Source organism: Legionella qingyii, assembly GCF_003184185.1.
Genome location: NZ_QHJG01000010.1, coordinates 1 through 115,343 on the forward strand (window position 1 = coordinate 1; position 115,343 = coordinate 115,343).

The window sequence follows — 115,343 nt, forward strand, 5'->3', positions numbered from 1 at the left end:
TCAAATCAATGGGTTAGTCTAGACTAACTTGATTAAAATGCCCCCTTTTTTGGGGTAGAGCCCTTTTGCTCCGGATGTGTCATTCAAGCCAAATTTGCGTATTCTACTTAATAATTTCTTAAGTTTTCTACAATAAATTACCCGCCTCTTGAAGTCGCATACATAAATAAGATTTGTTTCTTATTTGATAGAATAACATTTAATCGGGAACCAGGTATGAAATCCAAATTTGAACGTTCAGAAATACTTAATGATCTAATCAGTTTTATCAATGCACCAAATTATATTACTCATTACAAATTATTCACTTCTCTAAGAAGTGATAGCGCTAATATTGAAGTCAATAAAAAAAACATTGCTTATTATCTTGGGACACATGAAGTCTCGCCTGAAATACAGCTTACCATTCAATTAATGTACTGCAAAATAAGCCTTTGTCAGCGAAATAACTTAATTCATAATATTGAAAAAATTATGAGTTTAGTTAATGAAATAAACCCTGATAGTGCAAAACATCTAGACCTGCTATTTGAAGATTTAAGCTTCGCCATCATGTCTGCTCCTAATGATTATCAAGTTCAACTTCCGGCTCAATGGCAATCTCTCATTCCTAATTATGAGAGAAAGTCAAATTTACAAAGAGCAATATACTGTATTGGTCATGCTTTACGTGCACAGCAGAACAACACCACTGCCTGGCTAGTTTTAGGGCAGTTATTTATCCAAAAAAATGCTAATTGTTTCGATTTGCCATATTTCATAAATATCTTCGAAAAGAGTAATATAAGTTTCAAACCATACGCTTATGCGAATTTCTGTTTTCAGCAAGTATTAGAAGGTAAATCGGCTGAGTCTCATAAACAGCTTGCACAATCTTTTATGCAATTAATTAAAATTACTTCAGATAATGCCGCAGCTAATCAACATCAATTTTTTACAGTGAATCCTGCTCCTCAAGGGATTCCAACTGAACTATCAGCAACGCCAGTTGAGCAAATTGAAGAGCAACATAAGATAATAAAGAAATTTGAAGATCGCTTGGCACTGGCATATTTACAGCGTTCTAGCTTTAAAAAAAATCAAAATCAGCTAATTAATTTTCTCTTTGCTAAAGACTCTAATCTAACAATTAAAGAGTTAAAGTCGGCAATTACTAATGCTGATTGCCTGATTGAACTTATTAATAAACTCTTACCCAAAATATTGCGTCTACCATTCATTTACGCGTTGTTTAATCATCCTGAAATTCAGATGAGCCGAAATTCCTCTACTAGGCCTAGTGATGAAGTATTTTTAAAGAAAATCATTAAAAGCGTAGATGATTTCGAAGCTATTATTAAAACCTTACCAGAGGATAAAAGTTCTTATAAAACACAGGAACGACTGAGGAAATATATAAAGATATCAAAGCATATAAAAAATCTTTATGATCTTGCGCGTGAAACTCCTGACAATCCAGTTTCCCTGAAAAACCAACGTTCTTTATTAACAACCAGAGGTTCATCTCCCCCCCAAGTTAATCGATATCCAGGTACTTTGTTTCATAGAAGATCATCCATATGTGAGGCTATAGTTATTGAAACAGATACAAATCAGGAGAGTTTAAAAAGATCATTTGCACCTAGTGATGAGCCGGAGGTAAATGAACCTGCTAACAAAAGACAAAAATTTTAGGGAGCCTGTTTCTGAACAATAAGCTCAGTAATGCAAATAGAGAATTTCATTACTGGCTTAATGGAGCAAAACGAATTACAACTCTTTAACTAGCCCATAGTCCAACGGAACGAATATTTTCGTACAGGACTTGATGAGATCAAAATGAATAAATCGCGTTATACCGAAACACAAATTGTCAAAAATCTAAAAGAAGTTGAAACGAGTCGATTGGCTAATCAAATATATGGTGAATGAATAATAACAGACGTGCTCAACTGATTATCTGTGCAAATCGCTTTAACTTGTATTATATTTAGAATAAGTCTATTTAGGTCGAATTGTTGGTGGAATCATGAAAGTAATCGCCCCTGCTTTAGCTCTATCCTTATCTTGTATTGTATGCACAGTCAATTCTGAACCGAACAATACTCAAACGAATAACGCCCAACCTAAAATTGAAGATTATAAATTAATGGTGAATGGACAGCCTTTTATAATCAAAGGGATGGCCTATGCACCTGAACCCAAGGGCTTTCCTGGTAATAAAATTTCTGGAAAATCCGAGTATGGTTGGGAATATAAAAATGGAGCCTGGCTATGTATGCCAGCGAATCAATATGACCCCAATGATTGGAAATCACCTTGTGATGATGATGATTTTTTTGGAACACTGAAGATTGAGAGTGCTGCGAATGCAACCTATAACAGAGAATTACAGAGTAAGTGGGCCCGTGAACTAGATCAGATGCAAAACATAGGAGTCAATACTCTAAGATTGTATAATATCAATTCGGTAGGAAAAGATCATATTACATTTTTAGACGAAGTTTCAAAAAGGAACATGTATGTCATTTATCCCATTTTAACCGATCACCTTTCAAAGCAAGCAAATTATGACAAAACCAAAATTGTCAATTCGATTAAAGAAGTTTGTGGTAATAAAGCAATTCTAGCATTTACTGCAGGAAATGAATTGCCTGTATTTGAAGATAAAGCAACTCTGGCTCGGGTTAATGAAGTAGTGGATTTAATACACCAAAATTGTCCGGGAAGTTTAGTGACCTATGCAATGGCCGATGATCCTTCAAAATGGGCTGTGTCTAAGGAAGGTGGAACCAGTGAATTAGTAGAAAAAATTCCGAATGTAGATTTTATTACAGTAAATGCTGGTTACCGAGGCGACCCTTCAACAAATGCGTCTCATGGATACAATGAGCTATTTTTTAATCAAATAAAATTAACCACCGAAAAGTACAATAAGCCATTTTTGATAGGAGAAGTAGGTAAGCATTTGAATGATAAATATGGCCCCACATGGTTTAATGCAGTTTTGAAAATCATTTTGAACCGCTCTGCCGAAGCACATAATTTAGGTGCCGTCTTTTTTGAATACAATGATGAACCCATTAAAAAGTCTGCAGCAGGAACTTCAAATGATATTACTATGGGCATAACTAAAGCAGGAGTATTACAGCCTGGTACTGAGTCAACTGTACAAGATCCTACCAATGAGCTGAAAACTGACTTTCAAATGTTTACTGGATCGGATTGCAACTTCCTTAAATGCAATAGTCAATAACTCATCGCTAAAGTGAGGGGAGCTAAAAAAATTATGCTTTTATATGATTTTCATTTGTCCATCTCATTTCAAAAGGCAGCCATGCTAAAAACAAGAATTTCAAAAAAATAATGTACAATTGGCTGCCTTGAACCAGAAATTTTACAAAACAGACAATTTATCTAAAAGTTCGCTCATTCATTCACTTTAAGAATTAATAAAACACCTTTTTACATTATTTTATTCAATCATTTTATTGATCAAATAATAACCACAAGTTCTATACTTTAAGAATATACTGAAATCAAGAATGGAGTTCTGTCATGTATTCCAAATATGATAAACTCATTTACATCAATTTGACCCAAGATCAAATAACGGCAAATATTGACACACTCATAATTCATGAAACACCCGCTATTCTTGTGAAAATTCCAAATGGAAGTGATCTTAAAATTTTGCAAGGTCCTGAGTTCTTTCCCGGACCGATTACAAACCAAACTAAAATATATTTTTCGGCTCATGGAAGAGAAGAGTTACAAGATCTTGTTCTTGATAGACAAAAAGGCGATCCGAATCTTTACAATCTAGATGATGTTGCTACTTATTTTGGAAAACTCCTAACAAATCCAAATTTTAAAAATCCTGATATAACACCTCGATTGACACTGGTGATGTGTGTATGTGAAGGATTGGGTTTTGCCAAAAACTTACAAAAAAAATTACTTGCCGACTATGATTTATATATTGATGTGATTGCTAATAAAAATGTATTACACGAGCAATTTATAAAGCCTTCCCATGAACGCATGGTGTATCTTAACCATAGAGAAACATCCGTCAAAGGTGTGGGTAGAGAATATAAACGACCACATAGTAAGGTGTTATTGACCATTGATAGAGGAGGTTCACAACAGGAAATTGATGCTTATGAATTGAAATGGATAGAAAATGTCCTCAATGGGATTCATCAACAAGTAGCAACATTTAATAAATGGGCTAATTTTGAAAATCCAGAAAATTTTAGCATTTTAGAAGGGCTTATTACCTTTTGCAAGGATGTTGATGCCCTTGTTTCGTTATCCATAGGTAAAGATATTCATTTGACTGCTAATAACCTCTTGGCATTGTTACAAAGTTGTCAGAAAACTTCTGCCGATCCGCTGTATGTACAAGCAATGAAATTTGAAATGTTTCAGTTCGTGACAAAAAATCTTATTAATGAAGGAGTAAGATATATTAATCCAAATATGGAGATGCAAGAATATTTAAATGCTCTTGCGGAACTTGAATCACAGCAGAATAAAATGATTCGAGATGAAGCAGCTCCTAATCTATTTCAAGCACAAAAAGCTATTTATTCTGGATTACTAGCAGAAGCTTCGGAATATGGTATAGAGTCGGTATTAGATAAACTTGAACAAGCAATGCAAAGTGAAACGCTCGGAATGCGCCCTTCCTAACATCGAGAAAGTAAGCCATTCTTGGTGAAGTATAATGCAATGAATGTGATTTATTTTAAATTAGAAGATAACTCAATGGTTAAAATTCATAAGTTCGTTCTAATGAAAAACTACTTTCAATTTTGATATCCAGTGTATGAATTTGCTATGGAACGTAAAATCAACATGACCATGAATATAGAATAAATTTGAAAATTAATTAGGGTCGTGGCAAACAATGAAATAAGATACTCTCAGGCTATATTGATAAAAAATATTCAAAATGATTTACACGATACAGAACGAACGAAATATAGATTTTACTTATAATTACAAACAACCTGACGAATATCATTTCAGTCTTGATTCAATTCATCTTGCAAAATTTGTAGCAACACAATTGCAATACCATACCGATCTTGGTTCATTAAGAGTATTAGACCTCTGCGCAGGATGCGGGGTCATTGGGTTTGAATTATCATGGCATCTTCAAGAAATCCGGCAGATTGATTTTATTGAGATTCAAGATATTTACACTGAATATTTTTATCATAACTTGGCTCACATCAATCGGCCTGAATTGAAATTTCGTTGGTATCTTTTAAATTATGATGAACTACATCACAAAAAATGGGAAGGGAAATTTGATTTGATTATTAGTAATCCACCCTATTTCCAACCAGGCCATGGAATGCTTTCCCCTTCCACATTTAAAAATCGTTGTAGATTTTATTTAGATAGCTCTTTTCAGAGTTATATTCGAGCGCTAGAAAATTCGCTTGCTAACAAAGGTAACGCTTATTTTTTATTGCGCTCATTAAAACATCATGGGCTTGATTTATTTTCTGATACAGAAAAAATCCTACAGGAAACCTCAGTAACAGCAAAAAAAATATCGCATTTCCGTGGTTCAGATATTATTTTATTAGAAAAACTAAAATAAAGTTTAGTCAGTCTAAGTTGGGCCGTGCCCACTAGGCTGGTTTCTAAGTTAACTGGCTAAATCGATTAATGTTTCGGTTTATTCTCTTCTACAGCAGGGTTTGTCGCCTCATATGCTTCTCTATTCGTTTGCGATAGATGCAATCCATCGGTAAAATCCAAATAACCCGCAATGTGCAGGGCCAAATCTTTGGGTAGCGCATATTGCTTAAACAATCCCATAAGAGCATTTGGCGTTAAATTATTTACTTTTTCTTCTTCCTTAGTTAGAAAATCTTTTATTTCCTGACTTAGCGCTATATCAATCGGTTTCGCGGTATAGCCTTGACTAAAATCTCGATAAACAGAATTTAGGTGAATGTAAAAGGGAAGTTTTAATAGTGCCCTTTTTTGTATCTTAAACAAGGATCCAAAAAGTTGCTTAATTTGATCTAAATTACCTGCTTCAATCGACTCAACATAGCCTTCAACGGTAGTTTTATTAAGTTTAAAGAGTTCAGTAAATATTGGTAAGCTTATAAGTTCACCTTTGGAATAACTATAAGTAACTTCATCCACAAAATATTTACCTGCATTTAACGTAATAATTTCGGCAAGAGATTTTGGAATTTCAATTACTGGCCTGCTGCCCAATAAATATGGAAGTGGTTTTTCGCAAAAACCACTTTTTTTAATATAAATACCAAAATCAAGATTAGTTGACTTAGTGATTTTGACAGTCATAATCCAAGGATATTGGCCATTTTCTTTACCAAGTGAAAAAATGAACGTTCCAACGTCTTTATCTTTTAAAGCAGTTTTGATTTGCTCTTCATTAAGGTCTAACTGTTTCCATGTCAGCGATAATAAAGAATATCCTGGTAGTTTAGCTTTTTCTTTTACGGCCTCAATTTGATTAAATGGAATCCAATAGCACAACGTAAGACGATTAACCATCGTGTGCAAATCTTTAAAGGTACCCTGGTGATTTTGCAATATAAGACTACTGCCATCGGCAGGATTTTTAGTTACTAAAAGATGGGAGACCTTTATTTGATTATCTTTCCCTCTAACAACGAAGCTCAATGCAGCAATTGCATCTTTTTGACTAGAGGGACGCAATATAAAAGTTCTAAAAGGCATATTTCTGAGTCGCTTTTCAGCTTCAGTTCGATCAATGTCATAATAACATGAGGGATAGACCAAGTCAGATTTCTCGCGCATAAAAAATATCAGATGTATTTGTTTTATGTAGTATATTATTCGATTTATTGCAAATCAAATTGAGTCATTGGTGATCAAATTACAGGGTGATTTAAAGTTTCCAAGAAATACAATATGAAAAAATAACACGTGATGGATTTTATCGATAATTTGCAAGGTGTTCCGATTCAAGAGGAATAAGGCATTTGGGATCAATTAAATCAGTGTCTTTCAATGAAGGTTACTTCGAAAATAACTGATTTATTTGAAGTTTTAAAAGCCCCATCAGAACGAACTGACAGAGCTTTTTAAAAGTTACTAGAGTCTGTTGACATTGCATTTAATTCCGCCTACCTATTTTTATTGCGCCTTTAGTGGATTCCGCGCATAAAGCACGGAACGTAGGCTAATGAAAAAATTGTCAACAAACCCTAACGGTCTTACGCCATCGCTGCGGCTTTCTTTTCTTTCTCTTTGGCAATAACTGCTTCAGCTACATTGTTTGGACAAGGAGCATAGTGAGAGAATTCCATTGAGAATTGACCACGACCAGAGGTAAGAGTACGCAATGTACTGATGTAACCAAACATTTCTGAAAGAGGAACATCGGCCTTAATGCGGACACCAGCAGCACTGGGCTCTTGGCCTGAGATCATACCACGACGACGGTTCAAGTCACCAATCACATTACCAACATCCTCTTCTGTGCTATAAACGTCAACCTTCATGATGGGTTCAAGCAATTGTGGACCAGCTTTTGGTATCGATTGACGAAAAGCACCTTTCGCTGCGATTTCGAATGCGATGGCTGAAGAGTCAACGGCATGGTAAGCACCATCGGTGAGGTTAACTACAACATCCAATACAGGGAAACCAGCTAAAGTACCTGAATCCATCATTGAACGGAACCCTTTCTCGATTGCAGGGAAGAATTCTTTGGGAACGTTTCCACCCACAACGGATGTGATGAAAGTGAATCCAGTATTTGGCTCGCCTGGTGAGATAGTATAATCAATTTTACCATATTGACCAGCACCACCTGACTGCTTCTTGTGAGTATAGCTGTCTTGAATCGATTTGGTTATCGTTTCACGGTAAGCAACCTGTGGTTGGCCTACTATCAACTCAACATCGTAGGTACGCTTCAGAATATCCACTTTAATATCAAGGTGTAATTCCCCCATACCACGGAGAATGGTTTCACCTGAGTCTTGATCAGTTTCCACTCTAAACGTTGGATCTTCTGCAACCATCTTACCAATAGCAATAGCCATTTTTTCGGTAGCGCCTTTATCTTTTGGTGTGACCGCAATAGAGATAACTGGCTCAGGGAAAACCATCGCTTCGAGTGTGCACTCATGATTCGGATCGCAAAGAGTATGGCCAGTTCGAACGTTTTTCATGCCTACAATCGCGATAATGTCACCTGCTTCAGCACTTTGTAATTCATGACGCTCATTCGCCTGCATCTCAACCATACGACCAACCCGTTCAGTTTTACCGGTAAAGGAGTTGAGAATCGTATCCCCTTTATTTAGTCTTCCTGAATAGATACGTACGAACGTTAGAGCACCAAAACGGTCATCCATAATTTTAAATGCCAAGGCGCGGAATGGCTCATCAGGAGAAACGATAGCGTATTGGCCATTTGGCTCACCTTCAGCATTGGTCAAAGGTTGTGGATTAACTTCATGTGGAGCAGGCAAATAGTCAACAACTGCATCCAATAATAGCTGCATCCCTTTGTTTTTAAAGGCCGAACCGCAATAAGTTGGGAAGAAGGCTAATTCAAGCGTACCTTTACGGATACAACGCTTAATTTCTTCTATTGAAGGTTCCTCACCTTCTAAATAAGCCATCAACAACTCATCATCCATTTCAAGTGCCGATTCAATTAATTGCGCACGATACGTTTCAACATCGTCCTTCATATCGGCTGGTACGTCTGTAACTTTGTAATTTTCTGGCTGGCCAGACTCATCCCAAACATAGGCTTGACGAGTTAATAAATCGACCACACCTACGAAGCTGTCTTCAAAGCCAATTGGCAAAGTCATGATTAAAGGATGTGCACCTAATACTTTTTTAATTTGCTCAGTTACTCTCAAGAAGTTCGCGCCGATACGGTCAAGTTTGTTTACGAAAATCAAACGAGATACTTTTGAGTTGTTCGCATAGCGCCAGTTAGTTTCTGACTGAGGTTCAACGCCGCCAGAACCACAGAATACGCCGATACCGCCATCGAGTACTTTCAGTGAACGATATACTTCTACAGTGAAGTCAACGTGTCCTGGGGTATCGATTACGTTGAAGCGATGACCTTTCCAGAAGCAGCTGACTGCTGCTGACTGGATGGTAATACCGCGCTCGGCTTCTTGTTCCATGAAATCGGTTGTTGATTCACCATCGTGAACCTCACCTATTTTGTGTATTCTACCAGTGAGCTTAAGAATACGCTCGGTAGTGGTGGTTTTTCCGGCATCTACGTGGGCGAAGATACCAATATTTCTATAAAGGTTTAAATCAGTCATAGCGCTCTTATAAAGTTAATGGATAAAAATTTGTCACATATTGTACAGTATTTTAACCGGATTTGCAGCAAAAACTTGTTCCATTAATCATTTTTTTATGATTATTTCGCGCTAATTCTGTTGATGTATCTCTGTATTTAGATGATTTGAGTGTATTTTATGCGCTATAGTATAAACAATACATAATTGAAGAGAGTACCATGGTAGACGTCATTAATCTTAATAAAAAGAGAAAGGCTAAAATTCGTTTGGAAAAAGAAAAAAGAGCTTCTCAAAATCGCATTAAATTTGGAGGGACAAAAAAGGAAAAGCAGATAGAGAAACAGGAAAATGAACGTAATGAACGACTTCTGGATGGTCACAAGTTGGAAAAAGAGGAGAAACAATAAAATTGTTTGCCTATCTAAGATTGTTCACACCGAAACCAGGAACTCTCTGCTTTACTCCATTCTAAATAGTGCCCTTTTACTTCCTGAAATTGAATTAAAGCCCCTTTAAAAATGGCTGCCTCCTCAGCACTCAGGCGTGATAGGAGTTCTTCTGTATCAACATTGGGTGTTACCATTTCATCACTTGAAATATAGTGTGGAAATTCCAAGATTTTCTCCATTTCTTTTTCTGCTCGTAAATACTCATCTATTAGCTCTTTTACGGAGTAACCTGGAATTATGTTTGAATTAAGAATTAAAACAGGTAAAAAATTTTCACGCATTAATAAAAATTGGGATAAAAGCATGGAATATGTACGGCCTACCCCGTCTTGAAAAGGATGGTGTAATACCGTATGTTTTAAATATGTAAATATTGCGGTCAACTTATCTTGTTTTGTTTTCGCATGTTCTAATGCGTCTTCTAATTGTTGAATATGCTCGGAACAAACTGCATGTAAAAATTTACTGGAATCACTCTCATTTTTTTCTTCAGAAATATAGGAAATAACAGCGCCTTCTTTTAAATTGTCCCATATTTTATTCGCAACTAAATGAGTATCCTCAGTCAGAAAATTTGAAATGTATTCTTTACTCTCCTTATTTTGTATCAAAAAAACCAAACCAGACTCCCCCATTTTTTCCTCTACTGATTTTAGGTATTCAATCGTTTCGATTAATCCCTCGAGTGAATCAGTGTTAATATTCATTTGCCATGAGGCACCAATACTGCGAAATTCACCTGGAGTTTGAGCTAACATGTTCTTTACCCCCGAAGTGCAGGTTTTATGTAGCTCTTTAATAAAATCCAGTGTAAAGAGTCGATCTGATAATATATTTTCTACAACGAGGCTAAATCCTTTGGCAACATTTAATAAATAGCCAGGTTCATTATCTTCAAATCCTAACCAGCCTTGATGCTTATTAAAAAGTGAAGTAACACGCTCACTTTTTCTATCTTGGGCATGAAATATATTGTTTAGTACAGTTAAAGCTTCGTGGTCACCCAATTGTTCTGCAAGCTGGTATACTTGTCCTATAGTGACATCTTTTACAAGTTTTTCAATTTCAGAAACCGGGATATTTTGGGCTTGCTCCTCGGATGCCCCATTCATTTTTGCATATAATACTCGATATAACCCCTGTCTAAAATCATATCGCGCTCGTTCCACAAAAAACCGCCAAAATTCATTTTCTGGAAAATGTTTAAAAAAATGTTCTAGAGCGCTTTCTTTAAAAGTCTTGGAGTCTTTTTTCCTAAAAAACTTATGGAGCATGATGGCCAATCATTTAAATGAAATTAAGGTAATTATAGAGCATTTTGGTGTCATTTAGCGTAATGTATGACCTTCCTATAATAAAGATGACTCTAACACTGAAATTCAATCTGCTCAATAACAGATCACTTACTATTAGTAAACTATAATTATTGAAAAGATATTTATCACTCCAGCCATGATATAAATTGGTATAGGAAATATTATGAGTTTTAGCAATGATACCGAGTTAGGCTCACAATCTGAGCAGTTAATAGCTCAGATTGGCTTTTATACACCCATATCCTCAAGCAATTCTGATACAAATCAAAAAGAGATAGATAGTCATTTTGTAGTCGATCGTCTTTCAGGAGAAAGTGTAGCAAAACTTTATGAAGGAATTATCGAATATAAGTTAAAATATGCACAAGAAGTTGAGAAATATAAGAGAGACCATGGAATCACCAGTGATGAGGATAAAGAAGAAACCAATGATCGTACGTTCTTTAGAAAACAATTTATAAAATTGGTTGCAGAACAAAATGCTTCAAAAGATGGTAAATATCGCGGAGATCCTACAGTTCGGGAAACAAATCCTGAAAAGGCAACTATTTCAATGCATAGTTTTCTCGGTAAAGAAGGTACTGAGTTGTATAAACTGGCCTTGGAAGAGGAAATGAATAGCAATGAATACATGAATGCAGTTTTTCGATCCTCTACCACCCATTTTGAAGGAGAGAAATGGAAGCAACGCCCAGTTGTTATTGTTGCAGGACCTTCAGGTAGTGGTAAATCATTTGCTGCTAAAGCAGCTGTGGAGAAATCAACAGAACTTCTTCCTAAACAAGAGGGTGATAAATCTGGAAATGATGTGGTATCTGTTGACGGTGGTGTCATTCGCGAAGTCTCTCAAATGAGAAAATTAGTAATTCAGGCTGCAAATAATAAAGGGTATACGGGTATTTCAGATTTACACTCAAAAAGCAGTATCTTGGAGGATGTAAAAGATAGAATGCGAGAGGCTGTTTTCGTAACAGTATCACCTGATAGTGGTCTACCATTACTTGGTGTAGTCATTCCTGAAACGTTCTCATCTAATCTTAATCCAGCAAGAGGTCCAAAATTACTTAGCGACATTGAAAAATTACCCAATTCAAAACCAATATTTTGTCGAGTAGACGGTGAAGATTCTACTTTATTTCCAAAAGTTGTTACTTATATGGGAACAAGAAGAGCCTTGAAAACATCTGATTTTCCCCAAACTGATGATCCAAAGCAGCCACCATCTCTTGATTTGAATAATACGAAAATTCCTGAATCGAAAGCCTATGGTAAAAAAGGATTTGGTTTCGGACAATTTGGATCAAAATCAGCGGAAAAATGGTTTAAAAAACATAGCCGAGACAATTTAACGATGATTATTACTAATGATCTAGTTCTTAAAAAAGAAAATCCTGAAGGTTCTCATAATTGGATTGATGCAAATCCCAATGATAAAGGGACCGTTTTAGTTTCAAAGCGGGTGTTCGATTCATGGAAAAAAGGACACGAAATCTTTAATCCTGGGGATCCAAAAGCCGTGCCATTACATGATTTTATTGAACATTTTAAGTTTGGCTCCCTAATAAAAACTTCTGCAGAGATCGATTTAGCCATAGCAAAAAAAGAAATTGAAATACGAAGATCGATAGTTGCTTATGATCTGGAAAAAGCCGTAGTTAAATATGGAGCTCAGCATTATGCAGTAGCAAAATTAAAAGAAAAACTAGACCATCTAGATATTATTTTGAAGAATATTGAGATTGTTGGTACAAAGGATAAAGAAAGTGTAGATCAGTTGCAACAACAAATAATTAGTGCAATTGATGAAATGAAAGAAAATCAGGAGTTTGCATATTTTAGCAAAACGAAAAAGGCATTAAAACATGCAGTTAAAGCATTAGGTAAATTATCTGATGAATTAAATGATGCTGAGAAAACTAGCCAACTTCAACAAGGTTACAGAGATAAATTGCAGGAGCTTAGATCGACATCTCCTAATGCGGAAAAGGAGCTTACCATTACCGAGCCAAGTATTCGTAAAAATGCAAATCCTTAATCAGTACATCTCATAGAAGAGTATTCATTTAACTGGCCACCAGGCAATTCTCGTTTAAAGAAATTTAAAAATATCGCCGATACAGCTTTAAATAAGTCCCATCATTTTCTAATTCAATAAGATATTTGTTAACTGTACCAATGAGATCCTCATGATTTGTATTGGCCATAATCCCATATCCTGTTCCCATTGGAGCACCAACTGCTCTAAGTTGATCACTGCTATTAGCAACCCAATATTCAACTATGTCACTATCGAACAAGGCTACATCGACGTCACCGTTATTGAGTGCCTGTAACACGTCATCTACAGTATTATATTCCTGTACCTGAGCTGTATCACCAAATTGCGATGCGACCCAAGCCTTGAAAATAGTTCCCTTTTCTATTCCAACAGTTTTACCCTGAATATCATTAATTGCTTTAACTGAACTCGATACCTTGGTTACATATTGCCCACCACCGATAAGGTAAGGCATACTAAAAAGAACGCTTTTCTCTCTATCCGGGGTAATCGCTATTGCGCCTATGGCTAAGTCAATTTGGCCATTTTCTACTTCATTAAATAAGTCCTTGAAAGTAATATTAGTGAAGTGACAGTCCAATTGCGCACGTTGACATATTTCCTTCATGAGATCGATTTCAAAACCATAAAATTGGGTTTTATCTTTTAATGGGATTTTAAAAGGTGGGCCAGAATCTGATGTACCAATGAGAACTGGCTGCGCAAACAAATGCAAAGAGCATAAGAAGCAAGCTAGAAATAATTTTAGGCGCATAAGACTTCCTTATCCATTTACTTTTTATTTTAGACCAATTTTAACTCATCTAAATTTTGAACAAGAACGGTATTTTCTTCTGAGTCCATATAACTCATCGTTTTATTTAAATTTTGATCTCCAACGCTATTAAGGGTTCATATAATTTGAGTACAATTGTCATAGAGTACTCCAGTTATTTGAAGTAAAAACTAATTTTCATGGGCTATAATTTGATCAAATAGTAGAGATATTGCCATGACTCAGTTTTCTAAAATGAAAATGCATACAGGTTGGTTAGCTAATGCATATCATCCTTTTTTCGATGAATCTCCAATTTATAGTTGGGGTTACATGTATTATGATTTAAATGGAAACTATTTCCAAATCATGTCTGAGCAACATTTATTAACAGATTTTTTTCATAATGAGCTCTACGCAACACAAATACTAAGAGATATTGAAATATTAGATTATGAATATTATGTCTCAAACGTTTCCGGCGATAATTTCCTAGATGATGAACTGAAAGGAGTTGTGACCGCGCGAGGATATACTTTTTTTTATGATTTTATAAAAAGAAATAATACTCCTACTCAATTTTCTACAGAAATCATTACTCTTGCCTCTACTTCAGATCCAATTAAATCAAACAATTTCATATTAAATAATTTAGGTATTTTAGATAAAGTTTGTGAAGATATCGCGAATAAATGTCGTAAGCTATTAAGTAAAGAAAATTTATTAATCTTGCCAAAAGACTTCACGATGAAAGTGAATGAAACATTTGCAAATAAAAAGGACCCTCCTCTAAATTTACACAATAAAATCTTAAATTATGCAAATAAATCACAAACGATATCTGAATTTTTTGATAAGACCTTTGATTTCACGCAGTTGCCATTTAGTTTTTTAGCATGTAAGAACCTTACTCATAAAGAGAAAGAAATTATTTATTTATATTATTATGGTTTCAGCTTACCTCGTATAGCAAGCATACTGGAAATTTCAAAACGTACGGTTGACAAGAATTTGGAACATATCAGAAATAAACTCCAATGTGAGAATAGCAGTCAAATTATTCCTGCCTTATTAAGATTTGATAAATCGATTATGTCTGCCACAAAGAAGTCATAGGATTAATTTTTCGCAGAATAGTTTTTAAAATTTCTAAACCCATATGTTTTAGATAGGTCCAGAGATGTGGAACAAAATTTAAGGAAAATAAGAGCTATTCCTAGACGTTCAGTTTAATCATCCCACTCACAGAATGGCTTATCCACAAGTCCATGGGCCAGTAGAGTTTTCATTGTTTCGGATAGATCTGCGGACCATGTGGGTAAGGTATGTTACAGAGATCTCATGCTTTTTTACTATATCCAAATTATTTATAAGCTGCTGTGAAGTATCAGAAGGACTGTTGTGGTCTTCGGAAATAAATTGAGCGCTCTGATCGATGTTTAAGATTTCGCATTGCTCATTTTAATCCTAAATAAGATTAACCATATTACAGCAAATAAATTAGAAAAAGGCCCCTATTTCTATTCGTCAAACTATAATTTTATTATTGGAGAAGAATTCCGCATCTAATGGAGATAAGATGAAAATTTCCCGGAATATGATGAATAAGGCCATTGAGGCTAAAATTATCACAGAAAAACAAGCCAATGATTTAATTGAGTTCATAAAAAAACTACCCGAACAAAGCCCAGGATTTAATTTAACGAATGTTCTTTATTATTTTGGTGGACTGATAGCTATAGGTGCCATGACATTATTCATGAATTTGGGATGGGAAATGTATGGTGGCTGGGGGATCTTATTTCTCTCAGTGTCCTATTCCATTCTAGGCATCGCACTTACTCATAAGTTACATGATACTGGATATAAAATTCCGGCTGGAATATGTGCCACCTTTGTAATCTGCCTTACTCCCCTGGCTATATATGGACTTCAACAAGGAATGGGTTGGTGGCCACCAGATAATACGGTGTATCATGACTATCATGTCTATGTTAAATGGAACTGGATCTTCATGGAGCTAGGGACACTTATCATAGGAATAATAATGGCCTGGATCTATCGTTATCCATTTATGATTATGCCCATTGCAGTTACTCTTTGGTACATGTCTATGGATCTTACCTCTATGATTGCTCCTGATACTTATACCTATGAGCTAAGTGCTATGGTTTCTATGTATTTTGGAATAATTACCGTATTAATTGCTTTTTGGGTAGATGTCCGCTCAAGTCATTCAGCAGATTATGGCTTCTGGCTTTATATATTTGGAGTTATGGCTTTTTGGGGAGGATTGAGCGCACAACATTCAGACAGTGAGCTATCTAAATTTATATACTTATGCATCAATCTATTAATGATCTTGATTGGAGTCATTTTAAATAGAAAAGTATTTGTACTATTTGGTGCTTTAGGTTCTTGTTGTTACTTAGGATATTTAGCATTTCGGGTATTTAATCTCAGTTACCTATTCCCTGTCGTTTTGACGGCTATTGGCTTTGCTATTATTTATTTAGGTATCATTTGGCAAAAAAATGAAGCGCAGATAACGCATAAAATCCGCTCGATACTACCCAAACCGTTACAGGATTTATTACAGTCTAGAGATCAAATGGAATAAGCGGACTATTTCTTTAATGATAGATAATCCTTCTGTTTCAATTTATTTGTTAAAACCAAATAATGTCTATAATTAATACATGGTGTCATAAAAAATACGCACTCTATTTTAATCAATTTCGATTTTTGAAGTATTTTTTATTTATCCGGAGTGTTGGTATGAGTATTGGGAAACAGTTCCTCGGCTTTTTTAAAAGCAAACCACAAGTTCTTAGTAAATTAGCATCAACAATAGATCATAATGTACCCTATTATAGAATTCATGGTACTTTTCCTGATAATGGTTTACCAATGAGAGGTAATTTTGACAGAGTAACTATTGAGGCACTTGCCAATTACATCTCAGGAAACAAACCACTTATTACGTATGGAGGAACTGTTGATCTCGATGTTTTATTCACAGGCTTTCTAAAAGACAAAAAAATTGAAAATGGAATGAATGGGCTCATCGTAGGAGTAGCAGAAAGAGTGATAGAGTTGTCTTCTTTATATGAGCCACTGGTTGATCACTTTACAGATTTAAATCCAGAAGCCACACCTAAGAAAGTTGCTAATTTTGTAAAAAAACATGAAGCAATTATCGAGTCTTTACCCGAAGAACGTATTATTGCTTATATAACTGATTTAAAGGATTTTCTAGAAGGAGAGATTGTAAAAAACCATTTTGCCAATGTGAATTCCCAATTACCGCCTACGGTTACAATACATGAGTTACAAGATTCAGACTTTATTCGTGATTTATGGGAGGATGTTATGGCCTGTAAAGATACATTAAAAAATGAATATTAAATAACAGCTCAACTTGTCTAGAATTTATTACGCATTTCTTATTCATATAATCTAAACACCATAAAGTAATTTTTTTTACCAATAGGTCTATTTTATAGACATTTAATTTATTTAATATAAAATCATTGTGTCTATATATTAATCGACACAAACACGAAAAGGGTTTTATATGAAATTTGAAAATTCTACATTTGAAGAGCGCTTCAATGATTATTGGAATAGTAATGTTGTCACGCTAGATATTGCTATTCGCAGCTGCTCATTAGGCCTTAATTTATTTGAAATACGCTCCAGTGCTCTCCAATTAATTGAAACCTACCAACGGCATATTTTGAATATTTTATCAAATTTAACGCGTCAGATTTATTTATTCGATGATAAAGAATATGTCCAGAAATACATAAAAAATACCGTTGATCAAGCGATTGAAGACCTTTCTTTTTATAAAAACATATTCCCTGAATATAAAGAAATTCCCGCTGAATTTTTAACAGCCCTTATCAATGCTTCATCCTCAGAATCAGAAAATATCGCATCGAACAGTTTTTTCTAAAATGTATTTGAAATCTCGTGATAAGCGTTATTCATTCACATTAATTTGCCTGTATCTATACTAGTAAATACAGGCTATACCCTATTTTTATAATTCTGCAGAATATGTTCTTTGAGGTAGTTCTTGATCATATGTTTTTATATGGTGATGAAGTCTACTCGTCTTATCCGTATCAAAGAAATAGGGAGAGTAAGTCAATTCTTCTCGTGGAGATTTTTTAACAAAACAAAAAAATGTTGCCTTTGCTACATCGGTTACTGAGCGAATTTCTTCTTTAATTAAAGTAAGTCCCAGTTGTTTTGCGATCACATCAAGAATATTTTTTGAGAGATAATGAGATTGATATTCTAATTTAAATTTTATAAGAGCCTTCATTGCTGCTTCAGGACTGGAAATTTGTTTTTTATCAATGCTATATCTTAGATTTAATAAAATATGAGAGAGGTCCAAGATATCATCATCAAAGCAGTTCGCATGCTCTGATAAAAAGAGAACTCCACCGGGTTCCAAAATTTGACTTGCTTGTTTTAAACTCTCAAATTGTGCTTGAAAACCAGGAAAATGATGTAATGAATGATTATACATAACAATTGCAAATTTTTTCTCTTTAAGAGCGCCTAATAAATCGTTCCCATCATAAATATAATGGTTGCTAATTTGTGCCATGTAATCATTTTTACTTTTTTTATCACTGCTATTTTCCCCGCCCCAATCGATTTCAGATTGGATATCAATTGCATTTCCTTCCATCCCTAGATGTTTGCTTACCAAATAAGTCATTGCGCAATCACCTGCACCTATATCAAGAAGAGCTTTTCCTTTTAACTTCGCTCTGTTTTGTGGAGATAAACCAGTAGTGATAATTCGGGCAATATTTGCAGATTTAGACTCCTGATATTCTTTATCAGTCATTGGAAAACCCATTTTATTCTGCATACCAACCGTGAGGTACCATTGATATATTACTTGCGCGATTTCCGTATCGGGAATATCTATAGGATATGCGTAAAGTGTTTTCATTAAATCGAATACTGCTTTTTGATCTATATCTGCAAACGCATATAAGAAAACATTTTTTGCTTCGTTCCTACGAGCTGAGGATTTTAATAATTTAATTATTTGGTTAGGCTTTAATACTTGTGGATCATTTTGATCTGAAGATTGTATTTTTGTGTCTGACGTAAGGACGCTTGTTTCTTGATTTAAAGATTGGGAAAGTAGGGAAATTATAGGCATCATATTATGTAATTAAATACGGAGTTTGTGCGAATTATATGTTAACTATTCATCCTTTTAAATCATTTTGTTTTATGATTTTACATTTTACATGATGATAGAACTCAATAAATAATAATATTGATGGTAAATACTTTTTTACTGTATCCTGCTTTTTGGGCATTAGCTGGGATGCAATTATGAAGGAACCTTTCCATATTTCCAATTCGCTAGAATTATTGTTTAGTTGTTTGTTTTTATTAATCATTCTTCTAGCAACATGGAATATATTCCAAAAAGAACATACGATACTTAGAAATTTCCCTATCATCGGCTATATACGTTATATCGCTGAATCATTAGGAGTCTATTTAAGGCAATATTTTTATGCCCGAGACCGTGAAGAATTACCTTTTAATCGCACCGAGCGAACCTGGGTGTATGAAGCAAGCAAAAATACCGACACAACTATAGGATTTGGTACGACTCGGGACCGAAGGCCCTTGAATACAATTTATTTTGTTGACTCACCTTTCCCTGTTCTTAAACGAGATGTAGTTAAAGCACACGCAGTTACAATTGGACAACATTGTAAATTTCCCTATACAACGAATTCGTTAATCAATATTTCGGCAATGAGTCATGGGTCGATTTCACAAAATGCTATTCTTGCTTTATCTCATGGAGCAAAGAATGCGGGCTGCTGGCTCAATACTGGAGAAGGTGGATTATCACCCTATCATTTAGCAGGAGGATGTGATTTGGTTGCTCAGATAGGTACAGCAAAATATGGATACCAAGATGAGCATGGCAATTTGTCTGATGAGAAATTAATAAGAGCAGCAGCACATCCTCAAGTTAAAATGTTTGAAATTAAACTAAGCCAAGGAGCTAAACCAGGAAAGGGCGGATTATTACCTGCAATCAAGGTAACCAAAGAAATTGCTAAAATTAGAGGCATTCCATCCCATGAAGATTCCATTAGCCCGAATCGTTTTCCTGAAATTTCAAACTCGTTTGAATTGCTCAATCTAATTCATTATGTTCGAGAGGTAACCGGTAAGCCCACTGGATTTAAAGTAGTTCTAGGAAATTACCAGTGGTTAGACGAATTATGTCAGGAAATCATCGAACGTGGTGTAGAGTATGCGCCAGATTTTATTACCCTTGATGGTGCTGAAGGTGGAACAGGGGCCGCTCCGTTAACTCTGGCAGACTATATGGGTCTAACCTTAACAGAAAGCCTCCCTGTTCTTGTTGATAAATTAGTAGAATATAATTTACGGGATCGAATCAAAATCATAGCCTCTGGCAAACTAATTACTCCAGGAATGGTAGCTTGGGCTCTCTGTGTTGGAGCGGACTTCGTTAATTCTGCGCGTGGATTTATGTTTGCGCTTGGTTGTGTACAAGCTATGAGATGCCATAAAAACACCTGCCCAACGGGGATTACAACCCATAACAGATGGTTGGTAAGAGGCTTAAATCCCAAAAGTAAGGCTGTCCGTGTTTATCATTATGTAAAAAATTTAACTTATGAAGTGGGCGTTATCTGCCATTCCTGTGGAGTAGAAGATCCCAGGGAATTAAGACGACATCATGCCCGCATTGTTTCAGAACATGGTACATCTGTCTCTTTAGCAGATGTCTATCCTCCAAAGAAAAAAGGAACGAACATTGATAACAAGAAGAAGGATAAAAAAGAATAGCCTGGGTAAAGCAAAGCCCAGGTTCCTATCTTCATAGATTAGGCCGAAATATCCTTTTGCGCTCTTTCTACCGATAAATAAACGCTGATTATAGTAATCACAGCCAAAATAATGAGATAGACAGAAACAGGCCAAGTATTTCCATGCGCCCATTCTACTAAACCAGTAGCAATCAAGGGAGCTAATCCTCCAGAAAATGCAGCGGATAAATGATAAGCGATAGCTGTTCCACTATAACGAATACGTGTTTTAAAAAGTTCTGAATAATATGCTCCCTGAGCGCCATGCATCATCGCATGAGGAATACACATTCCAAAAATTACAGCAAAAAATATCAATGCTGGATTTTTTGTTTGCAATAACCAAAAAAATGGAAATGCAAATAAAGCCATCGATAAAGCACCTGTAATGTAAACTGGACGCCGACCAATTCGGTCCGAAAGTGAACCAAAATACGGAATCAAAAATGTTTCAAAAATAGCCCCAATCATTACTGCGTAGAGAAGAATTGTTTTGGATAAATGTAATTCAAGCGTTCCATAACTTAATATAAAAACAGTTAAAACATAAAATGAAGCACTTTCAATTAAGCGTGCCCCGATTGCCAAAAGAAAATTTCTAAATTGAGAACGTAGCATTTCTAATGCAGGGATCTTAGGCGGATGTTTATGATTTGTTGCCGCCACAAAAATTTTGCTCTCCATAATCTGCAAACGAATATAAAGACCAACAAGAACAACAATAAAACTAAGTAGAAAAGGAACGCGCCAACCCCAAGATAAAAATTGCTCCTTAGGAAGTGCAGAAAATACAAGAAATATTGCTATGGAAATCACTAATCCAAAGGGAGCTCCAGAGTTTGGCCAGCTTGAATAAAACCCTCTTTCCTTTTCTCGGCTCACCTCAGCAGACATCACAACAGCTCCAGCCCACTCACCACCAACTGCAATTCCTTGGATACATCGTAAAATGACCAATAAAAATGGCGCAAATATCCCGATCATTTCATAGGTTGGAAGTAATCCAATTAAGAATGTAGAGCCCCCCATCAAACATAAAGTAAAAACAAGCATTTTCTTTCTGCTTACCCTGTCACCAAAATGACCAAATATTAGCCCTCCAAGTGGCCTGGCAAAAAAACCGACCGCATAAGTCGCATAGGCAGCCATAATACCAGCTACTGGGCTAATTTTAGGGAAAAAAAGAATGTTAAAAAATAAAGCGGATGCAGTCCCAAAAAGATAGAAATCATACCATTCGATTGTTGTTCCAATAAAACTGGCAAGAGAAACTCTTCTGGAAGCTTTGGACTTGGGATCTTGTCGTATTATTGTCATAATTCCTTATATTAACAATAGATTAGTTCACTCACATCCTATATGAATTATAGAAAGAAAGCGAATAAATTACTGTTAACAACATAAAGTATCGTTGTATCTATCACTACAAATTGTGCAATTTCAAAAATCATTCAAATCGCACTTATTACATTCTTTCGGGATATTTTGCTACACTAAAATCACAGATTGGATTTAGGAATTTTTAAAACAGTAAATCTAAGTAAGGTAAAATAAGGAAATTCCATATGAACTATTTAGAGCTTATTCTAAAAACTCTAAATAAATTTGCGCAAAATTTTATTGCGCTAATTCCCAATATCATTATTGCAATTATTTTTGCAATAATGACTTATTTTGCTGCCAAATTAATTAGTCGTCTTGTAAGTTCGTTTTTACCTAGAATAGCAATTCGCGCTAACTTAGTAACAATTTTCCATAAATTAACCATTATCATTGTATGGTTTATAGGAATATTAATTATATCAGCGATCTTAATTCCATCAGTTACTACAGCAAATATTTTAGCCACTTTAGGATTAACCTCTGTTGCAATTGGCTTGGCATTCAAAAATGTTTTTGAAAATTTTTTTACAGGCATTTTGATCTTGCTCAGAGAACCTTTTAGCATTGGCGATTTTATTGAGGTCGGATCGCAGCATGGCGAGGCTCAAGGTTACGTTCATCGTATTTCTGTTCAAAATACTCATTTGCGTAAAACAGACGGTTCACGAGTATTCATCCCCAACTCTACAATGTATACCAGTATAGTACGGGTGTTTACTGATGAATCACTCAGACGTGAAAAAATTGTTTGCAGCATTGATTTTAATACTGATATAGAAAAAGCTCGCTCAGTCATTAAAGAAGCGATGAAACAGTGCAAAACTGTTTCTAAAGATAAGTATATTCAAGTCTATGTGGTTTCTTTTTCTTCTAATGGCATTGACTTTGCAATATATTGGTGGACAAATCCCGAACCCAGCCAGCAACGTCGTTCACTTGATGAAGTACTCACAACAATTAAAAAAGCACTTGATAACGAAAAAATTCCGATGACCTATTCCACTCAAGTAAGTTTTGTTGAACCTTTGATGATTCATAATAAAGAAAAAATTGATAACCAAGACCATAAAAATGATAAGTAAGTCCTCACATAATTCCTCCTTCAGATCGGGATCATATAGGTAAAGTATAATAATTGTTCTAAATAATAGAGCAACGCTTGAGTCATTAACCGCTCAGAATAAAATCAATACTGTACTGATTCAATTAAAAAGAATAGAATCGTTTTGTCATATTATTTTACTGATCTGTACATTCGGATATTTCAAAATGAGCCAGCTTTTAGATCTTTCACTTCTAAAAAAAAATCGTGATTTCAGGCTTCTTTATTTGGGGCAATTCATTTCATTTATCGGTACCATGATCAGCAATGTTGCGCTGCCTTATCAAATTTATCAAATTACCCAATCGACCTTCGCCGTCGGATTATTAAGTTTAGCCCAGTTATTACCCCTATTAATCACCGCATTAATTGGTGGTGTATTTGCTGATCGATACAATCGACGAGGATTATTGATTATCAGTGAGTTACTTCTTGCCGTAGGATGCTGCCTGCTTGCACTTAACTCATATCAAACGACTCCTTCTCTGAGTCTCATTTTTATCGTTTCAGCTTCTATGTCAGCCATTACCGGATTACATCGGCCTGCATTTGATAGCATTATACAACAAATTGTTAGCCGTAATGATTACAAAAAGGTAGGAGCACTAGCTACATTCAAATTCAGTTTTTGTATGATTATTGCCCCCGCTCTTTCTGGGCTTATTATTGCTCACTATGGCATTGTTATCACGTTCTTAATTGATCTAATGACCTTTTTTATGTCATTAATCGCTTTAATCAGAATCCATTCAATACCCAGGCCTGTTATGCAGGAGCATCCTTCTATTCTATCTTCTCTAAAACAAGGAATTTCCTTTGCCTTTAATCGGCAGGAATTAATGGGGAGCTATATTATTGATTTTATCGCCATGGTTTTTGCATGGCCTAATTCTTTACTTCCTGCCATAGCCCAATCTTTGGGGGGAGCTAAAACTTTAGGTTTACTCTATTCTGCACCCGCTGTTGGGGCATTGATTGTTTCATTTATCAGTGGCTGGACTGCAAAAATAAATTATGATGGAAGAGCCATTGCCGTTGCCGCAGCATTATGGGGTGCTGCCATCATTGGGTTTGGCTTATCAAACTCACTTTGGCTTGTGCTGTTTTTCTTAGCACTTTCTGGAGCTTTTGATGCTATAAGTGGGATATTTCGAACTACATTGTGGAATAATACCATTCCAACAGAATATCGTGGTAGATTAGCTGGTATTGAAATGATCAGTTATTTAAGCGGACCTAAATTAGGTGATACACGTGCTGGATTTATCGCCTCCAGTGCTAGCATCCCCACTGCATTGATATCAGGTGGCTTGTTATGCATTATAGGAGTAACCGTCTGTTGTTTGGCCTTTCCAAGATTTTGGCATTATCGTTCACATCAAACAAATGCCATGGATGGTTCTGGTGGGCCTGAGAACGGCGCTGGTCATTAAATAGATCCGCAAACCAATCAGAATAATATTTATGAATTATAAATTGAACTTCATAAATCTCGCTTTACAAACTCAGTAAAAAGTTAATTGATACAATATTAGTAAGAAAGTTTGGAACCCCGAAACGTCGAATGTATTGATTCATATAGCCGATTTCAGTGGTGGCTATGGGATTTATTTTGTAGCCCAAACCGATAAAAAATCGGTTTTGATCAAATCCCCTACTGTTTGTACCCACAAAATTATTCTTATGAAAAAACAGTTCATCACTAGTGACAAAATTAAAATGGGTATATCGTTTGATCGGGACCGAAATTTTAATAAGTTCTCTGATTCGATAAGCTATTTTAGGATTATTTTCTAAAAATCGCTGTTCTGTGCGTGTTCGACTGGTAAAAGTCAAATATCGATTGGTTTTAGTCCATAAAAGTTGCTGCCAAATTCGATTTTCCTCAAATGGATTAGTGGTAAAAGGGATGCCTGTATATACCCATGCGTACCCAAGCCATATGCTTAGATTATCTGTTAACGCATAACCTAATCCAGGGCGTAATAATGTCTGGGTGAAACGGCTACTATCATCACCAAAACGCTGTTGCCCTTCTAACCAATACCGTACCCTCCCTATTATTTTATCGTTGCTATGAGTTTTTCCAATGGCTGTAAGATTAAACCAAGATTGCAAATCACGCTCGAGCGAACATTCAGCATTTTTAGGCCAAATAAATATCCCTAGTAAAAAAAAGAATAATAAAGTTACCCTTTGCATGAGTATTTTTCTTAATTATAAAAAGAGCTATATTAGTAGGTGTTTCTCAGATTGAAAAGCGTCTTAGTAAATTAAGTTGGGCCTGCACTACATGAAGAGAACAAAAAAAATTTTTGAATATCAATTGATTGCGTTTAAATAAATACAATAATTGAGACATGTAAAGTTCCAGGAGCGGTCTTTATGAGTCTCAATTACAATTTAAGCTGGATATTTCAACCAAATAGGCATAACCTTATTCAGATATACCATAAACTTCCATAAACCTACCTGAGACTCCACGTTTCCATAGGCATCAGCTTTAGTTTCTGGATATGCAATACCTAAGCCAAATAGCCCTGGACCAATAATTCCAACGTAGGGATTGTGGTGTGAATATTCATAATCGCCAATAACAATACTTTTACGCTGCTCAAAACCTACTGCATAAATTACTTGATCACATTCAGGTAAAAAGCGTGCAATATTAGGTTCACTGACATTGTAACGAACCAAATTAGGAGGTAAAACACCATCGATGTGTTCCCGAGCCCAGGCAGCACTCTGTCCTTTAAGACCAGTATTATCAAAAAGAATCCAGTCATCCATTTCAATCGCATAACAGCAAGGTGAACGATAAAAATTAATGATCTTTTTGACCTCAAGCTCTACAAGATGCTTTAAAATGATAATTGCAGAATGAGATGATCCAAATACACCATACGTCTCATCACGGCGAATAACTGAGGAGAGTTTTTCCTTATCAATTGCTATATCAAAGGGAATTACACTAACCCCTGGATAATTTAACGCTGAAGGCAATGCGCCTGTAGCCAAAATTACATTTTTAGCCTGGTATGTTTGTGAATCGGAGCACAAAGACCATAACCTATTTGATAAAAACATATTATGGATTGTTGTTTTTACTGCTTGGACTTTTCGTAAAAAATGCTCTGTAATCCACTGCAAGGGCTCAGCCATGTAACTCAAGGTACATGTTTCCTCTACAGGTAGATGATTTAATTGAAAATCAGGAGCCTCTTGATAACGAAAAGATTGGACTGCCGATAAAAAATCTTTAAAGTATTTGACCTTAGTATTACTCGAAACATTACGCCAGTACAGACCAAAATCTCCGGCTTTAAAATGAGGATCACACCATAAAATATGTTCTGGCGAAACGCCACTATCCAATAATTTTCCCACTGCGGCAATCCCAGAAGGCCCCGCACCAATTACCGCCCATTGAAATGTTTTTTTATTCATATAATTTATTCTTGATCACATGTATTTATCGACACACAAGTACCTGTACTACAATCATCTATAGTTTGACATAAAGGATCATAATAACCTTCATCAGGCCCCCCAATAACTTCATCAGTGTTATCATTCAAATCATTATCGTAACAAATGCCATCATCCCAGGTGTTCACATTTACACTCCCCCCATACCATCCATTATTATAATAGTTATTGTAATTTTCATTATAGTGATATCCAGGATTCGGGGGAGACACACTATGGTAGCTCCCTCATTCATGGCCTTCAAAAGCAAAAACCGAAGTACTTATCAGGAAACTTAAGGCAGACATAAAAGTACATGCACGGAGTTTCATTTTTGTCCTTAAGAGTTAAGCACCGGATTTTAATAAAGTATAGTACTCGAAATAGAAGTAAGCGCAATAAAATTTCATGACAATAAAAATATGTTTTTTGAATGCTTATGATACACTTAAGCAATTATTTGATCTTATATGGAGGTATTATGATTTATGTAACAATTCCCTCTGGAATGGTTTTTAAAAAGATTGCGGTTCAACAAAATAACTCTAATGAAACAGAACAAATCAGTGATTGTTTTGTAACCCCTGAAGAAGGAACTATAATAGATCTGCAAAATTTAGTTAAAGAAGCCTTACGAACCAATTCGCGCCGTAAAAATTGTATCAATTTAAAAGACATTACTATCTATCTAAATAAACCACCAGCTACCAGTGAGCTTTTTTTAGCATATACTCCCAATCATAACGGAAAGCACCCAACTGAAATTGAACCTAAAGTGATCACTGGAAGAGAAGCACATCAATATGATCCCAAACAATACACGAGATATGGCTCGTTTTGGTATCAACAAATTCATTTATCCGCTGATAGACAATCAGAAATCGAAGAGAAAATGTCAGAACAAAAAGCCAATCGTAGACACATCGGCTATAGCCCTTTGTCAACCTGACCTCTTATATTCCGAAAATGAGATATAGAGAAAATCAAAACGATTTGCCCGGGTTACTCTACCCCGAGCAAATCAATTTCGTCTAGTTGGAAAAAGACAAATCTTCCTCTTCGCTCAAATCCAGTGAACTAATAAAATCTTGATCCAATTTCAACCTCGGATTAGACAAGAGTTTTAATAATGCGCTTTTTTCATCCTGTTCAAACTCATTTATTAAATTTATTAACATACCCTTACCAATTTTCTCTTCATATTTGCTGCCATAATTAAAATATTCGCTTCTGAAAAAATCAGAGCATAATCTGAGTAAAACAGATGCTTTATTAAAATCTTTATTCACAAGACAATATATGAAAATATCCTGATTATTTTTATCGATATAACTTAATATCTCTTCAGGATTGAACTGTTTTTTTTCTGCTATATGGCCCATTAGCAGTTTAAAGTCACTTAAAGCAAGAACATCAATTGCTTTATGTAGAAACGTTCTATCTTCTCTATCGTGAACCAGGATATTTGCTTGTGAATCAATCAGAATACACAAAACATCCAAATATGCGCGTTTTTGGTTTTTCGTCTCTGAGGCAGCATAACCAGCGAGTGCAAAAAATAAAGCACAATTTCCCGAATGGTTTTGTTGTTGATCTATGTTCGCATGATTTGTAACCAACCATTTCACATTTTCTACTTGCCCCAGATAACTGGCCAACATTAATGCGGTAAATGAATCGGCATGATTAAAGTCCAGTACCTTCCCCCGCAAATTTGTTTTTAGAAAAGGAAGATTAATATCATCTTGAATAATCTTTTTTTGATCCAGGGATAATTGTTTTCCAGAAAGAATTACTTCACCAATTTTTGTGACATACAAACTATCGTTTTCTTTTAGGTTTAATAGCGTAAGAGCTTTTTGCATTACAAAGAGTCGATATACTCTTGAATTGGAGTCAAGCACTTCCTGGGCAGATTGCCAGTTATCCTCTGGACTAAGAAAAAAATACTCCTTAGAAGCTCGTTCATCGTAGCAATTATAATCCACCAGCAATTGTTTTCCTTTGGGGATATCTTTTGTCGCAATTACTTTGACACATTTTATGCCATTTACTACATCTTCTCGAAATTCAACATTGGCTTGAGTATCAGAAAAATTGATGTATCGCGTAAAATTCCCTTTATCTTTACCATCAATTACTCTATGCCCCAATGTCATTGCATAACTCCAATCTGCACCTGAAGTTTGATTTACATATGTTTTAAATAAAGTTGTTGTCGGATACAGTTCCCCAGTATATTCGCCCAAACATGTGCCGGCTGGAATATCGACATAAGCATATAATCCTTGGCCCCCAAACTCTTTTAATAAATTAACTGGCATTACTTTAACAAGTTCGGGTTGGTCTACAGAAGAAGAAAGATAATTCTCAGCTTCCATGTTTTTAATACCAAGGCTTTTTATTAATTTCTTTAATTTTCTCAAGTTACTCTCATCTAGTTTTGAATTTTTTGCAAAGAATGAATTCACGTGTACTTGAGTCAATTTGAATTTAACCTGAAATGCGGCCGCTGCTCTCTGTTTTTGTTTTCTTAAAATTGTAGTTTTCAATTTTTTAGGCATGGTCAAATCCTGATTAAAAAATCAAATAGTTTACAGCGTGATCATATTAAATTCTAGTTACTCGAAATTAATACTTATTTAAAGAACAAAATTACCAGGATTCACACCCAAGAAATTTACTGTTCAAGAAATCTGACACAAATCAGGATTCGGTGACATATATAATCGGTTGTGCTAATATGACGTTCGTTCCAAATCGCACGATACATGCAGCACTTGTTTAGCCTACACTATAGATATTGGAACAAAATATATTGAACAATCAAATAACACTTTTGGATTCACACTCTATGGCAGTTACTATAAAAACCCCGGACGAAATCGAAAAAATGCGCATTGCAGGCAAGCTTGCTGCAGAAGTTCTTGAGATGATAGGTCCTCATGTTCAAGAAGGTATCACTACCGAAGAACTTAATACCATTTGTCATGATTATATTGTGAATACACAAAAAGCTATTCCTGCCCCTTTGAATTACAATGGCTTTCCTAAATCCATTTGCACTTCTGTTAACCATGTAGTATGTCACGGAATCCCTGGAAAAAAAGTTTTAAAAGATGGGGATATCATTAATATTGACGTTACTGTTATTAAAAACGACTATCATGGTGATACCAGTAAAATGTTCATTATTGGCACCCCATCAGTCAAGGCAAAGCATGTAGTCCAGGTGGCTCATGAGTGTTTGTTTATTGGAATTGAAATGGTGAAACCTGGAGTTCATTTAGGTGATATTGGTCACGCCATTCAACAACATGCAGAAAAAAATCGTTGCTCTGTTGTCCGCGATTATTGCGGTCATGGGATAGGACGTATCTTCCATGAAGATCCTCAAGTATTACACTATGGATTACCTGGAACAGGAATGAAATTGGAACCAGGTATGACCTTCACCATAGAACCTATGATCAATGTTGGGAAGTATCACACTCGATTATTGCCTGATCAATGGACTGTAGTCACCAAAGATCATAGTCTTTCAGCCCAATGGGAACATACCTTATTGGTAACCGATAATGGTGTAGAAATTTTGACTTTGCGCGATGAAGAACGAAAGTAACCACACAAGAACTCATCCCTTTTGCCAGGCACAAGATGCAGAGAAAAAAGGGATGCCCCAAGAGTTACAACATCTTAAAAATGCACTAAAACAATTTAAAGAAAAACTACGCGAAGAATTCGATTATAAAACCAATATCACCACAATCATTCGTAAGCTAGTTAGCTTCATCGATGAGCTGGTCATTAGTTTATTTACTAAAAATCAACTGGATCATGACGTTTTTTGCCTACTTGCACTTGGAAGTTATGGACGAAGAGAACTACTACTCTATTCAGATGTAGATATATTATTGCTGCATTCTGATAAGGTTTCTAAATCACAATTAAATCGTGCACAAAATTTTATCCAGGATTGCTGGGATGTTGGCTTAAATCTCAGCCATCAAATTACAAGTGTTTCTTCGTGTGCCGAACTTGCTAGCCAAGACGTCACTGTTATTTCTAGCCTCATGGATATGTTTTTATTATGCGGTCGTGGCCCATTAATGGAGGAATTAATTTATCAAATACATCCTCTACACATGTGGATCAGCCAAGATTTCTTTTTAGCTAAACTTCAAGAACAAAAAAAACGTGATGCCAAATATGGTGAGACAGCTTATAACTTGGAGCCTAATGTTAAATATGGCCCTGGTGGTCTTCGTGATTTGCAGATCCTGCTCAGCATTGGTAAACGACATTTTAATATAAAAAAATTAGCTGATGGCATCAATTATGGATTCATTACTGACAAAGAATATGAAAAGCTTACATATTGCCAACATTTCCTCTGGCGTGTGCGTTTTGCTTTACATGTACTAGCTGAAAAAGCGGAAGAACGCTTATCCTTCGATTATCAAATCAAATTGGCTCAGTTTTTTGGCTATAAAGATAAACCTCATTCATTAGCCATAGAACAATTCATGAAAGACTACTTTAAAGTAATTAAACGCAACAGAGAACTCAATGAGATGTTACTACAATGGTTTGATGAAACCATAGCTCACTCTCCCAAGCAAAAATTGTTTCCTCTAGATCATGAATTTCAACTATCCAATAATTATATTGAAGTAAGAAACACGCGTGTGTTCATCCATCATCCACAAGCGCTACTAAAATTATTTCTATGGATAGCAAAACGGCCTGATATTGAAGGAGTCAGAGCGAATACTATTCGGTTAATCAGAGAATCACTCTATCTGATGAATAAACGTTTTAAAGCATCCTCAGAAACAACAGAATTGTTTATGAGTATTCTTAAAGTAGAGGATGGACCTTATAAAGCATTGCATCGAATGAGCCGATACGGTGTGCTCACTCATTATCTAGAATGTTTTGCTCTAGTCACCGGACAAATGCAGTATGATTTATTTCATGTTTATACTGTGGATCAGCACACATTATTTGTCATTCGCAACCTGTCTCGTTTCAAAGAAAAAAGCTATGCAGAGCAATTCCCTCTCTGCGTACAAATTATGTCTCATTTAAACAAACCCGAACTACTTTACCTGAGCGCATTATTTCATGATATTGCCAAAGGAAGAGGCGGCGATCATTCAGAACTAGGTTCAATTGAAGCAGCATCTTTTGCACAAAACCACAAGCTAGAAAAGGAAGATAGTGATTTACTGGTTTGGCTTGTACGCAATCATCTTGTTATGTCACAAACAGCACAAAGACAAGATATTTATGATCCCAATACCATAAAGAACTTTTGCCAAATTCTGCCGCACCCCCGCTATCTGGATTACCTATATTTGCTTACGGTTGCTGACATTTGTGGGACTAACCCTACTCTCTGGAACTCATGGAAAGACTCTTTACTTAAAGAGTTGTATCGTGCTGCAAAACATATGCTACATCGAGAACAAGAGTTGACCGATGAAACTGCTCTCATCAAAGCACGGAAAAAGCATGCTTTATCCATATTAAATACCGAAGGATTCGCATCAAAAGCGATTGAAGATTTATGGGAACAATTCAAAGACAGATATTTTTTACATGAATCTCCCGAGGTCATCGCGCGTCATACAAAAGCGATTCTTGCTTGCACAAAATTCCCTTTAGTCATGATTATGCCACACCACAGTCAAGGTGGAACCGAGGTTTTTATTTATATGCCTCACCGAGATGATCGATTTGCTATTGCAACTACTGTTTTAAGTAATCACAACGTCACTATTCAGGAAGCGATGATTCTTACCTGTGATAATCAATATGATTTAGACACCTATATTATTTTAGATGAGCAAAATCAGGCATTTTTTGATAAGCAACGATCTCATGATATTCAACAGGCTTTATGCACCCATTTAGCACAAACGAATCAATTACCTGTTGTTGTTCGAAAAAGACTCTCGCGCGCCTTGGCGCACTTTACCGTCAAAACTCAAATTCATTACTATGATGAGCCATCATATAATCAAACTCGCCTATTTCTAGTCACCGGAGATAGACCTGGTTTACTTGCAACAATAGGCAGAGTATTTTCAACATTAAATATTCACTTGCATAACGCAAAAATTGTAACTGCAGGGGAACGCGCAGAAGATACTTTTTATATTACTAATCAACAAAATCAGTCGTTAAATAATGATGAAAAGGAAGTTTTAAAACAAAAACTCATTCAAGAACTCCTAATTACTTCAAAGTGAAAGTACTATCTGTAACCCTTCCGCCAATTATCTAGGCAACTCTCGAACAGAGGCATCAGGCATTCACTTTACTGAATATCATATAAAGAACCTTATAGTTCTGAGCATTCAATACATTGAATTAATGTTGTATGAACTTCCATAAAAAAATATCACATCAATGTTTAATTTTAATTACCTGTAAAAATAATGAATTTAATGCAATTTAAATCCGCATATTTAATCTTTATTTAATCTTTTTATACTAAAATTATACATATTCAATATGAATTCAATCTCTATTTTATAAATTGGTGTGAACTATGCAGGAAAAAAATGACCGATTAAATCCTGAAAGAGTAAATCTTCTTATTTCATATATAGAAAAAAATGTAGGAAAAAATAATACAACTGTTAATGAACATTTGTTTTATATCAAATCATTATTAAAACAAAGTCTACCTTTAGAAGGTGAAGAAATTAATATTGCTAAAATTCATGAGGCAATTCATTACATTGAAACCATGAAAATTAAAGTGCCACATTCAATATTTTCTGAAAAACTGGTTACAATGGCAGATCTGATGCGAAATAGAGGTGAGGTAATTCTTCCTGCATATGAAAGAAAGCAAAAACCCATTAACTTAAGGCATCCAATTGACGCTGTTTCAGCAAGTGCTGAAAATCAATTTGGATCGCTCCATAATGCTTTAGTTGCATTAATTATGCCTCATTATCAATTTTTAAATGAAGAAAAGCTACGTAAAACAACTAAAAAACCTTCGATTGCATGGAATTATGACTATCCCCTGGATGATAGTAATGAAATAATGAATCAAGCAATAGGAGAATGGCAAGCAAATTACATTAAAAGAAATTCTGATGCAACGAAAGCTTATAGAGACTTCACAAGATCTACCAGTATTCGAGGCCTCACTGCAACAACAAATAAAGAGGTAGAGGATTTATTGGATTATTTGATTGCGGGAAGTGATTACCCTCAAGATTGCGGAAATAATATACGACAATGGTTACAAGCGAATGGCGGACAAGATATAAATCGTTTTTTAGATACATTAATGCTCAGTGGTGAGTTTACACCAGAAGAAACCACCTCTTTACTTAATACTAAAGGTATTGAGCAAGTCTGGTGCATTGAAAATGGAAAAGTTGTTTTCTTATATTCACCAATTGTTTATTCTCTCTGCATGGAAAGAGGGATAATGATCAATGATGGCACAGGCAAATTAACTGCCACCCAAAATCCTGAGCATATAAAAGACAATAAAACTGGCAACTATAGGGTATTACCTATCATGGATGTTAAAGCTAAAATTGAATTGAACGCCGTTGGAGATGAAGTAATTCCATCAATTACCAAATTAAGTGTAACCAGTTATAGTTCTGATTTAGTAAAACCTGAGCCAAAAGTATTGGATAATACAAACTCAATAATGTAAAATTTATTTCTAATCTTTTAAAATATGGACATTTCATGAATGATTTGCCCCGCGAAATAATTGTGCATATATTGAATTTTCTAGATGTCAATTCATTGCTTCAGATAAGTTATGTATCACATTTTTACCATACTCTGTCTGATGATTGCTTAAAATGGATTAAACTTTGTCTTACTGATCCAATATGTCAACCTCTTTTACAATCTGCGATGTTAAAAGAAGAATTATTGAATCTCAAAATCGATGCAAAATCTTTATATCAAAGTATCCAAGTCAATGATGTGAACAAAATTCGAGAACTGTTATTTACCAAAGACATCAGGGAATTTGTCTTATATGCTCCTTTTTACGAAAGGAATGTCCCCCAATTTTTTCCTCGTGCAGGAGATAATAAAAGAAACCTGTACCTCACTGAAGATGCAGCAAAAAAAAACACACCCAATGCAGCAAAGGTTAAACATTGGCTAAAAGTAGGAATCGCAGTTGAAAAAGATAAATTTGAAGCACTTTACAGTAATCATAAATTACAATCTCAACAGGCAGCCTTACCTATGCCAATTATTGCCAAATAGTTAATACAAACTAAACTATTATCCAGGCTCACTCTTATCTTTCCAAACTCTTGATTACTTTGTCGATATGCTGCCCGTGTTTATCGACACATTTGGAAAAAATCAGTGAGTAGAAGAGCACATTCCGCTTGCATTATTCCCTCATCAATTTGAACTTTATGATTTAAAGGGTAACCCTGTAATAAGTTATAAACCGATCCTGCGGCTCCTGCTTTAAAATCTCGGGTTGCAAAAACCAGCCGTTTAATCCGTGCGTGTACAATTAGTCCCGCACACATGGCACAAGGCTCAAGGGTAACATAGAGTGTCGTATCTAATAAACGATGATTTTTTAACTGTTGTGATGCATGTCTGATTGCACAAACCTCTGCATGGTCTGATGGGTCGTGACTGTTTTGGATGGAATTTCGCCCTAAACTTAACAACTGATTGTCTTTGCTCACTAATACAGCACCAACAGGAACTTCCCCCTCAGCTTGGGCGAGAATTGCTTGCTCGTAAGCTTTTTGCATCCAATAGTGATCGTTCATTATTAAATTAAAGAAAATAAATTTTAAAATATATAACCAAGATCTAGCATATTAAGAAAATTAAGAAAAAAGCTGTCGTTCCCTCGAAGGAGGGAACGACCCTAAAAACGGAAAAGGTGATTTTTTTCACCTGAAAAAATTATTCCCACTCAATAGTAGCTGGTGGTTTTCCTGAAATATCATATGTTACACGAGATACACCATCTACCTCATTGATAATTCGATTGGATACATGACCCAGGAATTCCCAAGGTAATTGAGACCAATGTGCTGTCATAAAATCAACCGTCTCTACAGCACGAAGACAAATCACATAATCATATTTACGCCCATCTCCCATCACGCCAACACTTTTGACTGGTAAAAATACCGCAAAAGCTTGACTGACTTTATGATAAAGATCAGCTTTTCTGAGTTCCTCAATAAAGATAGCATCAGCTTGACGTAAAATATCTGCATATTCCTTTTTAACTTCTGCTAAAATCCGCACCCCTAGCCCGGGTCCAGGAAATGGGTGACGATAGACCATATCATGGGGCAAGCCTAACTCAAGCCCTACCTTACGAACCTCGTCTTTAAATAATTCACGAATAGGTTCTAATAAACTCAAGTTCAATGTTTCTGGCAACCCCCCCACATTATGATGAGATTTAATTACTACCGAAGCACCGTTTGTGCTCGTCGCGGCCGATTCAATAACATCAGGATAAATCGTTCCTTGCGCCAGCCAGGCCACACCAGGAATTTTTAGTGCTTCTTCATCAAATACTTCAATAAAGGTGCGCCCAATAATTTTTCTTTTTTCTTCAGGACAAGTTACCCCTTTGAGTGCATTAAAAAATTTATCTTCGGCATGGACTGAAATAACTTCAACCCCCATGTGCTTGCCAAACATTTCCATGACTTCATTTGCTTCATTAAAACGTAACAAGCCAGTATCTACAAAAACACAAACCAATTGTTTGCCAATTGCTTTATGTAATAAAGCCGCAACAACGGAAGAATCTACGCCGCCGGACAAACCAAGTAAAACCTTCTCAGACCCCACCCGGGCACGTATTTCATTGATTGTTTCATCAATAATAAGCGTAGAGGTCCAATTAGTCGAAGCCTTGCAAATATCCACAACAAAACGATGTAGAATACGCATTCCTTGCAGTGTATGTGTGACCTCAGGATGAAATTGCACTCCATACATTTGTCGATTTTCATCAGCCATCCCAGCAATTGGAGCGTTTCGCGTTTCACAAATCACCTTAAAACCGAGTGGTAATTTTGTTACCTTATCGCCGTGACTCATCCAGACATCTAATAATGCATTCCCGTCAGTATTGAGTCTGTCTTCAATTTGTGAAAACAATTTACTGTGACCATGCAACTTTAACTCAGCATAGCCAAACTCTCTAATCGAAGATGACTGTACTTCACCGCCTAACTGCACCGCCATAGTTTGCATTCCGTAGCAAATACCTAAAATAGGCAACCCCGCAGTAAACAACCATTGAGGTGCACGTGGGTTCTCATCATGAGTTACAGTTGATGGGCCACCGGACAAAATGACGCCGCAAGGATTAAGTGCAGTAAATTGTTCTTGTGTAATATTGAAGGGATGAATTTCACAATAAACACCTAATTCGCGTACTCGTCGCGCAATTAATTGTGTGTATTGGGAACCAAAATCAAGGATTAGCAAAGGATGTTGTTTTAAATCACTCATTATTAATTATCCACCTGGTAGTTTGGTGCCTGTTTTGTAATACTGACATCATGAACATGTGACTCCCTCATTCCGGCATTAGTCACTTGTACGAATTCTGCCTTAGTTTGTAATTGCTCGATATTTTCACATCCTGTATACCCCATACAAGAACGCAAACCACCTAACAATTGATGAATAATTGTTTGCGCCGATCCTTTATAAGGAACGCGTCCTTCAATTCCCTCGGGAACCAATTTTTCAGAACCTAATGATGCATCTTGGAAATAACGGTCGCTAGAACCTTGTGACGAAGCCATAGCTCCAATTGACCCCATGCCTCGATAGCTCTTATAAGTTCTTCCTTGATATAATTCAATTTCACCCGGCGACTCTTCTGTTCCGGCAAACATACTTCCAAGCATTACAGTATCTGCGCCAGCAGCAAGTGCTTTACCAACATCACCAGAGAAACGTATGCCACCATCAGCGATTACTGGAATTTTTCCTTTAAGTTCTTGCGCCACATTTGCAATAGCTGTAATTTGCGGGACACCAACACCAGTCACAATTCGAGTAGTACAAATAGATCCAGGACCTATACCCACTTTTACCGCGTCTGCACCTGCAGCATATAAATCACGAGCCGCCGCAGCTGTAGCTATATTTCCTCCAATCACTTGTACTTCTGGATAGTGCTTTTTAATCCATTTCACGCGATCAAGTACACCTTGTGAGTGTCCGTGCGCTGTATCAACAACAAGCACATCAACACCGGCTTCAATTAATGATTCAATGCGTTCATCAGTACCTTCTCCCACGCCAACGGCTGCACCAACACGTAGCTGTTCTGCAGCATCTTTGCAAGCAAAAGGATTTTCCTTAGCTTTTTGTATGTCTTTAACTGTAATCAATCCACGTAATTGAAATGCGTCATTAACAACAAGCAGTTTTTCAATGCGGTGCTTATGCAGTAAGCTACGCACCTCTTCACGACTTGCGCCTTCTTTGACGGTTACCAATTTTGTCTTGGGAGTCATTACTTGTTCTACACTCAAAGATAAATTAGTTTCAAAACGAATATCTCGACTGGTTACAATGCCAACTAAATTCTCACCGTCAACTACAGGAACACCAGAGAAATTATATTTGGCCATTACATCAAGTAATTCTTTAACTGTGATATTAGGAGTCACAGTAATGGGATCCCGAACCATACCACTTTCAAATTTCTTCACTTTTCGGACTTCTTCTGCCTGTGCCGTAATTGTCATATTTTTATGAATAATACCAATACCACCCTCTTGTGCCAGGGCAATGGCCAAACGAGCTTCGGTTACAGTATCCATTGCTGAGGATACAAGAGGAATATTCAGGTTAATAGCACGAGTCAACTTTGTTCTTAAGGACACATCTTTAGGAAGAATTAAAGAGTGTGCAGGAACAAGAAGGACATCATCGAAGGTTAATGATTGCTGCACAATAGAAAGAGCCATTTTATTCTCACTAGAGGAGTTAAATTAACCGAATAGTTTACTATAAATTCTGGACAAATTAAACAGATAATTTACAATAACACAACATTTCATATTAGAATTATAGAACTCGTTGAGGTTTTCTCCTAAAACTCCCTCTATATTTTCATTTACATTAATTCACTTGATATTGTTTTAATGTATTTTAAAACATCATAATATCAATAATATGCTAAAAACGATTACAAATTTCTTCGGCTCGCCCCATTGTTTTTGGAATATGTTTTTACACTGATTACTGTTGCACTACTTGAATTATTTATCAATAAACGTGTACACTGTTGGTTAATTATTGTGTTGAATCAAAAAAAACAGGAAGGGTTCAGCGTTGGCTAAAATAATCGTGATTACATCAGGTAAAGGCGGAGTAGGAAAAACTACTTCTTCTGCAGCTATTTCTTCGGGCCTTGCACTCTTAGGACATAAAACTGTCGTTATTGACTTTGATATTGGTTTAAGAAACCTTGATATTATCATGGGTTGTGAACGTCGGGTAGTTTATGATTTTATAAATGTTATAAATGGCGAAGCAAACCTGAATCAGGCTTTAATTAAAGACAAGCGAATTGCAAACCTTTATATACTTCCTGCATCGCAAACCCGAGATAAAGATGCGTTAACCATTGAAGGGGTTGAAAGAATACTTAATGATCTTTCAAAAGAATTTGACTTTATTATTTGTGACTCCCCTGCTGGAATAGAAACTGGTGCATTAATGGCCATGTATTTTGCTGATCATGCAATAGTTGTAACAAATCCAGAAGTTTCTTCTGTACGTGACTCTGATCGAATTTTAGGAATACTTGCTAGTAAGACTAAAAGAGCAATTGAGAATAAAACACCAGTTCAAGAACATTTATTATTAACACGCTATGACCCAGAGCGCGTCGAGCGTGGTGATATGCTTTCTGTTACAGACGTGAAAGAAATATTGGCCATTCCATTAATTGGCGTTATTCCAGAATCAAAATCAGTACTTAAAGCTTCAAATACAGGTACACCAGTAGTTCTTGACGAAACAAGTGACGCAGGTATTGCTTATCAAGATGCAATTGCTCGCTTTCTCGGTGAAGAAAGACCAATGCGCTTCATAAGTAATGATCGTAAGGGATTATTGCGTCGCTTATTCAGCAAAAACAAGGAGGAAGTGACGGTATGAGTATTTTCAATTACTTACGTAGAAGAAGTGCTACAGCATCTGTTGCTAAAGAACGTTTGCAGATAATAATTTCTCATGAACGCTCTCAACGTAATACACCTGACTATCTACCCAAGCTCCAGGAAGAAATCCTCGCTGTTATTGCTAAATACGTGCATGTCACGCGTGATAAGGTGAGTGTGAACCTAGAGCGGATGGGAGATAACTCGGTGCTTGAACTAAACATCACTATGCCAGATGATGTTAAGGAAACCGTTTAGGCTTTCTTTGCAAACTTATATTGAACTATGAGATTTTGTTCGGAAGTCCTTCGTCGAAAAATATTCTATTGAAAATCAATTTAATTTTTTTCTTTTAAAATTATTTAAATTTTTGGATAGTTATCACATCTAAAGGCTGTATTAAAAATAGGTACATTTTAGTGTGTCTCCGTAAGGAATATTTTGATAAAGACGGTGATAACCAGTGACGAACGGGTGTTGGCAGCGCCCAGCAATTATTGCCGATTCATGTTGCATATGAATACTGTAGTGACACACCCTTTTTCCCGTGCCTGATTTTGAAAACAACCCAAGTCGGCAAAAGAATTTCATACTCAGTTTAAGAATAACGAGAAAGAGGCTTTGTTTCGCTAGGGTTCTAAGTTGGGTATTGATTTTGCAATGTATGAGGTATCGATGCACCACGCAGTGACCGGGCAGATGGGCAGTAGATTCGACAAGGGAGTGGGCTACGTTTGATTTAAATGCCATAAAGGTGTTGTGTGAAGTCAGAACAAAAGATTACTATGCGCTAGAAAATGCTCTCAAGCCATGTAACTTATCTGAAAACCAGTACAAGAAGTAATATTCATTGAGTTGCATCAACCTCATAAAGTTAGTTTGCATTGAGGCGTCTGCTCCTTAAAACACGGGTTCCTTGTGTAATTTGCAAATGTGCTACTTTATTATGGTCTAATTTTTACCAATTAAAATAACGAGTTTGACGCATGCGACAAGTGATTGTTGTAAAAAATTGGGGCCACTGATGGCCCCAGATTACAATTGTCATGAATTCAGCAAAATAATTTATATTTTCTTCGCCGCAATCAAGAGTTAAATCATCTCTGACTCAATATCGTCCTTATTAACTAAAGTTTTTTTTCCCTTGACAGATTTTATTGCTTGAGGACGGCGTAGTTCATCATCACTAAAATCATCTACCTTAATTACATCTTGTCTCGCCAACTCTGCTTCTTTTAATTGTTTGGCCTCTATCTCAGTTAATAATCCACAAGCTAAAGCTTCGTTGATTTGTTCAAGCAAGGTAAGTGATTTTAAAACATTATCTTTGACTGCTCGCATTACTTTTCTTTCTAACTCCTCAACAGCACAAATCTTATGGAACGCTTCCTCCATACGACCTAAAGGACAATTCTCTCCAGACTTACTATAAACCAACCGAGTTACACGCGTACGAGTCTCTCCTGGTTCAATGAGAATTCTAGCCAATTTATGCCCCAGTTGGTCATTTGGTTTGTTTCTTCGATTACCTAGTGGTTTGATAATCAAGCGTAAAGCGATTCGCGCCCAACGAGCTGGAAAATTCACAATAACACCGTGCATTGCTGTCTCACATTCGTACAATAATTGCTGACAACTCCACTCAACCAAAGGTAAATCTGCTTTGGGCTCACCGTCTTCATGAAAGCGTTTCAAGACTGCTGAAGTCAAATATAATAAACTCAGCATATCTCCCAGACGTGAAGATAATTTCTCTTTACGCTTTAAGTCACCACCTAGAACAGTCATTGAAAAATCAGCAAGGAATGCTAAATTAGCGCTGTATTTATGAACGAGTTGGTAGTAACGCTTCACACTACTCACTGGTGCTTTCGACAGATGTGCGTCAGTCCATGCAAAAATGACTGATTTGGTAAAGTTGGCAAGAATAAATCCGGCGTGGGCAAAAAATGCGTTATCAAATTCAACCAGATCATTATGTCTAATACTTTCAAGCTCTTTGAATACATAAGGATGGCAGCGAATTGCTCCTTGACCAAAAATAATTAAACTTCGAGTTAATATGTTTGCCCCTTCAACAGTAATTGCAATAGGAGATCCTTGATAACCTCTACCTAAATAATTGTTAGGGCCAAGGCAAATACCCTTTCCGCCATGAATATCCATGGAATCACATGAGACTTGTCTTGCACGTTCAGTTGTGTGGTATTTTAATATGGCACCCACTACAGAAGGCTTGGCTCCATTATCAATGGCAGCAGCAGCCATTGTTAAAGCAGCATCAATAATATAAGTATTCGCTGCAATTCTGGCCAAAGGTTCCTCAATCCCTTCAAATTTACCAATTGGCTGATTAAATTGTTTGCGAATGCGTGCATAAGCTCCAGACGCTAAAGCAGCGGCTTGTGATCCCCCATTCGCGCTCGAAGGTAAAGAAATTGCTCTCCCAGCACTCAAACATTCCATTAGCATGCGCCAACCACAGCCGGCCATAGCCACACCGCCGATGAGATAATCCATAGGAATAAATACATCTTTACCTTGAGTTGGGCCATTTAAAAATCCGGTATTTAAAGGAAAATGGCGACGACCTTTTTTAACACCCGGGGTATTTGCAGGTATCAACGCACAACTAATTCCTACATCTTCACCTTTACCTAATAAATTATCCGGGTCAAATAGTCTGAATGCTAAGCCTATTACTGTAGCTGCGGGACATAAAGTAATATAACGTTTATCCCAATTTAACAGGATACCTAATACTTTTTCACCATTCACTTCTTGATGACATACTATACCTTTATCTGGTATTGATGCTGCATCAGAGCCAGCGTTAGGGCCAGTTAAAGCAAAACAAGGAATTTCACGTCCATCAGCCAATCGTGGCAAATAATAATTTTTTTGCTCTTCTGTTCCATATTTAAGTAATAGCTCACCTGGGCCCAGTGAATTAGGTACAGAAATCGTTGTAGCCGCTGTTATTGAACGACCGTAGATTTTCACTAAAATCGACATCTGTGCTGTAGCGGAGAATTCAAGACCACCATAACGCTTCGGAATAATCATGCCTAAGAATCGATTTTCTTTGATAAATTGCCAGATTTCTTGAGGCAAATCGGTAAGATTGTGAGTGACATCCCAATCATCGATCATGGAGCATAAAGTATTTACGGGGCCGTCAAGGAAAGCTTGTTCCTCATCCGTCAAACGAACAATGGGGGCATTCCTCAGCAGGGAAAAATCGGGAGCGCCGCTGAATAAATCACCTTCCCAACTTACGGTACCTGCTTCCAGAGCTTCTCGCTCAGTTGCAGACATAGCGGGCATAGCCTTACTTACAGCTTTAAAAAAATATTTGGATAATAACATTCGTCTTAAAGGCTTTATTGCACCAGCAATTAAAATCACCTCAATCAAAACAAGTATTATTTGAGTCAGCAATCCCGGAGAACCATAAGCAAAGACGAGAGCACTAAATAGAGCAAAGCTAATAGCCCATACAGAAATTGCGGCCTGCCTGGTTAGCAATATCCCTGCAGCTCCAATGATCATGAGCGTTAAAATAGCATGTAGCACATTATTCTCCTTAATTATTTCGGGTCTTCTGACCCCTAGTACTATCTCAGTTTAAACCAGACACAATTTTTATAATCTGTTTTGCCACAACATCCGGGTGTTCCATGGGAAATAAATGAGTCCCATTGGTCTTAATGCTCGTTACATTGAAATATTTTTTCATGTAGCGCACATCCATTTTACCAACCACAGTACTTTTGTCACCATAAATTAATGCCGCTGGAATTAATAACTTACCTTCATAGTTTGGAATGACATGTGGAATGGTTCGATAAATTTGATATTCAATATGCCTGTCAAAGCGCAAATAATAACCATCATCTTTATACTCTAAACCGTAGGTTATGTAATCATTTAAACACTCATCCGTAAAGGTCTTAAATAAATCTCGAGTCTTTAAATAGTTCATTAATTGATCATGATCTTTCCAATACATCCGACGGCCTCGCGTTCTAAATGCCGGTGTAATTCGATCAATAATACCAAGAGCTTTTGCCAAACGAACCATACTTGATTTAAAAGGACCAATTAAAGGTGAATCCAGCATAATTACTGTTTTAAATAATTCAGGTTGTTCTATCGCCGCCAATAAGCTTAAAACACCGCCTAAAGAGTGTCCAACTGCAATAACAGGGCGATCGGCTTGCTTTTTAATACTGTTTATTACTTCTGATATCAGATTACGCCAGTTTTCACCAACTGGGAATAAAGGGTCATGACCAATTTTGTCAATGTAACAATAATCAAATTCTTTCTCGAGATGATTTAGCATTTGCTTATAACATAAAGCGGGAAAGCCATTTCCATGCGCAAAATGAATCAACTCTTTCATAATCTCACCAATTGTCTATACCCATATAAAAGTTCTAATTGTTATATTCGAAACCAATTTTGCTTCAATGCAAAATTGGTTTAACAACTATTTTCATCTTATAAACGAGCAACTCTTCTACTTTCTGCGCGCAGAGAATGCAGTGAAAAACTGTAATATATGACAAGTAATGCAGATAAAATGAAGCCTGAACCTGGGAAAAGAAAATTAAAAATTAACAAAATGAACAACAGTAATAACATAGGAGTTGCAGCAACAGCCAAAAGTCGGCATGATTGAGCAAATGTTACATTAAAAGAAAAAAATACGTTCGCAAAAACTTGCCCTAGAAATCCTAAGACAAGAAAAATAACTAAAAACATGGAAAAAAACATTGCTACAACCATAGGGTAAATCAGTAGTTCCGAGAAATATTTCAAATTCTGTATTGAACTGCTTTCCGCATACTTTTTACCATCAAACACTACATTGGTTCCTTTATCAAAGGATTGCACTATAGGTGCGCCTTTGCTTGGCTGTGATTGAGGCATATTAAACACTGTCAGGCTAGGTACTTTCAAAGAAATTTTATTTTTGTTAATCAAAATCGCAAGATAAGGGTAATCCGCAGTAAAATCATTGATTTTGTCTGTAGTATCAATAATCACAACTACTTGTCCTTTATCGTTCTTGACGAAATATGGCATAGGCTTGTTAAGAAAGACTTCACCATTTTGTATATAAAAAACAGGAATTTTTGATAAAGGATCAGTAATTTGTTCTTTAAAAGATTGGTCTAAACTGAAGCTTATTCTTAAGGCAAATGGGATGGAAAATACGGCAATAGCCAATAAGAAATAAAAAATACCAAGTCCCTTCCAACGTTTTCCAACATCTATATAAAGAAGTCGTGAATAGAAAGACATATATAATGCAGACCAATAGCGATAAATCGGGGTATCAATTGGCTTTAGTTTGTTTTTTTCTTTACTCACTCCATTCTCCAATACGTTTTCCAGATTTACTATCAAAAAGATGTAATTTAATTGTAGGTAGCTCCACCCAGAATTGTCCACTTGCTATGGGTTGATCCGCTGTAATGCGCAAATTAAGAGATCGACCATTTTTGATGCATTTTGCGCGAATGAGCTTGTCTGCCCCCATATCATCTACAAACTCAACATCAATTGGGATCGCTTTTGGATTATTTTCGGAGCAAAGCAAAACATGCTCAGCTCGAATCGCCAAAACCAATTCATCTTTATCTTCAAGATTTTGTACTAGCTCTGAAACAGGATAATGAATTCCATAATCTGTATGCACACTGTGGCTTGATTTATCGTAGATACCAGATATTAAGTTCATAGGATATTGTCCTGTAAATCCTGCAACGAATAAAGTTGCTGGCTTTTGATACAGCTCCTGAGGAGTACCTATCTGCTCAACAATGCCCTGATTAAGTACCAAAACACGTTCCGCCATGGTCATGGCTTCCGTTTGATCATGTGTTACGTATAAACTGGTAGTTTTTAGTTGTTGGTGTAATCGACGAATTTCATGGCGCATTTCTGTACGTAATTTTGCATCAAGATTCGATAAGGGTTCATCAAATAAAAAAACAGCTGGAGAACGCACCATCGCCCTACCCATGGAAACTCTTTGCCTTTGTCCTCCAGAAAGTGCCTGAGGTTTGCGTTCTAAATATGGAGTTAACTGCAATAATTGCGCCGCCTCATGTACTCGTTGCTTAATGTCTGCTTTTTTAAAACGCCTCATTTTTAATCCATACGCCATATTTTCAAATACGGTCATATGAGGATAAAGAGCATAGTTTTGAAAAACCATAGCCATATCCCTTTTTGCTGCAGGTATCTCATTAACACATTGATTATTAATTAATATGGAACCAGAACTTATATCATCCAGACCTGCAATTAAACGTAGTAATGTAGTTTTTCCACATCCAGAAGGACCAACAATCACCATAAATTCGCCTTTTTTAATGCTAACGTTTATGTTATCCAGAATCGTTGTTGGTCCAACATTCTTCGAAACTTCAATGAGACTGACTGTTGCCATGCTTACTTTAACCCTTTTTCAAACCAGCGCTGCATTAACATCACCACCATACAAGGTGGAATCAAAGCAATCAATGCAACAGCCATAATGTAATGCCATTGTGGAACTTGATCGGCCACTCCCGCTAAATATCGAATACCCATAACCACAGTAGCCATTTTTGTTTCAGTAGTAATCACTAATGGCCAGAGATATTGATTCCAACCGTACACAAACAAAATAACGAATAATGATGCAATTTGAGTTTTGGATAATGGCAATACAATATCAAAAAAGAACCGTACAGCCCCTGCTCCATCCAATTTTGCCGCATCAACAAGTTCAGGAGGTATGGTTTTGAAAAATTGACGAAACAAAAAAGTTCCTGTTGCAGACACAAATAAAGGTAATGTTAATCCAGTAAATGAGTTTAATAATCCAAAAGAGGCAACCACCTGAAATGTAGGAACAATCCTTACTTCTATGGGCAACATCATGGTAGTAAAGATCATGGCAAAACATAATTTTTTAAAAGGAAAATCAAAATAAACCAAAGCAAATGCAGAGCCTAAGGCAAAAATAATCTTTCCCAAGGCGATGGCCATGGCCATAAAAAAACTGTTCAACAACATTGAGGTAATAGGTTCCCCACCTGTAACAGCCAAACCTTCAGTCATCACTGCCTTCAAGTTTTTAAAAAATAAAGAACCTGGAACTATAGGGATATGAGATTGCATCATAACGCTGCCTTCGTTACTGGCAGCAACAAATGCCAAATAAACAGGCAACAACATCAAAATAACAAAAAAACATAAAAATCCATGCGATAAAATACGAGCTACATATGATTTCATGCGTAATGAACCTTTTTTTCGAGGTATTTAAATTGAACTAAAGAAACAATGATGACAATAAGCATTAGTAATACCGATTGAGCTGATGAACTTCCCAAATCCATTCCTTCAAACCCATCCTGATATACTTTATAAATTAAATTAGTCGTACTATTACCAGGACCACCATGTGTCATCACTTGAATAATGCCAAAAGTATCAAAAAAACCATACATCAAATTCATAATGAGCAGGAAAAAAGTTGTTGGTGATAAAAGTGGAAAAATAATTTGCCAAAAGCGTTGCCATCCAGAAGCACCATCGATTATTGCTGCATCAATTAAAGACGAAGGAACCGCTTTAAGTGCAGCAAGATAAAATAAAAAATTATAACTGAATTGCTGCCAACTGGCAGTAAGAATAACCACAGCAAATGCCTGATTTACGTTATTAACATAATCAAAATTAATCCCTAATGACTGCAAAATATGGGTCATCCATCCTAAAGTAGGATGGCATAAAAAACGCCATAAAATAGCTGCTACTGCAGGGGCTACAGCATAAGGCCATATTAATAAAGATTTATAAACCCCTTGCGTCCTACCTCTATTATTCACTAATATGGCCATAAAGAGCCCTAAGCTCATCGTGAAAAAGGTCACACTAAAAGCGATAATAAAAGTTACCCATATTGCCTTGCTGTAACTCGGATCTAAAAAAAGATCCACAAAATTGGAAAATCCTGCAAATTTTTTATGAAGGCCAAAAGCATCCGTATAAAAAAAAGATTGCAACAATGCATTACATGCAGGCCAAATAAAAAACATCAGGGTAACAACAAGTTGTGGAACTATAAAAAGCCAAGCAGAAAGACGTTGGTGATTGAATTTAGCCATTGCCCAATATATCAGAGGGACTGTATAAGCATTATATAGGTATGGATGTTTAAGTAAAGTAGTAAAATAGCCTGGTGAAATCCAGGCATGCTCGTTACTGAAACTCCTGGGTTCCGCTATGAGGCATCCAGGTTGCAATTAATCGTTAATCAAGGAACATATTTTGCGCTACGTACATATAGAAAATCCAGGCCCCCACAATCGATTGATCATTGAAAACGGCCCTAAGCCTGAATGCAGTAAGTCGCAAATTTTAGTGCATGTTAAAGCAACCGCCCTCAATCGAGCGGATATAATGCAACGTTATGGTAAATACCCCCCTCCCCCAGGAGAAACTGAAGTACTTGGATTGGAAGTCGCTGGCGAAGTAGTTGCGGTCGGTACGAATGTAACTCAATTTAAACTTGGGGATAAGGTTTATGGGTTAGTTGGTAGTGGTGCATATGCTGAGTATTGTCCTGTTGAAGCCTCATTAGCTCAGCACATTCCTGATACCTGGAATTATACGCTTGCCGCAGCACTTCCTGAATCCTTGACAACCGTTTATGCCACTTTGTTTGATCTAGGGAAACTTAAATCAGGACAAACCTTACTAATTCATGGTGCAGGAAGTGGTATCTCCTCACTGGCAATTCAAATGGCAAAATTAAGCCATGCACACGTAATCACTACGGTAGGAAGTGATGATAAAGTGGCAAAAGCAAGCAAACTCGGTGCAGATCAAGTCATCAATTACCGTAAGCAAGATTTTGAAGACCTAATTGAAGATCATAGTGTTGATTTAATCGTTGATTTTGTAGGTGGTGATTATTTTGATAAGCATCTGCACTTATTAAAGCCTAAAAGCAAACTCATCCAGATCGCGTGCCTCAAAGGAAGTAGGGTGGAATGCAATCTTGCTCTGATTATGCGTAAAAGATTACAAATTATTGGCTTTGTACTCCGCTCCCAATCTCTTGAAGAAAAAATCAAATTGTGGGACGAGGTGCATAAAACGTGGATAGAGGACCTCAGGGCAAAAAAATTAACCCCCATAATTGATTCGGAGTTTAAACTGGAACAAATTGAAGGAGCGCACCAACATATGCAATCTGGTGCCCATTTCGGCAAAATTGTTGTGCATGTCGATTGATTTTTTGAGCCAATAACTTGCAATACTGCAGGTGTAACCTGCGTGAAGCGAAGTGGAACTCGAGTTTTCTGATAAAAGGTTATCCCGAGTTCCACTTCATTCACCCAGGCTGCAATCTGAATCCCTTGCGCTGTTATTTACTTAGATTCTTAGCGTCCAAACGAAGGGCACGATTTAGTAATTGCTCATAGATCGGTTCATTCGGAGTAAGCTGCAGCACAATCGTTGCAGTAATGCATGCCATCATCACTGGAAAAATTAAATAATAATTATGCGTCATTTCCACTACCAATACTGCTCCGGTTATTGGAGAGCGTGTAGATGAAGCAAAAAGTGCTGCCATTCCGGCAATTGCAAACATGCCAGGCTGGGTTAAAAAATCAATATGTAACATTTCTAAAATATGGAATATCGCCAAACCAAGAAGTGTTCCTATAGCAAGAATAGGAGCAAAAATTCCTCCTGGAACAGAGGTTCCATAGCACGCCATCGTTCCTATAAATCGTACTACTAAAAGAAAACATAACAGGCCAAATCCAGGTGACATGGTTAAAGCCTGGTGAATAATATGCATTCCTCCACCTACTGCAGCTGGATGGTATACAGCTATATAACCAATCAAAAACCCTACGATTAGGACGTAATATGATTTTTGTCTTGAAGTGAGTTTATCCAGTAGTGTTAGAGTTTTTATTAAAGAAAGATTAAATAAAAGTCCCACAAACCCTACCACAATGCCAAATAGGGCAAACAACCATAAAGAATCAAGATGAGGAAACTCAAATACATTCATTGGAATCGTTGGTTGAGGACCAATGATCAAATCAAGAATAACTGTCGCTGTAATGCAACAAATAACGACCATACTGAAACTTGTAAAAGAATAATTAAACTGATTGCGCATTTCTTCCATGACAAAAATGACTCCTGCTAAAGGCGCATTAAATGCAACAGCTAAACCCGCAGCAGCACCTGAAGCAATCAAACTATCCCTTCTACGTCGGGTCAGGTTAAATAAACCTCCGAGCATTTCCCCCAAACTACCACCAATGTGAATTGTAGGCCCTTCTCGCCCCAAAATCATTTGCGCAGAAAGTGCTAAAATTCCAAAAACGAATTTTATGGGTAATAACCGGTGCCAAACTATTGTTTTTAAATGAAGTAAGGTACCCTCAATTTCGGGGACGCCACTGCCAGATGCTTGAGGAGCATAGTGCTTTACCGCAAAATAGGCTGCATAAACCATAACCATAGAGACCAACCCTGAAATCAATCCGGCTGGCCATCCATGGAGACTAAGAAACTGAAAAAAATTATGCAACAGATTACCAAGCACATCAATTGATAAGCGAAATGTTGACCCGACAAGACCAACCACAATACCCAAAACAAAAGATACAGCATAAAGCATTAATATCTTATTGCGCATTGTTTTAAACCATCCCCATCAAGTTATTAATAATTTTTAAACCTGCTTGGTTAACTAAAGACAATATGGTTTCAGGATGAAATTGAACTGCATGAATTGGTAATTGCTGATGGGAAATAGCCATCACCACACCGTCATCACTCATTGCAGTAACCTTTAGTTCTTTTGGCATTGCATTAAAGCGCGCATAAAGGGAGTGATATCTCCCTGCTTTAAAACTGGCTCCCAAGCCAGAAAATAATTCTGGGTTATCGATCACATTGATGATTGAGGGTTTACCATGCATAGGATACTTTAGAATATCCAGAACGCCACCAAAATGCTCAACAATTCCTTGCAAGCCCAAACAAACTCCAAACAAAGGAGTATCAAGAGAAAGAACGGTTGCAATTGTCTGGGATAAATTGAAATCGCTTGGTTTGCCAGGACCTGGAGATAAAACAACAAGATCATATTTTTGATTTTGTAAATACTGCAAGGCTTTATCAAAACGAACTGTACTTACTTCCGCCCCAGTTTGACGGAGATAATTTGCCAAAGTATGCACAAAAGAATCTTGGTGATCTATAAGTAATACATGCTTTCCTTTTCCGGTTAATGGTAAATGTACTGTCTTGTGCTGGGCAATCATTTCACGCTTTTGCAGCATATCTAAAAAAGCAGATGCTTTTAAACGTGTTTCTTGTTCTTCAGATTCAGGAACTGAATCATAAAGCAAAGTGGCTCCTACTCGAATTTCGGCAACTCCTGTTTCAATACGCACAGTTCTTAAAACCAGGCCTGTATTTAAATTTCCATCAAAACCAAACCAGCCTACGGCACCGGCATACCATTTACGAGGGGATTTTTCATGTTCTTCAATAAAATTAAGGGCCCAAATTTTAGGAGCACCAGTTACAGTAACGACCCACATATGAGTTAAAAAAGCATCCACAGCATCGAAGTTTTCTCTTAAGATGCCTTCAACATGATCTACGGTATGAATCACTCGCGAATACATTTCAATTTGTCTGCGACCTATTACATTTACGGAGCCTGCTTCACAAATACGCGATTTATCATTTCTATCCACATCAGTACACATGGTTAATTCAGATTCTTCTTTTTTTGAATCCAATAAGATCTGAATGTTCTCCGCATCTTCAATCGCATCGACACCACGTTTAATCGTCCCGGAAATTGGGCAAGTTTCTACTCTTTTTCCTTGGACCCGTACATACATTTCGGGAGAGGCACCAACCAAATATTCGCCATCGCCTAAATTAATGAAAAAACCATAAGGTGAGGGATTTAATTGACGCATTTGTTTGAATAAAGCCGAGGGCTGGTCCTCATAATGAGTGTAAAAAGTCTGACTCGGAACAACTTCGAACAAATCACCACAAGCAAAACGTTCCTTAGCTTTATTTACAACCTGTGCATATTCTCCGGGTAAATGATCACATACTTTTTCAGGTTTATTGGAGGATTGGTATGCCGCATATACCCCTTCTCTCTTAAATGATTTTGTTGTTTGACCTTGAAATTGAAAATCATAACGCCTAAGAAATGCTTCTTCTTTGCGATGGTTCACAACATAAATTTCATCAGGTAAATAAAGAACCATATCTCGTTGAGATAGTTCTCTTTTTTTATGTTTTGATAAATCTTCAAATTGAAAAATTAAATCAAAACCAAAAGCACCATATAATCCTAAATAAGACTCATCTTCCAGTTTAAAAAAGGCCAGTATCAGACGGATTACAGTAAATACAGAGGGCTGATGGCTACGGTCTTCTTCGCTAAAGACTTCACTAGACGCTTTAATTTTGATTTGCAGCAATGCATCATTTTGCGACACGATCTCTAAAAACTTTTCACGTTCCAATAATGGAATAATGAACGTTAAGAGAATTTTACCGCGTTGGTTTAAAGCATCAATTTGAATTAAATTTTGCCTGCAAATAAAAGCCAAAGGCGGGTTATAAAAACCGATATCCCAACATGTATAACGTCCAGGATATTCAAAGCTTGAGGCAAATAAAGCTCCTCTTTGTGAATCTAAATGCTCAAGAAGATTCTCTATACCTTGTTGATAGTCCAGGGTAATTTGAGAACACTCAACTTCAACGCCCCCTTGGGTTTTGTAATGCAACATGAATGACTAACTCAATAGAATAATATGGTGTACATGTCATTCTACTTTAAAAATAGTGTTCTGCAAGAATCTCATAGCCTTAGCACACAGCGTATCCTTATGAAAATCTCCTCTTCCACTTGTGAAAGAGAGGTTGGGGTGAGTGTACTCCTTCATCCGCCCTGAAGGGCACCTTCTCCCCCAGGGGAGAAGGGAACAATAATGGATACACTATACCCATGATACAAAGCACCGGATTACGCCCTACAATCCTTTATTATTAATAATCTCTTCAAGCGAACAATTTTTATCAATTGCAGCCTGAACCCACAAACCCACCTGATGATGCGCATCCCTAAAAGGCACTCCTTGCAATACCAAAGATTCCAATATTGCAGTGGCATTCAAATAACCGCTATTGGCTTTTTGTTCCATCAACTTAGTATTGAATTGAACGCTCCTCAGGAAGGGAGTAATAATTTCTAAACAAACAGCCAATGTATTTACTGTATCAAACAAGCATTCTTTGTCTTCTTGCATGTCTTTGTTGTACGCAAGGGGTAACCCTTTCATGACTGTTAAAATTCCCATTAAATGCCCAAAAACCCGACCACTTTTACCTCTGATTAACTCCAAGACATCGGGATTTTTCTTATTAGGCATCAAAGATGAGCCAGTCGCAAAAGAATCATCAAGTGTAATAAAACCAAACTCTTGTGTGGCCCAAAGAATTAAATCCTCAGCTAAACGGGACAAATGCATCATAATAATTGAAGCAGCAGCACAAAATTCAATGATAAAATCTCGATCACTGACTGCATCCAAAGTATTCTCAATCACCCCATTAAAACCCAGAGTTTCTGCAACCCACATACGGTCCAGGGGCAAAGAACTTCCTGCCAAAGCTCCAGCACCTAAAGGGGAGCGATTCATTCGTGTCTGCCAATCATGCAAACGCTCTAAATCACGTTGAAACATTGCTAAATAAGCAGTAAAAAATTTCCCTAAATAAATAGGCTGAGCTTGTTGCAAATGCGTATACCCTGGAAGTTTATCATCTGCATGGAGTCTGGCGAGCTCTTCCAACGCCTGATTTAAATTTTGTAAAAGGGTATTAATCTGCATACCAGCATCACGAGAATATAATCTTAAATCCAGAGCAACTTGATCGTTACGGCTACGGCCGGTATGCAGTTTTTTACCGACTTCGCCAATTTTAGCAATCAGTAATTGTTCCACAAACATATGAATATCTTCACAAGATGCATCAAACTCATGAACTCCTTTTTCGATTTCATGGCTTATTTCTTCCAATCCCTTACAAATCAAATCAGCTTCGCTGTCGGAAATAATCCCTTGGCGGGCAAGCATTTTTGCATGCGCTTGACTCCCCACTATATCATGGGCATAGAGTACCTTATCAAAAGCAAGAGAAGCATTAAAATGCACCACTCTAGGATCGAGTTCTTTCTTAAACCGCCCTCCCCAGGTTTTATGCGCCATTATTTATCTCCTTTATGTACCTTGCCATAAACTTGTGCTGATAAAGAAAATAAATTTATAAATCCTTCAGCATCCTTTTGGTTATAAACTCCATCCTCTTCAAAGGTAGCCAAAGCCGGATCATGCAAACTATATGGAGACTGCATTCCATGAGGTATTATATTCCCTTTAAATAACTGGACACTCACAGTTCCAGTCATATGCTCTTGAGTCACATCAATCAACGCGTCCAAAGCATTCTTGGCTTGAGAAAACCATCGTCCCTCATAAACAAGGTTGGCATAAGTTTGTTGTAACGATTGTTTTAAATGCAAAGTCGCTCGATCAAGACATAAACTTTCGAGCATCTGATGTGCTTTATAAAGAACTGCGGCTGCAGGTGCCTCATATATGCCCCTGATTTTCATTCCAACTAATCGGTTTTCAACAATATCAGCAACTCCAATTCCATGAGTGCCTGCAATTTTATTCAGTTCTTTAAGTAACTCTACTGAATTCATTTTTTTTGCATTTAGAGCAACAGGTACGCCGTGGTCAAATTCAATGCTCACTAATTCTGAATGGTTTGGTGATTGCTCCAAAGATGTAGTCATCAGCAATAAATCATCAGGTTGAGGCTGTGCTGGATCTTCTAAAACGCCTCCTTCATGTGAAATATACCAAAGATTATGATCACGAGAATAAGGTGATTTAGGTGTCACTGGTACCTCAATTCCATGCAATTTAGCATATTCAATCGCCTCTTGTCGGGACTTAATCTTCCACGATCTCCATGGTGCGATAATTTTAAGTTCAGGAGCTAAAGCTTTTACTGTGTATTCAAAACGAACCTGATCATTACCTTTTCCAGTAGCCCCATGAGCAATAGCATCTGCTTTTTCCAGCATTGCAATTTCAACCAATTTTTTTGCGATTAAAGGTCTTGAAATCGTGCCTAAAACATATTGATTTTCATAAAGAGCCCCAGCTTTGACTAATCGCCATAAATAGTCACTCACAAATTCATCTTGAACATTCATAACATAGGCTTTTGAGGCACCACTTTTTATAGCTTTCTCTTTAATTGCCTCTAAATCTTCATTTTGTCCTAAATCACAAACCATGGCGATGATTTCAGCTTGCTGGTAATGCTCTTTAAGCCATGGAATCATTACTGATGTATCCAGGCCACCCGAATAGGCGAGGACAATTTTTTTAATCGATTCAGTCATGGGTTACTCCTGATAGTATTGTTTTAAATGTAAAATAGGTTCAGCCAATTCCTTAGGTATTACATCTGCAACGAGCTGCCCCCCTTTTAGAACAACCATGCGATCTGATATTTTACTGAGGAAATCAAGATCATGAGACGCAATAACCATTGTAACTCCTAGAGACTTTACTGAGTTTAATAAGCAGCTCACTTCATCAATTGTTGCCAGATCAAGGCCCGATGTTGGTTCATCACAAAGTAATAAATTAGGCTTCATCATTAAACTTCGCGCTAAAGCAACGCGTTGTTTTTGTCCACCAGATAACTGATGAGGATAAGCAGATGCTTTATTACTTATCCCTAAGCTCATCAGTAACGCATGCGCCTGTTCTTCATGATTTACTGTTTTGTTTTGTAAACGAGGTGCGTACACCAAATTTTGCATCACAGTCATGTGTGGAAAAAGCTGAAAATCCTGAAACATAAAACCACTGTTGCCGACAACCTCAATCGAACCTGAATCCAAAGTTTCTAGTTGTTGTATACAACGCAACAGTGTGGATTTTCCGCTTCCTGACGGTCCTGCTAAACCCAGCACCGTATTTGCTTGTACTTTTATACTAATATCATTTAATACAGGTAGAGAACCAAAATATTTACTGGCTTGGTTAATTGCTAGCATAAAGCCCCCTTTGTTCCACTTTCTTGCCCAGGAACTCAATCAAGAGAACCATACCGTAGTAAAAACATCCTGCAATACACAAAGGAACAAAATAGGTAAACTGCTCTGCGGCAACCGATTGTGCCCTGCGCATCAAATCCATTCCCCCTATAGTCGCAATCAATGCAGTTTCTTTCAGCAAGGCAATCATTTCATTAATGAATGCAGGAAAAATATTTTTAACTACTTGAGGTAAAACAATATCTTTCCACAAATAAAAGCCGGGGATTTGTAAGGTTTTTGCTGCTTCAAATTGGCCTTTAGGTAAATGTTCAATTCCTGATCTCAGAATTTCTGCAATATATGCCGAACTGTTCAAGCCAAAAGTTAAAAGTCCAGCCACTAAAATATTTGCTTTGATGCCGATTAATGCAGGTACAGCAAAATAGATAAAACTAAGTTGCAAAATTACTGGAGTCCCTCTCATTACTGAAATAAATCCATTTATTATAGGCTTCATAATCCCTTGATATCGCAATAAAGCCAATAAGGTACCTAATAAAGTCCCTATCAATAAACCACCAAGTAACAGTATTAATGTAACTAGGGTTCCCTCACCAATATAGAGGACATTTTGTTTTAACTCTTCCATTTTGTGTCCTCCAGCCATTTCTTCTTGAGTGAGTCCAGCTCACCACTTTGTTCCAACTCGTGTAACGCATGGTTTATTTTTTGAGTTAATTTAGAATTCTTTTTTAGTGCCAGACCATAGCCATCTGCTGATTTAGCTATAACAGCAAAGGATAACCCAGGATTTTTCTTGCTAAATACAGCTCCCTGAACGCCATCAACCAGAACCAAATCAACATGGCCGGCTTTGAGAGCAGCAATTGTTTGATTATTATTATCCATTACTAAAAGATTGGTGTTTGGCATATTCTTTTTTAACCAAATTTCCATCGTACTGCCTAATTGCACTGCAATTTTCTTATTAGCTAGTTGCGTCACATCATTAATCGGCTTTGTGTCAGGAAAAACAGCAGCCATGCTTTCGAAATAATAAGGTTCAGTAAAATCAAAATTCTTTTTTCTCTGATCTGTGATGGTAATCGTAGAAATTGCTGCATCAACTTGCCCCGAGCTTAAAGCCGGTAAAATACTGCTGAATTGCATGGTGTCAAAGAATGCTTTCTTTCCAAGTTTTTTTGCAATCAAGCGCGCAAGATCAATATCAAAGCCTTTGATTTCACCATGATCATTGTATTCAAATGGTGGATATTCCGCTGCTACGGCAAAATGAATATATTGAATATTATCATCTGATACCTTGGCATAGCAAAGAGAAATAAACAAAGCAAGACCCGCTAAAAAAATAAAAAATATATGTTTCATGTGAATATAAATCCAGTTTTTATGCGTTATTCAAATTTACCAACCGCAACTTGCCCTGTCAAGATATTTTGAATATAATTTCACTTTAGATGGTTTTGTATTCACTTAATCATAAATAAGCGGAGATATGAATGAGTCAAGATGCTGCTCTAGATGGGCATATATTAAATATTGTGCAAACAGAGAAAATTGCAGAACAAATCGATTTGCAAAATAGCTTAAAGGAACGCGGCTACACTATCCCCCAGGCAACTCTATCGCGAAGGTTGAAAAAACTTAAAATTGCAAAAATAGGCGGTACTTACCAAGTAGTAGATTTCAGTATGCCTAACCTACCTTTGGTATTGAACATGCAAGTATCAGATTATGGACTTATCGTGCTTCATACACACCCGGGGAATGCGAACAGCTTAGCATTTTTTATTGACAGAAAATTTGTTTCTTATTCACCTCAAGGTACCCAAAACTCAGGTATATTAGGTACCATTGCAGGTGATGATACTGTGCTTCTTATTGTAAAAAGTAAGGAACAATTACACCATGTAATTAATTTATTGCAAAATGAATTCCCTTATCTAAAAAAATAACAAACATTATCATTGTAGTCTGAGTGCAGCGTAGGCTACACATATAATTGTATTTATAAGTTATAACATCCTCGGTATAATGAGATGTTAACTCTTTGAGGTACCATTTTTATGACCATCTCGGTAAAAGAATTAGAGAAAATTTCTCAGCTGGCCTATCTGGATTCAGATATAGCGCACTCACCAAAACTCATTGAAGATATTAACGCGATAATGAATTTTGTCGATCAACTATGCTCGGTTAATACCCAAGATGTAGAACCACTTTTTCATCCCCTTGCTTTAAATCAACGTTTAAGAACCGATGTGGTTACTGAAGGAAAATGTCTGTCTGAACTAGAAGCCCTCGCACCACAATTTGAACAGGATCTTTATTTAGTACCTCAAGTTATAGACCAGAGTAAGTAATCATGGAAAATTTATCCTTAAAACAATTATCGCAAGCGTTGCATCAGGGCAAACTATCTAGCACTGAATTAACTCAGCACTACCTAATGCAAATCAAAAAGCATAATGATTTAAATGCTTTTATCAGTTTAGATGAAGAACATGCTCTACTTGAAGCTCAAAAAGCGGATCAAAAATTAAAAAAAGGCCATGGGAAAATTCTTACTGGAATACCTATGGCATTGAAAGATTTATTTTGTACCAAACGTATGCCGACTACCTGTGCATCAAAAATGCTGGAGCATTTCCAATCCCCATATGAAGCAACCTTGGCCAGTAAATTACTCGAACAAGGCTCCATTCTAATTGGTAAAACCAATATGGATGAATTTGCCATGGGATCTTCCAATGAGCACAGTTACTTTGGTGCTGTAAAAAATCCATGGGATAGAGAACGTGTTCCAGGGGGTTCCTCTGGAGGCTCAGCAGCCGCTGTAGCTGCTGGCTTAGTTCCTTTCGCCATAGGCTCCGACACTGGGGGCTCAATACGGCAACCTGCTGCCTTATGTGGAATTAGTGGAATTAAACCCACTTATGGACTCGTTTCACGCTACGGCATGATTGCCTATGCATCCAGTCTGGATCAAGCAGGACCGCTCGCTCGAAGTGCTGAAGATCTTGCATTAGTACTTCAAGCTATGGCAGGTTTTGATCCCCAAGATTCCACTTCAGTTGAGACAACAATTCCCGATTATTATACGGAACTCAATAACCCCCTGTCCAAACTAAAAATTGGTCTGCCTTCGTGCTTTTTTCAACCCCAGGTAGAACAAGAAATACAACAAGCGATTCACGAGGCAGTCAAGGTTTTTCAACAAATGGGCGCCGAAATTATCCATTTGAATTTGAATCTCCAACCTTTATGGGTACCCTGCTACTATGTAGTTGCTTGTGCTGAAGCCTCCTCTAACTTATCGCGTTATGACGGATTACGCTTTGGCTATCACAGTGACAATGCATCTACATTAACCGAACTGATTCGCAATACACGTAGTGAAGGTTTTGGTATTGAAGTAAAGCGTCGAATTCTGACAGGAACCCACGTACTTTCATCGGGTTATTTTGATGCGTATTATTTGCAAGCACAAAAAATCCGTCGTCTTATTCAGGAAGAGTTAGTTACAACACTGAAATCCGTTGATGTGATTCTCGGACCAACAACCCCAACATGTGCGTTTAAACTAGGTGAACAAGTTGCTGATCCAATTCAAAATTACCTGGCTGACGTTTTTACTGTCGCTGCTAATCTTGCTGGACTTCCCGCGATTTCGATACCCGCAGGCTTTGCTAATGGGTTACCTATAGGTATGCAACTGATGGGCAAACATTTTGGTGAAAACCGTTTGCTCCAGATTGCCCATCATTATCAACAACAAACCAGCTGGCATTTGACCAGTCCAAAGCAATAAAGGTGAATTATGGAATGGGATACAGTCATTGGCCTTGAAGTACATGCTCAGCTAAAAACAAAATCAAAACTTTTTTCTGGCGCATCTACTGCGTTCGGTTCCGCTCCTAACTCTCAAACCTGCTTTATTGACGCAGGATTTCCTGGAGTTTTACCGGTATTGAATCAGGAAGCAGTCATTATGGCAATTAAGTTTGGCTTGGCCATCCAAGCTGACATTAATGATCAATCCGTTTTTGAACGCAAAAATTATTTTTATCCGGATTTACCCAAAGGATATCAAATAAGTCAATTTCAAAAGCCTATAGTGAGCAATGGTAAATTGGCACTTACTTTGAATGATGGCAGTAAAAAAGATGTTTTGATTGTACGCGCACATTTAGAAGAGGATGCAGGTAAATCATTGCATGGAGTACATTCTGGGTACAGTGGTATTGACTTAAACCGTGCAGGAACACCCCTATTGGAAATAGTCACCGCTCCTTGTTTGTTTTCGAGCCATGAGGCAGTAAGCTACCTTAAAAAATTGCATCAGTTAGTCCAATTCTTGGGAATCTGTGATGGAAATATGCAAGAAGGCAGTTTCCGTTGTGATGTCAATTTATCATTAAAACCTAAAGGCTCTTCTGTTCTAGGAACACGAACTGAATTGAAGAATTTAAATTCATTTCGTTTTATTGAGAAAGCCATAGCTTATGAACAAGCGCGACATCAGGATCTCCTAGAACGTGGACAGCAAATAATTCAGGAAACACGCCTTTATAATCCTGATACGAATACAACCCATTCCATGCGCAGTAAAGAAAATGAAAACGATTACCGATACTTCCCTGATCCTGATTTACTGCCCATCCAAATCACTCGCTTCCTCATTGCGGAAGTAAAAAATAATTTACCTGATTTACCCGATAAAATTCATGCCGAATTAATAAACATACCGTCCCTGAATGAAGCAGACATTAATTTTATTCTTTCTTCACCTGCAGTTTATCAGTTTTTTAAATCGGTTAAAGCTCAATGTCGCGCTCCGGAAAAAGTAATTATTAACTGGTTAAAAGGTCAATATGCTGCTGCTTTAAACGAAGAGAACTTAACGTTTGATACCCCTCGTATATCCGCAGAGCTCATGGCGCATCTTCTTAATAAATTACATGACGCAGTCATTTCTTTAAACAATGCACGCGCCATTTTTGCTTTACTGTGGGCTGGTCAGAAGGATATTGAGGCAATTATCGAGCGTGAAGGATATCAACAAGTTGATGATACAGCGGCATGGGAAGAAATGATTATTAAATTGATTCAACAGTATCCTGAGCAAACAGCGGATTACAGAGCAGGAAAAGAGAAACTACTCGCATTCTTTGTAGGACAGATCATGAAGCAAACCAAAGGACAGGCGAATCCGGAACAAATCAATGCTCTACTAAAGAAACATTTAGCAGGAGATGGATAAGTTTGCATGAGAACAGTAATTTGCTCCTATCCAGCCCCACTACAATGATGTCAACTAAGAAAATCAGTGTAGCGTGGGTGAAGGCGCAAGCCGTAACCCGGGAAACTCTTTGCCAAGAAAACCCAGGTTTCGCTTCGTTACAACCAAGCTACAACCTTAAATCGATTTTACTTCAACTCGTTTAGTCGTTTATTGGTAGTGACTTCGGTAGGGAACGTTCTATTTTTTAGATCCTGAAATTCTACATCATTATCATCTATTGCCAGATAGAATTCCTTTATGGCCTTTTGTGCTTTCTCACCAACGACACCGGAGGTTTTGAGCCCATGAAAATCATCTCCAAAGAACTTGGAGCGTCCATTCTTCCAGGCTTCATCGATATCCAATAGTCGCTGTAAACTGAGCATGCGACTTGTACCAAAGTAACTACCCCCTTTAGTAATTTCCATTTTAGCGACATTGTTCTTGGTTGCGATTACGCTATTATGCGCCTTATTAATAATATCGTGTATGCTGCAGAGATCATCAATCGTTTTAATTTGATCAATCGTTGTAATTTCAAATTTGAGTTTACTTTCTAATGAAATGCAATAGTCAGACTTCGCATGATTTCGTGATTTATAGAAAAATAGAAAAGAACATGTTTTTTCCTCGGCTTCTAGTGTCTTTTTATATGTTTGTATTAATGAGATTGCTTCTTCCAGTCTATTTTTCAATCTCTTTTTCTTTTCTTCTGTGAGTGCTGCTTCTTCATTTCTTTTCTCTTTTTCTTTATGAGAACCTTGGCCTAGAAGATTTGCTCCATCATTTTTCTGCGCTTCACCGCCGAGATTACTCGATGCATCCTGTGACTCTTCGTCACTGGAATCTTTGCCTGAGGAGCTTTCTATTTTAGGTTGAGCTTCACTGCTTTTCGTTTTAATTTGCTGTAAACCAATTTCGACTTTTTCCTTTTTTTGCTGAAAGGCCTCTTCGAGCCTATCAATAGCCTGAACTGTTTGTTTATGCATATCTGAAGTGCCATGAATCTCTTTTTTGTACTTATGTAGTTTGCTTTTCTGTTCTTCAACAAATCGGATGAACTCTCGAAGCCCATGATCATCTGAAGGTATTGCTTTCTGTGTGACCTCGTTTTCAAGAGTTTTTATTTCTTCAAGCATTGTCCTTAAGCTCCTTAAATCTTTTGCTTGCTCCATAATTGACTTAAAGTTTACTTTAAGCTCGTTAAGTTTGGATTGTTCGCCCCTAATCTTTTTTTCAACAGAGGTTTCTTTGCCCCCCTCCAGGACTCCATCCATAATGAGATTTTTATCATTAAACCTCTCTTCTTCGAACGAAAGTACATTACTAAACAAAGGATTAAAATTCCGATCAAATTCCTCAAATGATTTTGGCGATTGATTTGAATTTAAAAGCGTACGATAATGGTTTTGCATTAACTCCAAGTTTTTCTGATTTGCAACCAAATCATCGGTTGCTGATTTTACTAAAGACTTAGCTTGGAGAACCAGTTCTTGATTTCGAGCGTCCTCTAACTCTCTCTGCAAAGATTCAGCTTGTTTCTTTTTTTCCTGAATGGATTGTTCAATTTCCCCAATAGCCTGACGAGTCTTTGTATGTATTTCTGAGGTACCATCAATCTTTTGTTTTATAAGCTTTATTTCTTCTTCTTTAGCTGCAATAAATTTGATAAGCTCTTGAAGTTTAGGAGCATCTGAAGATACTAATAACTCCTCAGCTTTTTTTGCGACCTCGGCTTCAATAGTTTTTATTTGTTTAAACTGAGTCGTTAAACTCATTAAATCTTCCGCTTGTTTCTTAATCGATTCAAAGTTCTCTCTTTGTTTAACGAGCTCAGATTGCTCCTTCCGAATCTCCTCTGCTGTAACAGAGCTTGCTTCACATTGCTTCATGATCTCACCCATGATACGTTTTTTTTCAGCAAAACTCTGTTCAAATTTTGAAATATATTGGCCACCAAACCAATTATTGAAGTTCCGATCAAACTCTTCAAATAATGCTTGTGAATAATCTGATTTTTTAAGCAACTCAAGGTACCGGTTTTGTATTGATTCCAAATTTTGCTGATTTTCAACCAATTCATCCGTTGCTGATTTTACTAAAGACTTAGCTTGGAGGAGCAGTTGTTGATTTCGAATAGACTCTAACTTTTCTCTAAATGCACCCAGTCGTTTGATAACGTTCAAACGGAGAGTCGAGTCAGCGGGAATTTCTTCAATTAACTTATAATCATTCTTAGTGGCTGGTTGTTTTGACTTAAAATTATGATCCGCACGTTTTCCTCGAATAGGCACTGTATCAATATCTTTTTCTTCTAATGACAAGACCCGAATCATAGAATTTAGGAAAGCCAAATAACTCTTGCTGTATTCAGAGGTATCAAATGTCATGTATAACTGAATTTTAGCTTTATTTGATTCAATTCGTTTCTTGAGTTTTTCATTAAACCCTATTTCAGAAAACTCGACAATTTGCTCTAGGAGCTCCTGTTTAGAAGATATTTCAGTGGGGTTGGTATAAATGAAAGGAATCTGCGGAATTTTCATATAAGCTTGGCAATTTAAAATCATTGTGATCATATTATAACCGATTTGGATTGTTTTTTGTATACCGATTGGTTTAATTGAAAGTTAAATATACATTAAAAGCAAAATTGAGGATTTTATTTGAGAAATTCGATATAAGGCCGGTGATCTACATAAATTTCGATCTATCAGCCTGGTTAAAAGGGATAATCATACTTTTTTGCTGTCTGAAAACATTTTTTAAGAACAAAACTTTGTGGGACATGGGTCAACACCCAAGTCTGACTTTAAAAATTATTGAAATTTAACGGATATGGGGATCAATCATCGAGCGCGTAATAAAGTAAAAAGAGTCGGTCGATAAGCCGGGTTCTGTCATGGACAATCATTCATCTGGGGCATGCGTCACCGCATGCCTCAAGCGACCTACCCGAGTCCCGTGCGGGTCACACGTCATGGCTTTTCAGCCAAATGGACTCCTATTTGGTCTTGCTCCGAGTGGGGTTTTCCCTGCCACGTCTGTTACCAGACGCGCGGTGCGCTCTTACCGCACCATTTCACCCTTACCTCAAAGAGGCGGTATATTTTCTGTGGCACTTTCCGTAGGTTCACACCTCCCAGGCGTTACCTGGCACTCTACCCTTTGGAGCCCGGACTTTCCTCCCTTTGTAAAACAAAGAGCGATTGTCTGACCAACTCTGTTATCAATGGTAGCAGAGTGCCTAGTCAAAGACTACTATATTGGAAAATTTAATATGAAAAAAACAGTGAAGATAGATTGCTTTAATCAATTAGAAGTCACGAGTCCCAATAAATTCATCATCGAAATAACGCTTTAATTTAGTACGCAAAGTACCACGGCTTACACCAAGAACACGCGCAGCTTTTGATTGGTTGTAACGAGTTAATTCCATAACAGTACGAAATAACGGCGCTTCAACCTCTTCAACGATTAATTGATATAAATTTAAGTTAGAATCTTTATTGCTAACACTGTTTAAATAACCCTTAACTGCATGAATTACTTGATGAGTAAGTGCTTCGCTGCTTTGCACCATTGTTTCTGTGCTCATTTAAGTCTCCTAGTACAAATTAATTAAATAAAATTATGCCCAGTACATACACTCACCGAACACTATGGACTATATAGTACCAAACATCTCAAAGAGTGTAAATATTGTTTTAATGATATTCATTTCTTAAGGAAATATTAAGAAAAAAAATTTTACCACTTTACAAGTTAAATGGACAAGGTGATTTTATTAATTAATTAGTGTATCTCAGCTATTTCTTGCCTGTTAGCGTAAAATAATCAGAAAATTCGCATATCTTCTTTTTTAAAAATTATAATTTTCTTTTTGTTTTTGAATTATTCCAATAAACTGAGGTATTTGATTTTCAAGGACAAGTATGACAAAAAAACATACAAGTGACTTGCATTGTCACCTCAATGGAAGTTTTAGTTTGGCGTATTTAGCGCAATTTTAACTGCATTAGAACAGTGGAACTCTCTACAACCTTGTGAAGACAAGAATCTATTGCATGGCAAAGTACGCTTAGGTCATTGTATTTTTCTTACCCAGGAACAAAAAGAACGTATTAACAAACTTGGAGTACCTATAGAAGTATGTCCCAGCTGTCACAGTAAATTGAATTGGCATCTCGAAAAGGAACCTCATCCAGCGACATTAATTTATCAGGATCTCAGCGAGCCTGTGGTTTTGGGTACCGATGATGAGCTAATTTTTGATGAGCCAATCAAAAATGAATTTAATCGATTGTTAAGTTTTTTTTCAAATAAAAAAGAATTGAGCAGGAAACAACTTAAAGAACATCAACCCAGTTTTCGTTTTTCCAATAATTAACTGAATAATTTCAGTCATCCCGGATGCACTTTGTTGCACCCAGGCTTTTTATTCTAGGCTCTGTTGACAATTGCCTCATTAGGCTAGGTTTCGCGCTTTATGCACGCAATCCAGTAAAGGCAGCATTAAAAATGCGGAATTAAATGAAATCTCAACAGACTCTAATCTACTGTAAAACTTTCTCCACATCCACATTGCCCTGTTTGATTGGGATTATTGAAAACAAACTTATAATTTAATCCCTGCTTTACATAATCAACACTCATATTTTTTAGAAAAGGATAACTGGATTTATCAATGCATACGCTGTAGTGTTCAGTCAAAGCAAGCACCAAATCACCTTCCTGAGGAGCGAGCACATAATCAACTACATAAGATAACCCCGAACATCCAGTTTTCTTAACTGATAAACGAATCCCAGTATATTCAGAATTTTTCTGCAAATATGACACCAAGTGCTTTATCGCTGCTTCAGTAAAACTGATTTCAGGCACTGTACTTTCTACATGATGTACTACTACACTCATTTGTTACCTCTCGATTCGATTTATCTTCTTCATTAAAAGCAATACTTCTTTATAAACGTCAACAATCCTTAATGCTATAGGATACTGAGCGACAGGGATATTTAATTCGTTCACAATGGACTGATAATCAATTTGTGGTGCAGTCATTATGGTCTTCCCTTCCAGCTGTCTACATAACCATTCCAGACTAGCAATTACATAAGGATTACCATTGGTTTTAAAACAAGCTCGTACAATTGTATCATCTGGATTGCACTGCATGTAGAGTTCAATAACTCCCTGACCTTTTTGGTTGTTTTTAACAACAACAGCAAAATGATCATTTAAATCGACAACACCGACATGTTTCGGTGAAAAAAAACAATCTCGTACAATTTTATTATACATCATGATGGTGACATTTCATGCAGCCGGGTTACTTGCGTACAAATAACGTTTATCGCATGCTCCACTTCTGCTTCCTTAGTAAAGCGCCCAAGAGACAATCGAATCGTGCTTTGTGCTAACTCATCACTTAATCCTAAAGACCTCAATACATACGAAGGTTGGATACTGGCGGAACTACAGGCTGACGTAGTAGAGACAGCTAAATCACTTAATGCCAGCAGTAAAGAATCCCCATCCAAACCGGAAAAACTTATATTCAGATTACCAGCGATTCGCTTTTGTTCATCCCCATTAATCTGAATGCCTGGCAAATGTTTAATGCCGTTCCATATTCGCTGGCGATACTTTAAAAGTCGTGCTTGCTCTTCATCTCGTAAGCGTTCGGCTAATGCGAATGCCTCTCCCATACCTACAATTTGATGTGTAGCCAAAGTTCCTGAGCGCAACCCCCCTTCATGCCCGCCGCCAAAACTTTGCGGCTGCAGACGAATGCGTGGTTTATGTCTCACATAAAGTGCACCTACACCTTTGGGGCCATAATTTTTATGTGCTGATAACGCCATCAAATCTACAGAAAGATGGGTGAGATCAATGGGAATTTTTCCGGCACTTTGCGCTGCGTCAACATGAAAAATAATTCCTTTATTACGTAATAAAGTCCCAATAGCCTCAATGTCTTGGACTACACCAATTTCGTTGTTCACATGCATGATGGATACCAAAATAGTATCAGGTCTTAAAGCTTGGTTCAGTTTTTCAACATCGAGTAAACCATTTGCTTCTGGTGGTAGATACGTTATTTCGAATCCGTCTTTTTCCAAGCGGCTAAAACTATCGAGTACTGCCTTATGTTCGGTACTCATGGTAATCAAATGCTTCCCTTTATTCTTATAAAAGTGAGCTGCACCTATAATTGCCAAATTATTCGCTTCAGTAGCACCTGAAGTAAATACGATATCTTGTGTCGACGCATGGATCGAATCCGCAATTTGTAAGCGTGCATGCTCTACTGCAAGAGATGCGACTCGACCGTATTCATGAGTTACTGAAGAAGGATTACCGTAATCCCCATCAGGTCCTAAATAACGGATCATGTGCTCCACTACACGCGGATCAACCGGTGTTGTTGCCATATAATCAAAATAGATTGGTATTTTAATTATCTCGCTCACTCCCACCCCTTTTGCTTGCCCATTCGAGAGATTTCTGTACCTGACTCAACATACCACGTAATAAATTAACTTCCATTTTTTCCAAATTGACGCGATTGAATAATCTTCGTACTCGTTGCATTAAACGACGAGGATTTGACGCTTTTAAAAATTGAATCTCAATAAAAACATCCCTTAAATGCTCATAAAATTGTTCAATTTCATCCGCTGTAGCATATTCATCCTGGCGTAATGCTACTTCGGCTTTCGGGGCCAATATCTTCATTCGCAACTCATAAGCAACAATCTGTACTGCTTGTGCCAGGTTCAGCGAACTATATTCAGGATTGCTTGGAATATGAATATGATAATGACATTTTAGGAGCTCTTCATTAGTAAGGCCCGCATGTTCTCGTCCAAAGACTATTGCAATTTGTGTATCTTCTGCTTGCTTACTTACCAAATCGGCACAAGATGCAGGAAGTAAGCCAGGTAACGATAGTCCTCTAGGTCTCGCACTAGTCCCTAAAATTAGCTGACAACCAATTAATGCTTCGTCTAAAGTCTCAGTAACTATAGCACTCTCCAAAAGATCATCGGCCCCAGCGGCCATTTCTTTTGCTTTATAATCGGGGAACGATTTGGGCTTAACCAGATATAATGAATTTAATCCCATAGTTTTCATTGCCCTGGCTGTCGAGCCTATATTACCTGGATGAGATGTAGCCAATAGAATAATGCGAATTGAACTTAACTTCATATACAAACTTTTATTAATGCATTGAGATCTCTATATCATATCATCGAACTTACTTTTTTACGATTTTTGCTTTTTTCATAATTAACTCTATTTGCGCAAAAAAAATATGATAGAATCACCGGTTTTGTAGATTAAAGAGTATATTCATGGAACCACTTTTAAATATAGCAATTAGCGCAGCACGACAAGCCGGTGATATTATAATTCGACACATGGAGCAAGTGGATCGTCTCAAAATTACTGCTAAAAATAACCATGAATATTTTAGCGAAGTAGACATCAAAGCAGAACAAGCTATCATTCATACAATTCATAAAGCGTATCCAGACCATGGAATCCTCGCTGAAGAAAGCGGTGTTCAAGACGGTGATAACGAGTCGATCTGGATTATTGATCCATTAGATGGAACATCTAACTATCTACATGGCTTCCCCTTCTTTTCCGTTTCAATAGCAGTGAAAGTTAAAGGAAGAATAGAGCATGGCGTTATTTATGATCCATTACGGCATGAATGTTTTGCTGCAAGCCGAGGACGTGGGGCACGTTTGAATGATCGAAGAATACGTGTTTCCAAACAAACTCAACTGATGTTCTCCCTTTTAGGAACAGGTTTCCCATCTCGTGACATCAACGTAGCACAAAGATACTTACCGACATTTGAAGCATTATTTGGCAAGTGTGCCGGAGTCAGAAGAACTGGATCTGCTGCACTTGATTTGGCCTATGTTGCTAGCGGACGCCTTGATGGATTTTGGGAGTTTGGTTTACGGCCCTGGGATATTGCAGCGGGATCTTTATTAATTAGAGAAGCGGGTGGCTTGATTAGCGATCTACAAGGTGGCGATGATTTCCTCAAACATGGAGACATTGTTGCTGGAACACCTAAAGTGTTTAAATCATTATTACAAACCATTTCTCCTGTTTTGAAATAAATCGAAGCGTACATACTTCGTAGCCTGGGTGAAGCGTAGCAGAACCCGGGCTACGAGATATCAAGATTACTCCTTATTTAAACCCCTGCTTCACTCCAAAACTTAAAGGAAGCTCATCAGCCAGAGCAGTGCCTAGATTTTTGGTCACTCGATCAAAAAGATTTTGCTTATGGGTATAATCAATAACATCAGAAATCTTAATTATTTCACGCGCTAGCTGCCCACTGCTCGCAAAACCATCAATTAACCCCATTGCTAAAGCTTGTTGCCCAGTCCAAAAAAGTCCAGAGAATGTATCATTATCAATATGTAAACGATCTCCGCGACCTTCTTTTACTCGATTAATAAATTGCTCATGAACCTGATCTAGCATGGCCTGTAGTTTTTGCTTCGCAAAATCTGTTTCAGGACTAAAAGGATCCAAAAATGACTTATTTACACCAGAAGTTTGTAATCTTCGTGTAATGCCAACTTTGTTAATTAAATCAACAAAGCCAAAACCATTATACAAAACACCTATAGAGCCAACCATACTTGCCGGGCTGGCATAAATATTTTCTGCAGCAACAGCAACGTAATAAGCAGCGGAAGCACATGCATCGACACAAACAGCATAAATTTTTATATCAGGATATTTTTTTTGATAAAACTTTATCATGTTATACATGTATTCAGCCTGGACAGGACTACCGCCAGGACTATTAATACGTACAATTACAGCCTTTAATCCAGAGTTTTTATAAGCTGAATCTAATCCCTTGGCGAAATCATCGGCATTGGCTTTCGCTTCAGCCATTTCTCCAGTAATATCGACTATACCAACATGAGGCTTAGTATTAGTGCCTATGTCTTCATTAGTACTCATTGATACTTGATATACAACGTAAGCAATGATAAGTAAATAAATAACACGCATAAACCACTTCCATCTCCGCTTCCTTTTTGCTTCTTTCATATAATCAATAATGATTTGATTCAGCAAAGCTTGAGAATCCGAAGTAGAGTTAGGGGAATGGTTGTTTGTCATAATCATCACTTGAAATAATTAAAATAATCCCCATTTTACGGTAGATACAAGAAAATTAACACACCCATTAACCCATTAGAAGGTTATATATCATGAGAATGGATAAGCTTACATCAAAGTTTCAAATTGCCCTGGCAGATGCCCAATCTCTCGCTTTAGGGAGAGATAATGGCTTTATCGAACCAGAGCACTTAATGAAAGCCCTTTTGGATCAACAAGGAGGCAGCTGCAGACCCCTGTTGAGTAAAGCCGGAGTCAATATCCCTTTATTAAGGACTCTCTTAGATCAAGCATTAGATAAACTTCCTAAAGTCTCTGGTATGGGTGGTGATATCCATATTTCCAACGGATTAAATCGTTTATTAAATCTTACAGATAAGCTGGCACAGCAAAAAAAGGATAATTTTATTTCCAGTGAACTTTTTGTTTTAGCGGCAATAAGCGAAGAAGGCAGTCTTTCTCGCATGCTTAAGCAAGCTGGCGGCGAAGCCAAAGCAATTGAAAATGCAATTATTGAGTTGCGAGGTGGAGAAAGCATTAATGACGCTAATGCCGAAGAACAGCGCCAAGCCCTGGAAAAATATACCCTTGATTTAACCGCCCGAGCAGAACAAGGTAAATTAGATCCGGTGATAGGACGCGATGATGAAATTCGTAGAACTGTTCAGGTGTTGCAAAGACGTACAAAAAACAACCCCGTTTTGATTGGTGAGCCCGGTGTAGGTAAAACTGCGATTGTTGAAGGACTGGCACAACGCATCATTAATGGTGAAGTTCCTGAAGGTTTAAAAAATAAGCGATTGCTTTCTTTAGATATGGGGGCATTGATTGCAGGGGCAAAATACCGCGGTGAGTTTGAAGAGCGCCTTAAAGCAGTTCTGAATGATTTAGCAAAACAAGAAGGTCAAATTATTCTCTTTATTGACGAACTTCATACTATGGTTGGTGCCGGAAAAGCAGAAGGTGCAATGGATGCAGGAAACATGCTAAAGCCAGCTTTAGCACGCGGTGAACTCCATTGCATCGGTGCAACCACTTTAGATGAATATCGACAATATATTGAAAAAGATGCCGCTTTGGAGCGACGCTTCCAAAAAGTTCTGGTTGATGAACCCAGTGTGGAAGACACTATTGCTATTCTGCGTGGTTTAAAGGAACGTTATGAAGTACATCATGGGGTTGAAATTACGGATCCGGCTATAGTCGCAGCAGCTACTCTATCACACCGCTATATTACAGACAGACAACTGCCTGATAAAGCAATTGACTTAATTGATGAAGCAGGAAGTTTGATTCGTATGGAAATAGATTCAAAACCTGAGAGCATGGATAAATTAGAGCGACGTTTGATTCAATTAAAAATCGAACGTGAAGCACTCAAAAAAGAGCATGATGAGGCCTCTAAAAAACGACTTGACGATCTACAACATACAATTGACGAATTAGAAAAAAGCTATTCTGATTTAGAAGAAGTATGGAAGGCAGAAAAAGCAACAATGCACGGAGCTACTCAAATTAAAGAAGCGCTTGAACAAGCAAAACTTGAAATGGAAACTGCACGTCGAGCTGGTGATTTGAGTCGAATGTCTGAATTACAATACGGACGCATTCCAGAACTTGAAAAGCGCTTAGCTCAAGTAGCCGAAGTAGAGTCGCATGAGAACAAATTAGTCCGTAACAAAGTGACTGAGGATGAGGTAGCAGAGGTCGTATCGAAGTGGACCGGCATACCTGTAGCGAAAATGATGGAAGGTGAAAAAGAAAAATTACTCCAAATGGAAGATGTGCTCCATCATCGACTTATAGGTCAAAATGAAGCAATAAATGCTGTATCCAATGCCATTCGTCGTTCACGTGCCGGTTTATCAGACCCTAACCGTCCTATAGGTTCGTTTTTATTTCTCGGTCCTACGGGTGTGGGTAAAACGGAATTATGTAAGGCCTTGGCCTCTTTTCTCTTTGATACTGAAGAAGCAATGGTACGCATTGATATGTCTGAATTTATGGAAAAACATTCTGTTGCCCGTCTGATTGGTGCCCCCCCTGGGTACGTAGGTTATGAAGAAGGCGGATATTTGACAGAAGCAGTCCGTCGCAGACCCTACTCCGTAATTTTACTTGATGAAGTAGAAAAAGCGCATACGGATGTGTTTAATATACTTTTGCAAGTTATGGATGATGGGCGCTTGACTGATGGCCAGGGACGTACCGTTGATTTTCGTAATACCATTATCGTCATGACTTCAAATCTTGGATCCAATCTGATTCAAGAAATGGGCAACAAATTTAAATACGACCAAGTTAAAGATGCTGTTATGGAAATGGTACGTCAACACTTTCGTCCTGAATTCATTAACCGGATTGATGATACAGTGGTCTTCCACGCCCTTGCTCAAGATCAAATTGCAAAAATTGCATCGATCCAAATTGGCTACTTGCAAAAGCGCTTGAATCAACAAGATATCCATCTTGATGTAACTCAAGAAGCTTTATCACACTTGGCAGAAGCAGGCTTTGACCCAGTATATGGTGCAAGACCTTTAAAACGCACTATTCAACAACAGCTGGAAAATCCTCTAGCTCAAAATATACTGACAGGAAAATTTAAGTCAGGAGAAACAATCAAGGTGACTTATAAAGATGGAGAGATGAAGTTTACGAGTCATTAATCTAATATTTGACCTGGGTGCACTGCACCCAGGCTACAATGCCCACAAACCACAAAACATTCTAACGATCCGCTCCTATCTGGTCTAATCGTTTGCATCATTAGCTGGATGACGCAAACTCTCATAATGACTTAAAGTAAGAGGTTCCACTTGAACGCTTTGACCAATAAGGTTCTCAGGCACAAACGCACTGACTTTTGTTTTATTTTTAGGCATAATAAGGGCGTCAGACCTTATCATTTCTCAATATAAAAACTATGATCAATAAATTATTTCATCGAATAAAACAACTGCATCAAACACCAGCAGGTAAAATTATTTCTAATGCATATCGGATTATTTCAGTTGATGAGAATTATCAAAATACCGCTCAAATTTACGTTAAAGTCCAAGTTACTGGTAAGGCGGCAAATTTTGATAAGCCAATAAGTGAACTGTATCAAAAAAAATGGCTGGATAATTTTTCGCATGAAGATGTAGTGCATATTGCGGCTTTATATTCTGCCGAACAAACCAATAATATGGATTTAATTAAAAGATTTCCCAAACAAACATCCGCAAACAAATCCAGTGTCATTAGTGTAGGTATATTGTTTACAACTTTTTTAATCTTATCGAACTTAGCTGCTTTTAAAATAGCTGCATTTGGTTCCATCAATTTTGCTGCTGGTTTAATTTTTTTCCCTTTAACCTATGTCTTTGATAATATTTTGACTGAAGTATATGGATTTAAAGTAAGTAGACGGATCATTTGGATGGCATTACTTGCGAATACTATTGTATTTTTGGGTACCTGGCTTACCATTTATCTGACTCCATCACCCTACTGGCCTCATCAAGAAGCTTATGCAACAATATATCAAGGAACATTAAGGGTTTTCACAGCTTCCGTCATTAGTTACTTCTTTGGTGAATTTGCCAATTCAATTATTTTAGCCAAACTCAAAGTGCTGACATCTGGAGAGCGGCTTTGGCTGCGCGCGATTACAAGCACGATGATCGGCGTTGGTATCGATACACTACTTTTTACTCATATTGCCTTTTTGTTCATAATCCCCTACGCAGGCATTTGGCAAATTATTGAAACGATGTATTTATTCAAAGTACTGTATGAAATATGTGCATTGCCGATTACATATCAAGTTTCAAATTATTTAAAAAGAAAAGATAATGTTGATCACTTCGATGTGAAAACCAATTTTAATCCGTTTTCATTAGAGCTTTGATAATGGATTCAACAATTTGTTTCGTTTTGATCTTGATTACAACCAGCAAGAAAATGATTTTTTAAAAACGAAACCATAAAATGTAGCCATGTACAGCACAGCGAAAGTTGGTTCTGAGCATGAATCAACTTCTTTATCAATGTTCCGCTGTACTGCCCATGCTACTGTTCAGTAACAATCAATGAGTGAGGACTAAACTTCCCTCTTTTTTCGGTGCATCTTGTATGGTTAACTCTTTCTCTGCTCTCGCGATGGCAGTAAGCATCTTATCTTTTCCATTAAAAAATGTGCAATCCAAAACAGCACCAGGCTCTGTTTCGAGGAATTGTTTGAGAAACTTCACCCCATCGAGCATGTCCTCTTTAGTCAATTCATCCAGACTTTTTTCCAAACCCAAAGCTTGTTGGAGGGTAAATAGCAGATCTGTATCGAGCATCTTGGATTGCTGTAATAACAATACATAACCACCAAAAAGCATATAGCTGCACGTAGAATCATAACAGGCTTTCATTTTTGTTAAAAAAGAACTGTGGTCCGTGGTCTCAAGATTCTCTTGAATTAATGGAGTATAAAATAAACTAAAAATTATATTTCTTGATGTGTCTGACTCAACATATTTAATAAGACTTACATTAATTGCCTCTTCGTCTAAATTTTTAAAGACGTTAAAATCTTTATAATCTTTTGCCACCCCTTTACACCATTTCTCTATATCTTTTTCAAGCTGTTGCCGTTCATTTTCAATTTGCTCTGCTAGAGTTTTAACAAATTCAATTGCTGTAAACCGATTTAGGATAGCTGAACCTCGTCGCGTATGCTCATCGATAATATCTTGTAAGTATGATTTGAAATTTCTATCTTCAGCAAAATGGGGGTATTTCATGAAGCGAGGAACTTTCTCTTTATCTTCAAGCAGCATGTTGTTACGAAAGACTTCTAATGCTTTGACAATAGTTACAACATCAAGAGTTTTTAAATCATCTGCTCTAAATGTCTTTTTTATCAAGTCTGAGTCTAATTCTTTAAATTTCAATGCTCTTCTTATCGCTTGGAATAACTTACAATCCGTTACATTACATTTGCCCCATATAGTCCAAGATGCATAGTAATTAAAATTATCATATTCCTTAATTAATCGAAAATAACGATGAATTAATGCTCCTAATAAAAACAAAGCCCCCTGCTCTGTATCTTTTTTATTTTCTTTTGGAATTTGACGTAATTCATTAACCAATTGATTAAACACCTCAATCTGAGGGGTTCGATCTGATTTACATTTAATTACTTCATTTGTTCTAGCAATTAATACATCAAGACTAGACTGTTGTAGTGCAGATGCTCCATCATTAACCTGGCCATCCACTACAGTATATCTGCCTAATATAGTGGAATATTTTGTTTCTAGGTTCAGCGTATTGACTCTAAATTTTGCAAACGTTGGCGGAATAAAAGTCATACATCCTCCTTAATACATACTCATTCCCAAAGAATTCATAATTCCCCTATAAAGTCCGTATACAGATGAAGAATTCTTGCTAGACGAAAAATATTTTGCTTCATGAATGTCCTTTTGAATTGTTGCTCCTAATCGCTTATTTAGCTCACTGTATGTTTCTTCTTCGCGTCGTTCAAATACAAATGTGCAATAGTAACTGAACTCGCTCAAACATGAATTAAAAAAATCCTTGTCCATTTCTTCAAGAGATTGGACTTCTAAATGACTACGAAATAAATCAATCAAAGATTGATAAAGATAATTACTTACTGAAGAACTGTATTGGAACCACTTAACCAAATAAATTCCAATAAGAACCTGTCTTCTAAATTCATTAAAATCATCTAGAGTTAGCGTAGGATCTCTCTTAACAACTTTAACATATTGGATTAACTCATATGTCTCATCTAAACTGTGAGCCAGCATACTTATTGTATCCGCATCATCGATGGCAACATGATTAGGAATGAATAAGGAGAAAAAATTCAAACATCCCACATGGTGTCCATAAGATCGCGCTAAACACGTTGCTAGTCTTTTCGCTTTTTGCTGAAATTCGGCAAACTTTGTCATTGCGTCCCTCCTGCAAATTTTGACCCGCAATAACTGCAACGCGTCATTGTCCAAAAATGTAAACGCCTTCATTTTTTATAGCAACCTATAAAAAATATTGCAACTATTAATTTAACTAATTGAACATAAAAAGAATTAAACGTCTTTTTTCTAGTTTTTTTATGCCCAATAAGTTCTAGGATAACTCAGCAAGTTAGATATGAAGAAGGAGTTATAAACTAAGAATGAAGCCCGAGTACAGCACAGTGGAATCGGAGAATACAGTATTATCGCTTCCGGATCCCACTACCCTGCGCTCAGACTACTAGATTATCTTGAAAACCGCTCGTCTATCGAATTGATTAACTGTTGATGAATCCCATTAAAACCTCGGTTACTCATAACCAAAACTGCATCTCCTGCTTGCACTGTATCGGTTACTTCTTTAATAATTTCATCATGGTTTTTACAGATCTTATAAGGACAAGTCCAGTTACTTACTGTTTCATGCAAGTTAAAATCGTGTGGTTCTAAAACATACGCTCCATGAACTGGTTTCAAAGCATGTGCCATTTCATCCGCGTGAACACCAGTGCGCATGGTATACGAAGCAAACTCTAACACTGCAAAAATACGTTGATGTCTATTACTTTGTTTTAAAGCATCAACCGTTCGCATAATGGCTGTAGGATGATGTGCAAAATCATCATAAACAGTTATATCATGTTTATTTGACCGAACCTCTAATCGACGTTTAACTGGTGTAAAACGTTCTAAAGCTTTCGCTGCAACTTTTGGCTCAACTCCAGCATTTACACTAGCAGCAAGAGCTGCTAAACCATTTTCCACATTAAAACGCCCAATTAATGGCCATTTGACTTCGGCTACTTCCTTTCCATGATGTAATACTTTAAATGCAGAACCATTTTCCTCAATCAATTGGGCTGACCATTGAGCATCTCCATCCAAAGCCAACTCTTCGATTCGTGAATATTGGCCACGTGCAATCACTTCATTCAATGCTTTATCATCTCGTGGTTTAATTGCGACACCGCTCGCTGGGATAGTTCTCATCAGATAATGAAATTGCAATTGAATCGCTGCTAAATCAGGATAAATATCCGCATGATCAAATTCCAGATTGTTTAAAATAGCAATTCTTGGACGATAATGCATGAACTTAGGGCGTTTATCAAAAAACGCACTATCATATTCATCTGCTTCAATTACAAACCATTTACCCGAACCAAGACAAGCACTCGTCTTGAAATCAGAAGAGACACCGCCAATTAAAAACCCAGGATTAAATCCTGCTTGATGTAGAATCCAGGCAATCATTGAAGTAGTCGTCGTTTTGCCATGCGTACCAGAAACAGCGATTACTTGATATTTGGATAAAATATTTTCAGCAAGCCATTGTGGTCCAGAAGTATATTGCTTACCTGATTCGATGACTGCTTCAAGTACAGGCATTCCTCTTTTCATCGCATTACCCACAATGACCAGATCTGCTTGCAACGCTAAAGTAGTATCATCATACCCTTCAGTCCAGATTATTCCTTTTGCTGCAAGCAAATCGCTCACTGGAGGATAACAATTAGCATCACTTCCAGTAACCTTATGTCCTGCATCACGCGCGAGTAAAGCCAGAGCGCTCATAAAAGTTCCGCTTATACCTAAAATATGTAAATGCATGATAATCCTAATTTCATTCTAATAAAGAAACAGTTAAAACATTAACCGCTATTAAACCAAATGCAGCTAAGACGGATTGAATCGCTGTTGTGTTTAAAGCGAACTTATATATATGTGCTATGATAACAAACTGCCAAACAGATAATCCTAAACTGAAAAATAAATAAAGAACACCAACAAATATTAATAAAGGATTTCTTAAATTAAGAGCAGACAGATAAGGAGCAAGAATCATCAAAGGAACCACCAATATATGAATAATAATATTGATACAGTATAACGAGGTGACCGTTTGCACCAATCGCGAAGTCAATCCCTTAAAATACAAAGTCAGGTAAGTATAAATAATATAAGAAATAACCAAGCATATTGAAATGAATGCATTATTGATTAGATCTTCAGAAGAATTGAAATAAGAATAATCCCATTCAATCGTCATAAGTAAAATCAACAAAATACTACTTAATACCATCCGGGAGATGGAGTAAGGTGTGTTTTCCGGGCTGTCCTTTAATAAACAAATATCCCAATAACGATCAAATATAAGATGTAACATTTAAGCTAAATCCCTCAGATTAGGATTCTTCCTTTCTCATTATTTTCTTAATAATATCGAGTTGTTGAACAACAGGTTCGTTCCAAGGTCCTGAAATTTTGTAACTGTATGCAGAAATTTTTTGCATACTTTGGTTAATAATTTTATTTGCAACCCAGGCTGCGACACCCGCTACAGGACCACCAGCAATAGTCGCAACAACAGGCAAACTTGCAGTTATATGTGGGGATATTTTCAAGTTCAGATCATAAGTATGTTTGACTAAATCAAGATCTCCTTTCATGCTTGCATAAGCAACAGGACCATCAAGATAACTGTCTTGAGTACCCATAATTCCCTTATTCACTAGGAAGTTTCCTTGAAAAATATCGAAACTATATCCTTGATGTGCCAAATCACTAAAATCTAATTGTAAGCGGCGTGGAATGGTTTGCAAACTTAGGATACTTAATAATTTACCGAGACCTAACTTTTCTTCAGTCTCCTTACTGAGATGCGTAATTCTTCCATTTTTAAGTTGTAAATACATCGATCCTTTCAACGAAGCAAGAGAGAATTGATACAAACTTTTATTCCAACCACCATGAAATTCCATATATCCCTTTTTTGCATGTACCGTTGGGGTTATATGCCAACGCTCCAAAGTTTTAGCCAAATTTGTGATATTCAGTTTTACATCAAGATTAGTTTGATTTAGATTCTCTTTCTCAATCCATTCTCCCTGAACATTAAACTGATATACTGGAGATGTGATCTGGCAATAGTCCATTTTCCATTTTCCAGCAGTGGATTGGCTTTTTAAAGTTACATCACCCACTTGCACTTTTCCTACAGACAAATTATCAACTCGTAAATTAAGATTCGGTATTTGGTTTGGATGCACCTGGTTAGCCTCAGTAAGTTCCTCTCCTACTGAATCAATCTTATCTAAATTTAAATGGTAGATATGACCACTTAATTCATTTGCAGGTGTTCGATAGATTAAATCCGCCGCAATGTTTTTCTGCTGTAAATTAAAAGACCAATCTTTACTAGGCAATATTTTTGCTTTGACTATCATTTTATTAAATTGCTGCTTCAAAAGGCTCAATTTATCTACAGTTACATTGATAATGCGCAGATTGTTTAATAAGGATGTTCCTGCTTTTGGTGAAGAAAATTGATTATATACATCCTTCCATTCTTGTAGATCAAATCCTTTTAAAACACCAACAATAGATAGTCCAGGTAATTTTTGATTTACAGCATTGGCGCTACCTAATCGTACTTGTCCTGAATCAAAAGCATATGCTTCTTTCGCGTTTTTAAACAGCAGATCTGCACTTAAACGATTGTCGTAATTTCCTCGTAAACGCATTAATTTTTTCGCATTGAGCTCAAGATTTAATGCCAGAGGGGCCTTGGTATCCGATTTTTTACCTAAAGGCTCCGGCAAATTAACATCCAATCCTTCTAAAGAACTATTAAAACTGATGCTGTCTGCTTCAGAGGGTTTATCACTTAACCTCAATACCGTGTTCATATCGAATGAACCATCAACTACAGAAAGAAACGGTAATTTAAATTGGTTTTTCAAGGAATCAACCGTACATTTTCCATCAATTGCGATCGTTGTAGCAGGCCTGGGTACTTTAACTGATTGAATTTTGATATTCATTGGATGTCCCAAGATACTGGCAAACAGGTAACTATCGATTATCCCTGTTTCATTAAACATCAACCCACCTGATACATTTCGTACAGCAAATTGACCTAATTCATGATTGACTGTGATCGTATTATTTTTAAAGGTCACATTCCCTTTAGCAAGCACTTCATCATTTTCTGGATATAGAGGCACCTGTACACTCAAATCAAGTAAAGCTGAGCCCTTGACAGACAACATTTTTAAAAGCGATAGCTTTTTCCTTAACGGAGACGCCATAACATAATTCATCATTTTTTGTACTGATGCATCAATTTTCCCTGTCACCAATAAACTCTCTTTATTTTTTCCTATGTCATTAATGCGCAAAAACAATTGCTTTGCAGGTACACCCTGGAAATTAGCATGGACTATATCAATATTCAGATTACGATTTTTTAGATGAATATATCCATCAATCTCCTTTACAACCGGCCATTTGGAATTAATTGCAAGCTCTCCCCCGCTTGCATAACTTTCTACAGTGAACTCGCCTGTATTGTTATCAAAGGGGAAATCTTTTGCCAAACCATTCACTCTTACTCTTCCACTCGCGACTGCGATACGTTTTAAGTCATTCTTAAGCCAAAGATATAATTTGGGTTTCATGTGCTTTTTAGGTAAAAACGCAACCCATTGCTGCCAATTTTTTCCAGAAAACTCAGCGCCTAGACGAATATTACCTACAGATTGTCGAGTCGCCTGATCGATTGCTCCTTGCATACTTAATGTGAGTTCGGGCTGGTTTATGACAAGTCGTTCCATACTTATTCGCAAACCATCACTTAACTCTTTCCAATCAAAAGCTCCATTAATTAAGGTTAATGTTTGTTCTGGATAACCTTTAACTTTTATTGAGGTATTTTCAGAGTCAAGTTCTAAACGTCCTTGTTCCGGCTGCCAATTTATGACACCTGAAAAATTTTTTACTTGAGGAATATTGTCCTTGGCATTCCACCCTAATTGCTCAAAACGTGTTAAAACATAATTTATTGAATAGTCATTTATGGAAAAATCATTTCCTCTTATGTGTAATGTGTCATTGGCATTCTGAGATGCGCCAAGAGATGACGAGGATTGTGATGTTAATTGTTCATTCACAGTAAAGGTGTTAAAAACAGGGATTGGGGGAATAACTGAAACATTCGTATTTAAGGCGACAAGAATCTGGGTATCTTGCAAGATTCCTTGAGGCTTCATGCTCAATATATTTTGGATGCTTTTGGGCCAGTTAATCGCATTAGAAAACAGCGATTCAATAATGATTGATTTTACAAATAATTGGTAACTTTGTTGTTCTCTATTGTATTTAAGCAATAATTTGTTCTCAGGCCATGTCACACCACCCACCCGCAATTTAATCGGATCGGCTTGAAACTGCCACCCCAAATTGTCGGGCTTCCAAGAGAGATTGGCAAAGAATGATTGAATAAGCTGACTCTGCTGATTGTTCAATAGTCTCCAAGCCAGTCGCTTAAATGTTACCTGCGCTTGTATTGAAGAAATCGCCCCATGATGCACATCAAGCCATAAATTAATATAACCCTTACCACCTTCCAAATGTTCTGTTGCTTTAGGAAATAAACTTTGCCATTGAGCAGGTACAACATTTTTGGCTGAAAAATAAAACTTTCCTTCGATATCCTCAAAATGATCCGGATCAAAATATCCATCGCCTAGCAGCTGAAAATTAGTACTACTGGTTTGTGCAAGCCGCGCTTCGCCCTTAAATTTATAATGCCCACCCCGATTAATAACCGAAACATTTAAACCATTAACAGGAATCAATCCTCCATCACTAAAATGGAAATATGCTGAAACCTGCTTAATAATTAAGTGTTCTTGTTGCGATAGCCAAATCAAAATCTGCTTGGTTTTCTCGGGAGTCATATCGCTGCTATTCAGCGAGTCGGTTGCAACACCATCAATAGTCCAGTGATGATCCTTCTCTCTCAAATTTAAATGCATGTCATCAATATAGAGGACCCCGGGTTGGATCTGCCAATTCCATAACGATTTAAAGAGGTTAATACCGACTAACAATTTATTGATACGAAATGCATGCTCAGAATCATTACCTAAAGTAACCTGATTTAATTTAAGCACTGGTTGGAACCAATACCATCCTGTTTCCATCGCTTGTATAGTTACGGGTTGCCCTATAAGAATTGAGAGATGATGTTCAACCTCCCCCTTATATTCTTTCGCCCAGGGTGTCAAAGATCGGAAGATGCTGGATAAAACAGCCATAAAAATAATCAGGATGGCTAAAAGCATCCAAATTCTTTTTACTACTTTGCTCACGCTTAGTGTTCGATTACTCATTGATTTTTTTACTATACCATTGCTTTTGCGCATACTCATCATTTTCTTTTTGTTCGATGCGCTGGAGTTTGAGTTGTTCACTCTTATTAACCCGGTCAACCAATTGGTTGACCCCTTCTTCAGAAATCTTTGCCTGTTTGTAATTTAGTTCGGCCTTAGACCTTACTTTCCCTAAATAAGCTAAATGTGCATTCAATTGTATTAAAGCTGTGTCCAAATGGCTAATAAAATCGATTCGATTACGTAGTCGAGCAACTACAGTACCTTGTTCACCAATTTTCTCAACTTGTTTTAAATAATCCTGTCGATAAGACACCAATTGCTCATGCTTTAACTTATTATGTTTGAATTGTTCCTGTGCTTTTAAAAGATCTTGATATGCGGCATATGTCGCTTCCTTTTTGATCTGCAAAAGTTGTTTTAAACGCTCCAATCGCTGACTCATCAATTAGCTCCAAAAGATGATACTAATTGGGATAACATAGCCACACTTTCTTTATAGGTGAACCGTTCGTTGATACCTTGCTCCATATATTCCCGAATTTTATCTCGAGCATGAATCGCTTTATCAAGATTAGGATCACTTCCCTTAGCATATGCACCGAGCAGAATGAAATCTTTGTTTTTCTCATATAGTGATAAATATTTTTTGAATAATAACATATCACTTATTTGTTGTTCAGGAACTATAGTTTGCATTACTCGGCTTATCGATGCCTCTAAATCAATAGCAGGATATTGTCCTTCTTCAGCAATAGACCTGTTTAGAACAATATGCCCGTCCAAAATAGCTCGTGCTGCATCAGCAATCGGATCTTGCAAGTCATCCCCTTCAGTTAAAACTGTATAAAATGCAGTGATCGAACCGCTGCCTGGTTCACCATTACCTGCCCGTTCTACAAGTTTCGGTAATTTCGCAAATACCGAAGGAGGGTAACCTTTCGTTGCTGGTGCTTCACCAATAGATAGAGCAATTTCTCTTTGTGCTTGTGCAAAACGTGTTAATGAATCCATAAGCAGTAGCACATGTTTACCTTGATCGCGGAAATACTCAGCAATACTTGTAGCTACTTTAGCCCCATGCAAACGCATTAGGGGGCTTTCATCTGCGGGAGCTGCCACTATTATGGCGCGCTTTAAACCTTCCTCACCTAAATTCAATTCAATAAATTCTTTGACCTCTCTGCCACGCTCACCAATCAAGCCAACAACAACTACGTCCGCTTGGGTAAAACGAGTCATCATTCCTAATAAAACAGATTTTCCTACCCCTGATCCCGCAAACAATCCAATTCGCTGTCCGCGCCCAACAGTAAGTAATCCATTAATTGCACGAATGCCTACATCCAAAGGTGTATCTATGACTGCCCTTTTTAAAGGATTAACTGCTGGGCTAATTAAAGGATATGCATCCTTCATCTCAAGAGGTGGACCATCATCTATAAGAACCCCAGATCCATTGACAACTCGCCCTAGTAATTGAGTCCCCACTTCTACCTGTGCAACGCGTCCAGTTGGCGTAATGATCATTCCTGGGGCGAGTCCCTGAATCGCCCCTATAGACATCAAATAAACTCGATCGTGGCTAAAGCCAACTACTTCCGCTTCTATTGTGCGTGATTCATCAATAGTAATAAAACAACGTGCACCAACAGGTTGATTAAACCCTTTGGCTTCTAAAGTAAGACCAACTGCCCGGCTTATACGGCCGCAATGTAATAACCCTGAATGTTCTTTTTCTCGAATTTCAGACAATACCTTAACCAGATGAGACTCGTAAATTTTCATCGGTTAACCCTGATCTTTTAAGGGGGCAATTAGATTATCTTGAGTAATATACTTTGTAAACAAAGTCGCTAGACGGGTATATACTCGGCCATCCAATTCACTGTGTTCGCCCTTTAAATAGAAATCGCCACGGCTCAATAAAGGATCTGCTACCAGAATCTCTTGTAAACCTGGTATTTCTTTTTCACCAAATTCACTTTTAATCCAAGCTACATCATCTGGATGCATAGCAAAGATTTTGTTAGCTTGTAAAGAAGGCAACTCTAATTTGATGGCATTGAGTATGTTTTTTAACAGATTAGGATGAACGGATAACTCAATCCCAATACAATGCTGGCTTAACCAAATTACAGTTTGTATAAACTCTTGCGTAACTTGTTCGTCTATTAGCTTTACTGGATTTTGTAATAGATCAAACCATCGTAAAAACTGCTTTCTTTTTTCCTCAATTTCGGCTTGTGCTTGTTGCATGCCTTCGGTATAGCCCTTTTTTATAGCCTCTTGTTTTAGGCGTTCACACTCAGCGAGAAAAAGTTCCTCTTCATTAATTTCTACTTTTGCTTCATTATGAGTTATTGACTCATATTCCCAAGCGCTAAACCCACTATTACTTTCTCTTTTCTTAAGGTAAGGCTCAAATTCATTCGACATATACTTATCATCCTGAAAATCATATCCAATCATAAACGCAGCCTCGTGGGATGAAACTAAAAAATAATTCTAGCTTGTTGCGCTTCAAACCCTTAAATCATATCATCGCCACCTTTGGAACCCAGAGCAATCTTACCGTCTTCAGCAAGGCTTTTTGCTATACCCAGAATATCTCGTTGAGCACGCTCTACATCAACAACTTTCACAGGACCTTGTAGCTCAATATCTTCACGCAATAAATCAGCAGCGCGTTTAGACATATTGGAGAATATTTTTTCCTTGGTCGGTTCAGTTGTACCTTTTAAAGCCAGCTTTAATTGCTCAGGCGTCACATCACGCAATAAAGTTTGCATGCTCCGATCATCCATATCCACTAAATTCTCAAAAACAAACATTTTGTCTCTGATTTTTTCACTTAATTCTTCGTCCCAATCTTTAATTTTATTTAATACCTCTTCTTCCATAGAGCCATCGAAATAGTTAATTACATCAGCAACACTCTTAATGCCTCCTACAGAGGCGGTTTTACTTACTTTCTGCCCACTAAGTTGTTTTTCTATAACTTGTCCCAGCTCTGATATCGCTTCTGGTTTTACTGTATCAATATTGCACATACGCAATAATACTTCCGAGCGTTTATCGACACTAAAATAACGCACTACTTCTGCTGCTTGCTCACTATCCAAATGAATTAATATAGTAGCAATAATTTGTGGATGTTCGTTACGAATTACATCAGCAATTAATCGACCATCCAACCATTTTAAACGATTGAGTCCGCTGTCTTTATCTGAAACCAAAATTCGGTCAATGAATGGAGTCGCTTTTTCAAGACCTAAAGCTTCAATGAGTACTGTACGTAAATAATGCTCCGTGTCTACTGTTAAACTCGTTTGCTCTCCAATTGCATGGGTAAATTCAACCAATACATTTTCCATTTTTGCCTTGGTAACATTGCTCAGCGTCGACATTGCAACACCCACCTTTTGTACTTGCCTCGGCTCCAGATGTCTTAATACTTCAGCAGCATTTTTTTCGCCCATACTCAATAGTAAAATGGCCGCACGCTCTATTCCATCCATAGTTACCCCCGATCAACCCAATTTTTAACTACTTGTGCAACACGTTTGGGCTCCTTATCCACAACCTGCCGTAATAAATTTAATTGTGACTCATAATCATTTGCATCTTTGATTGAGATTGTTCCGTCGTAAGTCAAGTCTCCTATAGGCGGTTCATCACTCTCAACTTTACCCTCATTTCGATTACTGGCAAGTGTTTTAAGCATTGGTCTAAGTACACCAAAGATTAAAGCCAAAACAAATAACGCAGCTACTGCCTGCTTGACTATCGACCAGAAAATATCCTTCTGCCAAAAACGCTCCTCAGGAATAGCCGCGACAGGATCGGGTTTAACAAAACCTGTATTGATCACATTCAAACTATCACCACGCTGTATATTTAACCCAATTGCATCTGCAACAAGCAATTTGATTTGATCAATTTCCTTTTGAGTCAACGGGGCTTTGGTCATTTTTTTAGTTTTCTCATCCATTACCGCTCGATTATCTACTAAAACTGCGACTGAGAGACGTTTAATTGTCCCCGGTTGATTTTTAGTATGACTAACCGTTTTATCCAACTCGAAATTTTTGGTGCTTTGCTTACGCAAATCTGTGGATTGATTTGTATCCGATGCTGTTTGCGTTTGTGGCGGTGGGCCATTTTTAGGAGGAGTATTCTTGGCTGCAAGAGCAGGATTGGTTTGTGGTGTATTAGATAAAGTGCCTGGAACTCCAACAGCATCACTTGAGGAACTACGTTTTTCCTCCATTGTTTGTTCGCTACGCAAAGAAGGTAGTTCAGGATTAAACATTTCTTGTGTTTGTTCATAACTTGTAAAGTCAATATCCGCAGAAACTTTCGCCCTAACTCGACCATAACCAAGTATTGGCGTTAAAATATCCTGAATTTTTTGAGCATATTGATGTTCCAAATTTTGTCTGTAATCTAAATATCGTTCTGTATCTGTAAAAAAGGTTTGCCCCCCACCTTCATTTAGCAATTGCCCATCCTGATCGACAACAGTCACCCGACTTGCAGATAAATTTGGAATACTGGATGCAACCAAATTCACAATTGCTGCAATTGTATGTTTTTTAAGCTCTAAACCAGAATAGACATCAAGGAAAACTGAAGCGCTGGGTTCATGTGCATCACGAACAAAAGCTGATTCGCGTGGAATTGCTAAATGAACTCGAGCTGATTTGATATCATTAAACTTACTTATAGTACGAGCCAGCTCAGCTTCCAGAGCTTGCTTATAACGCGCATTCTCCATAAATTGGCTGCTATTAAATGCATTAGCATTTGAAAAAAGTTCTTCTGAACCAACGGGATCACGAGGCAATCCTTCCATTGCCAATTTAAGCCGTGCATTTTGGAGATTATCAGCCGCAACCATAATCATGCTGTTGTTATTATCAATCTTAAAATCAATTCCATTACGTTCAAGAGCAGATACTACCTCAGCAGCGTCACGTGCATTCATTTGCGTATATAAGGGAACATAATTCGGATCGCGAGACCATAAAACAACAGCTAAACCAATTGCAATACTGGCAGCCACACCTACTAATAAACCAATTTGTCGAGCAATAGAGAGATTCGCAAATTTTGCTGCGACTGTTGATGCACTATCAGCCAATGCCATATTAAACTCCTAATTATACTGGCATATTCATAATGTCTTGATATGCTTGTACCACTTTGTTACGAACTCGAACCGTAGCTTCAAGCCCCAAATTGGATTTTTGAGCTGCTATCATAACTTCCCCTAGGCTTACATTAGGATCCCCCATTTCAAAACGTGCTTTTAAAGAATCAGCAGATTGATTTAATTCATTGACTTGATTCATAGCTTGTTGAAATACAGAGCCAAAAGGAGATTGATTTGCTTCTGTCTCAATAACTGAGCCTTCAGCTTTAGCAGACATTGTCTTGATCTGATTTAGTAAGTTAACTGTATTAATTTCACTCATATCCCTATTTACCTCATTAATCGGTGTTTTATCCATTTTATCTGTTACCCGTGGATTCTCGATGTGAATAGAATCGCTTAATCCGCAGATATGGCTTTGCCTTGCAGGCCCACCAAATACCCATGCTGGAAAATTTTTTTATACTGTATAACCCTCTTCGCGCATTTTTGCTAATTTATAGCGTAGAGTACGCTCACTTACCCCCAATAAAGCAGCTACTTTTTGTCTATTTCCTTCATTCTCCAGTAAAGTTTTTTCGATTAATTCAAATTCATGAATTTGTAAATTTTTACTGTTGGCATTTGAAGTAGTTTCAGGAACCAATGTAGCATTTAATGACAATTGTAAATGCTCCGCTTCTATAATACCTTGAGTTTGTAAAACTAAAGCGCGTTGAATCACATTATCTAATTCACGCGCATTTCCTGGCCAAGGATATGCCAACATCAGTTTCTGAGCAGCTGGACAAATCACTGGAACGACACGCTGTTTATGGTGACAGTGTTTACGAATCAGATAATTAGCTAATGGAATGATGTCATTCTTTCTTTCACGTAAAGGATGCCACTGTAAAGGGAAAACATTCAAACGATAAAATAAATCTTCCCTAAAACGACCAGCCTTTACTTCATCTTTAAGTTGTCTATTCGTAGTAGCTAAAATGCGAACATCTAAACTAATTGTTTTATTAGCACCAATTCGCTCTACTTCTTTCTCTTGTAAAACACGAAGTAATTTAGCTTGCAGGCTTAAAGGCATTTCGCTTACTTCATCAAGAAGCAAAGTTCCTCCCTGCGCTTGTTCAAATTTTCCGGGAGTGGATTTGTAAGCACCAGTAAATGAACCCTTTTCGTAACCAAACAAAGTCGCCTCAAGCATTTGTTCAGGAATTGCAGCACAATTAATAGCAATGAAAGGTTGTTTTTTTCGAGATGAATGATCATGTATAAAATGAGCCAACACCTCTTTACCTGTTCCGCTCTCACCACTAATCATCACACCAACATCTGATTGAGCTACTTTTAATGCCATAGTTAATAAGGCCTGACTTTTAGGATCCTTTGCAATGGGCTCACCAGTATCTTCATCAAACTCTACTTTAATGTATTGGTTGATTTTTTCAGTCAATACTTGAGCGCTGAATGGCTTTTGTAAATAGTCTACCGCGCCATGATGAAGTGCATTCACTGCATCCTGTACTGAGCCATAGGCAGTCATCAAAATCACAGGCAATCCAAGTCTTCTTTTTTGGATCTCTGCGAGCAATTGATTTCCATCCAGTTCATCCATACGAATATCCGTTAATACTACTGATGGATTATGGATTTCTAGAAGGGCTAAAGCTTCCTTGCCATCTTTAGCGGTAATATATGTATGGCCAGCAATAGTCATTGTTTCAGCCAGCGCTTCTCTTAATACTGGATCATCTTCAACGATTAAAACATGACTCATAGAAAAGTCCTTTTTCTAAGTGTTATAAAAAGGATATCATCCTAAGCCTGCCAGAGCACTTCATGAATTTTAATCTAAGTTAAATCAGAAGTGCTTTGCCATATTCAGGATGACAACTCAACATATTTACGGCAAAAACAAATTAACTTGTGTACCGACTCCCTCAGTAGATTCTAAACTGAGTCGACCTCCATGTGCTTTTACTACCGCATAAACAACTGCCAAGCCCAAGCCATTACCTTGGGCTTTTGTAGTATAAAAAGGAGAAAACGCTTGGTTTCTCACCTCTTCTGTCATTCCTTTACCATTGTCCTCTACTGATATTTGTATACCTGAATTATCTATAGATGCAAGTGTTAAATTAATTTCTGTTGCATCTGATTGTAATGAATTGATCACCAAGTTTAAAACAGCACCAATTAATGATTCTGCATGAATTAATGATTCACGAGTGGACAGTTGATTATTCACATTGAAGGTAACATTTTTAGCCAAAACATAGGGCTGTGCACGTTGCACTAGCAGGGAACACCAATAATTCATATCCATGCGCCTTGGCTCTATTGTAGTACCTCGTGCAAATAGTAATAAGTCCTGGATTTGTTGCTCAATGCTGGTATGACATTCTTGCAATCGATGAATCCAATTTTGAGTACGCACTTCTAAATCGGGAAGATTATTCAGATGTTCCGTATATAACATCGCCGAAGCCAATGGTGTTCTGATCTGATGTGCGAGTTGTGCAGTCATTGTACCAATTGAGACCAAACGCTTTTCATTTTCTTTGGCTTTCTCATAATCTCGAGTAGCAGTTATATCAGTTAAACTGACTAATATACCTGGCAAACTATCCAAAGTCGCGATTGCTACGTGGACTCGACGCCCATCTGCCAGAGAAACTTCATGCCCATCGTCGGCACGAGGAACAAAAGCACGTAAAATCACATCCAACCACAGAGAATCGAGTAATCCATATCCCAACATTGCTTCAGCGGGTGGATTTAACCAAACAATTCTTCCTTGAGAATTGATAATTACCAAAGCAGTTGGCAAGCTGGATAAGATATCCCATTCAGAAAGAGGTATTTGAGGCCTTACGGCACATGTTTGGTAATTAGAATAATGCATACTGGATGAAATTATTATAATTAATTAGAGGACTTTAGCAAATTTAGAATAAAATGAAAATACATTTAAAATCATGTAATTAATTACTTGAAAAAGTATATTGCATCTTTTATTGACAGAAAGTATAATCCATGATAAAAATATTGTTATTAAATTAGACAAAATAAGTAATTTTATGACAATAATGCGCCCCAATATGAATATGTGCATGAGCTGCCTGAACATTGTTTTTCAGGTTGGGCATGTGCAGTTGAATTTGGCGCTATAACTTCCCCACAAACCCAATACCAATGTTCAGGATATAGTTTCATAAAAGCGCCCTTAAAAAAATAGAGGGCTTATCCATGAGCATATGCATTTTAAAAGGGATAAACAGCGAATCCATTGATGAAATAAGTTATCCGATCATCAAGGGATGTTATCAAGAGTTAATTGACGCTTTAGTCAAAAAAGGTTTTTCACTCGAAAGCATCAAAATTTATTTTGATGACGAGCAGCGACAAATTCATTTTGACTACTATCCAGATGAAATGGAGGTTCTAATCACATATACGGATTTTGATGAAAAACTACAACTTAATCTAACCCAAAAACCTTTTGCATCGAGTTGGGATGGTAATCGCTACCGTCTTTGGCATAATAAATCGGCGGATGAATATGTATCTGAAATTAAATCGTTATGCCAGTTGTCCGTTGATTTGGCCCACCAAACAAATTATTCTCATTCCAACTGGAGTTTTTCACAAGCTTCACACTCTTATTTCTCAGTACCACAAAGAAAAGAAGCATTGAAAAAATCCTTTGAAGAGTTAAAAAGTAAAAAAACACTCCCGAAAGGAATCTACTTAGGTGAAATTCATCATCACAAATTTCCAAAAATATTTCTTGTTGAAAATCTGGAATACTTTAAAAAATTAGGAATAAAAACCTTATTTTTTGAATTTCTTTTTTATGATCGTCATCAAACATTACTGGATACATATTTTAATAGCTCTAGCGAAGATCTTCCTCCCGAGCTAGCTGCCTATCTATATTTCAAAGATGTAGCAAGTGGATGCGGGTTTTCCGGTTACACTAATATAGTCAAAGCAGCCAAAAAAGTTGGAATTCGTGTAGTAGCCCTAGACTCTTATCCAGCAATTTTATCCTGTATTAAAAGTTTTCAAATTAAACACTTGGATGGAGATGATCATTTCAGAATTCATAGTTTCAATGGCAATGCAGCGAAAATTATTGAAAAAGAAAATAATGAGGAACCCTATCTGGCGTTTTTAGGCTTTGATCACAGTTACGTTAGTGGAAATTCTCGTTATAAAAACATTAAAAGTGTTGCGGAATTGTTACCCAATACATGTTCGGTATTTCTTACAGATGGTCAAATAGCTTATAAAAATTTTTATGCACCTTTTTTTAGTAATGATAAACCATTGGTATTTAATTACAGTCGACTTGATGAGGCAGGAGCCGATATTATTGAGTCGAGTTGGAATATTCCGGATTGTAAATTATAAGAGAAAAGATATATGGAGTCGAAGGAACACTTAATACTGAAACTTGATTTGTGGGCGTCTAGCCTGGAGAAGCATAGCGACAATCATGCAGGCTACGATCCTCGCTTTTTCTCATCGAGTGATTTTAGAAATGCCAGCTTCTCTGCAATTTTAATTTCTAATCCACGAGGAACTGGTTTATACCAGCCAGGTTCTTGCATATCATCCGGTAAATAATGTTCTCCAGCAGCGTAAGCATGTGGTTCATCATGAGCATAGCGATACGCTTTTCCATGTCCTAGTTTTTTCATTAAACGAGTAGGAGCGTTGCGCAAATGAACAGGCACTTCTCGAGATTTATCTCGTTTTACAAAGTCCATCGCTTGATTAAAAGCAACATATGCTGCGTTACTTTTTGCAGCAATTGACAAATAAATAACCGCCTCCCCTAGAGCAAGTTCTCCCTCCGGAGAGCCTAGCCTTTCATAAGTTATTGCAGCATCGTTTGCAATTTGGACAGCTCGTGGATCAGCTAAACCAATATCTTCCCATGCCATCCTAACAATTCGCCGTGCCAAATAACGTGGATCCACCCCTCCATCCAACATACGGCATAACCAATATAATGATGCATCAGGATTAGAGCCACGTACAGATTTGTGTAATGCAGAAATTTGATCGTAAAAATTATCACCACTTTTATCAAAACGTCTGACCTGCTCTGCCAATGAATTCATAACAAATTCTTTAGTCACTTGTTTATTATTCATTGCAGTACATGCCGTGTGTAATTGTTCCAGACTATTTAATAATCGTCTTGCATCACCATCAGCAAATCCGATAAGCATTTCTATCGCATCGTCATCAAATTGAATATGGGACAAAACAGTCTGATTCGCCTTTTGAAATAATCGTTTTAACTCTTCATCTGTCAAGGATTTTAAAACATAAACTTGGGCACGTGATAATAAAGCTGAGTTTACTTCGAAAGAAGGATTTTCTGTAGTAGCGCCTATGAAGGTTACTAAACCAGATTCCGTATAGGGCAATAATGCATCTTGTTGAGCTTTGTTAAAACGATGAATTTCATCAATAAACAATATGGTATGTTTACCTAAGTTTAGATTTTCCTGTGCTTTTTCAATTGCTGCGCGAATGTCCTTAACCCCTGAAAATACAGCAGAAAGTGCTATCCATTCGCAATCAAAAGCTTCTGCAGTAATTCGAGCAATTGTTGTCTTGCCAACACCTGGTGGTCCCCATAAAATCATCGAATGAAGTTTTTTAGCTGCAAAACTGAGCCGTAAAGACTTCCCTTCTCCCAATAAATGGCTCTGACCAATCACTTCATCCAGGCTTCGGGGTCTTAGAAGCTCCGCTAGCGGTGGCGTAGGCATTGTCTCAAACAAACTCATTGCTGTACCACATCAACCCCTTTTGGCGTTTTGAACTGAAACAAACCAGTAGCCAATTTAGGGTTTAATTTAATTTGTGATAATTGAACCGTAGTCACTTGGCCTAATTGATCGTATAACTCCAATCCCGTTAGGCTATTTTGCCGAAACACTAATTTTATTCGTTGGAAATTCGCTTTAGGTGATTTTGATTTTAAATCAAAAACAATTTCATTACCCATATTACTCTGAGTTACAGTAAAATCTCGGGTAACAGTATTGTCATAGCCGCTTAAGAATAAAGCAGCGGTTCCCCCTAAACCTTTTTTTTGTGTTTTAACAGTGACTTGCTCTAAGTCCTTGTCATAAACCCAAATTTTTTGTCCATCTGCTACCATTAATTGCGCCATTGGCTGCAAAGTTTGCCAACGAAATCGACCAGGTCTTTGTAATGCCATAGTTCCTGATGAACGAGACACTACTCTATGTTTTGCTTTTACAGATTGCTTAAAAACAGCCGTCATTGAACGTATGCTGTTTAATTTGTTCTGTAGCAACACATCAGGAGTTTCACAAAACCCTACGGTAGAAACACTTAAGAGCAATGCTATTAATATTTTTTTCATAATTAATCCTCCGTTACGGATGATACTAAGACATCTCGATAACCACCATCTAATGGACCCACAATCCCCGTCCGCTCCATTTCCTCAACCATTCGTGCTGCACGGTTGTAACCTATTTTTAGACGTCGTTGAACTGCAGAAATACTCGCTTTACGTGTCTGAATAACAAATTCGACTGCTTGATCATAAAGAGGATCATCATCTTCTGCTGATTGACCATCTTCATCAGCCCCACCTTCATTGCCATCACCAGTCAACTTTAAAATATCATCAATATAATCAGGCTCACCGCGAGCACGCCAGTCATCAGCAATACGATGTACCTCTTTGTCATCAACAAATGCACCATGAACTCGTAACGGTGCGCCGCTTCCAGGGGCCAAATACAGCATATCGCCATGTCCTAATAATTGTTCTGCACCCTGTTGATCTAATATAGTACGAGAATCAATTTTTGACGAAACTTGAAACGAAATTCGTGTTGGAATATTTGATTTAATCAATCCAGTCAAAACATCCACAGAAGGTCTTTGAGTAGCAAGAATCATATGAATACCTGCCGCTCGGGCTTTTTGAGCAATACGTGCAATTAACTGCTCTACTTTCTTACCCACGACCATCATCATGTCAGCGAGCTCATCAATCACAACGACAATATAAGGCAGAGACTCCAACGCTGGAGCAGTTTCATCCATTGAGTCAACGGGCTTCCATAAAGGATTAACGAAAGGTTGGCCATTGGCGATTCCTTCAGCGACCTTAGTGTTAAATCCAGCCAAATTCCTTACACCCATAGCTGCCATCAATTTATAACGTCGTTCCATCTCTTCAACGCACCAACGCAAGGCACTAGCAGCTTCTTTCATATCAGTAACAACAGGAGTTAACAGATGAGGAATGCCATCGTAAACCGATAACTCCAGCATCTTAGGATCAACCATGATCAAACGTACCTGTTCTGGAGTCGCTTTAAACAAGATACTTAGAATCATTGCGTTGATACCAACTGATTTTCCGGAGCCTGTTGTCCCGGCTACTAATAAATGAGGCATTTTTGCTAAATCAACTACTACAGGATGACCTGCGATATCTACACCTAAAGATAAAGAAATAGGTGAGTGAGCGTGTTGGTATACATCTGCCAATAAAACATCTGATAGCCGAACCATTTCTCGTGAATGATTTGGTAACTCCAATCCAACTACGGTTTTGCCTGGAATTACTTCGACAACACGAACTGAGATTACAGATAAAGAGCGAGCCAAATCTTTAGCCAAAGCAGTCAATTTACTTACTTTAACACCTGCAGCCAGTTGTAACTCAAAACGTGTTACTACAGGTCCCGGGTGTACAGCAACTACCCCTGCCTGAATACCAAAATCTAATAAATGCTGCTCTACTTCCCGTGATAAATTCTCTAACTCTTGATGGGTATATCCACCCATGGGCTTACCTGGTTCTCCTTTATCCAATAAACTTAGAGAAGGTAATTCACCTGAAATACTAACTTTGGGTATACGAATTTCTTTTACTTCTTTTGCAGGTTTAACAATTTCCGGTTTAACAATTTCAGTTTTATTAGATTCTGGTTTAACAACTTCAGCTTTTATATCACTGCTAACTAAAGAAGGAGGAGTAATAACCTCTTTTTCTTTCTCTATTTTTGGCTTAAATAATTTTGGAGCAGGTTTTTCACGAGGTATTTTGGTAGTTTCATTTGACTTGGAGCGCGCAACTTTATTATTAAAAAACTGCATCGTCTTTTGTACTGTCTTAGAAACATAATTTGTAGTGAATAAGGTATAAAATCCAATGAGCTCGACCGCCCTTATCCAGGATAGGCCGGTTAACCATGTAGTTCCCACCAAAAGCATGGCTAATAAAACCAGGCTTGCTCCATGTAAATTCAGCATTTGATACCAACCACCACCTACAACTTGCCCTATAAATCCTCCGGGGCCATGAATTAAGTCTATTTGACCCATTTCCGCCTCAAGGCTTAATAAACCGCACCCTCCAGCAAACATAAGCATCAAGCCAATAGAACGAAGCAATAAGACTCGCTTATCAAGAGTTTTTAGGGTATGAACATCATGTAACAATGCCCATGAAATATATGCAAAAGCAATGGGTACCAAATAAGCAAAATACCCGAATGTAAAATAAAGAGCATCAGCTATGTAAGCCCCTACTTGTCCACCTGAATTTGCGACAACAGACCCTGCACGTGAAACATGAGAAAACCCTGGGTCACTGTTCTTATAAGACAGCAAAGACAGGAGCACAAAGAAAGCACTTGTTAAAATTAATATAAAACTACCTTCGCTAAGTCGCTTTACAACATAGTTAGGCAAGTGTTTTTTAGAAAGACCAGATTTTTTTCCCGAATGTTGTTTTTCCATAGGTATTTTCATATCTTTGTTTTTGTCATAATATTCGCCATCTTAACACAAAATATCAAAATATTAAGGAAGGCAGAGAGAATGAGCTCAAGCAATCATCACCGCTTAATCATATTAGGTTCAGGACCAGCAGGTTACACTGCTGCAGTCTATGCTGCAAGAGCCAATCTTCATCCCGTTCTAATCACTGGCATGCAGCCAGGAGGTCAATTAACGACCACAACAGATGTAGATAACTGGCCTGGCGATATTGAAGGATTACAAGGGCCCGCTCTGATGGAGCGCATGCAAAAACATGCTGAACGCTTTGAAACAAAAATTATTTTTGATCATATTGTTAAAGCAAATTTGTCACAAGCACCGTTTACCCTTCATGGTGATAGTGACACTTATACTTGCGATGCCCTCATCATTGCTACTGGAGCATCAGCACGTTATTTGGGATTAGAATCGGAATCAGCTTATCAAGGCCGCGGAGTTTCTGCCTGTGCTACTTGCGATGGCTTTTTTTACCGCAACAAAACAGTTTGTGTCATTGGTGGAGGAAATACTGCGGTTGAAGAAGCACTGTATTTATCTAACCTGGCCTCTTCAGTAACGTTGATACATCGACGCGATAGTCTACGTGCTGAAAAAATTCTTCAGGATAAACTTTTTGAAAAAACGCGTACTGGCAATATCAAAATAATATGGAACTCTACTCTTGATGAAGTCGTAGGTGATGGTAAAAAAGTAACTGGTGCCTTAATTCGCAATGTACAAAATAACTCAAAGGAGTTATTAAATGTTGACGGCGTATTTATTGCTATAGGACATACGCCCAATACAGATTTATTTAAAGATCAACTCGTTATGAAGAATGGTTATATTGTCATTAAATCAGGGCTGGAAGGCATGGCCACGAGTACGTCCATTCCCGGGGTATTTGCCTGCGGAGATGTAGCTGACCATGTGTACCGACAAGCCATTACCTCTGCTGGTTTTGGTTGTATGGCAGCTCTTGATGTAGAGCAATATCTGGATTTGAATTTTAAAAATTAGGGTCTGATTAAAATTTGGTGCAGTGAAGTTAGCGCTTAAAATATAACCCTGCTTCACTGCTACTGAATTAGAACATCACTCATAATACCTTTGATGCTTTGTTTTGATTAAGCATTTTCAATATAATATCTTTCCCCATAGCCTCTACCATCTTCATAAATAATGGGGGTTTATTTGCTTGCAAGCGATGCAAATCGGAATAACTCCAGTATAAATAATCCACAGGCTCTCGTGCGTATATGGTAGTACTGGCCTTTCCATCTCTAAAATAACTCATCTCCCCAATAAAATGATATGGACCTACCTCAATAATCGCTTCATCTACCTCAATATAAACCAATCCTTTTGTAATCAACATTAAATTTTCTACAGGTTCTCCCTTGATTAATATTTTCTTATTTCTGGAAGTACCTCGTTCACTTAATTTAATCAGGCGAATAAAATCACTGGTTTGCATACTTACAAAAAACAAATCTTTTACTTGTTGTAAATCATAAGGCAAATCTTGAGGCATCAAATCTCTTAACAAAATACCTATCTGTACAAAATTAATAATTAATGATGCAATAGCCCAATATGCAACCGGGGGCACATCAGCTAATGCTCCATAAAGCAAAAATGATAAATCAGATAATATGAAGATGGTGCGGATAAAGAGTACTTTTCTGAAACAAAGGCTGAGAAGCATTAAAATGTTACCCAAACTATACAGATGATCCAATTGCTTCCTCCAATTCTCGCTTATAATAAGTGTAGAATAAAAAATGATTTATAAGAGAAAAATTCCTGATAAATTGAGGAGTTCAAGTTGAATTATAATGAAATCCACTTCTTTCCAAATCCAGAAACAAGTGATGACCAAGGTTTATTATTCATTGGGGGTGATTTATCCCCTCAACGCATTCTTCAAGCTTACAGACAAGGAATCTTTCCCTGGTATGAACCAGGAACACCAATTCTCTGGTGGTCGCCAAATCCAAGACTCATATTGATTCCTAATGAATTTAAATTGTCTCGCAGTTTGCAAAAATCATTAAAGAAAGCCTTCAGATTCACGATAGATACCGCTTTTAAACAGGTAATTACAGCATGTGCTACGAGTGTTAATCGAATCAATAATACCTGGATAACTAAAGAGATGATCGCAGCCTATACTCAATTACACACTATGGGTTATGCTCATTCCTTTGAAATATGGTACGAAAACGAACTTGTCGGAGGCTTATATGGACTCAGTTTAGGTCATGCCTTTTTTGGTGAATCTATGTTCCATAAAATGACAGATGCTTCGAAAATTGCCTTCTACTACTTATGCAGAACGATGAGTGAATGGAACTATGATTTTATTGATTGCCAAATTCCGACCAATCATTTACAAAGTTTAGGTGCCAAAATTATTGATCGAAGAGAATTTCTTCACATGCTCTATCAGTCTTTAGAGCATCCTACAAAAAAAGGTTCATGGCGCGTCAATTAAGATTTCAAATAGCAACAATCGTGTACTATTATTATACCATATAGGCAATTAATTACCATTTTGTCTCGTTATAGCGTTAGTAATTGATAATTAATTTTATTAAGGAACTCGGAGTATTGCCCTATGGAGTCAAAACAAAATAATGAACCAGGGCCTAAAGTGCCTGTTATTTTTCGACCACTTAGCTGTAACCAATTACATGATATTTTGGAACACAATGGTGCGACAAAGAATGAAACAAAGTCTGTCTTTTTAATAAGGGACAACTCAGGAGGGTTTATAACTGTTTCATATTACTCTCTAGAACATGAAATGGTAAAGAATCTTCGATTTGGGTTAACAAGTGATGGATGGAAAACAGTACCTAAACCTCCTAAAGAGCCTTCATTTACAGATACACTTGAGGTAAAAACAAAATATATCATTGAAAAAGCAAAATTTGATGAAGAAATGCAGAGCTTTATTAATACCGCAAAAGTATTATTTGAACAAAATGTTAGGCCTGAGCAGATTAAAGCACTCAGTTATGAATTACAAAAAAACGAGTTTAATATGCACGGTCTTATTAGGCCCAATCGTGAACAAGCCAGCAAAGAAAGACACTATATTGATTACGTTAAGGATGCATTCTTAATTGAAAATCCTCTTAACTTAGCAATAAAGTAGACTGGCACAAATTATCTTTGAGTTTGGCACTCCTCAGAGTTGGGCACAAAAGCCAATAATAGAGCGATAAATAGTTAAATTTTGCTGGGCTTTGATTGCCATTTTCTTTATTTTAGTGCAGTATACACGCTGTAAGTATATAATCACACATAATAAACTTTATAAATTTGGTACATCACTGAGAGACCTATGGCAAAAGAAGATCATATAGAAATGGCTGGTACGGTTATTGATACCTTACCCAACACCATGTTTCGTGTTGAATTAGAAAATGGACATGTTATCACTGCTCACATTTCTGGTCGTATGCGTAAGAATTACATTAGAATTTTGACTGGCGATAAAGTTAAGGTCGAATTAACACCTTATGACTTAACTAAAGGCCGCATTATATTCCGCGATAAAAACTAAGTAACAACTTATTTAAAAAATCCCTTCTTTAACAGTAGCCTGAGATACGGCAAAACGTAACTCGGGTTTTACTTTTATAGTGATTCCTAAAATTATCGCACTATAGCCTGGGTCATGGCTTGCGCCTTAACCCAGGCTACAGAAATTAGAAACTATAAAGCTTCAAATATTGCAGCAGCGCCCATGCCTGTACCTATACACATGGTTACCATACCATATCGCCCTTTAGTTCTTCTTAATCCATGCAATAAAGTAGCTGTTCTTATTGCACCTGTAGCACCTAAAGGATGGCCTAAAGCAATTGCTCCTCCTAAAGGATTCACCTTGGTTCGAGGAAGATCAAGCTCTTTGATTACCGCCAAAGCTTGAGCGGCAAACGCCTCATTAAGTTCTATCCAATCCAGTTGCTCTAAAGTAATACCTGCTCGCTTTAAAGCAATAGGAATTGCCTCGATAGGACCAATTCCCATAATTTCAGGAGGGACACCAGCTACAGCATAACTTAGTAATCGCCCAATTGGTTTTAAATCATATTGATGTAAGGCCTGTTCACTGGCTAAAAGAGCAATACCAGCACCATCACTGGTCTGTGAACTGTTTCCTGCCGTTACTGTTCCTTTTGTTGCAAAAACGGGTTTTAATTTAGAAATAACATCATATGAAGTATCAGCTCTCGGTCCTTCATCATCATTCACCCATTGATTTTTTATTATTGCTGTATCAGTTCCTAAATCAGCCTGTCGTATGGTAATTTCTACCGGACTGATTTCAGCTTTAAAGTCACCACGTTGCTGTGCTGCTACCGCTTTTTTATGGCTTTCAGCAGCAAATTCATCTTGCTGCTCTCGAGAAATTTGCCAGCGCTTTGCAACATTCTCAGCTGTAATGCCCATCCCATATGCAATTGCAACATCTTCATTATTGAAGATAACAGGATTTGCTGTGTATTTATTTCCGCCTAAAGGTACCATAGACATGCTTTCAACACCGCCCGCAAGAGCCAAATGCATATCACCACTGCGTATAGACCCTGCAGCGGTAGCAATACTTTGTACTCCAGATGAACAAAAGCGATTGATTGTCATTGCAGGAATAGACTGAGGTAGATCAGCAAGTAATGATGCAATACGTGCCACATTCATACCTTGCTCAGCCTCAGGCATAGCACATCCTATTACAATATCCCCTATTTGTTGATGATCCACTGATGGATTGCGCTTCATTAAATCTCTGATCACATGAGCCAATAAATCATCTGGTAATGTATTTTTAAATACACCACGTGGTGCTTTACCTACTGGAGTACGTAATGCGTCAACTATATATACATTAGTCATTTCAAATCTCCCTTAGTTGCGTAATGGCTTGCCAGTTTCAAGTAAATGACTAATCCGCGCTTGGGTTAATGGTGTTGCGGCAAGAGTTAAAAAGGCTTCACGCTCTAACTTAAGCATCCAACTCTCATCAACAAACGTATTTTGATTGAGGTTACCACCGCACAGTACGGTTGCTAACTCCGTAGCAATGAAATAATCATGCTGAGAAATAAATCCTCCCTCCAACCAATTAACCAAACCGGCTTGCAATCGAGCTTTACCTTCTATACCTGCAACTTGAAACTGTTTCTTTAAAGGAGGTTGGTAGTTCTCTGCATGCATGAAATTTACCTTAGCCAATGCTACATAGAGTACTTCATCAGCATTCATGACATAGCTGTCCATACTTCGCAAATACCCCATTTGCTTTGCCTCGATCGCGGAACCTGCAACTTGCGCTGTTGCAATTTGTTGGTAGTAGCTTTGAATTATTGTCATTAAATCGCCTTTAGGTGACAGATTTGCCGCCCGCATTGCCATTTCCTTACATCCACCTCCTGCTGGTATTACTCCAACACCAAATTCAACAAGACCTGGGTAGGCTTCAAAAGCAGATGCCACAGCATCACAATGCATCATTAACTCACAACCACCGCCAAGAGCGCGTCCTCTTACTGCTGCAACTGTTGGAATAGAACTGTATTTCAAACGTAAAGCGACGCGTTGAAATTGTGCGATCATAGCGTCCAAAGCCTGCATTTTGTTTTCCTTAATTAAATTAAGGACACCGCGTAAATCAGCACCTGAACAGAAATTATTCGCATCTTGTTGATAAATAATTAACCCACGACATTGCTTCTCTGCAATTTCTACAGCAGCTTCCAGTCCATCAAGAACTGACTGTCCCACAGTATTCGCTTTGCTTTTGAAATTCACTACAGCGACATCATCTTGTAAATGCCATAAACGGACACCCTCATTTTCATAAATCACAGGTGTAGGATGCACTGACTCTTTAATGACTCGATCAGTGAAGAATTGACGTTGATAAACTGGCAATTGACTTCGAGGTTGATAATCATTCATCTGAGGAGAATAAGCTCCCTGTTCAGTATAGAATGCATTGATTTCAAAAAGCCATCCAGGCAGTTGAGCCGAACTAAGAGATGATTGTTCCTTTATTGCTTGATTAATGTATTGAGCCATGGTTGCCAAATCAGCTAATTGCCACGTTTCAAATGGTCCTTGTGCCCAGCCAAACCCCCAGCGAATTGCCAAATCAACGTCTCTGACATTATCGGCAATTGTCTCAAGATGATACGCGCAGTAGTGAAATAAATCCTTGAAGCAGGCTGCTAAGAACTGTGCTTGCTTGTTATTGGAAGTCATTAGATTTTGCATGCGCGTAGCAGGATCAGGATTACCCATAATCGCTTTTAACTCATCGCTGACAACCGGTTGAGCTAGACGATAATGTGCTGATTTAACATCATATACTTCAATAATCTTGCCATTCTTTCTATAAATCCCTTGGCCTGTTTTCTGCCCTAAATGCCCATCCTTAATTAGATTAGTGAGCCATTCGGGTAGTTTAAAACTGTGATGCCATGGATCATTTTGTAACTGTTGTTGCATTGTATAGATTACATGCTGCATAGTGTCTAGACCAACAACGTCCATGGTGCGAAAAGTGGCAGATTTTGGTCTTCCTAACAAAGGACCAGTTAATGCATCAACTTCATCCAATCCCATATCCATGGCAAAAGCATGGTGCAATGTAGCTAAGAGAGAAAATACACCAATGCGATTAGCAATAAAATTAGGCGTATCTTTGGCACGCACAACTCCTTTACCTAAATAACGAGTTAGCCAAGCCTCCAGATTATCTACTAATTCCTTATTAGTTGTTTTAGCAGGAATAAGTTCAGCAAGATGCATGTAACGTGGAGGATTAAAAAAATGAACGCCACAAAAATTTTTTCTATGTGCCTCAGGTAAAACTGAACATAATGAATTAATACTCAAACCGGAGGTATTACTCACCAAAATAGAATGTTCTGTTAAAAATGGGGAAATACGCTTGTATAAATCTTCTTTCCAGTCCAAGCGCTCAGCAATTGCTTCAATAACTAAATCGCATGAAGTCAAATCAGCAAGATGTTGATCATAATTTCGCGATTGTAACAATGTTGCAGTTTGGGCTGTCGCAAGAGGAGCAGGTTTTAGCTTTCCTAAATTAGCTATTGCCTTATCAATCAACGCATTAGCATTTCCTTCTTTAGATGCCAAATCATAGAGTAACGTTTCTATACCAGCATTAACACAGTGCGCTGCAATTTGCGCGCCCATAACACCAGCTCCCAGAACTGCGACTTTTTTTATAAAAAAAGATCCCTGCATTCTTTTTTCCTCGTTAAAGTAGCCTGGGTGAAGCGAAGCATAACCCGGGTTCATGGAACATGATAATTACCTGGGTTATGCTTCGCTTCACCCAGGTTATACTTGCTACTTAAATCAAGCCAAATCAAACCGAATACCTTGAGCTAACGGTAATTCATTTCCCCAATTTATTGTATTGGTCTGTCGACGCATATACGCTTTCCAAGAATCAGAACCAGACTCGCGCCCACCTCCTGTTTCTTTTTCTCCACCAAATGCTCCGCCAATTTCAGCACCTGAAGTACCGATATTAATATTAGCTATACCGCAATCACTTCCCCAGGCACTTAAAAAGTGTTCTGCATTTTTTAAATTTTGGGTAAACATAGCAGAAGACAATCCTTGTGGTACATGATTTTGTAAAGCAATTGCTTCATCGATTGTCTGAAAAGACATAACATATAAAATCGGTGCAAATGTTTCCTCTTGAACAATCTCCCAATGATTTTTTACATCACACACTAACGTAGGTTCCACAAAGAAGCCTGGTCTATGCACTGGTTCACCACCAAATATAATTCGACCACCCGCTTCTTTAATGCGAGCTATTGCACGATTAAATTGTTCAACAGCTTGTTTATCAATCAGTGGGCCCATTAAATTTTTCTTATCTAAAGGATCACCAATTGTTATTTGCTCATAGGCAAAACGTAAACGCTCAACAACATAATCGTACTTGGAGTGATGAATAAATAAACGTCGCGTAGAAGTGCATCGTTGACCCGCCGTGCCTACTGCCCCAAAAACAATAGCCGGAATTGCTAAATGAAGATCAGCAGTCTCATCGACAATAATTGCGTTATTACCACCTAATTCTAGAATAGTCTTACCTAATCGAGCAGCAACTTTAGCTGCAACCTCTTTACCTACTGCTGTTGAACCTGTAAATGAAATTAGTGGTATTCGTTTATCATTTACCATTGCCTCAACCACATCGTGACTCTCTGGAATAACTAAACTGAATATTTCCGGACAACCATTTGCTCTTAATACATCATTGCAAATATGCTGAACAGCTACAGCGCATAGAGGAGTCTTTGCTGATGGCTTCCACAATGTCACATTTCCACAGATAGCAGCCAGAAAAGCATTCCAGGACCAAACAGCAACCGGAAAGTTAAACGCAGAAATAACGCCAACAATACCGTATGGGTGCCACTGTTCATACATTCTATGTTGTGGACGTTCAGAATGCATGGAATTACCATATAACATCCGTGATTGACCTACTGCGAAATCAGCTATATCAATCATTTCCTGGACTTCACCGTCCCCTTCTTGTTTGGACTTACCCATTTCTAAGGAAACTAAACTACCTAACGCATCTTTATGATCACGTAATGCTTGACCAATCTGTCTGATGATCTCCCCTCTTTTAGGAGCAGGAACTTTTCTCCATTCATGGGCAGCAAATTCAGCACGGGTCATTATCTCTTCGTAATCACTCATAGTGCACGTTGCTATTTCTGCAAGCTTTTCACTATTGGCTGGATTATAAGAGATTAACTTATGCTCATGAATTCCACTTTGCCAACCTTGCCCACTAAAGGCTCCAGGATTAACTGCATGAATTTTCAAGCGTTTTAATATATCCATTAATTATCTCCATAGTAACCCGGGTACAATAAGACAGAACCCGGGAACAATAACCACAATACTCTCAGGTTATGCGTAATAGCGGCCAAAACGATTTTCCAGCACCGCAGACAAATGGAATTTTTCTTGTAGAACTAATCCCTTATATTCATTTTCTTGTCCGAGCACCAAATCAACTACTGAGCAAACACCAGAAGCGGTACTTATTTGAATTGCTGACCATTCCAGGCCACAAATTTCTTCCGGATAAATCTTCTTCACATAATTTTTTTCTGTCAGCTCACCTCGTTTCATTCCTTCAACAGAAACATAAACAATCACCAGATCTTGGTAAGTTTTAGGAATCGCATTTTCCAGAATACGTTTTAACGTAGGCCTATCTTGGTTTAATCGCAAGTCATTCATTAATAAACGCATCTTTGAGCAATGGCCAGGATAACGCATTGTTTTATAATTCATGGTTTGTACTTTGCCAGCGTGCATCTCGGCCAAACTTCCTAGTCCGCCAGAGGTATTAAACGCTTCATACTCGCACCCGTCGATTTGAATGGTTTCTAATCCTTCTAAAGGTGCCAAGGTTACTGCTTTTCCATATTTAATTGCATAACATGGATTGCCATACTCATTGATTACTCCATCAGTGGACCAGGTTAATGAATATTGCAGTGCGTTGTTTGCATTTTGTGGAAGAGCTCCTACACGTAATTTCACATGATGACACTCTTCAAACTCCTGCATGAGGCTATTTGCAGCAATGCTTATAAATCCAGGAGCTAATCCGCATTGAGGAACAAACGCCGTTTCTGCATCAAGCGCTATCGCTTTTACTGCTTCGGTAACGGCTGTATCTTCCGTAAGATCAAAGTAATGTGCTTTGGCAGCTTTTGCAGCTTCAGCAACATAAGTATTTAAAAAATATGGAAGACTAGAAATAACAGCCACGATATCATTCTTTTCCATATATGCTTGAGTTGACTGTTTATCTTGAACATCTAATGCGACTGTTTTAATTTTGGGTACTGCTTCCAACAGTCTTTTAACATCCGATCCATTAAAATCAATATCAACTAAATGGATCTGGTAAGAACCGCTTTCTGATAATAAACAAGCGATTAAGCTACCAATTTTCCCTGCACCAGTAATCATTACATTATACATTTAATCCCTCTCCCATTATAAAACGCAATCATCCTACACAAAATCTTGGGAGTTGAATAGTATTCCCTAAACTATATCCAAACAAATAACAATTTTTAAGAATCGTGTTATTTCATTTTTTGATGCATAATGTTTAAAAAGGACTATAGTAAAAAAATCTTGAATTCTCAAAGGGAGTTGTCATGAATAAATCAAAAAGGAAGTCTCCAAAATCCAACCATAAAACTCAAGACTCCTTATTAACCGAATCAGAAAAAACTGACTATGAAGGACTGAATTTCGATAAACTATTCCACACTACAATCAGCCAATTTTGCAACTGGTTATCACCAGGAGCGCTGATGATGTCTTTTGCAGACTGGCTAATTTATTTGCTTTTTTCTCCGGCACAACGAATTGATTTAAACAAAAATGCACTCAAAAAACTGGGGCAGTTACTATTATACATTCAACAACAAAGCCAGGGTAAATGCGAACCTTGTATCGAAGTCCGCCAAACCGATCATCGTTTCAAAAATGAATCTTGGTCTCAATTTCCATTCAATATATACAGTCAATCTTTTTTATTAACTGAAGAATGGTGGGATAATGCAACAACTCAACTTCGAGGAGTTTCCAAGCATCATGAGAATATTGTTAATTTTGTAACACGCCAAATTTTGGACATTTTTGCTCCGTCGAATATTCCCGGAATGAATCCAGAAATCATTGCTACCGCAATAAATGAACAGGGCATGAATTTTATCAAAGGATGGAATAATTTTATTGATGACATCAACCGATATCTGAATAACAAACCGCCAGCAGGTAGTGAGCAATATAAGGTAGGAACGAACTTAGCAGTAACACCTGGTAAAGTTATTTATAGAAATCATTTAATAGAACTTATCCAATATGAACCAACAACAGCAACAGTTCATCCTGAACCGATCTTAATCATTCCAGCTTGGATTATGAAGTACTACATACTCGATCTATCGCCTAATAACTCCATGGTGAAATTTTTAGTGGATAGAGGACACACTGTATTTATGATTTCCTGGAAAAATCCAACCTCTGAAGATAGAGACTTAGATTTTTCCGATTACGCAATACATGGAGTGATGGATGCATTAAAAGCAATTAATCAAATTATTCCGGAAGAAAAAATTCATACGGTTGGTTATTGTATCGGAGGCACTTTATTAACTATGGTTGCTGCAAAAATGGCAGCTAGTAATGACGACCGATTAAAAACGATGACTTTGTTTGCAGCACAAACCGATTTTCAGGATGCGGGCGAACTGCAATTATTTATTGATGAAAACCAACTCACTTACATTGAAGATATCATGTGGGAAAAAGGTTATTTGGAAGGTTCGCAGATGGCTGGTGCGTTTAGCATGTTAAGGTCAATAGATCTCATTTGGTCTCGTGTAGTTTATGATTATTTATTAGGTAAACGACAGAAAGTAAGTGACTTAATGGCATGGGATTACGATACTACTAGAATGCCGTACAAAATGCATAGCGAGTATCTACGTCGTTTGTTTTTAAATAATGACTTAGTTGAAGGACGTTTTAAAATTCTTAATGATAATATTAATCTTGCTGACATCACCGTGCCAATTTTTTCAGTAAGTACTATCAAAGATCATATAGCACCTTGGAAATCCGTTTATAAAATTCATTACTTCACAGATAGTGATATTACCTTTGTATTGACTAATGCAGGACATAACACAGGGATTATTAATGAACCGGGAAATCCTGGGCGCAGTTATCAAATGCTCACTCATAAATTAGATGATAAACATTTAGCACCTGAAGTTTGGTTAGAGAGAGCCCCGCATTTTAAAGATTCCTGGTGGCCAGCTTGGGAAAAATGGCTTAAAGAGCATTCCGGTACAAAAAAGAAACCACCAGCTCTAGGTAATCCTCAAAAGGATTTAAGACCGATTTGTGATGCACCTGGAACTTATGTTCTGAAAAAATAATAGAGTAAATTCTAGCTGGGTTAAAGCGAGGCGGAAACCAGAAAATATATGCTACATTACCCCTGGTTTCTGCTCCGTTTCCGCCAAGCTACAACAGGTGACAAGATTAAAATATTCCACTAATTCTTGACCTGAATAACGGACTCAATTATCTTATCATTTTATAATTTTTTAACAGCCATGAAGCAAACTGCTTTAGCCAATTCTATTCCATTAAATTCTTCAATGCATCTTGGCTATGTTAAATATTTCTTTGTATTTATAGCAGGCCTGCTTGCGCCTTTTGGTTTTGCCCCATTTCATATACCAGGATTGACCTTATTAAGTTTGGCATTTCTCTATTCGAGCCTGCAAAATTGCTCCATAAAGCAAGGCTTTTATCTAGGTTTTCTTTATGGAACCGGCTATTTCGGTTTTGGAGTTTCCTGGGTCATAGTCAGTATTCATGACTATGGGCAGCTCAATTATTTCTTTGCAGGGTTAGTAACTTTAATTTTCATTACATATCTTTCACTCTTCCCTGCCCTGGTTGCTTATCTGTATAAATCACTTGAACTAAACAATCGAAAACTGCTGTCCTTAACTCTATTCTGCGTTTTATGGTGTTTAAGTGAATATTGTCGTGCTACTTTATTTACCGGATTTCCCTGGTTACTAGTAGGTACCATCCTCATTGATACCCCAATTAAATACATCGCGCCTATTTTAGGCGTCTATGGACTAAGTTTGGTATGCACCTTTATTTCTACATTACTCACTTTAGCTGTTTCACAAAATTCTCAAAAACGTTATCACTATCTAATCGTAATTGTATTAATTATTATAAGTCCAATGTTGTGCAAAAATATTTCATGGTCTCATATCAAAAAAGAACCCGTGAGTATTGGCGCTATACAAGCGAATTTATCAATGCGCGATAAATGGGATGAAACTTTATTTTGGAATTTATTAAAGTACTATGAGAATGCAATTAATAAGCTCTTGGGAAAACAATTAATTATTTTGCCGGAGTCAGCCATACCACTTCCTGCAAGTTATTTGGATAAATATTTGCAAAAATTGAACAATAAGGCACTGAAAGCCAACAGCGCACTTATGGTAGGCATTTTACAGCCAACAGATGATAACGAAACGAATTATTACAATTCAGTAATTACGCTTGGGCAAGCTAAAGGAAAAAAACTTAAGCGTCAACTTGTTCCCTTCGGAGAGTACATTCCCAAACCCCTTGTTGCAATTAATCATTGGCTGAATTTACCCGAACCCAATTTATTACCAGGAAGAAGAAAACAGTCTCTAATTCGCATTGAAAATCATCCAATAGCAAGTCTTATTTGTTATGAGATTGCCTATCCGAACATTTTACGTGAACAAATGCCCAAAGCCCAATGGATCGTTTCAATTAGCGATAATGGCTGGTTTGGACACTCATTGGCTAGTTATCAACAATTACAAATGGCTCAAATACTTTCTTTGCTTACCGGTCGATATCAAGTAGTCGTCAATAACGATGGCTTATCGTCAGTAATTGATTCAAATGGGGATATAGTAGAAAGTCTTCCTCCATTTAGCTCAGGACTACTACAAAGTAATATATTTCCAGCAGAAGGTTTTACTCCTTGGATTATTTGGCATGAGTATCCATCTCTAATTTTTTGTTCAGTTTTTCTTATTTTTATACTATTTATTCAACTTCGTCGCTTATTCCAGCAATAATCTATTGCTGGCAGAGACAAGAGGAGTTATCCTTAGCGATTTAGAGTCACTTAAAAATTCGGACTATGGATAATACCTATATACCACAAGAAGTTGAGGAACAAGCTCAACAGTATTGGCATAAAAAACAATCATTTAATGTTTCAGAAGATTTAAACAGAGAGAAATTTTATTGCTTATCCATGTTCCCCTACCCGAGTGGAACATTGCACATGGGGCATGTTCGTAACTACACTATTGGCGACGTTATTGCTCGTTATCAGCGTGCATTGGGTAAAAATGTTCTGCAACCGATAGGATGGGATGCATTTGGTTTACCTGCTGAAAATGCAGCCATCAAAAATGGAATCCCCCCTGCTGAATGGACTAAAAAAAACATAGAGTCCATGAAAAAGCAGTTTTTACGTCTTGGGAATGCCTATGATTGGCGACGTGAAATTTGTACTTGCACACCTGAATATTATCGATGGGAACAATGGTTTTTTATTCGTCTATTTGAAAAAGGTTTAGTTTACAAGAAAAACGCTGTAGTAAATTGGGATCCAGTAGATCAAACCGTTTTAGCCAATGAACAAGTTGTTGATGGACGCGGTTGGCGATCGGGTGCACTTGTCGAGCGAAAAGAAATTTCACAATGGTTTATTAAAATTACAGCTTATGCTGATGAACTGCTCAGCTCTCTTGATACATTGGATGAATGGCCTGCACAAGTAAAACAAATGCAGCGCAATTGGATAGGTCGCTCCACTGGGACAGAGATTCATTTTAACGTCACTAATTATCCTAAACGCCTAAAAATCTATACTACTCGTCCTGATACTTTAATGGGTGCAACCTATCTTGCAGTCGCAACAGATCACCCTATCGCCAAAGAGGCAGCAACAACTCGTAAAGAAGTCAAAGAGTTCATCGATAGCTGCCAGGGCACTAAAATGGCTGAAGCAGAACTTGCTACCATGGAAAAACGAGGTGTGGACACAGGTATGACCGCAATCCATCCCATAACTGGTGAAGAACTACCAATATGGGTGGCAAATTTTGTACTCATGCAATACGGTTCTGGCGCAGTAATGTCAGTTCCAGCACATGATCAAAGAGATTGGGAATTTGCACAAAAATATCAATTACCTATAAAAGAAGTCATACATCCTACAAATGGAACAAAACATGATCTAAGCAAATCTGCTTATACTGGGGAAGGAACATTGATTCATTCTGGTCAGTTTGATGGATTAAGCTCTTCTCAGGCAGTTGAGACCATAACTGCTTTCCTTGAGGAACATGATACAGGAAAAGCAACAATCAACTATAGATTGCGTGATTGGGGTGTATCAAGACAAAGATACTGGGGTACCCCTATTCCCATGATTTTATGCGAACAATGCGGTACCGTTCCAGTTCCAGATGAAGATCTTCCTGTTGTTTTACCAGAAAATGTAACATTTACAGGTACAGGCTCACCACTTGCTCAATGCCCAGAATTCGTGAATGTAAGTTGCCCCAAGTGCGGCCAAGATGCCTCTCGTGAAACAGATACTTTTGATACGTTTGTTGAATCGTCCTGGTATTATGCGCGTTTTGCATGTAAAGGCCAGGAAAATGCCATGCTTGATGACCGAGCGAAATATTGGACTCCTGTAGATCAATATGTTGGTGGTATTGAACATGCTGTGATGCATTTACTTTATGCTCGGTTTTTTCACAAGTTAATGCGAGATGAAGGCTTAGTTAATTCAGATGAACCATTTAAGGCGCTGTTAACTCAAGGAATGGTTTTAAAAGATGGGCATAAAATGTCTAAATCTGTGGGTAATGTCGTCGACCCCAACCATCTGATTGACACCTATGGTGCGGATACAGCACGTTTATTCGTTATGTTTGCTGCGCCTCCAGAGCAATCGTTGGAATGGTCAGATGCTGCTGTAGAAGGTGCGCATCGTTTTCTAAAACGAATTTGGACCTTTGCCTATCAGCATCAAAATATGTTTATTGAAGTCAATGATATCATTCTAAGTGGCAATGGACATGTTAATTGGCAGCAAGCAGAAAGCCGTTTAAAGAAATCACGCCATGTTGTGCATCAAATTCTCGCACAAGCAACTCATGATTATGATCGTAATCAATTCAATACCGTTGTTTCAGGTTGTATGAAGCTATTTAATGAACTATCCAGTTACTCCATAGAAACTGAAGAAGATAAGTTCTTTATTCATTCAAGCATGAGTATACTGTTGCGATTGCTGGCTCCTATAACGCCTCATATTACACATCATATATGGCAACAATTAGGTTTTGAAAAAGCAATTATTGATGCTAATTGGCCAAGAGTAGATAAAGGCGCCCTAAAAACCGATGAGGTAGATTACGTAGTTCAGGTTAATGGAAAACTGCGAGCTCAATTTACCGCTGGTGTGGATACAGCAGAAGAGCTATTAATTGCTACAGCAAAAGAACATGTAAAAGATTTTCTGGCCGATAAAACAGTCAAAAAAGCTATCGTTGTTGCACACAGGCAATTAATTAACTTGGTTGTTAGCTAATGAAATTCAATTACTCTGATATGTCTAATGTTCCGCATCGGCTTCATGGACAGCCTGCGGGACGGTCACAATATCAATTTGTGACGTTACGTTGTATGTTGCCTATGCTACTGATGTTGTTGCTTTCAGCTTGTGGCTTTCATCTACGTGGCATTAGTAATGTACCTAATTGGCTTAATAACGTAGCCATTATTTCTGAAAATAATGACAAACAGTTTGTCTCGATATTGCAATCCCGACTTGAGGGATCCAAAATTGATGTGAATCCTGATCCCGCTCAAGCCAAGTATTGGCTTATTATTGACGAAGTGAATTTAAATCAACAAATTATCAGTATTGGTGCAAGTACAAATCCTAGACAGTATACGATAACATTGACTGTATCATTCGTATTGAAAGCTCGCTCAGGTCAAATTTCAGATACACCAGAACAAATAAATGTTTCTAGAGAGCTTACACTAAATAATGACCGAATTTTAGGTTCTAAAGATGAAGAAAGCATTTTAATTGGAGAAATGAAGCAAGATGCGGTAACCCAAATAATTTATCGACTTAGCCATCTACAAAAACCTCCACTTAGCTAAGAAAGGGAGTGTCTTGAGTAAGGAAAAAGCTACACGTACACATTACACACTCAAGTTAAAATGATCATGCAAATCAGACAACAAATGCTTGCCCAGCAAATACAAAAAAAGATTGCACCGCTCTATATGATTATCGGGCAAGATAATTACTTGTTGGAAGATTCGTTAGCTACCATAAAATCAACCATTAAAAAGAATTATAATTGTGATGAAAAAATTATATCCATTCAGTCAGCAGAAGATTGGAATGGAGTCAAAGAAGAGGCAAACAGTTATTCTTTATTTTCGGAGATTGTATTTTTAAATATTTTTTATGATAAGAAGTCAATTGATGCCACCGGAAAGAAAATTTTAACTGAATACCTCAACTCGATTAATTCACGTTGCTTTATCGCTATTAGAGCACCCAATGTACCCGCAAAACAATTGCAATGGTTATCTTCTCACGAACATGTCGTGCTTATCCTGGCTTATCCACTTAATTCAGAAGCAGTAAAAAGCTGGATAGCCATGCAGTTAAAGAAAAACTCTATGAATTATGATCCTCAGGTTCCCGATTTAATTCATCAATACACTCAGGGAAATATGTTAGCTTGTTCCCAAGTCATTGAAAAAATTGCCTTGTCCAGTATCCCCAATTGCAAAATTGAGACACAACATGTACTGGAACACTTATCCGATCAATGTGACCATGATCTATTTGAATTAGTAGATGCTTGCTTGCTTGGTCAAGGTGACAAAGCAATTCAGATTTTACGACATGCCGCCAATAACAAAACAGAGGCAACTTTAGTCTTATGGTTACTAAGCCAAGAAATAAGATTAATCATGCAGCTGACTTATTTAATAGAACAAAAAATTGATATTCAAAGTGCTTGCAGCCAATTAAAGATTTGGCCTCAACGCATCAATCTCTATAAGGCATGTTGTAATCGCCTCAATAAAACCATGTTGCAACAGCTCCATCGATACTGCTATTTAATCGATGAACGAATTAAATCCACCAACCAATCTACTCAGGTATGGAGCTCCCTCGAAAACACTACTCTTTCACTTTGTTTAGGTAAATTAATAGGTGATACATGCATAGCATAGCTATTTTTGGTGGTACATTTGATCCCATACATAATGGCCACTTGCAAGCCAGTATCACCATACAGAACTATTTTAAATTTGATTCCTATATTTTTCTCCCTTGCAAAATACCAACTATAAAACCACCATCTCTGGCTAATAATGCTCAAAGAATAGAGATGATAAACCTGGCAATAAAAGATATACCAGACTTTAAGCTTGATTTACGCGAGATAAAACGTGATACCCCATCATATATGGTTGAAACTTTGCTGAGTTTCAGGTTGGAATATCCTAATGCATCCATAACATTAATTATCGGGCATGATGCTTTTCTATCATTACCTCATTGGTATCAATGGGAGAAAATCATTACGCTGGCTAATTTGTTAGTCATCAATAGAGTTGAGTTTGCTGATCAGCCTACCCCAGAGATCATGCGAAAATTTTTGAAAAAACATCAAAGTAAAAGCAAAAAGGAACTTCTGAGGACTCAAGCTGGAATCGTTTTTCTATTTGATGCAGGTCATTATGAAATTTCTTCTACTTCTATTCGGGAAGAAATAA

General features: G+C 37.4%; 96 protein-coding genes and 1 other RNA gene (1 of these 97 running past the window's edge). 40 read left to right on the forward strand and 57 right to left on the reverse strand.

Annotation, left to right across the window (positions count from 1 at the left end; translation table 11 throughout):
• Positions 1-216: 216 nt before the first annotated feature.
• The 4 genes from DGG96_RS07450 (at position 217) to DGG96_RS07465 (ending at position 5,599) form a co-directional block, all read left to right on the forward strand.
• Entirely contained in the window at positions 217-1,674 is a 1,458-nt protein-coding gene (locus DGG96_RS07450; RefSeq protein ID WP_110142112.1) for a hypothetical protein, read from the forward strand.
• A gap of 334 nt (positions 1,675-2,008) precedes the next feature.
• The gene (locus DGG96_RS07455; protein ID WP_110142113.1) at positions 2,009-3,235 is read left to right on the forward strand and encodes a glycoside hydrolase 5 family protein; all 1,227 of its coding nucleotides are present in this window, start codon (positions 2,009-2,011) and stop codon (positions 3,233-3,235) included.
• Positions 3,236-3,537: 302 nt separating this feature from the next.
• Positions 3,538-4,677, forward strand: a complete 1,140-nt coding sequence (locus DGG96_RS07460) for a hypothetical protein (RefSeq protein WP_110142114.1) — start codon at positions 3,538-3,540, stop codon at positions 4,675-4,677.
• 262 nt (positions 4,678-4,939) lie between these two features.
• Entirely contained in the window at positions 4,940-5,599 is a 660-nt protein-coding gene (locus tag DGG96_RS07465) for a methyltransferase (RefSeq protein WP_110142115.1), read from the forward strand.
• A 65-nt stretch (positions 5,600-5,664) separates the two neighbouring features.
• On the opposite strand, the gene DGG96_RS07470 is transcribed toward DGG96_RS07465, so the two are convergent.
• Positions 5,665-6,801, reverse strand: coding sequence for an SH2 domain-containing protein (locus tag DGG96_RS07470; protein WP_110142116.1), 1,137 nt, complete (start codon positions 6,799-6,801; stop codon positions 5,665-5,667).
• 419 nt (positions 6,802-7,220) lie between these two features.
• Positions 7,221-9,311: an elongation factor G gene (gene fusA / locus DGG96_RS07475; protein ID WP_110142117.1), complete on the reverse strand. Its 2,091-nt coding sequence runs from the start codon at positions 9,309-9,311 to the stop codon at positions 7,221-7,223.
• Between the two features lie 200 nt (positions 9,312-9,511).
• Here fusA and DGG96_RS07480 point away from each other — a divergent pair, with 200 nt between their 5' ends.
• Complete coding sequence (locus DGG96_RS07480) at positions 9,512-9,700, forward strand: DUF4169 family protein (RefSeq protein WP_110142118.1); 189 nt, start codon at positions 9,512-9,514, stop codon at positions 9,698-9,700.
• Between the two features lie 14 nt (positions 9,701-9,714).
• Here DGG96_RS07480 and DGG96_RS07485 read toward each other — a convergent pair whose 3' ends face one another.
• Positions 9,715-11,016 (reverse strand): Fic family protein, encoded by a 1,302-nt coding sequence (locus DGG96_RS07485; RefSeq protein WP_110142119.1) that lies wholly within the window; start codon positions 11,014-11,016, stop codon positions 9,715-9,717.
• A gap of 205 nt (positions 11,017-11,221) precedes the next feature.
• Between DGG96_RS07485 and DGG96_RS07490 the strand changes: the two genes are divergently transcribed.
• Positions 11,222-13,093 carry a hypothetical protein gene (locus DGG96_RS07490; RefSeq protein WP_199739227.1) on the forward strand — a complete coding sequence of 624 codons (1,872 nt, stop codon included), beginning with the start codon at positions 11,222-11,224 and terminating at the stop codon, positions 13,091-13,093.
• Positions 13,094-13,157: 64 nt separating this feature from the next.
• Here DGG96_RS07490 and DGG96_RS07495 read toward each other — a convergent pair whose 3' ends face one another.
• Positions 13,158-13,805, reverse strand: a complete 648-nt coding sequence (locus DGG96_RS07495) for a transporter substrate-binding domain-containing protein (RefSeq protein ID WP_407656326.1) — start codon at positions 13,803-13,805, stop codon at positions 13,158-13,160.
• Between the two features lie 327 nt (positions 13,806-14,132).
• On the opposite strand from DGG96_RS07495, the gene DGG96_RS07500 reads away from it, so the two are divergent.
• The 4 genes from DGG96_RS07500 (at position 14,133) to DGG96_RS07515 (ending at position 17,832) form a co-directional block, all read left to right on the forward strand.
• On the forward strand, positions 14,133-14,987 hold the full coding sequence (locus DGG96_RS07500; RefSeq protein ID WP_165831588.1) for a helix-turn-helix transcriptional regulator: 855 nt from the start codon (positions 14,133-14,135) through the stop codon (positions 14,985-14,987).
• Positions 14,988-15,450: 463 nt separating this feature from the next.
• Positions 15,451-16,491 (forward strand): DUF2157 domain-containing protein, encoded by a 1,041-nt coding sequence (locus tag DGG96_RS07505; RefSeq protein WP_110142122.1) that lies wholly within the window; start codon positions 15,451-15,453, stop codon positions 16,489-16,491.
• A gap of 158 nt (positions 16,492-16,649) precedes the next feature.
• Positions 16,650-17,279, forward strand: coding sequence for a hypothetical protein (locus DGG96_RS07510; RefSeq protein WP_110142123.1), 630 nt, complete (start codon positions 16,650-16,652; stop codon positions 17,277-17,279).
• Positions 17,280-17,448: 169 nt separating this feature from the next.
• Entirely contained in the window at positions 17,449-17,832 is a 384-nt protein-coding gene (locus DGG96_RS07515) for a hypothetical protein (RefSeq protein ID WP_110142124.1), read from the forward strand.
• Positions 17,833-17,919: 87 nt separating this feature from the next.
• Here DGG96_RS07515 and DGG96_RS07520 read toward each other — a convergent pair whose 3' ends face one another.
• A complete protein-coding gene (locus DGG96_RS07520) occupies positions 17,920-19,071 on the reverse strand; it encodes a class I SAM-dependent methyltransferase (protein WP_199742193.1) in 1,152 nt (383 codons plus the stop codon).
• Positions 19,072-19,247: 176 nt separating this feature from the next.
• Between DGG96_RS07520 and DGG96_RS07525 the strand changes: the two genes are divergently transcribed.
• A complete protein-coding gene (locus DGG96_RS07525; RefSeq protein ID WP_110142126.1) occupies positions 19,248-20,756 on the forward strand; it encodes an FMN-binding glutamate synthase family protein in 1,509 nt (502 codons plus the stop codon).
• Between the two features lie 38 nt (positions 20,757-20,794).
• Here DGG96_RS07525 and DGG96_RS07530 read toward each other — a convergent pair whose 3' ends face one another.
• Complete coding sequence (locus DGG96_RS07530) at positions 20,795-22,093, reverse strand: MFS transporter (RefSeq protein WP_110142127.1); 1,299 nt, start codon at positions 22,091-22,093, stop codon at positions 20,795-20,797.
• A gap of 248 nt (positions 22,094-22,341) precedes the next feature.
• Between DGG96_RS07530 and DGG96_RS07535 the strand changes: the two genes are divergently transcribed.
• On the forward strand, positions 22,342-23,241 hold the full coding sequence (locus DGG96_RS07535) for a mechanosensitive ion channel family protein (RefSeq protein ID WP_110142128.1): 900 nt from the start codon (positions 22,342-22,344) through the stop codon (positions 23,239-23,241).
• 187 nt (positions 23,242-23,428) lie between these two features.
• Positions 23,429-24,694, forward strand: coding sequence for an MFS transporter (locus tag DGG96_RS07540; protein ID WP_110142129.1), 1,266 nt, complete (start codon positions 23,429-23,431; stop codon positions 24,692-24,694).
• Positions 24,695-24,758: 64 nt separating this feature from the next.
• Here DGG96_RS07540 and DGG96_RS07545 read toward each other — a convergent pair whose 3' ends face one another.
• The 3 genes from DGG96_RS07545 to DGG96_RS07555 form a co-directional block, all read right to left on the reverse strand.
• Complete coding sequence (locus tag DGG96_RS07545) at positions 24,759-25,463, reverse strand: DUF2490 domain-containing protein (protein ID WP_110142130.1); 705 nt, start codon at positions 25,461-25,463, stop codon at positions 24,759-24,761.
• Positions 25,464-25,664: 201 nt separating this feature from the next.
• Positions 25,665-26,708, reverse strand: a complete 1,044-nt coding sequence (locus DGG96_RS07550) for an FAD-dependent oxidoreductase (protein WP_110142131.1) — start codon at positions 26,706-26,708, stop codon at positions 25,665-25,667.
• 5 nt (positions 26,709-26,713) lie between these two features.
• Positions 26,714-26,962 (reverse strand): hypothetical protein, encoded by a 249-nt coding sequence (locus tag DGG96_RS07555; RefSeq protein ID WP_240610442.1) that lies wholly within the window; start codon positions 26,960-26,962, stop codon positions 26,714-26,716.
• A 248-nt stretch (positions 26,963-27,210) separates the two neighbouring features.
• On the opposite strand from DGG96_RS07555, the gene DGG96_RS07560 reads away from it, so the two are divergent.
• Positions 27,211-27,678: a permease gene (locus DGG96_RS07560; protein ID WP_110142132.1), complete on the forward strand. Its 468-nt coding sequence runs from the start codon at positions 27,211-27,213 to the stop codon at positions 27,676-27,678.
• 82 nt (positions 27,679-27,760) lie between these two features.
• On the opposite strand, the gene ankI is transcribed toward DGG96_RS07560, so the two are convergent.
• The gene (ankI, locus tag DGG96_RS07565) at positions 27,761-29,293 is read right to left on the reverse strand and encodes a Dot/Icm T4SS effector AnkI/LegAS4 (protein ID WP_110142133.1); all 1,533 of its coding nucleotides are present in this window, start codon (positions 29,291-29,293) and stop codon (positions 27,761-27,763) included.
• A gap of 290 nt (positions 29,294-29,583) precedes the next feature.
• On the opposite strand from ankI, the gene map reads away from it, so the two are divergent.
• The 4 genes from map (at position 29,584) to DGG96_RS07585 (ending at position 34,997) form a co-directional block, all read left to right on the forward strand.
• Entirely contained in the window at positions 29,584-30,351 is a 768-nt protein-coding gene (gene map / locus DGG96_RS07570; protein ID WP_110142134.1) for a type I methionyl aminopeptidase, read from the forward strand.
• A 52-nt stretch (positions 30,352-30,403) separates the two neighbouring features.
• Positions 30,404-32,986 (forward strand): [protein-PII] uridylyltransferase, encoded by a 2,583-nt coding sequence (glnD, locus tag DGG96_RS07575; protein WP_199739229.1) that lies wholly within the window; start codon positions 30,404-30,406, stop codon positions 32,984-32,986.
• 302 nt (positions 32,987-33,288) lie between these two features.
• Complete coding sequence (locus DGG96_RS07580; RefSeq protein WP_110142136.1) at positions 33,289-34,425, forward strand: hypothetical protein; 1,137 nt, start codon at positions 33,289-33,291, stop codon at positions 34,423-34,425.
• Positions 34,426-34,460: 35 nt separating this feature from the next.
• The gene (locus DGG96_RS07585) at positions 34,461-34,997 is read left to right on the forward strand and encodes an F-box-like domain-containing protein (protein WP_110142137.1); all 537 of its coding nucleotides are present in this window, start codon (positions 34,461-34,463) and stop codon (positions 34,995-34,997) included.
• Between the two features lie 80 nt (positions 34,998-35,077).
• Here the strand turns inward: DGG96_RS07585 and tadA are convergent, their stop codons facing one another.
• From tadA to guaB, 3 genes are all read right to left on the reverse strand, one after another.
• Positions 35,078-35,527 carry a tRNA adenosine(34) deaminase TadA gene (gene tadA / locus DGG96_RS07590; RefSeq protein ID WP_110142138.1) on the reverse strand — a complete coding sequence of 150 codons (450 nt, stop codon included), beginning with the start codon at positions 35,525-35,527 and terminating at the stop codon, positions 35,078-35,080.
• A gap of 139 nt (positions 35,528-35,666) precedes the next feature.
• Positions 35,667-37,244 (reverse strand): glutamine-hydrolyzing GMP synthase, encoded by a 1,578-nt coding sequence (gene guaA / locus DGG96_RS07595; RefSeq protein WP_110142139.1) that lies wholly within the window; start codon positions 37,242-37,244, stop codon positions 35,667-35,669.
• Between the two features lie 2 nt (positions 37,245-37,246).
• The gene (gene guaB, locus DGG96_RS07600; RefSeq protein ID WP_110142140.1) at positions 37,247-38,719 is read right to left on the reverse strand and encodes an IMP dehydrogenase; all 1,473 of its coding nucleotides are present in this window, start codon (positions 38,717-38,719) and stop codon (positions 37,247-37,249) included.
• Between the two features lie 367 nt (positions 38,720-39,086).
• Here guaB and minD point away from each other — a divergent pair, with 367 nt between their 5' ends.
• Both minD and minE read left to right on the forward strand, forming a co-directional pair.
• Positions 39,087-39,917 carry a septum site-determining protein MinD gene (gene minD / locus DGG96_RS07605; protein WP_110142141.1) on the forward strand — a complete coding sequence of 277 codons (831 nt, stop codon included), beginning with the start codon at positions 39,087-39,089 and terminating at the stop codon, positions 39,915-39,917.
• Positions 39,914-40,177, forward strand: coding sequence for a cell division topological specificity factor MinE (gene minE, locus DGG96_RS07610; RefSeq protein WP_110142142.1), 264 nt, complete (start codon positions 39,914-39,916; stop codon positions 40,175-40,177). The genes minD and minE overlap by 4 nt, the downstream gene beginning before the upstream one ends.
• A gap of 834 nt (positions 40,178-41,011) precedes the next feature.
• Here minE and DGG96_RS07615 read toward each other — a convergent pair.
• The 6 genes from DGG96_RS07615 to DGG96_RS07640 form a co-directional block, all read right to left on the reverse strand.
• Positions 41,012-43,471, reverse strand: a complete 2,460-nt coding sequence (locus tag DGG96_RS07615) for an acyl-CoA dehydrogenase (protein ID WP_407656327.1) — start codon at positions 43,469-43,471, stop codon at positions 41,012-41,014.
• Positions 43,472-43,541: 70 nt separating this feature from the next.
• On the reverse strand, positions 43,542-44,327 hold the full coding sequence (locus DGG96_RS07620) for an alpha/beta fold hydrolase (RefSeq protein ID WP_110142144.1): 786 nt from the start codon (positions 44,325-44,327) through the stop codon (positions 43,542-43,544).
• Positions 44,328-44,425: 98 nt separating this feature from the next.
• Positions 44,426-45,301 (reverse strand): DUF1189 family protein, encoded by an 876-nt coding sequence (locus DGG96_RS07625; protein ID WP_110142145.1) that lies wholly within the window; start codon positions 45,299-45,301, stop codon positions 44,426-44,428.
• The gene (locus DGG96_RS07630; protein WP_110142146.1) at positions 45,294-46,385 is read right to left on the reverse strand and encodes an ABC transporter ATP-binding protein; all 1,092 of its coding nucleotides are present in this window, start codon (positions 46,383-46,385) and stop codon (positions 45,294-45,296) included. Before DGG96_RS07630 ends, DGG96_RS07625 begins: the two co-directional genes overlap by 8 nt.
• Before the next feature lie 2 nt (positions 46,386-46,387).
• Positions 46,388-47,218 (reverse strand): sn-glycerol-3-phosphate ABC transporter permease UgpE, encoded by an 831-nt coding sequence (gene ugpE / locus DGG96_RS07635; protein WP_110142147.1) that lies wholly within the window; start codon positions 47,216-47,218, stop codon positions 46,388-46,390.
• Positions 47,215-48,093: an ABC transporter permease subunit gene (locus DGG96_RS07640; protein ID WP_110142213.1), complete on the reverse strand. Its 879-nt coding sequence runs from the start codon at positions 48,091-48,093 to the stop codon at positions 47,215-47,217. Before DGG96_RS07640 ends, ugpE begins: the two co-directional genes overlap by 4 nt.
• A 163-nt stretch (positions 48,094-48,256) precedes the next feature.
• On the opposite strand from DGG96_RS07640, the gene DGG96_RS07645 reads away from it, so the two are divergent.
• On the forward strand, positions 48,257-49,225 hold the full coding sequence (locus tag DGG96_RS07645; protein ID WP_110142148.1) for an NAD(P)H-quinone oxidoreductase: 969 nt from the start codon (positions 48,257-48,259) through the stop codon (positions 49,223-49,225).
• Between the two features lie 133 nt (positions 49,226-49,358).
• Here DGG96_RS07645 and clcA read toward each other — a convergent pair whose 3' ends face one another.
• From clcA to DGG96_RS07680, 7 genes are all read right to left on the reverse strand, one after another.
• On the reverse strand, positions 49,359-50,654 hold the full coding sequence (gene clcA, locus DGG96_RS07650; RefSeq protein ID WP_110142149.1) for a H(+)/Cl(-) exchange transporter ClcA: 1,296 nt from the start codon (positions 50,652-50,654) through the stop codon (positions 49,359-49,361).
• Positions 50,655-50,658: 4 nt separating this feature from the next.
• Positions 50,659-52,791: an anthranilate synthase component I gene (locus tag DGG96_RS07655; RefSeq protein WP_110142150.1), complete on the reverse strand. Its 2,133-nt coding sequence runs from the start codon at positions 52,789-52,791 to the stop codon at positions 50,659-50,661.
• A gap of 243 nt (positions 52,792-53,034) precedes the next feature.
• Complete coding sequence (argH, locus tag DGG96_RS07660) at positions 53,035-54,273, reverse strand: argininosuccinate lyase (RefSeq protein ID WP_110142151.1); 1,239 nt, start codon at positions 54,271-54,273, stop codon at positions 53,035-53,037.
• Positions 54,273-55,484 (reverse strand): argininosuccinate synthase, encoded by a 1,212-nt coding sequence (locus tag DGG96_RS07665; RefSeq protein ID WP_110142152.1) that lies wholly within the window; start codon positions 55,482-55,484, stop codon positions 54,273-54,275. The genes argH and DGG96_RS07665 overlap by 1 nt, the downstream gene beginning before the upstream one ends.
• A 3-nt stretch (positions 55,485-55,487) precedes the next feature.
• Positions 55,488-56,147, reverse strand: a complete 660-nt coding sequence (locus DGG96_RS07670) for an amino acid ABC transporter ATP-binding protein (RefSeq protein WP_110142153.1) — start codon at positions 56,145-56,147, stop codon at positions 55,488-55,490.
• Positions 56,134-56,778: an amino acid ABC transporter permease gene (locus DGG96_RS07675; protein WP_110142154.1), complete on the reverse strand. Its 645-nt coding sequence runs from the start codon at positions 56,776-56,778 to the stop codon at positions 56,134-56,136. Before DGG96_RS07675 ends, DGG96_RS07670 begins: the two co-directional genes overlap by 14 nt.
• Positions 56,766-57,518 (reverse strand): substrate-binding periplasmic protein, encoded by a 753-nt coding sequence (locus tag DGG96_RS07680; RefSeq protein WP_110142155.1) that lies wholly within the window; start codon positions 57,516-57,518, stop codon positions 56,766-56,768. Before DGG96_RS07680 ends, DGG96_RS07675 begins: the two co-directional genes overlap by 13 nt.
• Positions 57,519-57,649: 131 nt before the next feature.
• Here DGG96_RS07680 and DGG96_RS07685 point away from each other — a divergent pair, with 131 nt between their 5' ends.
• The 4 genes from DGG96_RS07685 (at position 57,650) to gatB (ending at position 61,413) form a co-directional block, all read left to right on the forward strand.
• Entirely contained in the window at positions 57,650-58,105 is a 456-nt protein-coding gene (locus tag DGG96_RS07685; protein WP_110142156.1) for an arginine repressor, read from the forward strand.
• A 111-nt stretch (positions 58,106-58,216) separates the two neighbouring features.
• The gene (gene gatC, locus DGG96_RS07690; RefSeq protein WP_110142157.1) at positions 58,217-58,513 is read left to right on the forward strand and encodes an Asp-tRNA(Asn)/Glu-tRNA(Gln) amidotransferase subunit GatC; all 297 of its coding nucleotides are present in this window, start codon (positions 58,217-58,219) and stop codon (positions 58,511-58,513) included.
• Positions 58,514-58,515: 2 nt separating this feature from the next.
• Positions 58,516-59,961, forward strand: coding sequence for an Asp-tRNA(Asn)/Glu-tRNA(Gln) amidotransferase subunit GatA (gene gatA, locus DGG96_RS07695; RefSeq protein WP_110142158.1), 1,446 nt, complete (start codon positions 58,516-58,518; stop codon positions 59,959-59,961).
• Between the two features lie 9 nt (positions 59,962-59,970).
• Positions 59,971-61,413 (forward strand): Asp-tRNA(Asn)/Glu-tRNA(Gln) amidotransferase subunit GatB, encoded by a 1,443-nt coding sequence (gene gatB, locus DGG96_RS07700; RefSeq protein ID WP_110142159.1) that lies wholly within the window; start codon positions 59,971-59,973, stop codon positions 61,411-61,413.
• 167 nt (positions 61,414-61,580) lie between these two features.
• On the opposite strand, the gene DGG96_RS07705 is transcribed toward gatB, so the two are convergent.
• The 3 genes from DGG96_RS07705 to DGG96_RS07715 all read right to left on the reverse strand — a co-directional run bounded on the left by DGG96_RS07705 (position 61,581) and on the right by DGG96_RS07715 (position 65,032).
• Positions 61,581-64,013: a hypothetical protein gene (locus DGG96_RS07705; protein WP_126955510.1), complete on the reverse strand. Its 2,433-nt coding sequence runs from the start codon at positions 64,011-64,013 to the stop codon at positions 61,581-61,583.
• A 291-nt stretch (positions 64,014-64,304) separates the two neighbouring features.
• An RNA gene (gene rnpB, locus DGG96_RS07710) (RNase P RNA component class A) lies at positions 64,305-64,659 on the reverse strand.
• A gap of 91 nt (positions 64,660-64,750) precedes the next feature.
• A complete protein-coding gene (locus DGG96_RS07715; RefSeq protein ID WP_058468001.1) occupies positions 64,751-65,032 on the reverse strand; it encodes a helix-turn-helix domain-containing protein in 282 nt (93 codons plus the stop codon).
• 465 nt (positions 65,033-65,497) lie between these two features.
• On the opposite strand from DGG96_RS07715, the gene DGG96_RS07720 reads away from it, so the two are divergent.
• A complete protein-coding gene (locus DGG96_RS07720) occupies positions 65,498-65,824 on the forward strand; it encodes an amidohydrolase family protein (RefSeq protein WP_158618873.1) in 327 nt (108 codons plus the stop codon).
• Between the two features lie 161 nt (positions 65,825-65,985).
• Here the strand turns inward: DGG96_RS07720 and DGG96_RS07725 are convergent, their stop codons facing one another.
• Genes DGG96_RS07725 through trmJ form a run of 4 tightly spaced genes read right to left on the reverse strand, consistent with a single transcriptional unit; the run spans position 65,986 to position 68,649 of the window.
• A complete protein-coding gene (locus DGG96_RS07725) occupies positions 65,986-66,351 on the reverse strand; it encodes a HesB/IscA family protein (protein WP_110142162.1) in 366 nt (121 codons plus the stop codon).
• Positions 66,352-66,354: 3 nt separating this feature from the next.
• Positions 66,355-66,741, reverse strand: coding sequence for an iron-sulfur cluster assembly scaffold protein (locus tag DGG96_RS07730; RefSeq protein WP_110142163.1), 387 nt, complete (start codon positions 66,739-66,741; stop codon positions 66,355-66,357).
• Positions 66,738-67,910, reverse strand: a complete 1,173-nt coding sequence (locus DGG96_RS07735; RefSeq protein ID WP_110142164.1) for an IscS subfamily cysteine desulfurase — start codon at positions 67,908-67,910, stop codon at positions 66,738-66,740. The genes DGG96_RS07730 and DGG96_RS07735 overlap by 4 nt, the downstream gene beginning before the upstream one ends.
• On the reverse strand, positions 67,894-68,649 hold the full coding sequence (trmJ, locus tag DGG96_RS07740) for a tRNA (cytosine(32)/uridine(32)-2'-O)-methyltransferase TrmJ (RefSeq protein WP_110142165.1): 756 nt from the start codon (positions 68,647-68,649) through the stop codon (positions 67,894-67,896). Before trmJ ends, DGG96_RS07735 begins: the two co-directional genes overlap by 17 nt.
• Before the next feature lie 146 nt (positions 68,650-68,795).
• Between trmJ and DGG96_RS07745 the strand changes: the two genes are divergently transcribed.
• Positions 68,796-69,581, forward strand: coding sequence for an inositol monophosphatase family protein (locus tag DGG96_RS07745; protein ID WP_110142166.1), 786 nt, complete (start codon positions 68,796-68,798; stop codon positions 69,579-69,581).
• 73 nt (positions 69,582-69,654) lie between these two features.
• On the opposite strand, the gene DGG96_RS07750 is transcribed toward DGG96_RS07745, so the two are convergent.
• Entirely contained in the window at positions 69,655-70,608 is a 954-nt protein-coding gene (locus DGG96_RS07750; protein WP_110142167.1) for a S49 family peptidase, read from the reverse strand.
• Between the two features lie 92 nt (positions 70,609-70,700).
• On the opposite strand from DGG96_RS07750, the gene clpB reads away from it, so the two are divergent.
• Positions 70,701-73,277 carry an ATP-dependent chaperone ClpB gene (clpB, locus tag DGG96_RS07755; RefSeq protein WP_110142168.1) on the forward strand — a complete coding sequence of 859 codons (2,577 nt, stop codon included), beginning with the start codon at positions 70,701-70,703 and terminating at the stop codon, positions 73,275-73,277.
• Between the two features lie 84 nt (positions 73,278-73,361).
• Here clpB and DGG96_RS21035 read toward each other — a convergent pair whose 3' ends face one another.
• On the reverse strand, positions 73,362-73,517 hold the full coding sequence (locus DGG96_RS21035) for a hypothetical protein (RefSeq protein ID WP_199739225.1): 156 nt from the start codon (positions 73,515-73,517) through the stop codon (positions 73,362-73,364).
• Between the two features lie 17 nt (positions 73,518-73,534).
• Between DGG96_RS21035 and DGG96_RS07765 the strand changes: the two genes are divergently transcribed.
• Positions 73,535-74,503, forward strand: coding sequence for a queuosine precursor transporter (locus DGG96_RS07765; protein ID WP_110142169.1), 969 nt, complete (start codon positions 73,535-73,537; stop codon positions 74,501-74,503).
• A gap of 178 nt (positions 74,504-74,681) precedes the next feature.
• On the opposite strand, the gene DGG96_RS07770 is transcribed toward DGG96_RS07765, so the two are convergent.
• From DGG96_RS07770 to DGG96_RS20790, 14 genes are all read right to left on the reverse strand, one after another.
• A complete protein-coding gene (locus DGG96_RS07770; protein WP_110142170.1) occupies positions 74,682-75,959 on the reverse strand; it encodes a hypothetical protein in 1,278 nt (425 codons plus the stop codon).
• 9 nt (positions 75,960-75,968) lie between these two features.
• Positions 75,969-76,571 (reverse strand): hypothetical protein, encoded by a 603-nt coding sequence (locus tag DGG96_RS07775; RefSeq protein WP_110142171.1) that lies wholly within the window; start codon positions 76,569-76,571, stop codon positions 75,969-75,971.
• A gap of 309 nt (positions 76,572-76,880) precedes the next feature.
• On the reverse strand, positions 76,881-78,245 hold the full coding sequence (gene mpl, locus DGG96_RS07780; protein ID WP_165831589.1) for a UDP-N-acetylmuramate:L-alanyl-gamma-D-glutamyl-meso-diaminopimelate ligase: 1,365 nt from the start codon (positions 78,243-78,245) through the stop codon (positions 76,881-76,883).
• A 13-nt stretch (positions 78,246-78,258) separates the two neighbouring features.
• Positions 78,259-78,801 (reverse strand): hypothetical protein, encoded by a 543-nt coding sequence (locus tag DGG96_RS07785; RefSeq protein WP_110142173.1) that lies wholly within the window; start codon positions 78,799-78,801, stop codon positions 78,259-78,261.
• Between the two features lie 19 nt (positions 78,802-78,820).
• A complete protein-coding gene (locus tag DGG96_RS07790; RefSeq protein ID WP_110142214.1) occupies positions 78,821-82,810 on the reverse strand; it encodes a YhdP family protein in 3,990 nt (1,329 codons plus the stop codon).
• Entirely contained in the window at positions 82,803-83,255 is a 453-nt protein-coding gene (fliJ, locus tag DGG96_RS07795) for a flagellar export protein FliJ (RefSeq protein WP_058467987.1), read from the reverse strand. The genes DGG96_RS07790 and fliJ overlap by 8 nt, the downstream gene beginning before the upstream one ends.
• Positions 83,255-84,598 carry a flagellar protein export ATPase FliI gene (fliI, locus tag DGG96_RS07800; RefSeq protein ID WP_110142174.1) on the reverse strand — a complete coding sequence of 448 codons (1,344 nt, stop codon included), beginning with the start codon at positions 84,596-84,598 and terminating at the stop codon, positions 83,255-83,257. The genes fliJ and fliI overlap by 1 nt, the downstream gene beginning before the upstream one ends.
• A 3-nt stretch (positions 84,599-84,601) precedes the next feature.
• Positions 84,602-85,282, reverse strand: a complete 681-nt coding sequence (locus DGG96_RS07805; protein WP_240610443.1) for a flagellar assembly protein FliH — start codon at positions 85,280-85,282, stop codon at positions 84,602-84,604.
• A gap of 59 nt (positions 85,283-85,341) precedes the next feature.
• A complete protein-coding gene (fliG, locus tag DGG96_RS07810; protein WP_110142175.1) occupies positions 85,342-86,331 on the reverse strand; it encodes a flagellar motor switch protein FliG in 990 nt (329 codons plus the stop codon).
• Positions 86,332-86,333: 2 nt separating this feature from the next.
• Positions 86,334-87,962 (reverse strand): flagellar basal-body MS-ring/collar protein FliF, encoded by a 1,629-nt coding sequence (gene fliF, locus DGG96_RS07815; RefSeq protein ID WP_110142176.1) that lies wholly within the window; start codon positions 87,960-87,962, stop codon positions 86,334-86,336.
• A gap of 13 nt (positions 87,963-87,975) precedes the next feature.
• A complete protein-coding gene (gene fliE, locus DGG96_RS07820; RefSeq protein ID WP_110142177.1) occupies positions 87,976-88,290 on the reverse strand; it encodes a flagellar hook-basal body complex protein FliE in 315 nt (104 codons plus the stop codon).
• Between the two features lie 138 nt (positions 88,291-88,428).
• Entirely contained in the window at positions 88,429-89,742 is a 1,314-nt protein-coding gene (locus tag DGG96_RS07825; protein ID WP_110142178.1) for a sigma-54-dependent transcriptional regulator, read from the reverse strand.
• 126 nt (positions 89,743-89,868) lie between these two features.
• Positions 89,869-90,870, reverse strand: a complete 1,002-nt coding sequence (locus DGG96_RS07830) for a sensor histidine kinase (RefSeq protein ID WP_110142179.1) — start codon at positions 90,868-90,870, stop codon at positions 89,869-89,871.
• Positions 90,871-91,043: 173 nt separating this feature from the next.
• The gene (locus DGG96_RS20790; protein ID WP_165831590.1) at positions 91,044-91,181 is read right to left on the reverse strand and encodes a hypothetical protein; all 138 of its coding nucleotides are present in this window, start codon (positions 91,179-91,181) and stop codon (positions 91,044-91,046) included.
• Positions 91,182-91,214: 33 nt separating this feature from the next.
• Here DGG96_RS20790 and DGG96_RS07835 point away from each other — a divergent pair, with 33 nt between their 5' ends.
• A complete protein-coding gene (locus DGG96_RS07835) occupies positions 91,215-92,381 on the forward strand; it encodes a TraB/GumN family protein (RefSeq protein WP_110142180.1) in 1,167 nt (388 codons plus the stop codon).
• Positions 92,382-92,473: 92 nt separating this feature from the next.
• On the opposite strand, the gene DGG96_RS07840 is transcribed toward DGG96_RS07835, so the two are convergent.
• Genes DGG96_RS07840 through DGG96_RS07850 form a run of 3 tightly spaced genes read right to left on the reverse strand, consistent with a single transcriptional unit; the run spans position 92,474 to position 96,782 of the window.
• The gene (locus DGG96_RS07840; RefSeq protein WP_110142181.1) at positions 92,474-93,775 is read right to left on the reverse strand and encodes a replication-associated recombination protein A; all 1,302 of its coding nucleotides are present in this window, start codon (positions 93,773-93,775) and stop codon (positions 92,474-92,476) included.
• Positions 93,772-94,380, reverse strand: coding sequence for an outer membrane lipoprotein periplasmic chaperone LolA (gene lolA, locus DGG96_RS07845; protein ID WP_110142182.1), 609 nt, complete (start codon positions 94,378-94,380; stop codon positions 93,772-93,774). The genes DGG96_RS07840 and lolA overlap by 4 nt, the downstream gene beginning before the upstream one ends.
• 2 nt (positions 94,381-94,382) lie before the next feature.
• Positions 94,383-96,782 (reverse strand): DNA translocase FtsK, encoded by a 2,400-nt coding sequence (locus DGG96_RS07850; protein WP_110142183.1) that lies wholly within the window; start codon positions 96,780-96,782, stop codon positions 94,383-94,385.
• 81 nt (positions 96,783-96,863) lie between these two features.
• On the opposite strand from DGG96_RS07850, the gene trxB reads away from it, so the two are divergent.
• Positions 96,864-97,823, forward strand: a complete 960-nt coding sequence (trxB, locus tag DGG96_RS07855) for a thioredoxin-disulfide reductase (RefSeq protein ID WP_110142184.1) — start codon at positions 96,864-96,866, stop codon at positions 97,821-97,823.
• 79 nt (positions 97,824-97,902) lie between these two features.
• Here trxB and DGG96_RS07860 read toward each other — a convergent pair whose 3' ends face one another.
• Positions 97,903-98,544 carry a cyclic nucleotide-binding domain-containing protein gene (locus tag DGG96_RS07860; RefSeq protein WP_110142185.1) on the reverse strand — a complete coding sequence of 214 codons (642 nt, stop codon included), beginning with the start codon at positions 98,542-98,544 and terminating at the stop codon, positions 97,903-97,905.
• An 87-nt stretch (positions 98,545-98,631) separates the two neighbouring features.
• On the opposite strand from DGG96_RS07860, the gene aat reads away from it, so the two are divergent.
• The 3 genes from aat to infA all read left to right on the forward strand — a co-directional run bounded on the left by aat (position 98,632) and on the right by infA (position 100,377).
• The gene (gene aat / locus DGG96_RS07865; protein ID WP_110142186.1) at positions 98,632-99,300 is read left to right on the forward strand and encodes a leucyl/phenylalanyl-tRNA--protein transferase; all 669 of its coding nucleotides are present in this window, start codon (positions 98,632-98,634) and stop codon (positions 99,298-99,300) included.
• Positions 99,301-99,423: 123 nt separating this feature from the next.
• Positions 99,424-99,966, forward strand: coding sequence for a hypothetical protein (locus DGG96_RS07870; RefSeq protein WP_110142187.1), 543 nt, complete (start codon positions 99,424-99,426; stop codon positions 99,964-99,966).
• Between the two features lie 189 nt (positions 99,967-100,155).
• Positions 100,156-100,377, forward strand: a complete 222-nt coding sequence (gene infA / locus DGG96_RS07875) for a translation initiation factor IF-1 (protein WP_019233117.1) — start codon at positions 100,156-100,158, stop codon at positions 100,375-100,377.
• A gap of 152 nt (positions 100,378-100,529) precedes the next feature.
• On the opposite strand, the gene DGG96_RS07880 is transcribed toward infA, so the two are convergent.
• The 4 genes from DGG96_RS07880 to DGG96_RS07895 all read right to left on the reverse strand — a co-directional run bounded on the left by DGG96_RS07880 (position 100,530) and on the right by DGG96_RS07895 (position 106,886).
• Positions 100,530-101,714: an acetyl-CoA C-acyltransferase gene (locus DGG96_RS07880; protein WP_110142188.1), complete on the reverse strand. Its 1,185-nt coding sequence runs from the start codon at positions 101,712-101,714 to the stop codon at positions 100,530-100,532.
• Between the two features lie 12 nt (positions 101,715-101,726).
• Complete coding sequence (locus DGG96_RS07885; RefSeq protein WP_110142189.1) at positions 101,727-104,093, reverse strand: 3-hydroxyacyl-CoA dehydrogenase/enoyl-CoA hydratase family protein; 2,367 nt, start codon at positions 104,091-104,093, stop codon at positions 101,727-101,729.
• A 114-nt stretch (positions 104,094-104,207) separates the two neighbouring features.
• Positions 104,208-105,728: an L-piperidine-6-carboxylate dehydrogenase gene (gene amaB, locus DGG96_RS07890; RefSeq protein WP_110142190.1), complete on the reverse strand. Its 1,521-nt coding sequence runs from the start codon at positions 105,726-105,728 to the stop codon at positions 104,208-104,210.
• 69 nt (positions 105,729-105,797) lie between these two features.
• Complete coding sequence (locus DGG96_RS07895) at positions 105,798-106,886, reverse strand: saccharopine dehydrogenase family protein (protein ID WP_110142191.1); 1,089 nt, start codon at positions 106,884-106,886, stop codon at positions 105,798-105,800.
• Between the two features lie 182 nt (positions 106,887-107,068).
• Between DGG96_RS07895 and DGG96_RS07900 the strand changes: the two genes are divergently transcribed.
• The 6 genes from DGG96_RS07900 to nadD form a co-directional block, all read left to right on the forward strand.
• Positions 107,069-108,862, forward strand: coding sequence for a PHA/PHB synthase family protein (locus DGG96_RS07900; protein ID WP_110142192.1), 1,794 nt, complete (start codon positions 107,069-107,071; stop codon positions 108,860-108,862).
• Between the two features lie 180 nt (positions 108,863-109,042).
• Positions 109,043-110,578, forward strand: a complete 1,536-nt coding sequence (lnt, locus tag DGG96_RS07905; protein ID WP_110142193.1) for an apolipoprotein N-acyltransferase — start codon at positions 109,043-109,045, stop codon at positions 110,576-110,578.
• Between the two features lie 65 nt (positions 110,579-110,643).
• Positions 110,644-113,118 carry a leucine--tRNA ligase gene (gene leuS / locus DGG96_RS07910; protein ID WP_110142194.1) on the forward strand — a complete coding sequence of 825 codons (2,475 nt, stop codon included), beginning with the start codon at positions 110,644-110,646 and terminating at the stop codon, positions 113,116-113,118.
• Positions 113,118-113,702: an LPS-assembly lipoprotein LptE gene (locus tag DGG96_RS07915; protein ID WP_110142195.1), complete on the forward strand. Its 585-nt coding sequence runs from the start codon at positions 113,118-113,120 to the stop codon at positions 113,700-113,702. The genes leuS and DGG96_RS07915 overlap by 1 nt, the downstream gene beginning before the upstream one ends.
• Positions 113,703-113,768: 66 nt before the next feature.
• Positions 113,769-114,797: a DNA polymerase III subunit delta gene (holA, locus tag DGG96_RS07920; RefSeq protein WP_110142216.1), complete on the forward strand. Its 1,029-nt coding sequence runs from the start codon at positions 113,769-113,771 to the stop codon at positions 114,795-114,797.
• Positions 114,785-115,343, forward strand: the 5' portion of a protein-coding gene (nadD, locus tag DGG96_RS07925) for a nicotinate-nucleotide adenylyltransferase (protein ID WP_110142196.1). It continues 77 nt past the right edge of the window; only the first 559 of its 636 coding nucleotides appear in the window; it begins with the start codon at positions 114,785-114,787; its stop codon lies off the right edge, out of view. The genes holA and nadD overlap by 13 nt, the downstream gene beginning before the upstream one ends.

Coding starts and splice junctions, on each gene's coding strand:
- DGG96_RS07450 (WP_110142112.1), top strand. CDS start 217: ATGAAATCCAAATTTGAACGTTCAGAAATACTTAATGATCTAATCAGT.
- DGG96_RS07455 (WP_110142113.1), top strand. CDS start 2,009: ATGAAAGTAATCGCCCCTGCTTTAGCTCTATCCTTATCTTGTATTGTA.
- DGG96_RS07460 (WP_110142114.1), top strand. CDS start 3,538: ATGTATTCCAAATATGATAAACTCATTTACATCAATTTGACCCAAGAT.
- DGG96_RS07465 (WP_110142115.1), top strand. CDS start 4,940: ATGATTTACACGATACAGAACGAACGAAATATAGATTTTACTTATAAT.
- DGG96_RS07470 (WP_110142116.1), bottom strand. CDS start 6,801: ATGCGCGAGAAATCTGACTTGGTCTATCCCTCATGTTATTATGACATT.
- fusA (WP_110142117.1), bottom strand. CDS start 9,311: ATGACTGATTTAAACCTTTATAGAAATATTGGTATCTTCGCCCACGTA.
- DGG96_RS07480 (WP_110142118.1), top strand. CDS start 9,512: ATGGTAGACGTCATTAATCTTAATAAAAAGAGAAAGGCTAAAATTCGT.
- DGG96_RS07485 (WP_110142119.1), bottom strand. CDS start 11,016: ATGCTCCATAAGTTTTTTAGGAAAAAAGACTCCAAGACTTTTAAAGAA.
- DGG96_RS07490 (WP_199739227.1), top strand. CDS start 11,222: ATGAGTTTTAGCAATGATACCGAGTTAGGCTCACAATCTGAGCAGTTA.
- DGG96_RS07500 (WP_165831588.1), top strand. CDS start 14,133: ATGCATACAGGTTGGTTAGCTAATGCATATCATCCTTTTTTCGATGAA.
- DGG96_RS07505 (WP_110142122.1), top strand. CDS start 15,451: ATGAAAATTTCCCGGAATATGATGAATAAGGCCATTGAGGCTAAAATT.
- DGG96_RS07510 (WP_110142123.1), top strand. CDS start 16,650: ATGAGTATTGGGAAACAGTTCCTCGGCTTTTTTAAAAGCAAACCACAA.
- DGG96_RS07515 (WP_110142124.1), top strand. CDS start 17,449: ATGAAATTTGAAAATTCTACATTTGAAGAGCGCTTCAATGATTATTGG.
- DGG96_RS07520 (WP_199742193.1), bottom strand. CDS start 19,071: ATGATGCCTATAATTTCCCTACTTTCCCAATCTTTAAATCAAGAAACA.
- DGG96_RS07525 (WP_110142126.1), top strand. CDS start 19,248: ATGAAGGAACCTTTCCATATTTCCAATTCGCTAGAATTATTGTTTAGT.
- DGG96_RS07530 (WP_110142127.1), bottom strand. CDS start 22,093: ATGACAATAATACGACAAGATCCCAAGTCCAAAGCTTCCAGAAGAGTT.
- DGG96_RS07535 (WP_110142128.1), top strand. CDS start 22,342: ATGAACTATTTAGAGCTTATTCTAAAAACTCTAAATAAATTTGCGCAA.
- DGG96_RS07540 (WP_110142129.1), top strand. CDS start 23,429: ATGAGCCAGCTTTTAGATCTTTCACTTCTAAAAAAAAATCGTGATTTC.
- DGG96_RS07545 (WP_110142130.1), bottom strand. CDS start 25,463: ATGCAAAGGGTAACTTTATTATTCTTTTTTTTACTAGGGATATTTATT.
- DGG96_RS07550 (WP_110142131.1), bottom strand. CDS start 26,708: ATGAATAAAAAAACATTTCAATGGGCGGTAATTGGTGCGGGGCCTTCT.
- DGG96_RS07560 (WP_110142132.1), top strand. CDS start 27,211: ATGATTTATGTAACAATTCCCTCTGGAATGGTTTTTAAAAAGATTGCG.
- ankI (WP_110142133.1), bottom strand. CDS start 29,293: ATGCCTAAAAAATTGAAAACTACAATTTTAAGAAAACAAAAACAGAGA.
- map (WP_110142134.1), top strand. CDS start 29,584: ATGGCAGTTACTATAAAAACCCCGGACGAAATCGAAAAAATGCGCATT.
- glnD (WP_199739229.1), top strand. CDS start 30,404: ATGCCCCAAGAGTTACAACATCTTAAAAATGCACTAAAACAATTTAAA.
- DGG96_RS07580 (WP_110142136.1), top strand. CDS start 33,289: ATGCAGGAAAAAAATGACCGATTAAATCCTGAAAGAGTAAATCTTCTT.
- DGG96_RS07585 (WP_110142137.1), top strand. CDS start 34,461: ATGAATGATTTGCCCCGCGAAATAATTGTGCATATATTGAATTTTCTA.
- tadA (WP_110142138.1), bottom strand. CDS start 35,527: ATGAACGATCACTATTGGATGCAAAAAGCTTACGAGCAAGCAATTCTC.
- guaA (WP_110142139.1), bottom strand. CDS start 37,244: ATGAGTGATTTAAAACAACATCCTTTGCTAATCCTTGATTTTGGTTCC.
- guaB (WP_110142140.1), bottom strand. CDS start 38,719: ATGGCTCTTTCTATTGTGCAGCAATCATTAACCTTCGATGATGTCCTT.
- minE (WP_110142142.1), top strand. CDS start 39,914: ATGAGTATTTTCAATTACTTACGTAGAAGAAGTGCTACAGCATCTGTT.
- DGG96_RS07615 (WP_407656327.1), bottom strand. CDS start 43,471: ATGATCATTGGAGCTGCAGGGATATTGCTAACCAGGCAGGCCGCAATT.
- DGG96_RS07620 (WP_110142144.1), bottom strand. CDS start 44,327: ATGAAAGAGTTGATTCATTTTGCGCATGGAAATGGCTTTCCCGCTTTA.
- DGG96_RS07630 (WP_110142146.1), bottom strand. CDS start 46,385: ATGGCAACAGTCAGTCTCATTGAAGTTTCGAAGAATGTTGGACCAACA.
- ugpE (WP_110142147.1), bottom strand. CDS start 47,218: ATGAAATCATATGTAGCTCGTATTTTATCGCATGGATTTTTATGTTTT.
- DGG96_RS07640 (WP_110142213.1), bottom strand. CDS start 48,093: ATGGCTAAATTCAATCACCAACGTCTTTCTGCTTGGCTTTTTATAGTT.
- clcA (WP_110142149.1), bottom strand. CDS start 50,654: ATGCGCAATAAGATATTAATGCTTTATGCTGTATCTTTTGTTTTGGGT.
- DGG96_RS07655 (WP_110142150.1), bottom strand. CDS start 52,791: ATGTTGCATTACAAAACCCAAGGGGGCGTTGAAGTTGAGTGTTCTCAA.
- argH (WP_110142151.1), bottom strand. CDS start 54,273: ATGGCGCATAAAACCTGGGGAGGGCGGTTTAAGAAAGAACTCGATCCT.
- DGG96_RS07665 (WP_110142152.1), bottom strand. CDS start 55,484: ATGACTGAATCGATTAAAAAAATTGTCCTCGCCTATTCGGGTGGCCTG.
- DGG96_RS07670 (WP_110142153.1), bottom strand. CDS start 56,147: ATGCTAGCAATTAACCAAGCCAGTAAATATTTTGGTTCTCTACCTGTA.
- DGG96_RS07675 (WP_110142154.1), bottom strand. CDS start 56,778: ATGGAAGAGTTAAAACAAAATGTCCTCTATATTGGTGAGGGAACCCTA.
- DGG96_RS07680 (WP_110142155.1), bottom strand. CDS start 57,518: ATGAAACATATATTTTTTATTTTTTTAGCGGGTCTTGCTTTGTTTATT.
- DGG96_RS07685 (WP_110142156.1), top strand. CDS start 57,650: ATGAGTCAAGATGCTGCTCTAGATGGGCATATATTAAATATTGTGCAA.
- gatC (WP_110142157.1), top strand. CDS start 58,217: ATGACCATCTCGGTAAAAGAATTAGAGAAAATTTCTCAGCTGGCCTAT.
- gatA (WP_110142158.1), top strand. CDS start 58,516: ATGGAAAATTTATCCTTAAAACAATTATCGCAAGCGTTGCATCAGGGC.
- gatB (WP_110142159.1), top strand. CDS start 59,971: ATGGAATGGGATACAGTCATTGGCCTTGAAGTACATGCTCAGCTAAAA.
- DGG96_RS07705 (WP_126955510.1), bottom strand. CDS start 64,013: ATGATCACAATGATTTTAAATTGCCAAGCTTATATGAAAATTCCGCAG.
- DGG96_RS07715 (WP_058468001.1), bottom strand. CDS start 65,032: ATGAGCACAGAAACAATGGTGCAAAGCAGCGAAGCACTTACTCATCAA.
- DGG96_RS07725 (WP_110142162.1), bottom strand. CDS start 66,351: ATGAGTGTAGTAGTACATCATGTAGAAAGTACAGTGCCTGAAATCAGT.
- DGG96_RS07730 (WP_110142163.1), bottom strand. CDS start 66,741: ATGATGTATAATAAAATTGTACGAGATTGTTTTTTTTCACCGAAACAT.
- trmJ (WP_110142165.1), bottom strand. CDS start 68,649: ATGAAGTTAAGTTCAATTCGCATTATTCTATTGGCTACATCTCATCCA.
- DGG96_RS07745 (WP_110142166.1), top strand. CDS start 68,796: ATGGAACCACTTTTAAATATAGCAATTAGCGCAGCACGACAAGCCGGT.
- DGG96_RS07750 (WP_110142167.1), bottom strand. CDS start 70,608: ATGACAAACAACCATTCCCCTAACTCTACTTCGGATTCTCAAGCTTTG.
- clpB (WP_110142168.1), top strand. CDS start 70,701: ATGAGAATGGATAAGCTTACATCAAAGTTTCAAATTGCCCTGGCAGAT.
- DGG96_RS21035 (WP_199739225.1), bottom strand. CDS start 73,517: ATGATAAGGTCTGACGCCCTTATTATGCCTAAAAATAAAACAAAAGTC.
- DGG96_RS07765 (WP_110142169.1), top strand. CDS start 73,535: ATGATCAATAAATTATTTCATCGAATAAAACAACTGCATCAAACACCA.
- DGG96_RS07770 (WP_110142170.1), bottom strand. CDS start 75,959: ATGACTTTTATTCCGCCAACGTTTGCAAAATTTAGAGTCAATACGCTG.
- DGG96_RS07775 (WP_110142171.1), bottom strand. CDS start 76,571: ATGACAAAGTTTGCCGAATTTCAGCAAAAAGCGAAAAGACTAGCAACG.
- mpl (WP_165831589.1), bottom strand. CDS start 78,245: ATGCATTTACATATTTTAGGTATAAGCGGAACTTTTATGAGCGCTCTG.
- DGG96_RS07785 (WP_110142173.1), bottom strand. CDS start 78,801: ATGTTACATCTTATATTTGATCGTTATTGGGATATTTGTTTATTAAAG.
- DGG96_RS07790 (WP_110142214.1), bottom strand. CDS start 82,810: ATGAGTAATCGAACACTAAGCGTGAGCAAAGTAGTAAAAAGAATTTGG.
- fliJ (WP_058467987.1), bottom strand. CDS start 83,255: ATGAGTCAGCGATTGGAGCGTTTAAAACAACTTTTGCAGATCAAAAAG.
- fliI (WP_110142174.1), bottom strand. CDS start 84,598: ATGAAAATTTACGAGTCTCATCTGGTTAAGGTATTGTCTGAAATTCGA.
- DGG96_RS07805 (WP_240610443.1), bottom strand. CDS start 85,282: ATGATTGGATATGATTTTCAGGATGATAAGTATATGTCGAATGAATTT.
- fliG (WP_110142175.1), bottom strand. CDS start 86,331: ATGGATGGAATAGAGCGTGCGGCCATTTTACTATTGAGTATGGGCGAA.
- fliF (WP_110142176.1), bottom strand. CDS start 87,962: ATGGCATTGGCTGATAGTGCATCAACAGTCGCAGCAAAATTTGCGAAT.
- fliE (WP_110142177.1), bottom strand. CDS start 88,290: ATGAGTGAAATTAATACAGTTAACTTACTAAATCAGATCAAGACAATG.
- DGG96_RS07825 (WP_110142178.1), bottom strand. CDS start 89,742: ATGAGTCATGTTTTAATCGTTGAAGATGATCCAGTATTAAGAGAAGCG.
- DGG96_RS07830 (WP_110142179.1), bottom strand. CDS start 90,870: ATGCATTATTCTAATTACCAAACATGTGCCGTAAGGCCTCAAATACCT.
- DGG96_RS20790 (WP_165831590.1), bottom strand. CDS start 91,181: ATGAAACTATATCCTGAACATTGGTATTGGGTTTGTGGGGAAGTTATA.
- DGG96_RS07835 (WP_110142180.1), top strand. CDS start 91,215: ATGAGCATATGCATTTTAAAAGGGATAAACAGCGAATCCATTGATGAA.
- DGG96_RS07840 (WP_110142181.1), bottom strand. CDS start 93,775: ATGAGTTTGTTTGAGACAATGCCTACGCCACCGCTAGCGGAGCTTCTA.
- lolA (WP_110142182.1), bottom strand. CDS start 94,380: ATGAAAAAAATATTAATAGCATTGCTCTTAAGTGTTTCTACCGTAGGG.
- DGG96_RS07850 (WP_110142183.1), bottom strand. CDS start 96,782: ATGGAAAAACAACATTCGGGAAAAAAATCTGGTCTTTCTAAAAAACAC.
- trxB (WP_110142184.1), top strand. CDS start 96,864: ATGAGCTCAAGCAATCATCACCGCTTAATCATATTAGGTTCAGGACCA.
- DGG96_RS07870 (WP_110142187.1), top strand. CDS start 99,424: ATGGAGTCAAAACAAAATAATGAACCAGGGCCTAAAGTGCCTGTTATT.
- infA (WP_019233117.1), top strand. CDS start 100,156: ATGGCAAAAGAAGATCATATAGAAATGGCTGGTACGGTTATTGATACC.
- DGG96_RS07880 (WP_110142188.1), bottom strand. CDS start 101,714: ATGACTAATGTATATATAGTTGACGCATTACGTACTCCAGTAGGTAAA.
- DGG96_RS07885 (WP_110142189.1), bottom strand. CDS start 104,093: ATGCAGGGATCTTTTTTTATAAAAAAAGTCGCAGTTCTGGGAGCTGGT.
- amaB (WP_110142190.1), bottom strand. CDS start 105,728: ATGGATATATTAAAACGCTTGAAAATTCATGCAGTTAATCCTGGAGCC.
- DGG96_RS07895 (WP_110142191.1), bottom strand. CDS start 106,886: ATGTATAATGTAATGATTACTGGTGCAGGGAAAATTGGTAGCTTAATC.
- DGG96_RS07900 (WP_110142192.1), top strand. CDS start 107,069: ATGAATAAATCAAAAAGGAAGTCTCCAAAATCCAACCATAAAACTCAA.
- lnt (WP_110142193.1), top strand. CDS start 109,043: ATGAAGCAAACTGCTTTAGCCAATTCTATTCCATTAAATTCTTCAATG.
- leuS (WP_110142194.1), top strand. CDS start 110,644: ATGGATAATACCTATATACCACAAGAAGTTGAGGAACAAGCTCAACAG.
- DGG96_RS07915 (WP_110142195.1), top strand. CDS start 113,118: ATGAAATTCAATTACTCTGATATGTCTAATGTTCCGCATCGGCTTCAT.
- holA (WP_110142216.1), top strand. CDS start 113,769: ATGCAAATCAGACAACAAATGCTTGCCCAGCAAATACAAAAAAAGATT.